General features: G+C 59.4%; 112 protein-coding genes and 2 tRNA genes (2 of these 114 only partly in view). 51 read left to right on the forward strand and 63 right to left on the reverse strand.

The window, feature by feature from the left end; genetic code table 11:
* Positions 1–875: the 5' portion of a glycosyltransferase family 1 protein gene (locus E6W33_RS03805; RefSeq protein ID WP_136414506.1), read on the reverse strand. It extends 406 nt beyond the left edge of the window; the window shows 875 of its 1,281 coding nt (coding positions 1–875); it begins with the start codon at positions 873–875; its stop codon lies off the left edge, out of view.
* A 516-nt stretch (positions 876–1,391) separates the two neighbouring features.
* On the opposite strand from E6W33_RS03805, the gene E6W33_RS03810 reads away from it, so the two are divergent.
* The 4 genes from E6W33_RS03810 to E6W33_RS03825 all read left to right on the forward strand — a co-directional run bounded on the left by E6W33_RS03810 (position 1,392) and on the right by E6W33_RS03825 (position 4,042).
* On the forward strand, positions 1,392–1,805 hold the full coding sequence (locus E6W33_RS03810) for a glycine zipper 2TM domain-containing protein (protein WP_247869504.1): 414 nt from the start codon (positions 1,392–1,394) through the stop codon (positions 1,803–1,805).
* A gap of 97 nt (positions 1,806–1,902) precedes the next feature.
* Positions 1,903–2,742, forward strand: a complete 840-nt coding sequence (locus E6W33_RS03815; protein WP_136414510.1) for a mechanosensitive ion channel family protein — start codon at positions 1,903–1,905, stop codon at positions 2,740–2,742.
* 126 nt (positions 2,743–2,868) lie between these two features.
* Positions 2,869–3,699: a hypothetical protein gene (locus E6W33_RS03820; protein ID WP_136414512.1), complete on the forward strand. Its 831-nt coding sequence runs from the start codon at positions 2,869–2,871 to the stop codon at positions 3,697–3,699.
* A gap of 43 nt (positions 3,700–3,742) precedes the next feature.
* The gene (locus E6W33_RS03825) at positions 3,743–4,042 is read left to right on the forward strand and encodes a PRC-barrel domain-containing protein (protein WP_136414514.1); all 300 of its coding nucleotides are present in this window, start codon (positions 3,743–3,745) and stop codon (positions 4,040–4,042) included.
* 19 nt (positions 4,043–4,061) lie between these two features.
* Here E6W33_RS03825 and E6W33_RS03830 read toward each other — a convergent pair whose 3' ends face one another.
* The 5 genes from E6W33_RS03830 to E6W33_RS03850 all read right to left on the reverse strand — a co-directional run bounded on the left by E6W33_RS03830 (position 4,062) and on the right by E6W33_RS03850 (position 9,692).
* Positions 4,062–4,559 (reverse strand): hypothetical protein, encoded by a 498-nt coding sequence (locus E6W33_RS03830; protein ID WP_136414516.1) that lies wholly within the window; start codon positions 4,557–4,559, stop codon positions 4,062–4,064.
* A 26-nt stretch (positions 4,560–4,585) separates the two neighbouring features.
* On the reverse strand, positions 4,586–5,536 hold the full coding sequence (locus E6W33_RS03835) for a glycosyltransferase family 4 protein (protein WP_136414518.1): 951 nt from the start codon (positions 5,534–5,536) through the stop codon (positions 4,586–4,588).
* Between the two features lie 8 nt (positions 5,537–5,544).
* The gene (locus E6W33_RS03840; protein WP_136414524.1) at positions 5,545–6,546 is read right to left on the reverse strand and encodes a radical SAM protein; all 1,002 of its coding nucleotides are present in this window, start codon (positions 6,544–6,546) and stop codon (positions 5,545–5,547) included.
* Positions 6,543–7,685 carry a glycosyltransferase family A protein gene (locus E6W33_RS03845; protein WP_136414526.1) on the reverse strand — a complete coding sequence of 381 codons (1,143 nt, stop codon included), beginning with the start codon at positions 7,683–7,685 and terminating at the stop codon, positions 6,543–6,545. The genes E6W33_RS03840 and E6W33_RS03845 overlap by 4 nt, the downstream gene beginning before the upstream one ends.
* Positions 7,686–7,937: 252 nt before the next feature.
* The gene (locus tag E6W33_RS03850; protein WP_247869505.1) at positions 7,938–9,692 is read right to left on the reverse strand and encodes an ABC transporter ATP-binding protein/permease; all 1,755 of its coding nucleotides are present in this window, start codon (positions 9,690–9,692) and stop codon (positions 7,938–7,940) included.
* Positions 9,693–10,170: 478 nt separating this feature from the next.
* Between E6W33_RS03850 and E6W33_RS03855 the strand changes: the two genes are divergently transcribed.
* The 10 genes from E6W33_RS03855 (at position 10,171) to E6W33_RS03900 (ending at position 20,663) form a co-directional block, all read left to right on the forward strand.
* Positions 10,171–11,337 carry an Hsp20 family protein gene (locus tag E6W33_RS03855; RefSeq protein ID WP_168798516.1) on the forward strand — a complete coding sequence of 389 codons (1,167 nt, stop codon included), beginning with the start codon at positions 10,171–10,173 and terminating at the stop codon, positions 11,335–11,337.
* Positions 11,338–11,466: 129 nt separating this feature from the next.
* On the forward strand, positions 11,467–12,777 hold the full coding sequence (locus tag E6W33_RS03860) for a cation:proton antiporter (RefSeq protein WP_282183682.1): 1,311 nt from the start codon (positions 11,467–11,469) through the stop codon (positions 12,775–12,777).
* Positions 12,778–12,793: 16 nt separating this feature from the next.
* Positions 12,794–13,141: a PQ-loop repeat-containing protein gene (locus E6W33_RS03865; RefSeq protein ID WP_136414531.1), complete on the forward strand. Its 348-nt coding sequence runs from the start codon at positions 12,794–12,796 to the stop codon at positions 13,139–13,141.
* Between the two features lie 195 nt (positions 13,142–13,336).
* Positions 13,337–15,055, forward strand: a complete 1,719-nt coding sequence (locus tag E6W33_RS03870; protein WP_136414533.1) for a carbamoyltransferase C-terminal domain-containing protein — start codon at positions 13,337–13,339, stop codon at positions 15,053–15,055.
* Positions 15,052–16,200, forward strand: coding sequence for a glycosyltransferase family 9 protein (locus E6W33_RS03875; protein ID WP_136414536.1), 1,149 nt, complete (start codon positions 15,052–15,054; stop codon positions 16,198–16,200). The genes E6W33_RS03870 and E6W33_RS03875 overlap by 4 nt, the downstream gene beginning before the upstream one ends.
* Positions 16,197–17,228 (forward strand): UDP-glucuronic acid decarboxylase family protein, encoded by a 1,032-nt coding sequence (locus tag E6W33_RS03880; protein ID WP_136414538.1) that lies wholly within the window; start codon positions 16,197–16,199, stop codon positions 17,226–17,228. The genes E6W33_RS03875 and E6W33_RS03880 overlap by 4 nt, the downstream gene beginning before the upstream one ends.
* A 55-nt stretch (positions 17,229–17,283) precedes the next feature.
* Entirely contained in the window at positions 17,284–17,478 is a 195-nt protein-coding gene (locus tag E6W33_RS03885; protein WP_136414540.1) for a hypothetical protein, read from the forward strand.
* Positions 17,479–17,640: 162 nt separating this feature from the next.
* Positions 17,641–19,215 carry an FAD-dependent oxidoreductase gene (locus E6W33_RS03890; protein ID WP_136414542.1) on the forward strand — a complete coding sequence of 525 codons (1,575 nt, stop codon included), beginning with the start codon at positions 17,641–17,643 and terminating at the stop codon, positions 19,213–19,215.
* Between the two features lie 341 nt (positions 19,216–19,556).
* Positions 19,557–20,216: an alpha/beta hydrolase gene (locus E6W33_RS03895; RefSeq protein WP_211097228.1), complete on the forward strand. Its 660-nt coding sequence runs from the start codon at positions 19,557–19,559 to the stop codon at positions 20,214–20,216.
* A gap of 135 nt (positions 20,217–20,351) precedes the next feature.
* Positions 20,352–20,663, forward strand: a complete 312-nt coding sequence (locus E6W33_RS03900; protein WP_136414544.1) for a BON domain-containing protein — start codon at positions 20,352–20,354, stop codon at positions 20,661–20,663.
* A gap of 15 nt (positions 20,664–20,678) precedes the next feature.
* On the opposite strand, the gene E6W33_RS03905 is transcribed toward E6W33_RS03900, so the two are convergent.
* The 4 genes from E6W33_RS03905 to E6W33_RS03920 form a co-directional block, all read right to left on the reverse strand.
* Complete coding sequence (locus tag E6W33_RS03905) at positions 20,679–21,599, reverse strand: glycosyltransferase family A protein (protein ID WP_136414546.1); 921 nt, start codon at positions 21,597–21,599, stop codon at positions 20,679–20,681.
* Positions 21,600–21,648: 49 nt separating this feature from the next.
* The gene (locus E6W33_RS03910; RefSeq protein WP_136414548.1) at positions 21,649–22,572 is read right to left on the reverse strand and encodes a radical SAM protein; all 924 of its coding nucleotides are present in this window, start codon (positions 22,570–22,572) and stop codon (positions 21,649–21,651) included.
* Between the two features lie 188 nt (positions 22,573–22,760).
* Positions 22,761–23,033: a hypothetical protein gene (locus tag E6W33_RS03915; protein WP_136414550.1), complete on the reverse strand. Its 273-nt coding sequence runs from the start codon at positions 23,031–23,033 to the stop codon at positions 22,761–22,763.
* A 97-nt stretch (positions 23,034–23,130) separates the two neighbouring features.
* Positions 23,131–23,499 carry a hypothetical protein gene (locus tag E6W33_RS03920; RefSeq protein ID WP_136414552.1) on the reverse strand — a complete coding sequence of 123 codons (369 nt, stop codon included), beginning with the start codon at positions 23,497–23,499 and terminating at the stop codon, positions 23,131–23,133.
* Between the two features lie 379 nt (positions 23,500–23,878).
* On the opposite strand from E6W33_RS03920, the gene E6W33_RS03925 reads away from it, so the two are divergent.
* Entirely contained in the window at positions 23,879–24,271 is a 393-nt protein-coding gene (locus tag E6W33_RS03925) for a hypothetical protein (protein ID WP_136414554.1), read from the forward strand.
* A gap of 176 nt (positions 24,272–24,447) precedes the next feature.
* On the opposite strand, the gene E6W33_RS27430 is transcribed toward E6W33_RS03925, so the two are convergent.
* On the reverse strand, positions 24,448–24,756 hold the full coding sequence (locus tag E6W33_RS27430; protein ID WP_247869506.1) for a tyrosine-type recombinase/integrase: 309 nt from the start codon (positions 24,754–24,756) through the stop codon (positions 24,448–24,450).
* 783 nt (positions 24,757–25,539) lie between these two features.
* Here E6W33_RS27430 and E6W33_RS03940 point away from each other — a divergent pair.
* The 5 genes from E6W33_RS03940 to E6W33_RS03960 all read left to right on the forward strand — a co-directional run bounded on the left by E6W33_RS03940 (position 25,540) and on the right by E6W33_RS03960 (position 29,245).
* Complete coding sequence (locus E6W33_RS03940; protein ID WP_168798517.1) at positions 25,540–25,911, forward strand: tautomerase family protein; 372 nt, start codon at positions 25,540–25,542, stop codon at positions 25,909–25,911.
* A gap of 54 nt (positions 25,912–25,965) precedes the next feature.
* A complete protein-coding gene (locus E6W33_RS03945) occupies positions 25,966–26,508 on the forward strand; it encodes a DUF2867 domain-containing protein (protein WP_136414564.1) in 543 nt (180 codons plus the stop codon).
* A 58-nt stretch (positions 26,509–26,566) separates the two neighbouring features.
* Positions 26,567–27,675, forward strand: a protein-coding gene (locus E6W33_RS03950) for an IS3 family transposase (protein WP_136414566.1) whose coding sequence is annotated in 2 segments (ribosomal slippage) — positions 26,567–26,813 and positions 26,813–27,675 — 1,110 coding nt in all. Because the reading frame shifts where the segments join, the coding sequence is not laid out codon by codon here.
* Between the two features lie 551 nt (positions 27,676–28,226).
* Entirely contained in the window at positions 28,227–28,430 is a 204-nt protein-coding gene (locus E6W33_RS03955) for a CsbD family protein (RefSeq protein ID WP_136414569.1), read from the forward strand.
* Positions 28,431–28,612: 182 nt separating this feature from the next.
* A complete protein-coding gene (locus tag E6W33_RS03960) occupies positions 28,613–29,245 on the forward strand; it encodes a hemolysin III family protein (protein ID WP_348983146.1) in 633 nt (210 codons plus the stop codon).
* Positions 29,246–29,302: 57 nt separating this feature from the next.
* Here E6W33_RS03960 and E6W33_RS03965 read toward each other — a convergent pair whose 3' ends face one another.
* Positions 29,303–29,518, reverse strand: coding sequence for a hypothetical protein (locus tag E6W33_RS03965; RefSeq protein ID WP_136414573.1), 216 nt, complete (start codon positions 29,516–29,518; stop codon positions 29,303–29,305).
* 14 nt (positions 29,519–29,532) lie between these two features.
* Positions 29,533–29,928: a hypothetical protein gene (locus tag E6W33_RS03970; RefSeq protein WP_136414575.1), complete on the reverse strand. Its 396-nt coding sequence runs from the start codon at positions 29,926–29,928 to the stop codon at positions 29,533–29,535.
* A gap of 333 nt (positions 29,929–30,261) precedes the next feature.
* Between E6W33_RS03970 and E6W33_RS03975 the strand changes: the two genes are divergently transcribed.
* On the forward strand, positions 30,262–30,981 hold the full coding sequence (locus E6W33_RS03975; RefSeq protein ID WP_247869507.1) for an alpha/beta hydrolase: 720 nt from the start codon (positions 30,262–30,264) through the stop codon (positions 30,979–30,981).
* A gap of 66 nt (positions 30,982–31,047) precedes the next feature.
* On the opposite strand, the gene E6W33_RS03980 is transcribed toward E6W33_RS03975, so the two are convergent.
* Positions 31,048–31,563 (reverse strand): DUF2127 domain-containing protein, encoded by a 516-nt coding sequence (locus E6W33_RS03980; RefSeq protein WP_168798518.1) that lies wholly within the window; start codon positions 31,561–31,563, stop codon positions 31,048–31,050.
* Positions 31,564–32,110: 547 nt separating this feature from the next.
* Here E6W33_RS03980 and E6W33_RS03985 point away from each other — a divergent pair.
* On the forward strand, positions 32,111–33,475 hold the full coding sequence (locus tag E6W33_RS03985; protein ID WP_136414577.1) for a PLP-dependent aminotransferase family protein: 1,365 nt from the start codon (positions 32,111–32,113) through the stop codon (positions 33,473–33,475).
* A gap of 38 nt (positions 33,476–33,513) precedes the next feature.
* On the opposite strand, the gene E6W33_RS03990 is transcribed toward E6W33_RS03985, so the two are convergent.
* From E6W33_RS03990 to E6W33_RS04035, 10 genes are all read right to left on the reverse strand, one after another.
* Positions 33,514–34,713 carry an ABC transporter substrate-binding protein gene (locus tag E6W33_RS03990; protein WP_136414579.1) on the reverse strand — a complete coding sequence of 400 codons (1,200 nt, stop codon included), beginning with the start codon at positions 34,711–34,713 and terminating at the stop codon, positions 33,514–33,516.
* 79 nt (positions 34,714–34,792) lie between these two features.
* Positions 34,793–35,503, reverse strand: coding sequence for an aspartate/glutamate racemase family protein (locus tag E6W33_RS03995; RefSeq protein WP_136414581.1), 711 nt, complete (start codon positions 35,501–35,503; stop codon positions 34,793–34,795).
* 35 nt (positions 35,504–35,538) lie between these two features.
* The gene (locus tag E6W33_RS04000; RefSeq protein WP_168798519.1) at positions 35,539–37,173 is read right to left on the reverse strand and encodes a hydantoinase B/oxoprolinase family protein; all 1,635 of its coding nucleotides are present in this window, start codon (positions 37,171–37,173) and stop codon (positions 35,539–35,541) included.
* Positions 37,170–39,254 carry a hydantoinase/oxoprolinase family protein gene (locus E6W33_RS04005; protein ID WP_136414585.1) on the reverse strand — a complete coding sequence of 695 codons (2,085 nt, stop codon included), beginning with the start codon at positions 39,252–39,254 and terminating at the stop codon, positions 37,170–37,172. The genes E6W33_RS04000 and E6W33_RS04005 overlap by 4 nt, the downstream gene beginning before the upstream one ends.
* Before the next feature lie 9 nt (positions 39,255–39,263).
* Positions 39,264–40,382, reverse strand: coding sequence for a histidinol-phosphate transaminase (gene hisC, locus E6W33_RS04010; RefSeq protein ID WP_136414587.1), 1,119 nt, complete (start codon positions 40,380–40,382; stop codon positions 39,264–39,266).
* A 363-nt stretch (positions 40,383–40,745) separates the two neighbouring features.
* Positions 40,746–40,970, reverse strand: coding sequence for a transposase domain-containing protein (locus E6W33_RS27260; RefSeq protein ID WP_211097229.1), 225 nt, complete (start codon positions 40,968–40,970; stop codon positions 40,746–40,748).
* Positions 40,971–41,037: 67 nt separating this feature from the next.
* Positions 41,038–41,313, reverse strand: coding sequence for a DUF1488 family protein (locus E6W33_RS04020; protein ID WP_136414589.1), 276 nt, complete (start codon positions 41,311–41,313; stop codon positions 41,038–41,040).
* Between the two features lie 357 nt (positions 41,314–41,670).
* Positions 41,671–43,764, reverse strand: coding sequence for an EAL domain-containing protein (locus E6W33_RS04025; RefSeq protein WP_136414592.1), 2,094 nt, complete (start codon positions 43,762–43,764; stop codon positions 41,671–41,673).
* Between the two features lie 353 nt (positions 43,765–44,117).
* Positions 44,118–45,653 carry a sensor domain-containing diguanylate cyclase gene (locus E6W33_RS04030; RefSeq protein WP_136414594.1) on the reverse strand — a complete coding sequence of 512 codons (1,536 nt, stop codon included), beginning with the start codon at positions 45,651–45,653 and terminating at the stop codon, positions 44,118–44,120.
* A 190-nt stretch (positions 45,654–45,843) separates the two neighbouring features.
* Positions 45,844–46,494 (reverse strand): glutathione S-transferase family protein, encoded by a 651-nt coding sequence (locus E6W33_RS04035; protein WP_136414597.1) that lies wholly within the window; start codon positions 46,492–46,494, stop codon positions 45,844–45,846.
* 105 nt (positions 46,495–46,599) lie between these two features.
* Between E6W33_RS04035 and E6W33_RS04040 the strand changes: the two genes are divergently transcribed.
* A complete protein-coding gene (locus E6W33_RS04040) occupies positions 46,600–47,172 on the forward strand; it encodes a TetR/AcrR family transcriptional regulator (RefSeq protein ID WP_136414599.1) in 573 nt (190 codons plus the stop codon).
* Positions 47,173–47,230: 58 nt separating this feature from the next.
* On the opposite strand, the gene E6W33_RS04045 is transcribed toward E6W33_RS04040, so the two are convergent.
* Complete coding sequence (locus tag E6W33_RS04045; protein ID WP_136414601.1) at positions 47,231–48,115, reverse strand: LysR family transcriptional regulator; 885 nt, start codon at positions 48,113–48,115, stop codon at positions 47,231–47,233.
* A gap of 111 nt (positions 48,116–48,226) precedes the next feature.
* Between E6W33_RS04045 and E6W33_RS04050 the strand changes: the two genes are divergently transcribed.
* Complete coding sequence (locus E6W33_RS04050) at positions 48,227–48,604, forward strand: cupin domain-containing protein (protein WP_136414604.1); 378 nt, start codon at positions 48,227–48,229, stop codon at positions 48,602–48,604.
* A 404-nt stretch (positions 48,605–49,008) separates the two neighbouring features.
* On the opposite strand, the gene E6W33_RS04055 is transcribed toward E6W33_RS04050, so the two are convergent.
* From E6W33_RS04055 to E6W33_RS04075, 5 genes are all read right to left on the reverse strand, one after another.
* On the reverse strand, positions 49,009–49,254 hold the full coding sequence (locus E6W33_RS04055; protein WP_136414606.1) for a hypothetical protein: 246 nt from the start codon (positions 49,252–49,254) through the stop codon (positions 49,009–49,011).
* A gap of 256 nt (positions 49,255–49,510) precedes the next feature.
* Positions 49,511–52,423: an EAL domain-containing protein gene (locus E6W33_RS04060; protein ID WP_136414608.1), complete on the reverse strand. Its 2,913-nt coding sequence runs from the start codon at positions 52,421–52,423 to the stop codon at positions 49,511–49,513.
* Positions 52,424–52,680: 257 nt separating this feature from the next.
* Complete coding sequence (locus tag E6W33_RS04065) at positions 52,681–54,426, reverse strand: EAL domain-containing protein (RefSeq protein WP_211097230.1); 1,746 nt, start codon at positions 54,424–54,426, stop codon at positions 52,681–52,683.
* 9 nt (positions 54,427–54,435) lie between these two features.
* Positions 54,436–55,917: an ATPase domain-containing protein gene (locus E6W33_RS04070; RefSeq protein ID WP_136414611.1), complete on the reverse strand. Its 1,482-nt coding sequence runs from the start codon at positions 55,915–55,917 to the stop codon at positions 54,436–54,438.
* Positions 55,914–56,330 carry a hypothetical protein gene (locus E6W33_RS04075; protein WP_136414613.1) on the reverse strand — a complete coding sequence of 139 codons (417 nt, stop codon included), beginning with the start codon at positions 56,328–56,330 and terminating at the stop codon, positions 55,914–55,916. Before E6W33_RS04075 ends, E6W33_RS04070 begins: the two co-directional genes overlap by 4 nt.
* 516 nt (positions 56,331–56,846) lie before the next feature.
* On the opposite strand from E6W33_RS04075, the gene E6W33_RS04080 reads away from it, so the two are divergent.
* On the forward strand, positions 56,847–59,987 hold the full coding sequence (locus E6W33_RS04080; protein ID WP_136414615.1) for a response regulator: 3,141 nt from the start codon (positions 56,847–56,849) through the stop codon (positions 59,985–59,987).
* Positions 59,988–60,325: 338 nt separating this feature from the next.
* Here E6W33_RS04080 and E6W33_RS04085 read toward each other — a convergent pair whose 3' ends face one another.
* Positions 60,326–60,625 (reverse strand): 2Fe-2S iron-sulfur cluster-binding protein, encoded by a 300-nt coding sequence (locus E6W33_RS04085; RefSeq protein WP_247869508.1) that lies wholly within the window; start codon positions 60,623–60,625, stop codon positions 60,326–60,328.
* Positions 60,626–60,843: 218 nt separating this feature from the next.
* On the opposite strand from E6W33_RS04085, the gene E6W33_RS04090 reads away from it, so the two are divergent.
* From E6W33_RS04090 to E6W33_RS04110, 5 genes are all read left to right on the forward strand, one after another.
* Positions 60,844–61,335, forward strand: a complete 492-nt coding sequence (locus tag E6W33_RS04090; protein WP_136414620.1) for a hypothetical protein — start codon at positions 60,844–60,846, stop codon at positions 61,333–61,335.
* A gap of 242 nt (positions 61,336–61,577) precedes the next feature.
* Positions 61,578–62,864, forward strand: a complete 1,287-nt coding sequence (locus E6W33_RS04095; protein WP_247869509.1) for a 2Fe-2S iron-sulfur cluster-binding protein — start codon at positions 61,578–61,580, stop codon at positions 62,862–62,864.
* A gap of 2 nt (positions 62,865–62,866) precedes the next feature.
* A complete protein-coding gene (locus tag E6W33_RS04100) occupies positions 62,867–63,451 on the forward strand; it encodes a hypothetical protein (protein ID WP_136414622.1) in 585 nt (194 codons plus the stop codon).
* Positions 63,448–64,161, forward strand: a complete 714-nt coding sequence (locus E6W33_RS04105) for a cytochrome c3 family protein (RefSeq protein ID WP_136414624.1) — start codon at positions 63,448–63,450, stop codon at positions 64,159–64,161. The genes E6W33_RS04100 and E6W33_RS04105 overlap by 4 nt, the downstream gene beginning before the upstream one ends.
* A 317-nt stretch (positions 64,162–64,478) precedes the next feature.
* Positions 64,479–65,429 (forward strand): cation diffusion facilitator family transporter, encoded by a 951-nt coding sequence (locus E6W33_RS04110; protein WP_136414626.1) that lies wholly within the window; start codon positions 64,479–64,481, stop codon positions 65,427–65,429.
* Positions 65,430–65,594: 165 nt separating this feature from the next.
* On the opposite strand, the gene E6W33_RS04115 is transcribed toward E6W33_RS04110, so the two are convergent.
* The 6 genes from E6W33_RS04115 to E6W33_RS04140 all read right to left on the reverse strand — a co-directional run bounded on the left by E6W33_RS04115 (position 65,595) and on the right by E6W33_RS04140 (position 73,046).
* A complete protein-coding gene (locus E6W33_RS04115; protein ID WP_247869510.1) occupies positions 65,595–66,224 on the reverse strand; it encodes a response regulator transcription factor in 630 nt (209 codons plus the stop codon).
* Positions 66,221–68,254: a PAS domain-containing protein gene (locus tag E6W33_RS04120; RefSeq protein WP_136414629.1), complete on the reverse strand. Its 2,034-nt coding sequence runs from the start codon at positions 68,252–68,254 to the stop codon at positions 66,221–66,223. Before E6W33_RS04120 ends, E6W33_RS04115 begins: the two co-directional genes overlap by 4 nt.
* Positions 68,255–68,667: 413 nt before the next feature.
* Positions 68,668–69,408: an N-formylglutamate amidohydrolase gene (locus E6W33_RS04125; protein WP_136414631.1), complete on the reverse strand. Its 741-nt coding sequence runs from the start codon at positions 69,406–69,408 to the stop codon at positions 68,668–68,670.
* 163 nt (positions 69,409–69,571) lie between these two features.
* A complete protein-coding gene (locus E6W33_RS04130; RefSeq protein WP_247869511.1) occupies positions 69,572–70,852 on the reverse strand; it encodes a glutamate-cysteine ligase family protein in 1,281 nt (426 codons plus the stop codon).
* Positions 70,849–72,318 (reverse strand): RimK family protein, encoded by a 1,470-nt coding sequence (locus E6W33_RS04135; protein WP_136414633.1) that lies wholly within the window; start codon positions 72,316–72,318, stop codon positions 70,849–70,851. Before E6W33_RS04135 ends, E6W33_RS04130 begins: the two co-directional genes overlap by 4 nt.
* Entirely contained in the window at positions 72,315–73,046 is a 732-nt protein-coding gene (locus tag E6W33_RS04140) for a hypothetical protein (RefSeq protein ID WP_136414636.1), read from the reverse strand. Before E6W33_RS04140 ends, E6W33_RS04135 begins: the two co-directional genes overlap by 4 nt.
* A gap of 442 nt (positions 73,047–73,488) precedes the next feature.
* Here E6W33_RS04140 and E6W33_RS04145 point away from each other — a divergent pair, with 442 nt between their 5' ends.
* Positions 73,489–74,310, forward strand: a complete 822-nt coding sequence (locus E6W33_RS04145; protein ID WP_136414638.1) for a hypothetical protein — start codon at positions 73,489–73,491, stop codon at positions 74,308–74,310.
* 14 nt (positions 74,311–74,324) lie between these two features.
* On the forward strand, positions 74,325–75,512 hold the full coding sequence (locus E6W33_RS04150) for an AI-2E family transporter (RefSeq protein WP_136414640.1): 1,188 nt from the start codon (positions 74,325–74,327) through the stop codon (positions 75,510–75,512).
* 60 nt (positions 75,513–75,572) lie between these two features.
* On the opposite strand, the gene E6W33_RS04155 is transcribed toward E6W33_RS04150, so the two are convergent.
* The 5 genes from E6W33_RS04155 to E6W33_RS04175 all read right to left on the reverse strand — a co-directional run bounded on the left by E6W33_RS04155 (position 75,573) and on the right by E6W33_RS04175 (position 77,532).
* On the reverse strand, positions 75,573–75,710 hold the full coding sequence (locus tag E6W33_RS04155; protein ID WP_136414642.1) for an entericidin A/B family lipoprotein: 138 nt from the start codon (positions 75,708–75,710) through the stop codon (positions 75,573–75,575).
* An 81-nt stretch (positions 75,711–75,791) separates the two neighbouring features.
* On the reverse strand, positions 75,792–76,220 hold the full coding sequence (locus E6W33_RS04160) for a hypothetical protein (RefSeq protein ID WP_136414644.1): 429 nt from the start codon (positions 76,218–76,220) through the stop codon (positions 75,792–75,794).
* Positions 76,217–76,585: a phage holin family protein gene (locus tag E6W33_RS04165; RefSeq protein WP_136414647.1), complete on the reverse strand. Its 369-nt coding sequence runs from the start codon at positions 76,583–76,585 to the stop codon at positions 76,217–76,219. Before E6W33_RS04165 ends, E6W33_RS04160 begins: the two co-directional genes overlap by 4 nt.
* Before the next feature lie 115 nt (positions 76,586–76,700).
* Positions 76,701–77,114 (reverse strand): DUF883 family protein, encoded by a 414-nt coding sequence (locus tag E6W33_RS04170; RefSeq protein WP_136414649.1) that lies wholly within the window; start codon positions 77,112–77,114, stop codon positions 76,701–76,703.
* Positions 77,115–77,172: 58 nt separating this feature from the next.
* Positions 77,173–77,532 (reverse strand): hypothetical protein, encoded by a 360-nt coding sequence (locus tag E6W33_RS04175; RefSeq protein WP_136414652.1) that lies wholly within the window; start codon positions 77,530–77,532, stop codon positions 77,173–77,175.
* Positions 77,533–77,587: 55 nt separating this feature from the next.
* Between E6W33_RS04175 and E6W33_RS04180 the strand changes: the two genes are divergently transcribed.
* Complete coding sequence (locus E6W33_RS04180; protein ID WP_136414654.1) at positions 77,588–78,769, forward strand: PilT/PilU family type 4a pilus ATPase; 1,182 nt, start codon at positions 77,588–77,590, stop codon at positions 78,767–78,769.
* 214 nt (positions 78,770–78,983) lie between these two features.
* Here the strand turns inward: E6W33_RS04180 and E6W33_RS04185 are convergent, their stop codons facing one another.
* Positions 78,984–79,349 (reverse strand): glutaredoxin domain-containing protein, encoded by a 366-nt coding sequence (locus tag E6W33_RS04185; protein ID WP_136414657.1) that lies wholly within the window; start codon positions 79,347–79,349, stop codon positions 78,984–78,986.
* Between the two features lie 450 nt (positions 79,350–79,799).
* On the opposite strand from E6W33_RS04185, the gene E6W33_RS04190 reads away from it, so the two are divergent.
* Together E6W33_RS04190 and E6W33_RS04195 are read left to right on the forward strand one after the other, a co-directional pair.
* Positions 79,800–80,483 (forward strand): DUF6639 family protein, encoded by a 684-nt coding sequence (locus E6W33_RS04190; RefSeq protein ID WP_136414659.1) that lies wholly within the window; start codon positions 79,800–79,802, stop codon positions 80,481–80,483.
* A gap of 64 nt (positions 80,484–80,547) precedes the next feature.
* Positions 80,548–81,078 (forward strand): cytochrome c, encoded by a 531-nt coding sequence (locus E6W33_RS04195; protein WP_136414661.1) that lies wholly within the window; start codon positions 80,548–80,550, stop codon positions 81,076–81,078.
* Between the two features lie 61 nt (positions 81,079–81,139).
* Here the strand turns inward: E6W33_RS04195 and E6W33_RS04200 are convergent, their stop codons facing one another.
* The 5 genes from E6W33_RS04200 to E6W33_RS04220 all read right to left on the reverse strand — a co-directional run bounded on the left by E6W33_RS04200 (position 81,140) and on the right by E6W33_RS04220 (position 84,951).
* On the reverse strand, positions 81,140–81,742 hold the full coding sequence (locus E6W33_RS04200; protein ID WP_136414663.1) for a transglutaminase-like cysteine peptidase: 603 nt from the start codon (positions 81,740–81,742) through the stop codon (positions 81,140–81,142).
* Between the two features lie 3 nt (positions 81,743–81,745).
* Positions 81,746–82,564, reverse strand: coding sequence for a phosphoribosyltransferase (locus tag E6W33_RS04205; RefSeq protein WP_136414665.1), 819 nt, complete (start codon positions 82,562–82,564; stop codon positions 81,746–81,748).
* Positions 82,554–83,234, reverse strand: coding sequence for a dienelactone hydrolase family protein (locus tag E6W33_RS04210; RefSeq protein WP_136414668.1), 681 nt, complete (start codon positions 83,232–83,234; stop codon positions 82,554–82,556). Before E6W33_RS04210 ends, E6W33_RS04205 begins: the two co-directional genes overlap by 11 nt.
* 369 nt (positions 83,235–83,603) lie before the next feature.
* Positions 83,604–84,050 carry a DUF2383 domain-containing protein gene (locus tag E6W33_RS04215; protein WP_136414670.1) on the reverse strand — a complete coding sequence of 149 codons (447 nt, stop codon included), beginning with the start codon at positions 84,048–84,050 and terminating at the stop codon, positions 83,604–83,606.
* Positions 84,034–84,951, reverse strand: a complete 918-nt coding sequence (locus E6W33_RS04220; protein WP_136414672.1) for a lipid kinase — start codon at positions 84,949–84,951, stop codon at positions 84,034–84,036. The genes E6W33_RS04215 and E6W33_RS04220 overlap by 17 nt, the downstream gene beginning before the upstream one ends.
* 26 nt (positions 84,952–84,977) lie before the next feature.
* Between E6W33_RS04220 and E6W33_RS26920 the strand changes: the two genes are divergently transcribed.
* The 3 genes from E6W33_RS26920 (at position 84,978) to E6W33_RS04230 (ending at position 87,403) form a co-directional block, all read left to right on the forward strand.
* A complete protein-coding gene (locus tag E6W33_RS26920; protein ID WP_168798521.1) occupies positions 84,978–85,151 on the forward strand; it encodes a hypothetical protein in 174 nt (57 codons plus the stop codon).
* Between the two features lie 186 nt (positions 85,152–85,337).
* Entirely contained in the window at positions 85,338–86,003 is a 666-nt protein-coding gene (locus E6W33_RS04225) for a response regulator (RefSeq protein ID WP_136414674.1), read from the forward strand.
* Positions 86,003–87,403: a sensor histidine kinase gene (locus E6W33_RS04230; RefSeq protein WP_247869512.1), complete on the forward strand. Its 1,401-nt coding sequence runs from the start codon at positions 86,003–86,005 to the stop codon at positions 87,401–87,403. The genes E6W33_RS04225 and E6W33_RS04230 overlap by 1 nt, the downstream gene beginning before the upstream one ends.
* 461 nt (positions 87,404–87,864) lie before the next feature.
* On the opposite strand, the gene E6W33_RS04235 is transcribed toward E6W33_RS04230, so the two are convergent.
* On the reverse strand, positions 87,865–88,065 hold the full coding sequence (locus E6W33_RS04235) for a hypothetical protein (RefSeq protein ID WP_136414676.1): 201 nt from the start codon (positions 88,063–88,065) through the stop codon (positions 87,865–87,867).
* Positions 88,066–88,138: 73 nt separating this feature from the next.
* On the opposite strand from E6W33_RS04235, the gene E6W33_RS04240 reads away from it, so the two are divergent.
* Positions 88,139–88,588, forward strand: a complete 450-nt coding sequence (locus tag E6W33_RS04240) for an AAA family ATPase (protein ID WP_136414679.1) — start codon at positions 88,139–88,141, stop codon at positions 88,586–88,588.
* A gap of 29 nt (positions 88,589–88,617) precedes the next feature.
* On the opposite strand, the gene E6W33_RS04245 is transcribed toward E6W33_RS04240, so the two are convergent.
* Together E6W33_RS04245 and E6W33_RS04250 are read right to left on the reverse strand one after the other, a co-directional pair.
* Positions 88,618–89,049: a group 1 truncated hemoglobin gene (locus E6W33_RS04245; protein ID WP_136414681.1), complete on the reverse strand. Its 432-nt coding sequence runs from the start codon at positions 89,047–89,049 to the stop codon at positions 88,618–88,620.
* A gap of 65 nt (positions 89,050–89,114) precedes the next feature.
* On the reverse strand, positions 89,115–89,582 hold the full coding sequence (locus E6W33_RS04250; RefSeq protein ID WP_136414684.1) for a desulfoferrodoxin family protein: 468 nt from the start codon (positions 89,580–89,582) through the stop codon (positions 89,115–89,117).
* A gap of 229 nt (positions 89,583–89,811) precedes the next feature.
* Between E6W33_RS04250 and E6W33_RS04255 the strand changes: the two genes are divergently transcribed.
* Genes E6W33_RS04255 through E6W33_RS04265 form a run of 3 tightly spaced genes read left to right on the forward strand, consistent with a single transcriptional unit; the run spans position 89,812 to position 91,727 of the window.
* On the forward strand, positions 89,812–90,138 hold the full coding sequence (locus E6W33_RS04255; protein WP_136414686.1) for a cupredoxin domain-containing protein: 327 nt from the start codon (positions 89,812–89,814) through the stop codon (positions 90,136–90,138).
* 6 nt (positions 90,139–90,144) lie between these two features.
* Positions 90,145–90,981, forward strand: a complete 837-nt coding sequence (locus E6W33_RS04260; protein ID WP_136414689.1) for an FTR1 family protein — start codon at positions 90,145–90,147, stop codon at positions 90,979–90,981.
* A complete protein-coding gene (locus tag E6W33_RS04265; RefSeq protein WP_211097231.1) occupies positions 90,978–91,727 on the forward strand; it encodes a hypothetical protein in 750 nt (249 codons plus the stop codon). Before E6W33_RS04260 ends, E6W33_RS04265 begins: the two co-directional genes overlap by 4 nt.
* A gap of 69 nt (positions 91,728–91,796) precedes the next feature.
* Here the strand turns inward: E6W33_RS04265 and E6W33_RS04270 are convergent.
* The 3 genes from E6W33_RS04270 to E6W33_RS04280 form a co-directional block, all read right to left on the reverse strand.
* Positions 91,797–91,872 (reverse strand) — tRNA-His (locus E6W33_RS04270).
* Positions 91,873–91,953: 81 nt separating this feature from the next.
* Complete coding sequence (murI, locus tag E6W33_RS04275; protein WP_136414691.1) at positions 91,954–92,796, reverse strand: glutamate racemase; 843 nt, start codon at positions 92,794–92,796, stop codon at positions 91,954–91,956.
* A 42-nt stretch (positions 92,797–92,838) separates the two neighbouring features.
* Entirely contained in the window at positions 92,839–93,285 is a 447-nt protein-coding gene (locus E6W33_RS04280) for a MarR family winged helix-turn-helix transcriptional regulator (RefSeq protein ID WP_136414693.1), read from the reverse strand.
* 276 nt (positions 93,286–93,561) lie between these two features.
* On the opposite strand from E6W33_RS04280, the gene E6W33_RS04285 reads away from it, so the two are divergent.
* Entirely contained in the window at positions 93,562–94,131 is a 570-nt protein-coding gene (locus tag E6W33_RS04285; RefSeq protein ID WP_136414695.1) for a YIP1 family protein, read from the forward strand.
* 50 nt (positions 94,132–94,181) lie between these two features.
* Entirely contained in the window at positions 94,182–94,535 is a 354-nt protein-coding gene (locus E6W33_RS04290) for a carboxymuconolactone decarboxylase family protein (RefSeq protein WP_136414697.1), read from the forward strand.
* A 107-nt stretch (positions 94,536–94,642) separates the two neighbouring features.
* Here E6W33_RS04290 and E6W33_RS04295 read toward each other — a convergent pair whose 3' ends face one another.
* Both E6W33_RS04295 and E6W33_RS04300 read right to left on the reverse strand, forming a co-directional pair.
* The gene (locus E6W33_RS04295; RefSeq protein ID WP_136414699.1) at positions 94,643–96,181 is read right to left on the reverse strand and encodes a fumarate hydratase; all 1,539 of its coding nucleotides are present in this window, start codon (positions 96,179–96,181) and stop codon (positions 94,643–94,645) included.
* Between the two features lie 15 nt (positions 96,182–96,196).
* Positions 96,197–96,820 carry a YqhA family protein gene (locus E6W33_RS04300; RefSeq protein ID WP_136414701.1) on the reverse strand — a complete coding sequence of 208 codons (624 nt, stop codon included), beginning with the start codon at positions 96,818–96,820 and terminating at the stop codon, positions 96,197–96,199.
* Between the two features lie 270 nt (positions 96,821–97,090).
* On the opposite strand from E6W33_RS04300, the gene acs reads away from it, so the two are divergent.
* The 3 genes from acs to E6W33_RS27795 all read left to right on the forward strand — a co-directional run bounded on the left by acs (position 97,091) and on the right by E6W33_RS27795 (position 99,609).
* Positions 97,091–99,073, forward strand: coding sequence for an acetate--CoA ligase (gene acs, locus E6W33_RS04305; RefSeq protein ID WP_136414703.1), 1,983 nt, complete (start codon positions 97,091–97,093; stop codon positions 99,071–99,073).
* A gap of 157 nt (positions 99,074–99,230) precedes the next feature.
* Positions 99,231–99,321 (forward strand) — tRNA-Ser (locus E6W33_RS04310).
* Between the two features lie 165 nt (positions 99,322–99,486).
* Complete coding sequence (locus E6W33_RS27795) at positions 99,487–99,609, forward strand: hypothetical protein (RefSeq protein WP_282183677.1); 123 nt, start codon at positions 99,487–99,489, stop codon at positions 99,607–99,609.
* 391 nt (positions 99,610–100,000) lie between these two features.
* On the opposite strand, the gene E6W33_RS04315 is transcribed toward E6W33_RS27795, so the two are convergent.
* From E6W33_RS04315 to E6W33_RS04340, 6 genes are all read right to left on the reverse strand, one after another.
* A complete protein-coding gene (locus tag E6W33_RS04315; protein ID WP_136414706.1) occupies positions 100,001–101,008 on the reverse strand; it encodes a TRAP transporter substrate-binding protein in 1,008 nt (335 codons plus the stop codon).
* A 27-nt stretch (positions 101,009–101,035) separates the two neighbouring features.
* On the reverse strand, positions 101,036–102,313 hold the full coding sequence (locus tag E6W33_RS04320; protein ID WP_136414708.1) for a TRAP transporter large permease subunit: 1,278 nt from the start codon (positions 102,311–102,313) through the stop codon (positions 101,036–101,038).
* Entirely contained in the window at positions 102,310–102,888 is a 579-nt protein-coding gene (locus E6W33_RS04325; protein WP_136414710.1) for a TRAP transporter small permease, read from the reverse strand. The genes E6W33_RS04320 and E6W33_RS04325 overlap by 4 nt, the downstream gene beginning before the upstream one ends.
* A gap of 23 nt (positions 102,889–102,911) precedes the next feature.
* Positions 102,912–103,457 carry a gluconokinase gene (locus E6W33_RS04330; RefSeq protein ID WP_348983147.1) on the reverse strand — a complete coding sequence of 182 codons (546 nt, stop codon included), beginning with the start codon at positions 103,455–103,457 and terminating at the stop codon, positions 102,912–102,914.
* 98 nt (positions 103,458–103,555) lie between these two features.
* The gene (locus E6W33_RS04335) at positions 103,556–104,587 is read right to left on the reverse strand and encodes a LacI family DNA-binding transcriptional regulator (protein WP_136414712.1); all 1,032 of its coding nucleotides are present in this window, start codon (positions 104,585–104,587) and stop codon (positions 103,556–103,558) included.
* Between the two features lie 366 nt (positions 104,588–104,953).
* Complete coding sequence (locus E6W33_RS04340; RefSeq protein ID WP_247869513.1) at positions 104,954–106,699, reverse strand: alkaline phosphatase PhoX; 1,746 nt, start codon at positions 106,697–106,699, stop codon at positions 104,954–104,956.
* Between the two features lie 31 nt (positions 106,700–106,730).
* Between E6W33_RS04340 and E6W33_RS27435 the strand changes: the two genes are divergently transcribed.
* Both E6W33_RS27435 and pstS read left to right on the forward strand, forming a co-directional pair.
* Positions 106,731–107,069, forward strand: a complete 339-nt coding sequence (locus tag E6W33_RS27435) for a hypothetical protein (protein WP_247869514.1) — start codon at positions 106,731–106,733, stop codon at positions 107,067–107,069.
* 276 nt (positions 107,070–107,345) lie between these two features.
* Positions 107,346–108,383, forward strand: coding sequence for a phosphate ABC transporter substrate-binding protein PstS (gene pstS, locus E6W33_RS04345; protein ID WP_136414717.1), 1,038 nt, complete (start codon positions 107,346–107,348; stop codon positions 108,381–108,383).
* Between the two features lie 571 nt (positions 108,384–108,954).
* On the opposite strand, the gene E6W33_RS04350 is transcribed toward pstS, so the two are convergent.
* Positions 108,955–110,034: a porin gene (locus tag E6W33_RS04350; RefSeq protein WP_136414719.1), complete on the reverse strand. Its 1,080-nt coding sequence runs from the start codon at positions 110,032–110,034 to the stop codon at positions 108,955–108,957.
* Positions 110,035–110,859: 825 nt separating this feature from the next.
* On the opposite strand from E6W33_RS04350, the gene E6W33_RS04355 reads away from it, so the two are divergent.
* Positions 110,860–111,855, forward strand: coding sequence for a glycosyltransferase family 2 protein (locus E6W33_RS04355; protein WP_247869515.1), 996 nt, complete (start codon positions 110,860–110,862; stop codon positions 111,853–111,855).
* On the forward strand, positions 111,852–112,553 hold the 5' portion of the coding sequence (locus tag E6W33_RS04360) for a lysylphosphatidylglycerol synthase transmembrane domain-containing protein (protein WP_247869516.1). It continues 285 nt past the right edge of the window; only the first 702 of its 987 coding nucleotides appear in the window; the start codon lies at positions 111,852–111,854; its stop codon lies beyond the right edge, outside the window. The genes E6W33_RS04355 and E6W33_RS04360 overlap by 4 nt, the downstream gene beginning before the upstream one ends.

Consider the following 112,553-nt stretch of genomic DNA (forward strand, 5'->3'; position numbering starts at 1 on the left):
CCGGTGAAGGTGACGCATTGCGCCACGCCCAGTTCTTCGGTCAGTTGCATCAGGCGGCCCAGTTCCGGCGTGGCGACCGGGTCCGGCTTTTCGCCATTGCCGCCGACGATCAGCAGGCGCACCGGCACCTGATACTGATGGTGCAGGATCGCGACGGCGCGAATGACGTTGTCCACACCCTTGCGGGGCACCATGCGGCCGAGCTGCAGCACGATGAACTCGTCGCGGTCCAGCCCAAGGTTCTGGCGCGCGTCGAGCGTGGTCGGCCAGAATTCATCCGGGTCGAAGCCGCAGGGAACGACGTCGATCCGTGCACTCGGCGCGCCGTAATGCTGTTCCATGTCGCGCCGGTCTTGCGGGCATTCGGCGATCACGCGGTCCGCGTCATGCATCAGGCGTTCTTCGATCGCGAAGCGGATATCGGGAAAAGCGTCCGCTTCCTTCTGACACAGCCGACGCACGCGCCCGAGCGCGTGGAAAGTCATCACGAAGGGAATGCCCAGCGTCGCCTTGATCTGCTGGGCCACCATGCCAGACATAAAGAAATTGGCATGCACGATGTCATACCGCATTTTTTGCCGGCGCGCAAAGCGGATCACGAATCGCCCGAACTGTTCCATGTAAGGCAGCATGGTTTCCTTGGGAATGAACACCGGTGGACCGGCGGGCACATGGACCACGCGCACGCCGGGATGCCAGTCAAGGACCGGCTCCAGTTCATCGGAGTCGCGTCTCGTAAAGATATCGACCAGGTTGCCGAGGCGCGCAAGCTGCCTGGCGAGCTGGGCGACATACACATTCTGTCCGCCGCTGTCGATGCTGCCGATGCGCGCAAGGGGCGACGCGTGTTCGCTGATGAGAGCAATTTTTCGCATAGTTATCCACGTTGTTGGAATGGTCACATCACTGTTTGGCTGGCAAAGCAAAGCATGTACCTAGAGGATTTCCAGACACGAAAGCCGCAAGGAAAGCAGGGGGTTTGCCGCGATCGCCTGCTGCGGGCACTTTGCGGTTGCGCTCGCTTTATCGGCTGCCTATCCAAGGCAAGGACAAATATCGTGGGTAAGAAATACAGTGCGATGTAAAAACTTCGCCGGGCGATGCAGAAGTGAAAGGAATGCGCCTGAATATGCGCGTCACTGCGGCTTCGATGCAGTGAAGAAAGCTTGCTCGACACTGGCACAAGAACTGCATGGGAACATTTACCGGAGACGGCAGGAGGCATTGCCAGCCAGGCATGCGGCTGTCGTGCAATGTTGCGGACGCCGGCAGGCAGGCTGTTCGTACCAGAGCGATTTTTTTAACAGGAGATGACTATGTGGAAGAACACAACGAAATCCGCAGTAGCAGGGCTTTCTGTGCTTGTGCTCGCGGCATGCGGCAGTTCACCCATGAGCTCCAGCTCATCCGTGCCTGTCACCACGACCAGCAGCACGGTCCCGGTGACGACAACTACCAGCAGCGCATCGGGTTATGGCGTGGTGCAGGCGATTGACGTTGTGCCGCGCGAGCGGGCAGGTGTCGGCGTCGGCACGGTGGCCGGCGCTGTGGTCGGCGGCGTACTGGGCAACCAGGTCGGCAGCGGGCGCGGCAGGACGGCTGCGACGGTGGCCGGTGCAGCCGGTGGCGCACTGGCCGGCAATGCCATGGAGCAGAACGCGCGCAACAGCCAACAGATGTATCGGGTGGCGGTACGCATGGACAATGGCTCGGTGCAAACGTTGACGCAGGAAGTGGCGCCCGGCGTGCAGGTCGGCGAACGCGTGCGCCTTGAAAACGGCGTGATCGTCGAACGCTTCCGTTAGTTCGGACGGGCGCGTCGCGAAGTGCAGGCGCGCTCCGCTTGCGCTTCGTTTTTTTTCGCCCCCCTGCGCAGCATGCAAACGTTCATTCAGAAGGGAAATGGTTCTCGACCTCAACGCGCTGAAGGAGTGGGGCGACGTGATCCGTTCGTCGTTCCGTATCGTCCTGGTGTGGGCGCTGGCCTGGCTGGCGCTCGCCATGATACGCAAGCTGCTGCGTGCGTTGAAGGCGCATATCGTCAGCCGGGCTGGCGAGATGCACGATTCAATGCAAGATTCAGTACACGACTTGCGCCGCGTCGAAACCCTGATGAATGTGTTTCGCTACGCCGCGAACATCGTGCTGGTCGGTATTGCGGTAATGCTGACGCTCGGCACGATCGGCATTTCGATCACGCCCATCCTCGCGACCGCGGGCGTGGCCGGCATTGCCGTCGGTTTCGGCGCGCAAAGCCTGGTCAAGGATTTTTTTACCGGTTTGTTCCTGCTGATTGAAAACCAGATCAGCGAGGGCGACATCATTGAAGCGGCAGGCAAGAGCGGCTACGTGGAGCGGGTGACCTTGCGCCATGTGCGCATCCGGGATTATGACGGCAGCGTGCACTTCATCCCCAACAGCATGATTACCACCGTCACTAATCGCAGCAGGGGCTATGCCTATGCGGTGATCGACATCAATGTGCGCCGCCAGGAAGACCTGGACCACATTTTCACGCTGATGCATGGCATCAGCGATGACATGCGCACCAACCCCGCGATCGGTGTCGACATTCTTGAAGACCTCGACATCGGCGGCGTGGAAAAAGTGGAGGACGCCAGCATCGCGCTGCGTTGCCGGATCAAGGTGCGTCCCGGGAAGCAATGGCGCATACGCAGGGAATTTCTGCGCCGCATGAAAGCCGCGCTCGACACCGCGGAACAGGTGAAGTCCGCTGCATGACGCCGGTGTGGGGCGTCGATGAATGTCAGGCATTCGGGCACGGATGTTGCGATTGATGTCCGGTGATCCGCATCGCATTTCTGCGGACTCCGGCCGAGGATGTTTTGCTTGAGAGGAGGAATGGAGATGGCGACCAACGAAACCCGTACCGTCCAGAGCGATCCGGCATATCAATTCGATCCGGTGGCGGGATATGCGCTGCGCCGCCCGCTGTTCCCCGCGATTCGCTGGGGTGCGGTGCTGGCCGGCGTGGTAGTGGGCGTTTCCGTGCAACTCGCGCTCAGCTTGCTGGGCATTGCCACCGGACTGACTGCCACGGAATTGACCGAGGGTGAAGGCATGGGTGTCGTACCCTTGATCTGGGCCGGCGTCAGCATGCTGATTTCAGCCTTTGTCGGCGGCTACGTGGCGGCCCGCATGTCGGGGCTCAAGCGCAGGGCCGACGGCGTATTGCACGGTGCCGTCTCATGGGCGGTGACGACGATTCTGTTCGCCGTGCTTGCCACATCGATCGGCGGCAGCCTGGTAAGCGGTGTCTTCAACAACATGAGCCAGCTCGCGCGCGCCGGCGCGTCCGGCATCAGCGGCTCGCCGGTGGATGCACTGATGCGCTCGCAAGGCATGCGCATGGACCCTGAGGCGGCCCGGCAATTGCAGGAATACCTGCGCAACGGTCAGCGCGATCAGGCGGTGCAGTTGTTGATGAGCACCATGAACATGGAACAGGGTCGCGCCGAAGCGATGGTGGACCAGGCCCTGATCTTGAGCGGTTCGCCGGCAAGCGCATCGCCGCAAGGTCGGCAGAGAACCGAAAACGCAATGCAGAGCGCAGGCACCGCCGCATGGGCGGTTTTCCTGGCGGTCGCGCTGGCGCTGGTGATTGGCATTGGCGGCGGCGCATTGGGAGCGCGCGGGTCGCGCCGCGTCAGCTGGAGCGGCACCAGCCCGCAAACCTAGAGGCTGTTTGGTTCATACCAGTCTCTAGCACCGGAGTGATGACATGCAAGGTACGGCAGGCGGTCGAAATCGCAGCAATCAGCGCAGGGCGAGGCCGGCGCGTTTTACACGGATACTGGCTGACGAGTCCAGTACTGCCGGCATGCTCTACGGCTGTCCGGTGGTCAGCGCGGTTGGCGACAGGATAGGCACTGTCCATCATCTGATGGTGGACGTGCTTACCCATCAACTGCGCTACGTGGTGCTGGCGCACGGGAAGAACAGCGCAACCGTCGCCATTCCCTGGCAGGCGCTGTATTTCGATGCGGCATTGGGGCGGCTGGTGTTCTACACGCTGTGCTGACTACTTGATGCCGGCTCTGCTATTTCGCCGGCAGGAACAGGTTCTTCGCGCGTTGCTCGGCAATGCCTGCCTTTGCCAGCGCGCGCAGGCACATTGCAACGGTTCCGGCGAAGGCTTCGTCGTACCACGGATTGGCACCGCTGACGCCGACAATGATGTCGTCGACCGCGACGCTGCCCCAGAGCACCGTGTCGTTCGCTGCAAGCAGGTGCGGCCGCAGCTCTTGCACCGTGTGCCCATCCATGCCGGTGCGCCAGGCAACGCGCGCCTTGGCGCGGGCAAAGGCGGCATAATCGGCGTCCCATTTGCTGCGATCGCCGACCGCATGCTCATACAGGATCGCTTCTTCGAACGAACACGACGGCGGCCTCAGCAGCGGGTCCATCACGACGATATACAGAAAGCCGCTTTCGCCGACCTCTTTCAGTTTCATGGCTTCCTGGATCATCGGCAGGCTGAGGCCGACGGCCTTTTCGGCTGCGTGGCGATCGATGAAGTAGCTTCCGCTCGATGGCATGGGGATGTTCCTCCTGGCAGGTATCGTCAAAGTTGCGTGACCTCGCGGAACACGCTGTCCCAGTCACGCACGAAGCGCTCGATGCCGAAGCGCTCCATCGCATGGCGGCGCGCGTTCTCGCCGAGTTTTGCTGCATGCGCCGGATCATCCAGCAGTTCGCGCATGCGGGAGATCAGAATGGACAGATCGGTATTCACATAACCCGATACGCCGTCGTCGATGACCGTTGCCATTTCGGTCGTGGCGAGCGCCACGATGGGCATGCCGATCATCATGGCCTCGATCACCGCAAGACCGAGACTGGTATAGCGGATCGGGTTGAAGAAGAAACGGTATTGCGCCGCGAAGGCCGGCAGTTGATCGTGCTGGATTTCGCCGATGCCGCCTGCTTCCTGCGCGCCCATCCCGACCAGGTCGAGCGGCACGCTGTCGCGCGCCAGCGAAAACAGGTCGCCGCCGAGACGTCGGCCGCGTTGCCGGATGTTGTTGATCACCACGAGTCCGCGCGCCAGCTCGCCACGATATGCGGCGTCCCCTGGCACGATCACCCCGTGCTCGACGACGCGCGTCGGCGTGCACCCGTTGTCCCACATCAGCGCATTGAACGGCGTCACATGCACCAGCAGGACCGAAGGGTCATCGACCGGATGGCGCATGTCGGTCGGATGCTCGCGCGGCGGGTCGTGTTCCAGATAGATGCGGGGCAGGCGACGCTGCGCTTCGCTCAGGTACACATGCTGGTCCTTCAGAAACTGGTCGTCGTCCTGGAACAGGATGCAGTCGAACTGCGCGTCCTTGGCCGCGCTGACCGGCAGGTCGATGACATTGTCGCCCCAGGGCATGTGGCCGCAGCGTCCGCCATAGCCGGGCGGGCGATCGGGCTTGGACAGCACATAAAAGTCGTGCGGTGCCTGCGTCAGATAATAAAGATAGCTGCCATGCGTATGCCAGGTGAGAATTTTCAATCGTCGCTGCATGTCATCGATCAGAAAGTGCCTGCATAGAGGGCGCAACTGCGGCACACCTCGGGCGGCGTGGCAGAAGCGAGCTGTTCGCGGAACCGGTTGTAGGCCTGATTGTTCCAGACCTCGGCAACACCGTTTTGCGCCATGTCACCGAAGTGAATGCGATCCGGCGTGCCCACCATGCAGCAGGGCATGGCCTTGCCGTCATAGCTGATGTAGGAGCCGCGCCACGGCCAGTCGCAGCGTTCCCGCCCCGACATCTCGGGCGGATAGGCGCGCGGTGTGAGGTTCGGCAGGCGCAGTGTGATGCCGAGCGCGGCGGACTGCGCGCGTGCCGCATTGAAGTAGTGCTCCACAGCTTCGCTGTCCACGTCGAGCAGTGTTTGCTGATCGATGAAGGATCGCATCGGCTGGTATCGGGCCGGCAGCGTCGATTCGCCGAAGTCGTGGCACAAGTGCTGCACGAATACGGTATCGATGCCCTCGTCATGCGCAAGTTCGATGAGCCGCGGCAGCTCGGGCAGATTGCGCCGCATGACGACCGCCACCAGCCTCAGGTGCGGCAGTTCGCTGCGCAAGCGCGTCTTGGCCTGCACCAGCCGGCGCAGGTTGCGCAACACGCGCGAGAAGCGCGAGCGCACGCGGATCTCCTGATACGTTGCGGCCGTCGCGCCGTCCAGCGAGATGTGCATTGTCCCGAGTCCGCTCTTGACGCATTCCTCGGCGCGCGCCTCGCTCAACACGGTCAGGTTGGTATTGGTCGAGACATGGACACCGCGCTGTGCGGCGTACCTGGCCATATCGAAAAAACGCGGGTGCAGCAGCGGCTCGCCCAATCCCTGCAGTTGCAGCTCCGTCATCTCCGGAAACTGATCGACCAGCCTGCAAAACAGATCGAAGTCCATGAAGGCGCGTGGCTGGCCCGGTTCGCCTTCGCCGCGAAACTGGATCGGACACATGCGGCAGCGCAGATTGCACTGGCCCACCGGCTCGATCTGCACGAAGCCGGGAAGCGCAGTCATAGAAAACCCACACGGAACTTGAATGCTCCGACCGCACGCCAGAACACTGCGAGAGGCGGAATCAGTATCGAGGTCACGATCATTTCAGCGATGTGCTTCGGCGATTTGGAGGTATTCCACAAGCGCCTCACGCAGAAACGGCCGGTCATGAACAGCCAGGCCAATCCCGCCACCAGCGCGACGCCGGCGGATTGTACCAGCAAGGCCACGACGAACACCATGAGCGCGGCGACCGTCAGGTAAAAGTCCCAGCGCGGCTTCGGTCGGATCTTGCGCCGGTAAAGCGTGGGATGCTTCTTGTACAGCAGCGCGTCGAATTGCACCTTCTTCACCTGCGACAGGCTCACGCCCCAGCCGGCAGGGCGGATCGGATGCATCATCACCGCCGTCGGCTCGCGCCGGATGTTGGCGCGATAGTCGAGCAGACGGAAATGCAGATCCGAGTCTTCGCGCCAGGCAAAGCGGAAGCGCTCGTCGAAGCCGCCCAGGTCTTCCAGCACGTGCTTGCGGCAGAAGCAATTGGCGGTGACGAATTCGGCCGTCTCCAGGTTTTTCGCGTCCAGCTCGTAGTCGGTCGGCGTGCCGTTCAGGGGCATCACGATGCGTCCGCACACCACTTGCACGTCCTCGTTGAAGGCGCGCACGCCGTTCTTCAGCCAGTCGCTTCTGGCAATCGTGTCGTCGTCGGTGAATGCGATGATGGGCGCGCGCGCCGCGCGCCAGCCGTGATTGCGCGCAGCCGCCGGGCCGAAGGGGCCCATCGACGGAATATAGGTGATCTGCGGCCCCGAGCCCGCTGTATGGGCGGCCCAGCCGCTCGCTACTTCGCGCGTATCGTCGCTCGGCCCGTCGTCGACGATGATGATTTCGAAGCGTTCCGGATCGAAGCGCTGCAGCACCAGGCTGGCGATGCAGCGGCTCAGCAGTTGCGGCCGTCCGCGCGTCGGGACGACGATGGACACGGCCAGTTCAACCGGGGTCTTGCGCGTGTCCGAGCTGTCCACGCTGCTCAAGGGAGGCGCGGAGCGCGGCACGCCGAAATGGTGCTGCCGTGCCGATCGGTCGGCATCCGCTTGCTTGCCTTCGCTGTCGGCGCTGATGCCTCTCCGGTCTCGGTTAAATGCAAGTATTTTCGTCATGGAACTGTCCTGGAAAATCTTGGGTTGGGAGCGGCCTTCGCGTCAGCGCACGCAGTTTGTGGACTGACGTAAAAACCGCCTGAGTCAGACGAATCACCTGGCGGGTGTTATTGCTTGTTTGGCGACAAGAGGACGATGCAATTCCCGCGCCATCGCCTCGGCTTGAGAACGGTCAAACGGATTTCATTCCGGCAGCGTCCGCTGCATCTGATGCGCGCGCTGCGCGGCTGTCGATCCGAATCACATTAGGTCTCACACCATTTCCTTTTCGGCGCGCTGGTCGTCCGCCTCAGCACGTTGCTGCAACTTCCATAGCCGCGCATAGGCGCCGTCCTGCTGCACCAGGTCCGTGTGCGTACCGCGTTCCACGATGCGGCCCTTGTGCATGACGAGAATTTCGGTAGCGTCCACCACGGTCGACAGGCGATGCGCGATCACGAGCGTGGTGCGATTTTTCGCCAGCTTGTCCAGTTCCCGCTGGATCGCTTGTTCCGATTGCGTATCGAGCGCGGAGGTGGCTTCGTCGAAGATCAGCAGCGGCGGATTTTTCAGGATCGCGCGCGCCAGTGCGATGCGCTGCTTTTCGCCGCCGGACAGCTTGACGCCGCGCTCGCCGACCGGCGTGTCGTAGCGCTGCGGCAGCGAGTCGATCAGCTCATGGATATGCGCTGCCTTGGCGGCGGCGATGATGTCGTCCATGGTTGCGCCGATGCGGCCGTACGCAATGTTATAGGCGATGGTGTCGTTGAAGAGCAGGGTTTCCTGCGGCACCACGCCGATGGCTTCGCGCAGGCTGCGGGTATTGATGCTGCGGATATCCTGGCCGTCCACGCGGATGTAGCCGCCGCCCACGTCATACAGGCGCAGCAGCAGGCGCGCCAGCGTCGACTTGCCGGACCCGCTTCCGCCCACCACCGCAACCGTGCCGCCCGGCGGAATGCGGAAGCTCACACCATGCAGGATGGGGCGCGATGGTTCATAGCTGAAGCCGACGTTATCGAAAATGACCTCACCCCGGCTCACGCGCAAGTCGGGCAGACCGGGCGGCTCGTCGATCTCCGGCCTTTCACGCAACAGCTGGAGCAGTTTTTCCGCATTGATCTGCGCGTCCTTCGCTTCACGATAGACGAAGCCGAGCGTGTTGAGCGGCAGGCAGATCTGGATCACATAGGCGTTGATCAGGATCAGGTCGCCGACCGTCATGTGGTGCGTCATCACATCGCGGCCCGCCAGCAGCATTACCGAGGCGACGCCCATGGCGATGATGGCGCTCTGGCCGACATGCAGGATGAACAGCGCCTTCTGGTTGGCCACCACGGCGTCGGTCCAGTGGTTCATGATGTGCTGGAAGCGCGTCGCTTCCACCTTCTCGTTGGTGAAGAACTTCACCGCGTCGTAGTTGATCAGGCTGTCGGCCAGCAGGCTTTTGGCATTCGAGTCGAGCCGGTTGACGCGCCGCTGGAAAATGGCACGCCGCGCGGTAAACACCAGCGTGAAGCTGGTGTACACCATGAAGCTCACTGCCAGGACGGCGGTATACCAGAGGCTGTAGCGGGCGGTCATGATGACGATCACCATGCCGATTTCGAGCAGGGTCGGGACGATGGTGAACAGCGCGACGCCGAGCAGGAAAGCGATGCCGGTGGTGCCGCGATCGATGTCGGGCAACAGGCCGCCGAGGCGGCGCTGCGAATGAAAGCGCGCGCCCAGTTCATGCAGGTGCGAAAAGGTGTTGAGTGCATAGGTGGCCACCGTGTATTGCGTCACGCGCGAAAAGGCGAGGTCACGCAATTCATTGAACAGCGTGCTGCAAAAGCGCAGTATCGCGTAGCCCGCGAGCAGGCCGGCCGGCAGCATCAGCACCTGCTCGGGGCGCGACAGTTCGTCGACGATGCGCTTGAGCGCGAGCGGCACCGATACGACAGCCAGCTTGGCAAGGATGAGGAAGAGCACCGACAGGGCAATGCGCCAGCGGAATTTCGATACCAGCCCCCATAGTTCGCCCACGATCCTGCTTTGGCCTGTTGGCTGTTGAGTCGCGTCACGCATATTCATTGAAGACCTTTTTTGTCATGTTCATTCACACATTTGACCTGCTGTAATCTTTACAAGCCGGCCTTGCAAAATGTGCCGGATTGCATGTCGGACAGCCGGTTCTCGTCGGCGAACGCATTTGAACATCGACGCGCGGCTGTCTATCCTGATCGGAAGGGCGCGTTTGCGGCCATGCTGCATCGTGCATTGGTATGGAAGTTGCACCCGCTGGCCCGTCCCACTTCGCCGCTTGCGCGTCCCGAACGCAGCAAGTGCTCTTAGCACTATTTATTCCACGACGCCATGCACCATGGTCTTCATTGCTTTTCCCGCTGCAAGGACCTCGCGGGAAAACATCGCTTGTGTCTGTGTCCGGGCGTTCGCGCAGGCAGCGCCGGCGAGACGGCATGGCGAGGCGGTGCATCGTGGAAAGCAAAGAAGGAGATTCAACATGGCAAGAATTGAACAGACGATCGAGGTCAACGTGCCGGCGCGCACCGCGTACAACCAATTGCTGCGCTTCGAGCAGTATCCGCGCTTCATGGATGATGTGAAGGAAGTGCGCCAGGTCGACGACACCCATCTGCACTGGCACACCCGGTCCGGCAACCTGGACATGGAATGGGATGCAGAGATTACGCAGCAAGTTCCGGATCGCTGCATCGCGTGGCGCAACACCAACGGGCCGCGCTATGAAGGAAAAGTCGAACTGCAGGAAATGCAGGCGGAGCGCACGCGCATGACGCTGACCATGGAATGCGATCCGAAGCAGCAGGTACTGGCGCAGCACGGCAATGCGGAAACCATGATTGCGCAGCGTGCCGAGCATGACCTGGGGCGCTTCAAGAAATTCATCGAGCAGGTCGCGCATCCGTCGTCTGAACCGCGCACCAAGCCGCGCGAGGCACGCGAGGCACGCGAGGCACGTGATGCACGTGAACAGGGGCCAGTTCCCAACGAAACCGAACAGAGGCGCACAGGCGGCGAAGCCATCGGCAAGACCGTCGGCCAGACGGCGAGCGAGCGGCAGGAAGCGGCGCGCAGCGGACAAGCGCATGCCGGCGGAGAGGAGCAGCAGTCGTCGCAAGCGCAGCGCAAGCAGACTGCAGCAGGCGGTGCGGCACAGGCCGGAAACGGACAGGCATGGCTGCCCGACCTGCTCCAGGTATGGAGCGGACCGTTTACCGTGATGCGTCGCATGTCGGAAGACATGGACCGCTTCTTCGAGCGTTTCATGGGCGCGCCCGCATTGGCCGGCCGCGCGATGCAGCAGGCGCCCGGAAGCTGGACGCCGCCGGTGGAGACAGCGCAACGCGAAAACCGCTTCATCGTTTGCGCCGAGCTGGCGGGCGTCAAGCGCGACGACGTGCAGGTCGAGATCAACAACGACCGGCTGACCATCGAAGGCGAGCGTCATCCGGAAGCGCCGCATGCGCCGCAGGAGCTGCGCCGCTCGGAACGCGCCTACGGCCATTTCTATCGTGTGATTGCCCTGCCGCCGGGCGCCAATGCCGAGGCGGCGTCGGCCTCGATGCAGGACGGCGTGCTTGAAATCACGGTGCCGATCGAAAGCCATCGGCGGCACGGGCGCAGGCTGGATATCCAGACGCCGCATTAGCGCGCGATCATTCCGATCGGAAATTGCAAGGAACAAGTTGCCAGCCTCGCAGTCCATCCTGCAGGATGGCAAACCGGCGTCGGCGGAAATATCGGAAGCATTGCCGCTCGCCCCACCGGAGATTTCCAAATCGAAACGGTCACGATCTGGTATCTGATCATCGGCTCGGTGCTGTTGCTGATGGGCCTGATGGGCACAATTTGGCATCGCATTCCGCTCAGTCCGGCGATGCTGTACCTGCCGATCGGCTTTCTGCTGGGACCGTCCGGCGTGTCGCTGGTCGCGCTCGATCCGTATCGGAATGCCGCGCTGCTGACCCTGCTGACGGAAATTGCCTTGCTCATTTCCCTGTTTACCGTCGGGCTCAAGCTGCGTGTTCCGCTGCGCGACCGCATCTGGCGGCTGCCGATGCGCCTCGGCGTGATCGGCATGCTCGTGACCTCGGTGCTGATTGCCTGCGTGGCCTACTTCCTGCTGGGCTTGTCGCTCGGTGTGGCGGCGCTGCTCGGCGCCATCCTGTCGCCGACCGATCCGGTGCTGGCCTCGGACGTGCAGATCAAGGATGTCGGCGACCGCGACCGCCTGCGCTTCAGCCTGAGCGGCGAGGGTGGACTGAACGACGGCACGGCCTATCCGGTGGTGATGTTCGCGCTGTTCCTGCTTGGCGTGCCCGAGGGCCGCGCCTACGGCGAGCCGACCGCGATCCTGCTGGCGCTGTGGGGCATCGTCGGCGGCTTCCTGTGCGGCTGGCTGATGGCGCGCGGCACAGTCGGCCTGGCGCTGTTTCTGCGGCGTCGCTATCACCAGGCGCTCGGCATGGAGGAATTCCTCACCATCGGTCTGATCGCGGTGTCCTACGGCGTGGCGCACCTGATCCATGGCGTCGGCTTCATCGCGGTGTTCGCCGCGGGCGTGGCCATGCGGCGCATCGAACACCAGGCCAGCGGCCCGACGCAGCCCTCGCAGGTGATCGGCGCGGTGCCGGCCGGCGACGAGCCGGCGGTGGCGACTGATCCGGACAAGGCTCCGGCCTATATGGCCGAAACGGTGCTCGGCTTTAACCAGCAACTGGAACACATCGCCGAATTCGTGATGGTCTTGCTGATGGGGATCATGCTTTCCGCTGCGGGGCTGTCGATGCAGGGCGTGTTGCTGGCAGTCGTGGTGTTCCTGGTGGTGCGGCCGCTCGCGGTGCTGGCCTCGCTGCTGGGCGCGCGCGTGGACAGGGCGCAGCGCTGGCTGATGGCGTGGTTCGGCATACGCGGCATCGGCTCGCTGTACTACCTGGTGTTTGCGCTGCAGTACGAATGGCCGATGGCCGAAAAGCAGCGCGTGGTGTCCCTGGTGCTGACCGCGGTCACGGTATCCGTCCTGCTGCACGGGATCTCGGCGACACCGTTGATGGACAACTATCACAGGCGCGGCAAGCCGCGCGCCTGATTGTGAAAGGACATGCATGGCAACCGATCTGGTCGGCTGGCTCAGCGCCGCCATCCTCGTGGCGACAATCTCGCGTCAGGTCTATACCCAGTGGCGCACGAAAAGCATCGAAGGCGTCTCCAGGTGGCTATTCGTCGGGCAACTGACCGCCTCCATCGGTTTTACCCTCTACAGCTTCCTGGTCGATAACTGGGTGTTCGTTTTCGCCAATTTTTTCATCTTCCTGACCGCCGTCGCGGGCGAATGCATCTACCTGCGCAACAAACATCTGACCGAGCGCAGGCAGCGGCACGAAGAAAAGGGACATGATGGTCAAAGTGAGCCGCATCGGTCCCATCCTGCCAAGGGCGGGGCCGCAAGGTAAAAGCCCAGGGAAGCTTCCCGGATTTACAAGGCCATGCAGTTTTTACGCATGGGCAGCCTTGCTGAAGCAGTTCTGACACGGGTAGGTGCCGGGCAGGTATGTCACTTGCTTGAAAAGCATTGCATGGAAGGATGTCTTTCTGGATTTGACGTGTCCGTGAACAATTCCTGAGCGCGGAATCACCTCGGAGGGAACGTGTATACGCTTGGAATCAACGCTGCCTATCACGATTGTTCTGCCTGCCTGGTGCGCGACGGCGTGGTGCTTGCCGCCGCCGAGGAAGAACGTTTCACCCGCATCAAGCACGGCAAGCGCCCGGTGCCGTTCTCGACCTGGCAGCTGCCTTTTCACGCGATCGACTACTGCCTGAAAGAGGCCGGCATTGCCTTGGCCGACGTGCAGCATGTCGCCTATTCCTACGACCCGTCGCTGCTGCTCGGCGAACACCGGAACCAGGCGACGATCAGCCTGCCGCTGGAGCCGTCCGCCCATCCTCTGGGCGAATGGCTGTCGCCGTGGGACCCCTTGTTCCTGTCGAGTATCGTGAACGCGCCGCGCCAGCTCGCCAGCGGCGCGCCGCATCATCTCAGGAAGCGTTTTCAGGGCGTGCGGCACGACGGCCCGTATACCTGGCATTTCGTCGAGCACCATCTCGCACACGAGGCCAGCGCCTTCGTCGCCGCGCCCTTCGACGAGTGCGCGGTGCTGACCATGGACGGACGCGGCGAAGCGGCGACCACCAGTTACGGCCTGTACCAGGACCGGCGCTATCGACGCCTGAAGCAAATCAATCTGCCGCACTCGCTCGGCCTGCTGTACGAAGCGGTGACCGACTACCTCGGCTTCCTGCATTCTTCCGATGAATACAAGGTGATGGCGCTGGCTTCGTACGGCAAGCCGATGTACGCGCAGCAGCTGCGCGAGGTCGTGCAATACCTCGGCGAAGGCGCGTATGAGGTCAGGCCCGCCGATTGGGAAAAACTGCTCGGCCCGCGGCGCGAACGCGGCACCGAGTTCACGCAAAGACACATGAACATCGCCTCCTCGCTGCAGATCGTGCTGGAGGAAACGGTGCTGAAGATGGTCGACTGGCTGCATCAGCGGACCGGCGCGGAAAACCTATGCATGGCCGGCGGCGTCGCCCTCAATTGCGTGATGAATGCGAAGGTACGCGACCAGGGACCGTTCAAGCGCGTCTGGGTGCAGCCGGCCTCGGGCGACGCGGGCACGGCGCTCGGTGCGGCGCTCTGGATCGACAGCCAGCAGCGCGGCGCCGGCAAGCGATCCTGGCACATGGAACATGCTTTCCTCGGCCCGAGTTACGACGATCAGGAGATCGAGCAATTCCTGCAGCAGGCCAAGCTGCGCTACCGGCGCGCGCAGGACCTGTCTGCGGAAGTGGCCGGCCTGCTGATGCAGAACAAGGTGATCGGCTGGTTCCAGGGACGCATGGAGTTCGGCCCGCGTGCGCTCGGCGCGCGTTCCGTCCTGGCGTCGCCGCTGGACGCGGCTATGCAGCAGCGCCTCAACCAGATCAAGGATCGCGAAGACTTCCGTCCGGTCGCGCCCGTGGTGCTGGAAGAGGAGGCTGCCAACTGGTTCGTGAACGGTGACGTGTCGCCTTTCATGGTGTTCGTGTACGACGTCCGCCCCGACAAGGCGGACAGGATTCCCGCCGTGCGGCATGTCGACGGCACGGCACGCATCCAGACCATCAACCGTGCGCAGAATCCGGCGTACTACGACCTGCTGCGCGCCTTCGGCGAGCGCAGCGGCGTGCCGGTCCTGATCAACACCTCGTTCAACACGCGCGGCGAGCCGGTGGTCTGCTCCCCGCGCGATGCGGTCGAGTCCTTCTGCACCACGCCGCTCGACGCACTGGCGATCGGCTCCTTCATAGTGGAAAAGCCATGATGCGAGAACACGGCATGCCCGGCTCCAGTCCCGTTCGCCTGTTCGGCGCCACGCCGCCGCGCAAGATCGCGGTATTTCGCGCGCTGCAACTGGGCGACATGTTGTGCGCGGTTCCGGCGCTGCGCGCGCTGCGTGCGGCCGCGCCGCTGGCGGACATCACGCTGATCGGCTTGCCCTGGGCGACCTCCTTCGTCAAGCGCTTCAGCAAGTACGTCAATCACCTGCTGGTCTTCCCCGGCTTCCCCGGCCTGCCGGAGACGAGCCTGCACCTGCCGGCGGTGCCGAACTTCCTGGCGGAGGCGCACCGCCAGCGCTTCGACCTCGCGCTGCAACTGCACGGCAGCGGCACGATCAGCAATCCGCTTACGGTATTGTTTGGTGCCGAGTGCAGTGCCGGCTTTTATTTGCCCGGCGAGTATTGCCCCGATCCGATTCACTATCTTCCGTGGGATGAGCGCGAGCACGAAGTCTTGCGCGGCGTGCGCCTGATGGAATACCTCGGCGCCAGCCCGCATGGGACGCATCTTGAATTTCCGCTGACCGATGCCGACTACCGCGCGATGCAGCGCAGCCATCTCAGCGTGCCGGAGCCCGGCACCTATGTCTGCGTCCATCCGGGTGCGCGTCTGCCGTCGCGCCGCTGGCAGGCGCAGCGCTTTGCCGAGGTGGCAGACCGCCTCGCGGCACAGGGCATGAAGATCGTGCTGACCGGTTCTCCCGAGGAAGCGGAGCTGGTGCGAACGGTGCAGCGTGCCATGCGCATGCCGGCGCTCGACCTCTCTGGCAAGACCGAGCTGGGCGCGCTGGCCGCATTGATCGCGCAGGCGCGGCTGGTGGTTGCCAACGACACCGGCATCTCCCATGTCGCGGCAGCGGTCGGCACGCCCAGCGTGATCGTCTCCTGCGGTTCAGATCCTGGCCGCTGGGCGCCGCTCGACACCGCGCGCCATCAGGTGATCAGCGTCGATGTGGCCTGCCGCCCTTGCGGTCATCGCATCTGTCCGACCGCGCATGAATGCGCGGAAGAGGTGAGTGCGGAGACGGTCGCCATGACGGCGGCGCGCCTGCTGGACAGCGACATGCCGCACCATGACTTCCACGCGAACAACATCACGAGCCACAATCTCACCGGAGCGCGCCTATGAGAGAAGCCGACAGCAAACGCATCCTGGTCACCGGCGGTGCGGGCTTTCTCGGTTCGCACCTGTGCGAGTACTTGCTGGCGCAAGGCCATGACGTATTGTGTGTCGACAATTTCTACACCGGCAGCAAACGCAATATCGCGCATCTGCTGGCGCACCCGCGCTTCGAGCTGCTGCGGCATGACGTGACTTTTCCGCTGTATGTGGAAGTGGATGAAATCTACAACCTCGCCTGTCCGGCGTCGCCGGTGCATTACCAGAACGATCCGGTGCAAACCACCAAGACCAGCGTGCACGGCGCGATCAACATGCTGGGGCTGGCCAAGCGGGTGCGGGCGAAAATCCTGCAGGCGTCCACCAGCGAAGTGTATGGCGACCCGCAGATGCATCCGCAGACCGAGGCTTATTGGGGGCATGTCAATCCGATCGGCTTGCGTTCTTGCTATGACGAAGGCAAGCGCTGCGCGGAAACCTTGTTCATGGACTACCGCCGGCAGCACCGGCTGCAGGTCAAGATCGCACGCATCTTCAATACCTATGGCCCGCACATGCATCCCAACGACGGCCGTGTCGTGTCCAACTTCATCATGCAGGCGCTGGCCGACGAGCCGCTCACCATCTACGGCGACGGTTCGCAGACGCGCTCCTTCTGTTACGTGGACGACATGATTGCCGCGTTCGACAAGCTGATGCAGACACCCGACGGCTTTTGTGGACCCGTCAATCTCGGCAACCCGGTCGAACACACCATGCTGGAGCTGGCCGAACGCATCGTCGCACTGTGCGGCTCGCGCTCGCCGATTGTCTTCAAGCCCTTGCCGAGCGACGACCCGGTGCGGCGCCGTCCCGATATCGGACTCGCACGCAGCATGCTTGCCTGGGAGCCGAAAGTTGCATTGACCGAAGGCTTGAGCAGGACGATTGCCTGGTTCCGGCAGTTGCGCCCGGGCCTGATCGACGACGAATTATTGATGCCTGCAGACGTCGCGGCGCAGGAACGTACTTTGCATGCGCCCGATATGTCGAAATGAAGGTGGCCTTACGGTGTGAGGTGCGATCATGAATCGATACAGCGGAAAGCGCGGAATGTTTCCAGTGGCTGGCAGGTTGGCGGTAGTCATGACGAGTCTGGTGCTGCTGCTCTCCGCCTGCGGGGAGGGGCCGGGCGATCCCAGGCCGCCGTATTCGCCGCCGCGTCCGATGACGTCACTGGGACACGTGTCGACGGCGCAACTTGAAATTCCCGCAAGACCGGCGCCTGCGCCGCCGGGCGAGATGTAGGTGCAAGGAACCCGCGCTGATTTGCAGCCTTGACCGCGCATTGCGCGCGGCTTGGCTCTCCATGCCTGTATCCCGAAGGGGAGGGGATGCTTTACGTCATCACATGCCTGGCCCGCCACGATTGCCGCCTTCCTTTTCCATTCCTGAGCTTGAGAGAACACGATGAATACAGAGGATGATGATTTCGGCGCGCGCGTGCCGCCGCGCGCGTCGATCTGGCAGGCAAGCGCGGATGCCACCATGTTTCCCGCGTTGAACAGCGATCTGGAAGTCAATGTGCTCATCGTCGGCGGTGGCATTACCGGCGTTTCGACCGCGGCCTTGCTGGCGCAGTCCGGCGTCAGTGTTGCTGTGCTGGAAGCCGCGCGCATCGGCTATGGCACCACCGGGCATTCGACCGGCAACCTGTATGCGATGGTGGATTGCGGCCTGCACAAGCTCGCGTCCAAATGGGGCGAGGACAAGATGCTGCAGGTGGTCGAGTCGCGCCGCGCCGCCGTCAACCTGGTGGAGAAGAACGTGCGCGATTACGCGCTGCAATGCGATTTCTCGCGTCAGCCCTGGGTGCTGTACAGCATGGACGCGTCCGGGGACAGCGACGGTGAAATCGACCGCGAATACCAGGCCGCGCTGAAAGCCGGCCTCGACGCCAGGGTGACCAACGACTTGCCCTTGCCATACTCCATCGACAAGGCCTTGGTCGTGTCGCATCAGGCGCAGTTTCATCCGCTCAAGTATGTGCGCCAGCTCGCCGCCGCTATCGGCTCGGCGCAGTGCCGGATTTTTGAAAAGACGCGGGTGCTCGATATTGACGGCGACGCCGGCATCGTGAAGACCGCGCAGCACACGATCAAGGCGCAGCATATCGTGCTGGCCACGCATACGCCGAAAGGCTTCAACACGATCCAGACCGAACTCGGCCCTTACCGCGAATACGCGGTGGCAGCGCCCTTGACCGGCCACCCCTTGGCCGGCGGCATATTCTGGAACGTCGGCGCTGAAAAATATTCGACCAGGCTGGTCGGGATGAACGGCAAGCCCTATGTGCTGATGATCGGCGAAGTGCACAAGACCGGGCAGAAGAGCGACCCGGAAACCGCCTATCGCAAGCTGGAAGCGGTGTTGCAGGCGCGCTTCGACATCGATGGTGCGGAATTTCGCTGGTCGGCGCAGCAATACCGGCCGGCCGACGGGCTGCCCTATATCGGCCAGGCGATCGGCTCCGACCGGCTGCTGATCGCCTCCGGCTTCAGTGCCGACGGGCTCACCTACGGCACGATGGCCGCGATGATGCTTGCCGATGCCATCGCGAGCAAGACCAATCCCTGGCGCGAGCTGTACACGCCGCGGCGCTTCACGCCGCTCAAGTCGGCCGGCGCATTCCTGAAGGAAAACCTGAACGTCGCGGGCTATTACGTGAAGGACTACATGACGAGTGCGGCAGTCACGCGCTTCACCGACGTCCCGCGCGGCGAAGGCCGGATCGTCGACATCGCCGGCGACAAGCTGGCGGTCTACCGCGACGACGCCTACCAGCTGCATGTGCTGTCGCCGGTCTGCACCCACCTCAAGTGCGTCGTGCACTGGAATCAGGCGGAACACAGCTGGGATTGCCCCTGCCACGGCAGCCGCTTTGCCGTCGACGGCACGGTGCTGGAAGGGCCGGCACTGACGCCCCTGCAGCGGCGCATCATGCCGCCGGGGATGGAGACGGATCTCGAGTCTTCGTCCGGTTGATTGACTGTCCATCCGGTGGCATGGACCTTGCGTCCTCGCAGCAAGGAATTTTTGCCACTCGCATCATGGATGATGGATGTTTCAATCGCACCGGCGTCCTGTCGCAATGCCGCCCGTCGCGAGCAGATCGAAGTCGATATGATGGCTCAACGTCGCCGCCGCGGACCCTGTGCCCGGTGCGCATGTTCCTTTCCCAACTCATCGCACGCCTGCCTTCTCCGCCAACAGCCGGAGGATCCGCCATGTCGCATGCCGTGAGCGGGTGGCCTGTCCGGATGGGTCTCGATACATGCGCGAAGCGATGTCGGGACGGCCCGTCCTGAGCTTCACGGAGACGGAACATGGTGTTATCGGTACACAGCGAGCGGGTCAGGATACAAACCGACCAGATCGACCTGGAAGCGGCACTCTGGCTTCCGGCAGACCATATCGGCGTTATCCTGTTTGCCAACTGCGGCGTCAGCAATCGCCTCAAGCCGCCCAACGATTACGTCGCCAGCGTCTTGCACGAGGCGCAACTCGGCACCCTGTGGCTGGACCTGCTGAACCCGCAGGAAGCCCGCAACCGGCATACGCGGTCCGACATCGGGCTGTTGACGGAGCGGCTCAATGCCGGCTGCGACTGGCTGGCAAATTCGGAGGTGTCTGGCAGTCTGCCGATCGGCTTGCTCGGCACCGGCAATGCGGCCGCTGCGGTGTTGCAAGTGGCGGCGGAACGGCAGCGCGGAATCTGCGCCGTCGTGTCGCGCGGCGGCCGGCCTGACCTTGCGAGTCATGGCGCCATCGGCAAGGTATCGGTACCGACACTGTTGATCGTCGGCGGGCTGGAGGATGGCGCGGTCGACGTGAACCGTGCCGCGTTCAACGCCCTGCGATGCAAGAAGCGCATCGAGGTCATTCCCGGCGCGACGCATTCCTTCGACGAGCCAGGCAGTCTTGAAGTGGTCGCACGCCTTGCTCGCGGCTGGTTCCTGCAGCATACGCATTGCGCGCGCATCTGACGGCATCCCGGGCGGCGTGTAAATCGTTCTGCTTGCAGCAGGATTTACACATGGCGCGCCACGCGAGGTGAATTATCGATTGGAAACTTTTTCCGAATTGCATGTCGAAGGGCTGGTTTACCTGGGAAGAACGTCATGCAAAACATCAGGTTGGTACTGCTGCTGCTTTGTGCGCTGTTCGGCGCCGCATGCAGCGCACCGGTTCCGACCGGCACCGATGCAGCGCTGAACGCGGAAGTCAGCGACAAGCTTGTCGTGGCCAGAGTCAAGGCTGCGCTTGCCGCCGATCCGGAGATCGGCGACCGCATCACGGTGGAATCGAACAAGGGTTTCATCAACCTGCGCGGCGAAGTGAAGTCGATCGAATTGAGACGAAGGGCAAACGCCATCGCACGGCAAGTGGACGGCGTGATGTCGGTCGAGAATTATCTGGTCATCGGCGGATAATCAATCACGGTGTTATTACCGCTTGCTTGCCGCCGGCTGTATGGTCTCCGGAAAAGAAGTGCGTATTTTCGGCTTGTGCATGCCGGCAAGCTGGCGATGCTGGCGTCGCCAGTACAGCATGCCCTCCCAGCGCCCGAGCAAGGCCGCGTATCCATGGATGAACTCTCTCGCGCCCGCGCCCTTGAGCAAGGGGAGCAGGATGGGCGCAACCAGGCCGCGCGCGATGACATGCAACGGCAAGGCATGCTTGGCGTAAATTGCTCCGGTGCCGCGTTCCCGTCGCCGGATTTCCTGTCGCGCCCTGGCGCTAGCATCGGGCGGCTTTAAGGGATGATGCACGACCGCCGCGTGGTGATAGGTCAAGGAAGCGCCGGCATGCAGGGCGCGCATCACGAGGTCGGTTTCCTCGCCCGCGCCGAACCACTGGCCCACGCCGAGGCGTGAATCGAAATTGCCGATGTGGTTGAACAATTTGCGATTGAAAAAAAGCATGAAGGAAACGGCCATGCGGTCGCGAAACACGCGCGAGCGATGATGCGTCAGCCGCAGCGGAAGGCGGTCCGGTTCGCTGCGCTCGGCCCAACGCGCCATCGCGCCGGTCAGCGGATCGCTGCGGGTGAACAAATGGCAAAGTCGCTGCAGCAGGTCCGGTTCATACCAGCAGTCGTCGTCGGGAAAACCGACCCATTCGCCGAGCGCGGCGCGAATGCCGACATTGCGCGCCATCGACAGATTGGGAAAATGATGGCGGATATGCCGGACGACAATCCCGGCCTTCCTTCCTCCTTCCAGATAGGGCGTGACCCGGTCGTCCGCATTCTGGTCGACCACGATGACTTCGAAATCCTTGAAAGTCTGCGCGGCAAGCGACTGGAACAAGCGCTCCAGCTCGGTGGTTCTGCCATAGGTACAAAGAATCAGCGACAAGGCCGTCATGATATTCCCGTACAGATAATGATCGAACGCTGCAGCAAGGCAGGCCGGCTCAGGCGCGGCTGCCTGCCTGCGCGCGTTGTGTTTCGTCCTGCTCGGTCGTGCGCAGGCTGCGCTTGTGTCGTTTCCAGTCGGCGTAGATCTTCACCCAGGCTTCCGACTTCGGCTCTTCCAGCAGAGGAGGGCGCAGTGCCGCGGGAATCATGTGCCCGTCCTTGAAATGCCCGCACAGGCGGCACAGCTCCCGGCTCAGCGCAATCATGTCGTCGCTGTCCGCCGGCAGCGTCGCATAGCCGAGCTGCTTTCCGATCAGCCGGTCAATGCCTCCCGCCACCGCGCACTGGTAGTAGCCGCTGGGTGTCAGGCCCATGCCGCACTCCGTCATGATCGAACAGCCGTTTGCATAATCGGCTGCCCGAAATGCAGGATCGTCGGCCGGCGCCATGTTGAAGGGACCGAAGGCCGGCTGCACATTGCCGTCCTTGGCCGAGTTCTCGATGACGACGTCGGCGGGAATCTTTTCCAGCATCGTCTTGACCGCTTTTCCGTAGCCGTTGCTCACGACCTGGATGCTGCAGTCGGGTGCGAACTGGCGGTATTTGCGCAAGGCCTGGATGATGTCGAGAAAGCGGGGGTGCAGGGTCGGCTCGCCGCCCAGCACGCGGATGACGCGCCAGCGCTTGTTTTGCGCAATCGAATCGCGCACAAAATCCTCGATCATGCCGAGCGGCATGTGTTCCTTCTCGGGTGCCTGCGTGATCGAGCGATTGCAATTCATGCAGCGCAGATTGCACACATAGGTAATGTCGATTTCTATCGCATCGCGGCTGCGCACATATTGCGGCCCGAGCAGGCGTGTTGCCTGCTGCGTAATGCGGAATCGCCGGTAACGCGCCTTGATGCCGTACCAGGGAACCGCGACGAGCGAAGAGAGCTTGCTGAAAATGGAAACTGCCGTGCCGGTGTAAGTTGCCATATTCCTTGTTATTGAAATGCACTGGAGGAGCGCACTGATTTTCGGTGGGGTGCGCTCATTCTCTACAGACAGTCGGTCAATGGTTTTGAGAATTGACAACCGGATGGCATTTCATGAGGAAATCGGCAACTCTGGTGCGGGTTCGCGCCGGAAAGAAATAAGCGACGCGAACCAACCTCGCGGAAAGATCAGTGCGGCCTTTGCAGATGCTCGCGAAGGAGCGCATTCTGCTCCCGCAGCATGGCGATGATCTGCTCGTTCTGTTCGCGCAAACCCGGCAAGACGGACATCACCAGTTTCGGCGGCGAGTTCTCGGGAAGGCTTGCCATCATATGTTCCATATGCCGGAGCATCCGGCGGCTGAGAGCAGAACCGAGGCTGCGGCGTGGGGCTGTCGAAAGAGACCGAAAGGCAATCACCGCTCCGAACACCGCGGCGCCAAGCACGATGAGTCTGTTCATATGTCCTCCTTTTGGCGAACCTGGCGGGGCTCTTCAAGCATCCACGAATGGTTGAAAAACATGCGCCATTGGGGCCGACGGAAAGCGAAGTGCGCCGCTAGTGTTGCCTGCGAAGTAATGCGGCAGCGACAAGCGCGACACCGACCACGATGCTCAGGACAGGCATGAGGCCATCGGGGATGGGTTCCTGGCCAAGATTGATTTTAAGCAGCTCCCAGACACCGGCCACAACGAACAGAATCCCCATCACCAGCCCAAAGCCTTCAACGGGCAGATTGAAGTACATTCTTCCTATCTGTGTCCCGAGCATGATGATGCCTATGCCAAGCAGTCCCACGCCCCAGCCCACATCCACAAGGAAAGCTATTCCTATCCAGATAAAGAAGATGCCCCATCCGGCTGCATCCAGCTTCTTGATCAAAGCACGCCTGTCTTCCCCGGTCTGGTCGAGCTTGCTGTTCGTCATGTTCCACCTCAGCGCTTTGCTGGAAACACTGGACCAGCATAGTACAAATCCGGCATGCCGCTTTGCCGTTTTCGATCGCCTTTTGTGTTTCGCCAAGCCGGTTGTTGACGGCTGGTCGACCGCAGGAATGCGCATATCCTCTTCCTGCAGGAAAGGTTTCAGGTGTAACTATGCGTGTCGACGGAGCGCTTTGCGGTGGAAGCGGGCGCTCAGTCTTTGCGGCCTGCATCCTGCGCCCAACCTGTCCGTCGCCGCCATTGCCAGTCCTTGAATTGATTTTTGATAGACAAGGATTCGAGCCTTGCGTAAGCTCAGGAGGCGCAGGAAACCTTGTCCTGCGGATTTTATGGTTCCGATTGGGACCTGCAATGAGAGTGTCATGAGACCTGAAGATCAAATAGATTTCTCGACCTTGGCGCCATCGAAGCGGCGCATGGCACGTGCAGCGGTATTCATCGCACTGCCCTTGCTGATCATCGGGCTTTTGCTGGGCCTGATCGTGTATTACGCGCCCGCCGGCGCGATTGCCGTAGCACTCGGTAATGCGTTCCTTGCGGGAGGACCAAGCGCATTTACCGCACCCGACGGGGGCTTGCTTGCACTAAAGGCAGGTGCCGTATGGGGAGCATCTCTCGCATTCCTGGTCGGCCCTTTCATCTTCATGGCTTGGCTGAGTTACCAGGTGAAGAAGGAATACAACAGATTGCGGGACGAGCAAAGAATGAAAGAGTATCGCCGCAATATTGCGGGCAAGTCTCTCAAGAATAAGTAAACACAGGTCGCTGAACTGCTACTGCATCAATTGCCGTCTTTGACGCTAGTTGAATCGCTACAAGTTTCGTCCCACTGTGAAGTCTCTGAATGGCACTGCCATGTGCAGTTTTCACTCACCGCTTTGAGGAATGCTGACACGAGACAAAGAAGTGTGCGCAGGTTTACGTTTGATGATCAAGTGTCGAGATCCTGGCGCATGGTTGCCAGTGCATGGGAGATCGGATCCTGCTCGAAAATGGCACGGGCGACCCCAATCTGTTCCCGCAGTGCTTGAGCGAGGGACAGTGGCAGGATCGTGATGCGGTTCTTGCCGCCTTTACCTTCGCGTACCAGCACTTCCCGGCGCTGCAGGTCGATGTCCTTGATACGCAACTGCACACACTCGAAAAGACGCATGCCCGTACCATAGAATATTCGCGCCACCAATTGATAGACACCGCGCATCTGCTCCAGGACGAACTTGATCTCGGTCTGCGTCAGCACAACTGGTCGTTTGGGGCGGGCTAAACCCCTCGATCCAGGGTAACGCGATGTCAAGAACTTCCTTGTACAGAAACAACAAAGCACATAAGGCCTGACTGTATGTCGCCCCGGCTATCTGTCGGTCATTATTCCGGTACGAGAGGAAAGAGCGGATCTCGCTTGGTCCCATATCTGCGGGATGGCGCAGGTCATGGAAGCGAATGTACCATTTTGCCCAATAAACATAAGTGCGCTCGGTGCTGACGGTGTAATGCTTGTCCCTGATACATCGGCGCAATTGATCGAGCAAACGCGGTTGTCTTTCTGCTATTGTCTCAGGCATGCCTTGTTTCACGTTTGTTTAATACTGTATGAATGTGCGGTTGTCGTGCCAAGGTCAGGCGCCATGCGACTAGCGGGCGATCAAACGAACTTGCATAACGGCTCGCTGCCTTGTCCTTGTATAACGGCGCGAGCTGTCCTGTTAAATATTCAGTTAGAGATACAGATGAAAAGCTTCGAGAAAGTTATTCTCATTGGATCGCTCGCGTTGGCGTGTTATTCCGCATACGTTCTCGTGGCAGGCATTTCCCGCGGCATTTTGTGCTACCAGTCCAGATGTACGAGGTACGGAGTTCCAGGCGAAAATTTCATGGGTTATGTAACGATGTACGCCTTGTTCGCAGTGTTTGGTTTGGTATCTGCATGGCGTTCGAAGAAAAACATTGGCTCTAACTCGGCGTTGCACACTGACGCTTCGCGCCAGTGAACTAGGACGTTAAACATAAGAAGAAAGGCTATTTGGTGGCAATTGTAAGAATTGATTTTTCGACGACTCGATCGTCGGCATTTGGTAAGACGGTCGCCGGGGTCGTTGACCGTGTAATGTCTGAGATTCTTTCTGTTCCAGCACGGGAGAATTTCATTGTGTGCCAAGCACATGAAGAAGGTATGTTGCTACATGATCCCGAAAATGTGTCGCTGGACCGGCTTGGTAAGATCGTGTTCATTCAGATCACATTGAACCAAGGGCGTACTGACGAACTGAAGGAAAAGTTCTTTGCCGAGCTGACTAGTCGAATATCGGCCGAAACAGGTGAGTTGCCACAGAACGTCTTCATAAATTTAGTTGAAGTTACCAAGACGAATTGGTCGTTTGGGAAGCCGTATGTTTAACTCTTTGCTGGACACCGAAGCCTATGACGCAGGTCAGCTGCGGCGTTATACCGCATGAACAATCTCCCGCGCGAGACCGGCGTCCCTGCCAATAGCCGAATAGCAGCGCTGCTTCCTGGCTCATATTTTCATGATGCCTGGTGCATCGAGTCCAGCGCAGTTCACTTGTCTGCGCTTGAGCACTTCATCATGGCGGCTAGGTCTACTCCGCGGTGGGTCGATGCCTGTATGGTTCTACGTAATCGGACCGTGGCGCTCGTCGGACTCAAGAACTTGGGGCGTATGTCCGCCCTACAGCACAGCAAGGCGGCAAGCGACTATCGTCCGGGTGACCGGGTGGGAATTTTCACCATCTTTGAAAGCACTTTCGATGAAGTGCTACTTGGCGATCACGACAAACACCTCAAGGTGGTGCTGAGTATCCACAGGTATGTTCTACCGGCGGGTAACCGAGTGATGGTGACCGTCACAACAGTCGTCCACGTTCACAATGCTCTTGGGCGCTTGTATATGTTGCCTGTCAAGCCAATGCACCGCCTGATTGCTCCTTCAGTCCTTAGAGCCATTGGGAAAGCGCCCAATGCGGTATTGACCTGACCTGAGATTTTCGGACCACGACAAATTTGAGAAGATAGCTCCTAAACGAAAGGGAGCAATGAAGAAGAGCCGATACAGTGACGAGCAAATCGTCCGGATTTTGCGGGAAGCCGACAAGGCACCGATTGCCGAGGTGGCCAAGCGCCACGGCGTAAGCGAGCAAAGCATCTACGGCTGGCGCAAGCGTTTTGGCGAGATGGGTGCCGATGAGGTCAAGCAGCTCAAGGCGCTGGAACTGGAAAACGCGCGGCTGAAGAAGCTGCTAGCCGAGCGGGATCTCGAAATCGAAGTCATGAAGGAGATCTCGCGAAAAAAATGGTGAGCGCACCGGCTCGTCGAATCGCAGCGCTGTACGCGATTGAGCGTGGGCTGTCCCACCGACGGGCCTGTGCGCTGATGCAGGTGGCGCGTTCCAGTTTGTTCTATGTTCCGACCATGCCGCAAAAGAATGCGCCGGTAATGGCGGCCATGCAGCGGTTATCGCAGCAGTATCCGCGTTACGGGTCGCGTCGGATACGGGTGTTCCTGGGGCGGGAAGGTATTGAGGTAGGCAAGGAAAAATGCGGTCGTCTGTGGGCGGAGCAAGGGCTACAGGTTCCACGCAAGCGCCCGAGACGCAGAGTGGCAGGCAGTCGACCACGTCCCCTTGCGCCGGCCAAGGCAAATTCGGTATGGAGCTACGATTTTGTTTTTGATGCTTGCGCCAACGGTCAGCAAATCAAGTGTCTGACGGTGGTCGATGAATACACCCGCGAGGCGCTTGCCATTGACGTGGCTGGATCGATTCGTTCGGGACGAGTAATCGAGGTGCTGTCGCGGCTTATCAGCGTACGCGGAGCACCGCGCTACCTGCGCAGCGACAACGGCCCGGAGTTCGTCAGCCTGGCGCTGCTGAAGTGGATCGTCGAGCAAGGGATAGAATGTGCATTGATCGATCCCGGCAAGCCGTGGCAAAACGGGACGACAGAAAGCTTTAACGGAAAATTCAGGGACGAATGCCTGGCCATGGAATGGTTCCAGAATCGACTTGAAGCCCGGGTTGTCATCGAGGACTGGCGGCAGCACTACAACCGCGTCAGGCCCCATTCCAGCTTGAACTACGAAACCCCAGAAGCGTTCAGCAAGAAAGCAGCAACCACTTTATCAACCGGAGCTATCCCAAGTTAGCGCGGGCCGAAAAAACCGGGCAGGTCAGTATGACACAACAATCGACACGAACAGCCTGGCGGCTGCCGGTCATTTACAGCGCTGGACGGAGGCATTTCCGCTTTGAGTCGGCAGTGCGGCTTCACAGGCGGCAATTTGAAGGCACCTATGGTCCTCCAAGCGATCAAATGATTGGCTCCAATGACCCGCGACACTTGACCAAACAACGGTCACTCATGGCCGGAAAGAAACCCTTGTTACCGGACGTTCGCGAGTGAGCGCGTTATTGCGATGGCTGGCCGCATTGCCTCCCGAAATCTTCAGCAGATGCGTGCAGATCATCGGCTGATGCACTGTTACCTGAGCGGCGCTTTGCGGATGGTGCACGGCTTTTGGAATCGGGTTGGGGCCAGTATTGGCGCAACGATATTGAGCCCTCCTGATAGGGCAGATTCGCTAACCGTTAGCTTGTCGCACACGCTCGAATCGAAATTTTATTTCGGCTGGAACCCCGACGGCACGATTGCAATCGAACTTAAGCGACTAGTTGTTTCGACAAGAAAGGAAACGATATGAATCGCGATCAAATCAAAGGCAGCTTCAAGGAAGCGGCCGGCAAGGTTCAGAGGAAATTCGGCAAAATGGTTGGAAGCGATAGCCAGGAAGCCAAGGGGATGGAGACTCAAGCCGAAGGCAAGGTCCAGAAAACGGTTGGCAATGTCACCGACTCGCTTGGCAAGGCAGTAGAGAACGTGAAGGATGCCTTCAAGAAATAGTAGTAACCGAGATGACAGTGCAAATATGGGACGCGGCGGGTTTACCCGCCGCTTTCCTTTGATGGTCGCAGCGTGGAACGCCTTGCCGGAAACAGAGGCACAGGCTGTTTCCGAACCTGAACGTCAAACCTCGCTGCCGCCAAATGAATGAAGCATGTAGGCAACGATCTTCAAAAAGGGCCATGCGCATTCAGTCGCCTGCTGAGGAAAGGGCAAACAGCATCAGCCATGGGATCGGACTTGTTGCGGCAGTTGCCGGCACGCCGTTCCTGATCATGCAATCGCTTAAGCGCGGCGATGCGGGCGTTGTCGCTGCGATGGCCTTGTTCGCGGCAAGCATGATCATTCTTTACCTGGCGTCGACGCTCTATCACGCACTGCCGGGCGGAAAGACGAAGCGGGTGTTTCGAGTGATTGAACATTCCGCAATTTATCTCCTGATTGCCGGAACATACACGCCTTTTACGCTTGGCATTCTCCGAGGGGCATGGGGATGGCCCCTGTTCGGCACAGTATGGACGATTGCCGCAGTCGGGATCGCGCTCAAGGCATTCGGGTTGGCCGCCCATCCAGTGGTGTCGACAAGCCTCTATCTGCTAATGGGATGGCTTGTCGTGGCGGCTGCCGTTCCGATGGTCGCAAATACTCCGCGAGCCGGACTTCTGCTCCTGCTCGCCGGAGGTTTGTCATATACGGTGGGTGTGGGCTTTTTTGCGGCCGATTCACGATTGAAATACGGCCATTTCATTTGGCATCTCTTTGTCCTTGCCGGGACTGCATGCCATTACTTCGCTGTGCTCTGGTATGCCGTTTGACGGGCGATCTGTATCAGCCTGTTGGTCGCCATGCACGGCGGACGCTTCTCGCTGTCCTCACGATGGCGTTTTCCCGGGTATTGGGGAGCATTGCAGCGAGCGACTTCCTCGCGCACGGATGGATGGCTGCATGGTTGCGATCGCGTCGTCAAACATGGGTGCGACCGCCGTGTGGATATCGGGTCGCCTGTATTCTTCCTCGATCCGGCGCTCGATGTCGGCAAGCGGCGACTGAGGCATTGCCGCCAGCGCACTCTCAACATCCCTGTTCATGATGAGGATCTCTGTCACTTCTTGAGCTGCTTGACGCGCCTGGATGTCGACTTGGCGGGGAGAGCGTCCGGCATCGCGGGAAACAGCGCGGACAATCCGGCAATCGGTTGCATCTTGAAGGGGCTGAAGTCCCACGACAAAACTCCGAAAGCCTTCTGGTTCGCCTCAACGATGCGTTCAATCGCTTTCTGTTGACTTTGCATGGCGTTTTGGGCGAGCGCCTCGCTGCAAGACTGAGCGGCGTTCGTCCATGCCTTGATTGTCTGTTCCTGAATGATCTTTGCCGAGCTGACGCTCAGGGATTTCATATTCTGGCGAATGGCTTCGCTGTAGACATTGATTATTTTTGTCGACATGGCGAAGAACGGATTTTGGGCTAAAACATTGGTGGTAGGGGAAGCGGTGGTCACAAGGATTTCCAGTGCGGTAGTGAAGAAATTGATTTACTGATTTACGTCGTACTCCTTATACGAGCAGAGAATCTGCGATAGGTTCATAACTTATTATCAATTGATGGTTTCGCTTCAAGACCTTGGTCTGACGGCATGTGAATTGGTGCACGCAGAGCGATGACGACCTTGCTCCACGCAGCTTGTCATGCCGACGAAATGAATTACCGTGTCGGGCCGTAATGTTGTTGGCTGAAGCCTTTTTGCTTGCATCGACACTCACCTCAAATTTATTGTGCGCCGCAATAAAAATGGGCGCATACTTTTGATAACGCTCGTCCGAGCGAGCTCAACATGGAGAGACTTATCAACACCAACAGACTTCAACCGCCCCCCGCAGTACTTCTCGCGCTTGAACCGCTGCGCGCAATATCCGATTACGTTGCCGGCGTGGTTGGCCCCATCGACCCTTTGCCACTCGGTGATGGCCATCCGGTAATCGTGTTTCCCGGCCTTGCCGCCAGTGGCGCAGCGACTGCCGACCTGCGTGGCCGTCTACAGCAGTTGGGCTACGAAATTTATGATTGGGAGCAGGGCATCAACAGCTGGCCGAATACCGACTTTGACCAGTGGCTGTCGCTCCTGGGCGAGCACTTGAATCGGATACATGCGCGCCATCGCTGTTCCGTGTCACTGATCGGCTGGAGCCTCGGCGGGATTTACGCCCGCGAGCTCGCCAAGAAATATCCAGCGCTGGTGCGGCAGGTTGTTACGCTTGCGACGCCATTCCCGGACAAACCCGAGTCGACGCATGCAGGGTGGTTTTTAACCGTGTTAAACGGAGGCGCTTCCCCGGTGGCTGATGCATTGCTGGAGCGCTTGAGAGTCGCCCCGCCGGTACCCTCTGCGTCGATTTACTCGGACTCTGATGGCGTTGTGGCTTGGCAGGGTTGTCTGGGAACGGAATCGCCGCTACACCGCAACATCGAGGTCAGCGGAGTCAGCCACATGGGCATGGTCCACCACCCCGACGTGCTGCGCGCCGTGGCTGAGCTTCTTGTGCAGCCGTGCTGAAAACTTGCGCTTGCGATCCCCGAGGGAACTGGCCGCTTGCCGGCCGCAATCGAACCCTCAAGCTTGTTATCCAATTTGATCGTTTGCAGAACGATGCCGCCGCCAAAGTCGGAAGGTCAGAAATCCGACAAGGAACATATTGCCTGCCAGGACAAGGCCGTTGATCATTGACGGCCGGTGCAACAGGTGGAGGAATTCGAACGGGATGTAAATCCCGCCCGAAAGAGTTCCGAGCCATTCGCCCCAGGCGTAATCATTCCAGAGCCCGTAGCTTTCCAGCAGCCTCACCGCGATGTAAGCCGACGCCAGAAGAAAGAGTGAGTGCAGATCGGCGCCAGGCAGGAGGTTCGCGTAATGCAGGAGCACCGACGGATAATGGGCTGCTGGATTCAAGTGAAAGCGCCCGATGAGTTCCATCGCGAGGTGCCGCACATCATGATGCACAAGGTCCAGAACACCAATGACGGCCGCGAAAGCCGCCAGGCCCTTGATGGCCTCAAAGGCAGCGATTGCGCGCAGAGTGCGCCGCATGGCGACTCGATGTGATGGCGCAGCGAAGCGAGTGGACTTGGGATCAATCATGTCGGGAGGAATCCATCCATGCGGAGAACCTTCGGGACTGGCCTGGTGCTCAGCTTACCTTACTGCGACGACAAAGAAGGCTGACATCCAGCAAGAGCCGGCCAGAAGCGGACCGACATTTTGATAGGCGCTTTTCGTCATCGCACAGATGCAAGGCGAGGCGCAAGTCAGCGCGGCAACAGTGAAGCGCGTGCGGCCGCCACAATCTCTCGGCGCAAGGAATCGATCATCCCTGACGCCGCACGAGCATGCTGCCAGTGAAGCGGTACGTCCAGCGAAGTGGCCAGCACCGATTCGACGAAAGACCCCTTTCAGAGGTATCAAGGAACGTTCAAAAGTACTGCGCGCTCGCCCGGGCGCGCACTGCAGGACTGACACGTCCGACGTGAGCAGCCTCTCTGCCCACAGTATGGACGCTCGCGCCTCGGCTGATTTGTAGGTGTGCAAAGCCGTCACGGGCTTTATAATACTAGTACACTCTCGCTGGAGCGTACCGCGAGTCTCGACAAGCTACGAACAAGAATTCCGAAGGGTAGAAATCCGTTCCATGAAAAAGAAATGGCAGCCATCAGTCCGGGCCAGCGGCGGACCGAAATATATCGCCTTGGTCGACGCACTGGAAGCCGGCATCGAAAAGGGTGAGTTGCGTACCGGCGACCGGCTTCCGTCCCATCGTGAACTGGGGGATATGTTCGGGGTAACGATTGCCACGGTCACCAAGGCGATGACCGAGGCGGCCCGGCGCGGTATTATCGAGGCGCGCGTCGGAAGCGGCACCTTCATACGGGAACGCAACGTCGAAGTCCCTGTGCCCGATGTCATCGACTTATCGATCAATACCCTTCCGCCCGACATCGTGGCGGATCTGCTCGCCGAAACGGTAGCGCAGGTACCATCCGAGCGACTGTCGCGCGATCTCTTCAACTACTCGTCCTACGCAATCTCGAGTCACCACCGGCAACTGGCAGCTGCATGGATCTCGCAATTCTGCACCAGAGTCCGGCCAGAAAACCTGCTGACTACAAATGGCGTACACCAGGGATTGCTGGCGGCATTCGGCGTTCTCCTCAAGGCTGGGGAGCCCGCGATTTGCGAGCCGCTTACATACACCGGCATCAAGCGCATTGCCGAGTACCGTGGAGTGAAGTTGATCGGCGCCAAGTGCGACGAGGAAGGGCTCACGCCCGACAGCGTCGAGGCCCAGTTGCGGCAGTCCAAGGCAAAAGTCGTCATCATCACGACGACCACGCAAAACCCGACGACAGCAACGCTCAGCGAAAAGCGCCGGCAGGCATTGGCGGAAGTGTGCCGAAAAAACGATGCCTGGATTATCGAGGACGGCGTCAACATCCCGCTCGCAAATGATCGGACGCCTTCGATTGCGGATCTCGCTCCGGATCGGACGATTCATCTGACCGGTTTTTCCAAATGCGTCGCGTCAGGATTCCGCCTTGGATATGCCGTTCTTCCTGAGCAGATTTTCAATGCATTTCATGATGCACTCGTCAGCACGCAATGGACCGGGCCCGGTTTTTATTCGGAACTGGCAGCGACCATGCTGGCGAATGGCATGATGGAGCAATGTATCGCGCGCCATCGGGAAGAAGCGGCTGCGCGGTTCGGGTTGGCACAACGGGTGCTTGGAGGGGTTCGCCACAGCGCGCTACTCAGTTATCACGCCTGGGTATCTGTGCCGGCAGGATGGTCGGCCGAAGAATTTGCGGCGCAGGCATCACAAATGGGCGTGCGCATTTCGCCGGCATCGCACTTTGCGATTTCTCTTGCCGACTTGCCCGCGGCATACCGCATTAGCCTGGGGGCATGCGCGAATCGCTCCATGCTGGAGGACGCGCTGAACCGACTCGCAGCAATCGGTAGCGCGCCTTCGCTCGCGTATGGTACTGTGATCTAGCCCGGACCAGTGCTGCTCCGGTCCGGGCTGTCACAAGCTCATTTCAGCGGACAGGTATTTTCGCTCAGCGGTTGGTATGCCTGCTCGCCAGGAATCACTTGCTTGATCTTGATGATATCCCAGTCTCCCTTCGATTCTGACGGCTTCTTCGCTTCGGCCAGGTACATGTCGTGCACCATGCGACCGTTCGCGCGGATCTTGCCGCCTTTGGCGAAGAAATCGTTGATTTCGGTCGACTTCAACTTCTTCATTACCGTATCGGCGTTGTCGGTACCGGTGGCCTGAATCGCCTTGAGGTAGTTCATTGTCGCAGAGTAGGCGCCGGCCTGAATCATGGTCGGCATGAACTTGTTCTCGGCATAGAAACGCTTGGACCAGGCGCGGGTTTCATCGTTGTAATCCCAGTAGAAGCCCGTGGTGAACAACAGGCCCTGCGCAATCGGCAGCCCCAGTCCCTTGATATCGGCATCGAACACCAGCAGGGTTGCCAGTTTCTGTCCGGCTTTGGTCAGGCCGAATTCGGCCGCCTGGCGCACCGAGTTCTGCATGTCCTTGCCGGAGTTGGCCAGGCCGACGACCTTCGCTTTCGATGCCTGGGCTTGCACGAGATAGGAGGAGAAGTCCGAATCGCTCAGCGGGTGACGGCTTTTTCCCACCACCTTTCCGCCCAGTTCCTGAACCACCCTTGCGGTATCCGCTTCAAGAGAATGTCCGAAAGCATAGTCTGCCGTGATGAAGTACCAGCTGTCGCCGCCGTCTTTGGTAATGGCACGGCCGGTGCCGGTCGCCAACGCGTAGGTGTCATACACATAGTGGATGCCGTACGGAGAGCATTCCTTGTTGGTGAGCGCGGTTGTCGCCGATCCGGTGAAGATCATGATGCGTTTCTTCTCTGCTCCCAGCCTCTGCATGGCGATTGCGGCGGCGGAGTCGGTCGATTCGAGGATCATGTCGACCTTGTCGCGATCGATCCATTCGCGTGCCTTGGACATGGCGATGTCGACCTTGTTCTGGTAGTCGGCGGAGAAGACGTTGATCGGCTTCCCGTTGACCTTGCCGCCAAAATCCTTGACCGCCATTTCCACGGCCTTCACGGCGCCCGGCCCGCCATTGGTGGAGTACACGCCGGTCTTGTCGACGATGACGCCGATATTCACCACGTCATCGGAGACTTGCGCCAATGCGTATGCCGGCAGGGCCGATGCGGCTACGATGCTTGCAGCTAGAAAGTGTTTCATTGTCTTACCTCCATGGTTATCTTTGTCGGTGACGCGCACATCGGAGATGTGCAGTTTTACTCCTGTACAGCAAGAGACTTCAGTGGTGTGTTTGCGTGCGGGTATCCCGGAATCGCTGAATCGCATCGATGACCGCACTGTTGCTCGTCACGACGGGAACGCCGAATGCTTCGGCAAGCGCTCTTCGCGCCTCGTACGCCCGGAAGTTCGTGCATGACACGAAAATGCCGTCGAAGCTCTTTCCGGCCAGCCGCTCGCGAGCGAAGGCGACGATCTCTTCCGGCGTCGGATCGGCAAGCGCCACGTTGTCCTCGATGCCCATGCCATACGCGCAAACGATTTCGCGACCGTCCGCCACCGCCGAGGCCACCGATTGGGTAAGATCCTCGTTGTACGGCGTGATCACTGCCAGGCGACGTGCGCCTTGCCTTTCAAGCGCCTCCGCCACAGCGGAAATGACGCCCAGGCCCGGGCAGCCTGCGCGTTCACCGAGTTCCCGGCATACCTTGGCGTCATAGTCGAGACCGAAAAGCGAGCCGGCAGAGGTGCAGCCGAAGACAAGCAAATCCGGATTCAGCGTGCCGAGATCGCCGGCTGCTTGCGGCGCGAACTGTTCGATCATGCGACGTTCCGCGTCGCGCGTGCATTCAACCAGATACATGCGGTCCGCATGCACGGTGAAGTCGCGTTTCGGAAGTGCTGCGTGCAGGTCGTTCTCCATCACAGTGTTTGACGAAGGGACGAGCAGGGCTACGCGCAGTGGGACATGTGAGTCCTTTTTTCCATTCATTCTTCAGTCTCCTTTTGTAAAAGCCGACTCTCGTGTCATTGCTTCCGGTTTTCGGGCGGCGTACCCCATCCGCCGCCGCCGGCTGTGGTCATTTCCAGCAAATCTCCCTTCGCAAGGATATGCGGCCCGCTCTTGGCCGAGAGTTCACGCGTGCCGTTGCGAGATATGAGCCTGAATGAGGCGAGGCCGCCAGGTTCTCCGCCAGAGACGCCGCACGCCGCCGACTTCGTGCGTTCGCCGAGCACGGATGCCTCCACGCCGTCGATCAGAGTGGTGAAGGTCTTGCGCACGCCTGCGCCGCCGCGATGCAAGCCGTTGCCGGCGCTTTCGCGAACGATCTCGTAGTTCAGATAGCGGACGGGCAGCGCCGCTTCGATGCCCTCGATCGGCAGGTTCATGGTATTGCCCATGTGTACCCGCAATCCGCTCGGGCCGCTGCCCTGCGCGGTCGCGCCCATGCCGCCGCCTATCGTCTCGTAATGCACGAAGGCGCGTTTGCGCATCGGATCAAAGCCGCCGAAGGTGTACACGCACGCCGAGCCATAGCTGCCGGCTGATACCCTTTCCGGATAGGCCTTCGCCAGCGCACCCATGAGGATGTCGACGATCCGGTTCGCGGTCTCGGTATTGGCCGCCACCACTGGCGCGGGGTAGGTCGCATGCACGACCGTGCCTTCCGGCGCGATGATTTCGATTCCCGCATAGACGCCGGAATTCGGCGCGATATCGCCGCCGACGAAACTCAGCACGGTGTAATACACGGCGGCGGATGTGATCGGGATCGGCGCGTTGATCGGCCCGCGCACGCAGGGCGACGATCCGGTGAAGTCGAAAGACATCGTTGAACCCACCTTGCGTATGCGTACCTTGACCAGCGGCGCCGCGTCGTCGTCGATGCCGTCGCCATCGAGCGTCTCTTCATTGGAGACATCTGCATCGGGTAGCGCGAGCAGGCGGCCATCGACCAGCCTGCGGCTGTAGGTCTGAGTGTCCGCCATCACTCCGGTAACAACGCCTGCGCCATAGCGGCCGCACAACTCCAGCATGCGCTCGGTCGCGCGCGCATGGCCTGCCAGGGCGGCATGGAAGTCTCCCTTTCGGTCGGCGGGCACGCGCACGTTAGCGAGGATCAGACGAAGCACATCTTCGCGCAGGACGCCGCCTTCGATGATCTTGATCGGAGGAATGCGCAAGCCCTCCTTGATGATTTCGTCACAGACGCTGGAACTGCCGGCTGCAATGCCGCCAATGTCGGGCCAGTGGATGCGGCTCAATACAAATGCAATCAATGTCTCATCGGCAAAAACAGGCGTTAGCAAGGACATATCCGGCAGGTGCGTGCCCCCCTCGTAAGGGTCGTTGAGCAGTACCGCATCCTTCTCTCGCCAAGTCTCGCGCGGGAATGCCTTGAGCGCGGACACGGCGGTAAACCGGGCGGCACCCAGATGTACCGGAATGTCGACGCCTTGCGCGATGACGTTGCAATCGCGGTCCAGGACGGCACAGGACAGGTCCGCGGAAAGACTGAGCAGCGGCGAGAACGAAGTGCGCATGATCACGCTCTTCATCTCCGCACAGATGGCGTAAAGCGTGCTCTTGACGACCTCGAAGGTCACCGGATCGTTATCCAGCACGTTTATCGACGCGATGCGATGTTCTGTTGCGTTCATTTGCCACTCTCCATGATCTGGAACGCGACGCTGCCGTCGGCGCTGATTTTTGCTTGCTGGTTGGCACGCACCCATACGGTCGAGCCGGAGTGCTCGATCAGCAGCGGCCCTGCAAGATCGGCGCCGATGCAGTCGGCGGTGCGGTAGACCGGCAAGGCTTCTTCGCCGCCGTCGGCGCGCAGGAAGCGCTGCGTGCGGTAGGCCCTTGCCGTCGCTGCGGCACCGCGTTCTGCAGAAAAGATGCGTGCCGTCGAGCCGCCCATGGGAAGCGATGTCACCAGACGAAGATTGACCAGCTGCACTGTGGACTCGGCGAGATCGAAGCCGAATTCCGACATGTACATCTCGCGGAATCGCCGCTCGATCTCCTCGGCGGACGGCATCGACGTGCCGTAGCTGCCAAGCGGCACGCGCAATTCGAATAGTTGACCGGCAAACCGCAGGTCGGCGAAACGCTCGAAGCTCGCCGGACTGGCACTGCGCGGCTCCTTCGCGAGCAAGGAATCCGCCTTGTCTTTCAGGCGCGCGAAGGCCTGCTCGAGCAACTCGGCGCGCAGTTCCCGGGTTGCACAAAGCAAGGTCTGGGACAGGTCGTGGCGAACTTCGCCGAGCACGGCACCGAGTGCCGAAAACATCCCGGGAAGCGGCGGAATCACCACTTCCTTCGCACCGGCCTCGGCTCCGACCCAGGCGGCGTGCAGAGGGCCGGCGCCACCGGAAGCCAGGATCGAAAACTCGCGCGGATCGAGGCCGCGCCGCACGGTGGCCAGGCGGACCATCTCGGTCATGCTTGCCACTGCCAGTTCCAGGATGGAGTGCGCCGCACGCGCGACGGACCAGCCCATCGGCCTGGCGATATGCGTCTCGATCGCCGCGACCGCAAGCTCGCGCGAAAAGGCGACGCCGCTGCCTTCAAAGGTTTCCTGACTGAGTGTGCCGATGACGGCGTGGGCGTCCGTTACAGTTGGCAGTTTCCCGCCACGCGAGTAGCAAGCCGGCCCCGGATTGGCGCCGGCGCTCTCCGGACCGACTTTCAGGACGCCGCCGCCGTCGATCCAGGCGATGCTGCCGCCACCGGCCCCGATTTCGATGATGTCGAGCACCGCGCTGCGAATCGGATAGCCGCCAACGTTCCTGCCGTTGACCAGCTGATCGGCGAGGAACTCGTCGGTGACCTTTGGCTTGAAGTCCTGGATGACACCGGCCTTTGCGGTGGTGCCGCCCATATCGAAGGCAATCGCATTTTTGCGGCCGGTGGCGCGGGCATACGCGGCGGTGGCGATCATGCCCGCGGCCGGGCCGGACTCGATAAGATGCGCCGGGTAGCGTGCGGCATTTTCCGGCGAGGTCAGGCCGCCGTTGGATTTGACGATCATCAGATCCTGCACGCCCATGGCCCGCGCCTTCTCGGCAATGCCGCGAATGTACCGGCCGACAGCCGCGCCGATATAGGCATTCACAACTGTCGTGCTGGTTCGCTCGTACTCGCGGAATTCGGGACAGACGTCGCTGGAAACGGTCACGAATGCCTCCGGCAGGGCTTTCTCGATCGCCTGCCGCATCTGCTGCTCGTGGGCTGGATTTGCATAGGAGTGCAGGAATGCGACGGCGACGGAATCGACCCCCGCCGCGCGAAGCTTGTCGATGACGGCAGCTTCGTCGGTCAGCGGAGTGACGACGGCGCCCTCGGCATCCATGCGCTCGTTGACGCCGATGCGCCGCTCGACCGGGACCAGCGCCTCCGAGACATGAACCGACAGGTCATAAAGCGTAGGGCGGTTCTGGCGGCGCAGCTCGATGACGTCGGTGAACCCAGCCGTCGCCAGCAGACCGACCTTGGCTCCCTTGCGCTCGATCAGCGTGTTGGTCCCCACAGTCGTTCCGTGGCATACGAGTGCGCCGCGCACGTCGAGATGATCGGCGACCCTCTGCAATGCGGCAATCACCGCATCGCCCGGATTGGATGGCGTCGAGGGTAGCTTGAACGCCATAAGAACGCTGCTGCCGTCGGCATCGAGCACCACGGCATCGGTAAACGTGCCGCCCACATCGATGCCGATTAGCATTCTATTCACTGTCATTGAGTCCTCTTATGCAATCCTGATGTCAGCCAGGGCTGAAACAAAACGGTCCATGTGTTTCTTGAGGTTGACGTCCACGCGCAGGTACCGGCTGCCGAGGCCTGGAATGTCGGAGCCGTCCTTGACGATGACACCGCGTTTGAGCAGTTCGTTGAAAACCTTGGTCGAATCCAGTTCCGGCGCGAGGATTTCGGTCAGGAAGAAGTTCGCGCGCGAACCTGGCACCATCCGGAAACCGCGCACGGAAGCCAGGCGGTCGGCCACGTAGGCGCGCATTTCGACTACCGTCTTCACCGCGCGATTCACGTGCTCGTCGTCATTGATGCCGGCGATACCGCCAGCGATCTGGAGTTGACCCATGTTCCAGGTCGGCTTGATATGGCGAAGCGGGAGGATCAGATTGTTGTTTGCGGCAATGGCGAAGCCGATACGCAGACCGGCCAGGCCGAATGCCTTCGACAAGGTGCGCAGAACGATCAGATTCGGATATTTCGGCAGAAGTTTCATGCCGAACTCGTTCTCGGTGTAATGGACATAAGCCTCATCCAGCACAACCAGGGTATCGGCGCTTGCCGCATCGCAGACCCGGACGACCTCTTCCTCCGTGATCATGCGGCCGCTCGGATTGTGCGGATTGGTGAGGAAGGCGATCTTCGGATTCACCTTTTTCATCGTCTCGATGTACTGGTCGATCAGCGGATCGAAGTCTTTGCCCATCTTCGAAAACACCGGGCGCCGCCCTTCGCAGTTGGAATAGATGCGATACAGGGGGAAGCAGGGATCGTGCATCAAGACCGGCTCGTCGGGCTTCGCAAAAGCACGGATGACCATGGAAATGACCTCGGTTTCGCCCGAGCCGCACACGACGTTGTCGGGATGAAAACCATATTTCTGACCGATCGCCTCGCGCAGGCGCTTCGCGGTCCAGTCCGGATAAATATCGATGCGCCCCGCTGCCTCGGTCACGGCGGCCAGCGCCTTGGGCGACGGGCCATGCGGATTTTCCGCCGAACCGAGCTTGGCGATCTGATCGAGCGGGATACCATAGGTTTGCGCGACATATTCAGTAGGCAGACCGGGAATGTACACTTCACCTTCCGTCAATGCCGCGTAACTTGCCTTCACCATTCTTCACTCCTTTTGCTGGTTATCATTCAATGACTAGCTTCTCAATTCACGTACTAGTACGTTAACGTGATTTAAAGATAGCATAGCATTACAATTTGTTCCAGCAAATTGTGAATTGCGCGTGATCCCGGGGATGCCAGCTAGCGGCGCCAGCACACAGATCGGCCCGGCTGGATTGATTCTGCGCACTTCTTCTCTCGTGGGATGTTCCAGAATGCAGTAGTACAACTACCTATTTCAAAATATAGTGTAGCAGTATATTCGCCGCGCTGTTTACGACGGCTTGCTCTCGGCAGCACCAATCGCAAACGGTCGATGAACGACGTGGCTTGTCAGTCGGGGGATTCGTGATGGAAGTGCTGATTATCGGGAAGCGGGCAGACGCATTTTCCAGCGCAGCAGCGCCGCGTAATCATCAGCGGTGGTCGCCAGAGGCAGTACCCGGAACAGTTTGACGAGATATGGGCAAGGCTCGATCTCGTTGGGCAGCGGGCATGCACGCGCACGGGGCTGCGCAGGGGGAGCGGTATTGATTTGCACCGCCGGCGCGAACGCCGGCGTTGAAACCGGCATCCCCTCGGCCGACATGGTCTGCTTATCGTATGCTTATCGTAGCGCCGACGCCCGGGTGCGAGGTGTTGGCAGACTGCGGGAATCAGGCAGTACGTGGTGCGCAGAAGGTGTTTGAACGCATCACCAGCGGATGGCCTGGCACGCCGGCGGCAACCAGGCGTCGAGCGACGCCGCTGATGGTCGCTTCATAGGCATGAAACAGATGCATCATATCCACGTCGGCATCGGCGATGTTCTTCATGGCGGACAGGGTATGAATTGCGTCGTTGGTGACAACGCACTTATGGGTAACTGACTCCACTGTCACGGTGAAGGCGACGCCGTCGTTGGTCAGGCGCGGTTGCGGTATGTGGCTCATGATGAGCTCCTTTATCTTGGAGGGGCCGGAGGCCCCGGTGTGCTGATCGACGGCATTCAGCGACCGGGTGCTTGAATGCATTGCCGGGAACGCCATGTGTCGATAAAAAAACAGGTGGAATCGGATTCCGAGTAGCTGTGCTCTTAGAAAGAACACTCGTAGAGGAGGGAAATGGTCCGCAGGAGGCCTTGCTAGAAAACGAGTGACGTCATGAATATTGTTTTGTCGTCACACGGATAAGACAACAGCTTACGGGATTAGTTTGATGAATTGGAAATATATTTTTCCACACGTTCAGCTGCATGCATCGAAATGGCACGCCTGCTGCGAGGCAATCGGCAAGTTTGGAGTACACCGCTATTGCCGCAGCGCACTGGCGTCAACCGTTCCCCGCCCTAGAAGCCGCGTAAAATCGTCGGCCGGTACCGCTGCGCTGAAAAGATAACCCTGCCCCTCGGTGCAGTGATTGGCATGAAGAAATGAAAGCTGCGCCGCTGTTTCGACGCCTTCCGCAACAACGCGTTGTCCAAGGCTCATTCCCATACCGATCACGACATTCACGATGTTCGCCGAGATGCTTTGCACGAAGGACCGGTCAATTTTCAACACGTCGATGGGAAACTGGCTGAGGTAACTCAAACTGGAATAGCCGGTACCGAAATCGTCCAGGGCAAGCTGCACGCCGATCTGTTTCAGTTCATGAAGGATGGCACTGCTTGATTCCACGTTTCGCATCAGCACACTTTCAGTCAGGTCAAGCTGAAGAAATCGCGCTTCCAAGCCTGTCTCATCCAACACATTACGCAGATTCTCCACAAATCGACGATCCCGAAATTCCGGTGCGGAGACGTTGACGGCGATGGTAAAGGATTGCATTCCCTGATCGCACCATGCCTTGGCCTGCAGGCATGCCTGGCGAAGGACTATTTTTCCCAGGGCAACGATAAGGCCCGATTCTTCTGCGACCGGGATAAACGACTCGGGAAGCATCATGCCCTTTTCGGGGTGAATCCATCGAACGAGCGCTTCTGCGCCCGTGACCGTCCCTGATACCAGATCGACCTTTGGCTGGTAATACACCAAAAGCTCATCTGCAGCAATTGCGCGACGCAGGTCTGCCTCAATGGCGTGGCGCTCCACTGCCAAGGCATTCATCGCGCCATTGAAGAATTGATAATTGCCTTTACCCTTTTTCTTCGCGTGATACATGGCCGCATCGGCATTCTTGACCAAAGCATCGGGGTCGTCCCCGTCGGCAGGAAACACGCTGATCCCGATACTCGTCGTGATGTGCAGCTCATGACCAGCGAGGTGGTGGGGCGCTGCGAGCGCATGGAGGATTTTTTCAGCGGTAATGGTGGCATGCTCTGCCAGCGCATCTTCCAGGACAAGGACGACGAACTCGTCACCACCCATACGGCTTACCGTGTCGGAATGCCGCACTTGAGATACGAGCCGGCATGCGACGGATTCGAGCAGCTTGTCGCCCACTGCGTGCCCGAGCGAGTCATTGATGTACTTGAAGTTGTCGAGGTCAAGAAACAGAACGGCAAGCTGGGTGGCATGCCGCTTTGCATAGGCAATGGCCTGCGACAGGCGATCACTGAAGAGCAGACGGTTCGGCAGGCCGGTAAGGTAATCATGCTGTGCCAGGTGCGCCATTTTCTGCGCCATGGTCTTGGCTTCGGACACGTCGTGGAATGAAACAACCGCGCCGGTAATGTCACCGTTTCGATCAAAGATCGGTGCTGCGGAGTCTTCAATCGGCGATTCATAGCCGTCCCGGCGAACCAGTACCGAATTGGCGTAGAGGGCAAGGGCCTTTCCATGAACGATGACCATTTCGACCGGGTTTCTTTGGGGCTGTCGCGTCTCGCCGTCGATCAGATGCAAGACTTCGGCAACCGGACGGCTTTGCGCCTCGTCGCGTGACCAGCCTGTCATGAGCTCGGCAGCTGCATTCATGTAAGTGACGTTGCCCGCGACGTCGGTGCTGAGAACGCCATCGCCTATCGACTCTAGCGTGACGCGCGACCGTTCCCGTTCCACGAAGAGCGCTTCTTCCACCTTCTTTCGCTGAATGATATTGCGCAGCGCCTGCGGTACCAGGGAATTCTTGAAGTGGCCCTTGCTGAGAAAACCTTGCGCGCCGCGCTGCACTGCTTCGATAGCGAGGTGTTCATTTTGCTCGTCGCAGAGCATCATGATAGGAATGAACGGAACCAGCTTGAAGAGCGCATCGAAGGTTTCGAGGCCGTGACTGTCCGGCAGAAAGAGATCGGTGAGAATAATATTGACGCCGCGCCGTTCCAATCGGCTCGCTGCGTCCGATAAACGACGAACCCAGCCCGTCATAAAAGGACCGTCTCTTGCCGTGGCAAGTGTTTCTTCCAGCAACTTTGCGTCCGCAACGTCGTCGGTGACGATAAGGACCATGTTGCCAGTCATCATGTCCTCTCAAAAATGGAACGTTCACGACGCGTGATGGAGGAGAACGCAAGGCACGGTAACCATTATGACCCTATGGATTCATTCAGGTTCGAGTACCGGTTGAATATGCAAGAAAATCTTGTGGAAGATGGTGCAATAAGTTAGCTTTTAGGCCCCGCTTGAATGAGTGACTACATGAGGCGGTGGCCATAGGCAGGTTCCCGGACAGCGGTCACGCCAGCGTGAAATGGCACAAACGACCCGAAACCGTCTGTCCACGTCATCGGAAGCAGTCGTTCGCCGGCAAGCGGGCCAAGAGCGCACTTGATTCCAACCCCCTCACACATTGCCATCTTTTTACTCCCCGCGGCCGCTCACAGGGCGAATTGATCGCGCCCCTGCTGCTTGGCGCGGTACATCGCAGTATCGGCATGCTCCAGCAGGCTTTCCGTATCGCCTCCATCGTCAGGATACAAACTGGCCCCGATGCTGACGGAGATTGTTGTCGACTGCGCGCCCAATTGATAGGGTTTGCGCAGGGAAGCGAGAATTTTCCCGGCCACCGCCTTGACTTCCATTTTGTGCGTCGGCCCTTCGAGCAGTACCACGAATTCATCGCCACCGAGCCGGGCGATGGTGTCCACTTCGCGCACGCAGCCCGCCAGTCGGTGGGCCACGTCGACCAGCAAGGCATCGCCACTCGCATGGCCCATGCGGTCATTGACCTCCTTGAAACGATCCAGATCCAGAAACAGCAATGCAAAGCGTTCATGCTTGCGCTGTGCCCGCGCGATTGCCAATCGGGCTCTATCCTTCAGCAAATTTCTGTTGGGCAGGCCGGTCAAGGCATCATGGGCGGCGGCATGCGTGAGTTCCGCGGTTTTTTGCTGAGCTTCCGTCACGTCACGGAACACCGACACGGCACCGACAGCGTTGCTGTGCCGGTCATACAGTGGCGTTGCCAATTCATCGACAACATGTTTTCCCCCGCCCTTGCTACACAGCACGCTTTGCTTTCGAATCTGCTGCGCCGAACGAAGACTCTCTTCCAGTGCGGTCGCAACGCGCTGATTCTGCGGGTCGACGTTCTCGAAAATTTCAGCGGCTGGCCGATGCAGCGCCTGCTGGTAATTCCAGCCGCATAGTTGCTCGGCGGCCGGATTCAGAAACTCGATCCGGCTGTCCGCATCGACCAAAGCGACGCCTTCGCCGATGGAACTCAAGGTGGTTTGCAGTCTGTCCTTTTCCTGGAACAGGTCTTCCTCGGCGCGGTGGCGTTGCACAATTTCGTCTTTCAGTCGCTCTTTGTCAAAGCGAAGTGTGAGGACATTGCGGATGACCAAATGAAAATTCCACGCTGAAATCAATATGCTGGCGAGAAAGATCAACGTCATCATGCCCATTACCGTATGCAAGGTCGTCGGAAGGGTGAAAAACCGCACGGCCAGTGGAAGCAGTTCCGGCAGCAGGAATGCGAGGCAGGCATCCATCCGCGGCGCGAGCACGCTGATGCCGCCTGCGGCCATGCCGGCCAGCACAAACGCCACGAATACCTGATGCGCGATTGAATCCATCGGAAACAGCAGCACCGCCGCCGATCCCCAAATCACGCCGGCCGATCCGGCACCGATCAGGTAGAAATTGTTCCATAGATGGGCATGCTCAGGCCCTGGTTGATCGCGGGCATATCGCCAGATCAGGAGACCCCTGAACGCGGTGATCAGCACAAGCCCGCCATACCAGACGGACAGGATGCGGAAGGGAATATAAGTACTCTGGACAAAGGCAAGAATGGCGCCATTGATCAGCGTCACGCCATAGGCAAGCGGCGCGCTCTTGTAGAGGAGCTTGATTTGTCCGTCAAGCAGCAGATGATCGGGCGAACTGGAGTCGCCGCTTGCATGTTTCATTTCTCTCGCCGAAAAGGTGACAAGAGTATTAATGCAATTTGACCGAGAGCATTGGCTTTTGTTCTACATGGAAGAGCCGACCCGGACGAGGAGCAGTGATGCGCGGCACCGCCGGAACTTGCGTGAAGGAAGACAGCTCGCCGCAATGCCTGCTCCCCCACCTCGCGCGGCATGCGGCGCATCCCCAGCCTTATGCTGACGCCGCGACCGGCGAATACAGCGCGACCTGGTCTGTCAGGGCTTTCCGGAACGCCGGGCGGGCCATGCAGCGCGTCTTGTAGGCGCTGAGCGCGGCGAAGCGCTCTACCAGGTCGGTGGCATCGAGCAGGCGCAACACCGTGGTCATCAGGATGTCGGCAACGGAAAAGCTGCCGGCCAGATAGTCCCGACCCGCGAGCCAGGCGTCGACATCATGCAACCGCTTCAATGCCATATCTTCCAGGGCCGGCCGGCGTTCGACGGTCCAGGACGCGTTGGCCGGAGCGCCGAGCAGTTCGGCGAGATTGGCGAGATACGGCTCGACGGAATTGAGCGCCGCGAACATCCACGTAAAGACTTGCATGCGGCCGGCGTGATCGGCAGGGAGCAGGGCAGGTGACTTTTCGCCGAGGTGCGCGAGAATTGCGCCGGATTCGAACAGCGTCAGGCCGTCGTCGATTAGCACCGGCACCTGGCCAAAGGGTTGCTGTTGGCGATAGGCCGGCGTCAGCCGGTCTTCGAGGTCGATCAGGTGGATACGGTATGGCAGTCCTGCTTCCTCCAGTGCCCAGCGCACGCGCAGGTCGCGCACATGACCGACAGCAAAAGGTGGAACGGAGCGAAAGGTGATCAGTGTATGCATGCTGGCTCTCCTTGGTGGTAACAAGCTCCGAGCATACCGACGCGCATATTATGTTCAAGAACATAATTTGAATCGGCTGGATAATGTGCCCGAGGAGGAAGCAGCATGCCCTACAGCAGCGAACACAAGGTCCGCACCCGCGCGCGCATCGTGGAGTCGGCTCGCAAGTTGTTTAATCGCCACGGATTCGAGCAGGTCTCGATCGATCGCATCATGACCGAAGCCGGCTTGACGCGCGGCGGCTTCTACCATCACTTCGACAGCAAGGACGAGCTGTACGCGGCTGCTGTCGCCAGCTTCTCCAACTGCAACCCGTTCAAGCCCGATCCCGTCGGCCATGAGCCGCAGCAACTGGCGCGCATGCTCATCGACGTCTACCTGAGCGACGAAGTGCTGGACAACATCGACTTCCATTGCCCGCTCTACGCGCTGCCGGGCGACGTGGCGCGCGCGGGGCTGTCGCCGCAAAAGGCGTATACGCAACTGATCCGCAACCTCACGCAAGTGTATGCGCGCGCACTGACAGGCAAGCCGGATGGCGAGCAGCGCGCGCAAGCCATTGTGTCGCTGTGCGTCGGTGGCATGGTGCTGGCCCGTACGACCGATGATCCGGCGCTGCGCCGTTCCTTGCGTACCGCCGCGCGCCAGCAGGCACTGGCGTTGCTCGATAGCGGCTGACATCCGCCAGGTTTGGCGGTCGCCGATATTACTCTTTGGGAGACGGGATGCGCCGCCGCTATCCCGCCGACGACAGCGTTTCGATGAGCAAGCGCATGCGCGCCGGCACGAGCCGGTTGCCCGGCCAGACCAGGCTGATCGGCTGGGGCGGCGGAGCATATGCGGCAAGCACTTCGACCAGGCTGCCGTCGGCAATGGCATCTTCTGCCATGAAGCGCGGTACCTGCGTGAGTCCGGCGTCGTAGCGTGCGGCTTCGACCATGCCTTCCCCGTCGTTGACCACGGCGCGTGCAGCAGGGTGGAATTCGCGCAGCCGGCCATCCACCTGCAGTTGCACCGGCCGCTCGCGACCGGAAGTCGGATTGCGGAAGGCCACGAAGCTGTGCTGTTCAAGCTGGTCCGGGCGCGTCGGCTTGCGGCGCTGTCGCAGGTAAGCGGGACTGGCGCAGAGCACGAGGCGCTGCCAGTCGATACGCCTTGCGGCGAGCCGCGAATCATCGAGCTCTCCGACGCGAACCGCAGCGTCCATGCCGTCCTTGATGAGGTCGCAGAATGAATCGGAGAGGCGCACGTCAAGCTGCAGGCCGGGGTGCTGCGACAGGAGCCGCGCGAGCCGCGGCATGACGACGCGCTTGCCGTAGGTGATCGGCATGTTGATGCGCAGCTGGCCGCGCGGCTCGCCGCTCGCGCCCGAGGCAAGCGATTCGATTTCATCGATGTCGGCCAGCACCTTCTCGCAACGTGCAAACAGTGCTTCGCCGTCCGAGGTCAGTGTGACCTGGCGCGTCGTGCGGTGGAAAAGCTTGATGCCGAGCCGCTCCTCCAGGCGGAGGATGCGCTTGGCGACAGTGGAGGCGGTGATGCCGAGCTCGCGTCCCGCACGGGCGAAACTGGCGTGGCGTGCCGTGACGGCGAATGCCATGAATTCGCTGAATCCGCTCATCCGGCCTCCCTCGATTGAAGAATAAATTTCCTTAATGTTGTGAAATTACAGCATATTCACTATTGAGTGCAAGGCCGGCATACTGCGTCTCACTTTATCAAGGAGATCATCATGCAGATACTCACAAACCATACGCCCGCACGCACCGAGATCCCGGGAATCGAGCACATCACGCTTGCAGGCAGCCCTACGGGCTTGCGCACGCTCTCTGTGTGGAAGCAATCGATGTCAGCCGGCCATGCGACGCCGCCACACCGGCATGCATGCGAGGAAGTCGTGATCTGCACAGCCGGTATCGGCGAGCTGCACGCGGAGGGGCGCGTGGAACGGTTCACGGCCGGCCAGACCATCCTCATTCCGGCGGGCGTCGACCATCAGCTGATCAGCATCGGGCCGGAGCCACTGGTAACCATTGCCGCCTTCGCGATGACGCCGGTCTTGACCACGTCGCCGCATGGTGATGTGCTCGACTTGCCCTGGGAAAGTTGATGCGAGCCGGGAGGTGACTGCATTTGTGGAGGAGGCGACGCCTGTCTGCGGCCGCAATGAGTCCGTTGTCAGGCGTGTCGCCATGTTGCGTTTTTCCGGTTGAAGCAAGCCGGCGCAAAAATGAAGATGGCCCGCGATGCGGGCCATCTTGAATCGAACCTGTCGCCCGGTGCCGGCACCCCAGAACCATGGGTCCATGGGGGTCGGAAGTGGCATGACTTCGGGTTCATCGCAAAGCGACAATCGCTCCCATCATGACGCATCTCCAACCATTGCGCGAGATCGTCCAAAGGATGTATTGGCACGGTTTAACGCGACAGGTGAACTTCATACTACGCTCTTGGCCGCGCCTGTCAAGGCCGGTCGGAAGGATGCCGCGAAATAACTTGCTTGACTCGAAGCGGTCAGCCGTCGTTCGGTGAAGGCGAGATGCGCTTGAGGCGCTGGCCATAGATGCCCCACATAGTCTCGACACCATCCATGTTCCCGACCAGGGCCCAGCCCGTACCGATCTTGCGCGCCTCGACCGGGATTTCCAACTCGTTTGCGACCTGCTGCGCCCATTGCTTTGCCGCACCTTGCCCCTTGAACAACTCATTGCCTTCAAATATCACCGTGCCCTCGAACACGGGCTTGATAAATACACTCATATGACGCTCCTTCGGTAAGCTCGCTTGGCGTGACGAGCACATGCACCGCGCTACAAGGTGAAGGCGAAACTGTGCAGACGCTTAAACCGGGCGGGATGGAATCAAGCAGTCATCCATTCGTCAACAGATGAAAGCACAGGCGATATTATGCCCGCTTGTCGGCGTCTTTCGAGGAATCGGCTGACAGTGATGGCCGGCTGACAAAGGATATTGTGACTTCTCGGCTGGCCGCTTGGAGCTTCATGGCAAACCGGAGTCACGAAACCAGGCCATACGGCACCTCAATCGGCGATGGCAGGCATTTCCGTTCACGCAAGATTTCTGTGAACAGATCCGCTGTCACCGGGTGACTAACATAAAACCCTTGCATCGAATCGCAACCACGACCTTGCAAAAAAGCCAGTTGCTCCTGGTTCTCCACTCCCTCGGCGATCACATGCAAGCGCAAGTTATGTGCGAGCGAGATGATCGACTGGACGATTTCGGCATCATCCGGGTCGAGAGTGACATCGCGGATAAATGACTGATCGATTTTAAGCACATTGAGCGGTAGTCGCTTCAGGTAGGACAGACTGGAATAGCCGGTGCCGAAGTCGTCTACCGACAATTTCACGCCCAGCTTTCTGAAGTCATGCATGATGCCGATCGCATGATCGATATCGGTCATCACCAGGCTCTCGGTCAGTTCGATTTCCAAATGCTCCGCAGACAATCCGGTCTGTTCCAGGACTGCCGCCACCGACTGCACCAGATCTTTCTGCATGAACTGACGCGGCGACAAATTCACCGCCACCACCAAATTGCCGTAGCCCGCCTGTTGCCACGCCTTGTTCTGGCTGCAGGCAGTGTGCACCACCCACGCGCCAATCTGGATAATCAATCCGGTTTCCTCAGCCAGTCCGATAAAATGACTGGGCGGCAGCAGGCCAAGCCGTGGATGCTGCCAGCGCAGCAGCGCTTCCATGCCGGTGATATGGCCGCTGTGCAAATTGACCTGCGGCTGGTAATGCAGCACAAACTGACCCCGGTCGAGCGCGTTGCGCAAGTCGCGTTCCATATGAAAACGATCCAGCGTCCGCTCATTCATCGTCTGCGTGTAAAACTGGAAGCTATTGCTGCCAAGGTCCTTGGCACGATACATGGCGATATCCGCATGCTTGATCAGCGTATCCGGATCACGGCCGTCGGTTGGGCATACTGCAACGCCAATACTGCAGTTCAGAGAAAACTCATGCTCTTCGAATGTCAGCGGTTGCGCAATGGTAGTGATGATGCGATGAATGACGCCCACCACCAGTCCTTCGTCGATGCGTCCCGCCAGGACCAATGCAAATTCATCGCCGCCCAGGCGCGCCACCGTATCGACCTCGCTCGCCGTCGATTGCAGTCGCCTCGCAATCGTCTTCAAAATTTTGTCGCCGGCCATGTGGCCCAGCGTATCGTTGACCACATTGAATCGATCCAGATCGACGAACAACACCCACACAGAATGCCCGAAATGCTCTGAATCGGCGATGGCCAGACTGAGCCGGTCGCGCAGCAGATTGCGGTTTGCCAATCCCGTCAGCACATCGTGGGTGGCCTGGAACTCCAGTTCCGCTTCGTGGCGCTTGGCCTCCGTAATATCGTATTGCGCCACTACGAAGTGACTGACCTCGCCGGCATCGTTCCTGACCGGTGAAAGGTGCATTTCATTCCAGTACATGGTGCCGTCCTTGCGGTAGGTGCGCAGCACCGTATGGCCTTCACGCTTCTCGCGCAGCGCAGCGCGGATTGCCTCGGTATTTTGCTGGTCGCGATAGTTGCCCTTCAATAAATTCAGGCTGCGGCCCAGCACTTCTGCGGAGGAATACCCGGTAATGCGCTCAAACGCCGGGTTGACGTATTCAATCACGTAATCGGGCGTGCTGTTGATGATGATGATGGCGTTGGCACTGGCATCGATCACGCGCTCGCGCAGGCGCAGGAATTTCTCTGTGTTGATGCGTTGAGCAATATCCTTGGAAAGACACGAGTTGGCCAACTGCAAGGCCGCCGTACGTTCGGTGGTGACACGTTCGATCGTCGCTTGCCGCGAAACCAGCGCGTAGACATACGCTGCCGTCAAGATGCTGAGCAGTATGCCGCTCAGCAACACATACAACGAACCCTTGTGATTTTGCATAAACAGGACCGGTGTCGCTGAAACCACCATATGCCACTGCGTGCCCGCCACGGCGATTCGCCCCGATACGTTGTCCAGGTTGTCATACCATAACCAGGCCGGCCATATCGATGGCATCCGATGCGGAACCGCACCGTCGTCGTAGCGGAAAACCACGTTTGCAGGATCCGGCGTATCGCCCGCATAGACGCTAATACCGCTATCTGGCGACGGCAGGAAGCCGCGCGAGATGAGAATTTTCTCGATCATATCGCCAGCCCGAAATACGGCGGCAGTATCGCCGATCACCGCTTCGCGGCGCGCTGCCGCGCTCTTCGGCACAGAACCGGATCGATACACCGGCATGATAATAATCACGCCTTGCTGCGTATTCTTTTCCTGCATCAGTCGCAGCAAGCCGGTTGCCGCGGGCAAGCCGGTTTCGGTGGCGCGCTTGATCGCCGCGTTCTGGAACGAATACGACAGCGAGTCGAAACCGAATGCCTTTTCGTTTCCTTGCATCGGTTCAATATAGTCGACCACGCGATAGACCGGCCGGGTGCCGGCGGGCACCATCTTGCCGTCCCTTATTTCGGTAACGCTAAAACCGGGAAAACGCTTGCGCATTTCCGACTCGTAGGCCGGTCGTTCGGCGTCCGATATCAGGCGATGAAAATTGAATGCCTGTATATATGGATAGCGCTCCAGCATCGGTTGGACAAAGACGCGGAATTGCTCGCGACTAACCAGGCCGGCCGTGACAAATAGCTGGTTGACACTTCGCAATCCGGAAATGGCATCTTCGACGCCTTCGTTGACGGCTTGCAGCCGTAATTCCGCACTTCGCTTGAACTCAAATTTTTGTTGGTTGTATTCAATGCGGCGGATTGCCGAAAACAGGAGTGCGGTAATCGTCAGCCCGAGCACCAACGCAATCAGAGAAGAGATCGAGACTGAAAAGCGCAGGAGCTTCAGTATCTTCCATTTTTTTATATTGTCGATGACACTCGAACTCAAAGCAGCCATCCCTGATCCAGTCGGCGCTGCGACTGTGGCAAGCACCCGTCGTCCCTACCAAATGCAACACCGTTTTTCTGCAAAGTGTTGCACCACCCCAATCCTCAACCCACTTGGCCACTCAAACGAGCAAGGTCATCAATATGCGCGTATGTATTCGTTCTCAATCGCATATTTCATGAATATGGACAGTATTTGTCAACAATAGTTGTGCTGGACGCTCCATGATTTTGAGTCATCATGTGTTCGTATATGAGACCCTCTATTTAGATCAGTGGCGCATACCGCTGATCTTGGGACTGGACTTTCAGCATGCGCGTGAAGTCATCGGCATTGATTGGCTTGCCGAGATGGAATCCCTGTCCGCTCGCACATTGATGCGCTCGAAGAAATTCAAGTTGCTCTGCTGTTTCGATTCCCTCGGCAATCACCTGATGCTGCATCCGGTTCCCAATGGTGATCACGGCATCCACCAAAATTTCATCTATCCCGGAGCGGGCGTCGCTAACAAATGATTGATCGATTTTCAGGGTGTCGATCGGAAATCGTTTTAAATAGCTCAAGCTGGAATAGCCGGTGCCAAAATCATCAATGGCGATGCGGACCCCCAACGACCTCAGAGTATTGAGCTTTTGGATTGTCGCTTCGCAATCCCGCATCAAGACGCTTTCAGTGAGCTCCAGCTCAAGGCGATGTGGTGCCAGGCCGGTTTCATGAAGCACTGATAGAAGGTATTCAAGAAAATCATTGGATTCGAACTCTGGTGCTGAAAGGTTCACCGCAATGACGTCGATTGTCAGGCCCTCTTTTTCCCATCTGCGAGCTTGCTCACAGGCATTCCGCAGTACCCAGCGACCGATGGGCAGCATCGCGCCACACTCTTGCGCGAATGACAAGAAGCCGGCCGGGTAAAGCAGGCCGTCGACTGGATGGCGCCATCTTATTAACGCTTCGGCGCCTGTAATAATGCCAGTCTTCAGGTCGTATTGAGCTTGGTAATAGAGGACAAACTCGTTCCGGGCAATCGCTTCGCGCAGACTCGCTTCCATCTGCTGGCGCGTTACCGCACGTTCGTTCATCGCTCTTTCGAAGAACGCATAATTATCGCGCCCGCCTTCCTTGACGGCATACATGGCTGCATCGGCATGTCGGAGTAATGTCACGTCGTCAGCGCCATCGTCAGGGTAGATGCTGATCCCAATACTTGCCCCAATGTGAAGGACATGCTGCGCAATAGCGTAGGGTTCAGTAATGATGTGATGGATTTTTTTAACGCTTGTGACCAGCTCATCCAGGCGACCAACATCTGTTAGCACGACAACGAATTCATCTCCGCCCTGACGGCTAACTGTATCGGAGTCACGCACACTTGTGCGCAGGCGTTGAGCGACGGCCTGAAGCAGCTGGTCACCGATATCATGGCCCAGCGAATCGTTGATGACCTTGAAGCGGTCCAAATCCATGAACAGCAGGGCCAGTTTGGTGCCATGGCGTTTCGCAAACTTGATCGCTTGCGTGAGGTTTTCTTCAAGCTGAATTCGATTGGGTAAATTCGTCAGATAATCGTGATGCGCGAGATGCGCCATTTGCGTCTTTGCTTGTTGCAGCTGATCCGTCAGGATCTGTGCATTGACATTTGCAATGACGAGACGCTTGTTGACATCTCGCAAGCGGGTAATGTGTTCCTCCAACGCGTTCTGCAAGCCTTCTTTATCTGCATTGATTTTTTCACGCACGGTTGAAGCACTTTCGCGGGAGCTCGCTTCAGCCTCCCTGACTTTCGCGGCGAATTCGCGCATGTCCGCTGTGCGCTCTCGCATATTGACTGCAGATTCGCGCGCTTCCGCAGATACTTCCCTGGATGCGAGATCACTTTCCTGAGACAGGTCTGGCGATGAGGGGTTTGACGGCGCTTGAGTAACGTAATTTGCCGGATCCATTTTTTGCGGTTCCGGAATTAACGGAGTCTGATCGGCGCCAGAGTGGCGGCGCTTACTACCGTCCTTGCGCATTTTTGTACCTCAGTCCGTTGTCCGATCTCCCCGCAACAGACTTGTCGGCTTTCCGGACAGAATGCCTTCGTATTGGGATAGCGGGCCGCCAATAACAACCGCATCCTCTTCGACATCGAACAGTCGAATGGCTTTGCTGTGTTTGCTGCCACGCACCTTGATCACCGCGATCACGCGTTTGAACTCGCCTTCCAGTTCGATATAGCGCTGCAGGATGATGGCGTCCGCGAGGAAAGCATTGCCATAAGGGCTGAAGCGTAGATCGCTATACCGGTCTTCGAGTTCCGTTGTCATCAACACCGTGACACCCATGCCAGTCAGGACGGCAACCAGCCGATAAAGCGACTCCCGGAAGTCTTCCTGAAAAGCGGGCGCCAGTGCAAGTTCGAAACCGGACAAGGAGTCGATCACCACGCGCTTCGCATTGAGCCGGCGAATGGTGGAGACGAGCTCATGCAGGGTCTCATCGATCGACAAATCAAGCGCATGCGTATCGATCAGACCAACCTGCCCGGTCTTTACCAGGTCATCCAGCTTTTGGCTCAATAACTGATTGGGGCTCTTTTCAAACGCGGCGATCACGCCGGCCTCACCGACACGCACGCCCTCGGCAAGGAATTCTGTTGCCAATACGGTCTTTCCGGAACCGGATGGGCCGACCAGTAACGTCGAGTAACCCTGCGGGATTCCACCGCCCAACATGCTGTCGAGCTCCGCCACACCGATTGACAATCGCTTGCTTGCCGCGGGTATCCGCGCCATCTGGCGCTTGATCTCATCTGGTTCAACCATGGCACGCGGGAAGACGTGTATACCTTCACTGTCGATGCGAAACGTATGGGATCCCTGGCTGTTCGCCTGACCGCGCATTTTTACTACCTGGATTTTGCGAACAACCGAATTTCTTTTCTTGTTCTGCGATAACCAGATAATGCCGTCCGCGATGGTATAGACGGGGCTTGCCTGCGCTTCGTCATCCATGTATTCGCCAATGAGGAAGCTGGTTGCCTGCCAGTTCGTCATTTGCATCGAAAGGCGTTGAACGAAATGCTGAAGGTCGGTCGGGCCTTTAGACTGATAATCAGCCGCTTGCACGATCGATCTGAAAGAATCGACAAATACGAAGCTGGGCGAATACGCTTTCACCTCGGCCAGAATGCGCGCCAGCACACGATCGTAATCGCCATCCAGAATGTCGTCCGCCAGGTTCACGAAGCGGATCGACTCGCTGTATTTTTTAAAATCAAAGAAAGAAAACTGCTGCTGGTACCGCAACATTTTCAATGACGGCTCTCCCAGCACGGTGAAGAACAGTGAGCGGGATTCTGCGCTTGTCAGCGCAAACATTATCTGATGCGCCAATGTCGTTTTTCCGGATCCGGGCGTGCCTGCAATCAGGTTGAAGGAAAACTCCGGAATGCCGCCGCCAAACAGCGAATCCAAACCCGGAATGCCGGTTTCAAGACGTTTGATGCTTACACTGTTACTCATGGTTGAAACTCCTCGTCCAACGAACCCAAAGCATCCTTCCCCCAGGCTGAACGCAAAATATCGATTGTAAGAAGCTCGCCGATCAGAGACGCCATCAGGTCACTGATATTCAGCAGTAACACCGTGCTTGCCTGTCTCGCTTCAGCGGACTCTTGTTGTGCCAGCTTGGTTTTTAGATCGTCAAGCGGCAATGCACCTGATAAAGGCTGCTCCACACTCAGCCATGCAAATTTGCGACCGGCAAGGAAAACACTACGCTCAAAAACGGAACGAAAACCTTCTTCGCTGATAAGCGAAGTCAGCTCGATCCTGAGGGGTTCAAAAAGATGTTCGACGACGCCTGTGCCATCGGTGTCGGGCAGGGCGGCAATGATGTCAGCAATCTGTTTACGCCGCGCGTCGGTTTTATCCATTGGGGAGACTTAACACTAGGGTGTGGCACGAACCGCTAAAGCCAACAAGAATCCCGTTAGTCAGGGACTAGCTATTATGATGGATATGTCACCAAACCGTTGACCTAATACCATTTCCATTGATTTCGGCCTGATCGTCCTATCGCGGCGAGCATTCCGATAGCCGGATGCAGTGGCGATTATATTCCGTGCGACAAGGTTCGAGTTGATCCGGCGCAGATGCCTCTGCGCACTTCGACCTCAAACAAGCCAGATACGGCGCGGTTTCGTAGTACAGTGCACATTCACAACAAATCGAGCCAGCACCTTGGCGTTCCGGGTTGCATCTACCCCTGACAGGGTGTTGAAACACTACTGCGCGGGCCGATTTTGGGCGCTGCGGTGTTCTGCGTACTGCTCTGTACGCGTGCGCTCCTCGCACCCAAACTCGACCCGCTCGCAACGTGTTTCAACACCCTGCCAAGTTTCTCACATCAGAAATCGAGGTCGAGTTTGCTTCGAAGGAGAACACGCCGCATGCGTTCGATTTATCCGGACGGCTTCAACGAAGCGGCGCGCACACATAATCATCTCATCGCGGCCGGGTCATTTCTTCTGACGATGGCCCTGCTGATTGTCTGCTCCGCGCTCGGCATCCTGTCAAATGCCGCAGTCCTTCAGAGCGCCGCTCTCGTCATGTTGTCCTATCTCGCTTTCTACCTTGCCTTTCGTTCCGGGCTCAATCGTGGTTTCATCGATCCGAGTCTGACCGATCTGCAGATGCTGAACGCAAGCTTCGTTGTCCTGTACACCCTGTACGCGGCCGAAGAGGGACGAGCGGCCTTGCTTGCGGTCCTGCCGATGATTCTTCTGTTCGGCGTGCCACGACTCTCCATGCGGGCCTTGCTGACGCATGCAGTGGGAATGTTGACGGCCTACTGCGTGCTGATCGGCCTGATCTGGCGCTTCAAGCCACAGTCGCTGAATCTTCGCCTGGAGTTATTGCAGTGGCTCGCGCTTGCATTCACGCTCGCCTGGGTGGCGATGATGGGCGGCCATATCGGCAAATTGGGCAATAGGCAGAAGAGGCTTCATCGCAAGCTACGTCTGCTCAGCGACTGCAATATCGCCATGGTTCGCGCTACGAATGAGAACGGCCTGTTTGACGACTTGTGCCGCCTTGCAGTGGAATCCGGCGGTTACAGAATGGCCTGGGTTGGAGTGGAAGGGCAGGGTGGCGGGAATACTGTCACTCCCGTTGCGCAATTCGGTTCTGCCGCGGAATGCACGGAAAGCATTATGGTTTCGTCGGACGGTGGGCAGGATATTACCCGTCGAATGGCTGAAACGGCGATCAGGACCGGATCGCCCCAGGTCAGCCACAACCGCCCAACCCATTCGATCATGGCGTCATGGCGTACGGCCGCCGTCCAGCAAGCCTGTCAGACGAGCGCCGCATTGGCTTTCTCTATTGAAGATCAGGTTCGGGGAGTCCTGATGCTCCATTCAGCAGAACCGGATTCATTCGACGTGGAGGAAATGCGATTGCTGAAAGAATTGGTCAGCAACCTGAGCTGCGGCCTGAAATCGCTGCGCGGTCGCAGCGAACGAGAGGGTACTTGCCTCCAACTGGAACAACACGTAGAGGAGCGGACAAAGAAAATCGCCGCACTCAATGGCTTGCTCGTGGCAAAGGCACTGGACGCTGAGGCTGCCAATGGCGCCAAGAGTGCCTTCCTGGCCACCATGAGCCACGAGATTCGCACCCCGCTCAACGCCGTGGTCGGATTGTCCGGGCTACTGGTCGACTCCCCCCTGGATCGACGCCAGCGCGAGTATGCGGATAAGCTCCAGCTATCTGCGCAAGCACTGCGTGCGCTCGTCGACGACATCCTGGATTTCTCCAAGATCGAGGCCGGTGCGCTTCGATTGGAGCACGCGCCGTTTTCTCTGAACGCGGTCCTGCGCACCACAGTAGCAGTGCTCTCCGCCGGCATCCGCGACAAACCCATCGAGGCGTTGTTCGACCTGGCGCAAGACATGCCGGATTCCTTGGTCGGCGACGCCCTTCGACTTCAGCAAATATTGTTGAATCTGATCAACAATGCGGTCAAATTCACCGAGATGGGTGAAATAGTCGTCTCGGTACGCTGTCTCGCCCGCCAAGCCGGCTCGCTGACACTGAAATTCGCCGTCCGCGATACGGGGATTGGCATTCCGCCTGAACAATTGGTCCCGATTTTTGACGTGTTTACACAAGCGGACAGCTCAACGACCCGCGAGTACGGCGGCACCGGGCTGGGATTGGCGATCAGCACTCGTCTCGCCAAACTGATGGGCGGAGAAATCGGTGTCGAAAGCGCACCTGGCCGGGGCAGCGAGTTTCACTTCGCCGTGAAGCTGGACCTTGCCGACGGCGACGCCGTGGGGGCACCGGAAAATATCCCGTCCGGTTTGAACATCCTGATCATCGATGACCATCCTCTGGCCCGAGATATCCTGCAACGTGCCTGTGCCGCGTTCGGCTGGCATACGACTGCGCTCGACTCCGGCCCGGCCGGATTGGACGAACTGCGGCGCAGTGCTGCCGAAGGACGCGATTTCGATCTGATGCTGCTCGACTGGCGCATGCCGGGCATGGATGGCATCGAGATGCTCAGGCAGGCTTGTGGCTCCCCTGACATCGGCCTGCCGCAGGTGATCCTGATGCCGTCCATCTGGGAGCTGGCGCAAGCCGCTGCCGCCAGTGATGATCTCTATCTCGACGGAATCCTTGCCAAACCCATGATCCCGGAAGCGCTGCTGCAAGCGGTGAGGAGAACGCACGCAGGTGACTTCGCGGGCATCCTCCCGCCGGCTGAGAAAACAGACCGACGCCTTGCCGGCATGCGTCTGCTCGTCGCCGAAGACAATGCGATCAACCAGGAGATCGCCGAGCAACTCCTGATTCGTGCCGGGGCCGAGGTGGTGATTGTTGCGAATGGACTCGCCGCAGTCGAGCTGCTGCGCTCGCCCGGTGAGCCATTTGACGCGGTTCTGATGGACATTCAGATGCCGGTCATGGACGGCTACACGGCCACACGGATCATCCGCAACGAGATGGGCCGGCTTGATCTTCCCATTATCGCCGTCACCGCCCGCGTTCTGGCTGAGGACCGCGAAGAAACGCGGGCCGTTGGTATGGCAGGACATTTGATAAAACCGATCGATATCGACGATCTGCTCGATATTATCGCCGGTGAAAGCGGCCCGCCAGGTCGACCAGACGCACCGCGTCACCGCTTCATTGAAGGCACGATTCCGGTGAGCGACCTGCCTGTCCTGGATGTCGCTGGCGTCTTGAGAACTTTCGGCGGAGACAGGAATAAATGCGGCGAACTGTTGCGCGCGTTCTTCACAGCCCATCACAAGGACGTCGATGAAGCGCGCCGCCGTTTTAGTGCCACTGATTTAAATGAGGCGGGAAAACTCCTGCATGGCTTGTGCGGCCTCGCCAGTATTCTCCATGCGCCAAAGCTTGCCAGCTTGGCGAGAGCAGCCGATGCAGCACTTCGCAATGGGCATACGGAAGCAGTCCTGCCCTTGCTTGATGAGCTTCAGCTTGCGATGCATGCTCTAGGCGAGTTCGTCGAACAGTTCGACACAGGAGAATCGGTGGTCACCCGTAAGACTGGATGACCGATTTTCACTGAAACGGCCAGTGAAGCGGCGCTGTTTCACCGTCTGAAGTCGGCCGGTCGACGACAAACAAGAATGGATATCGAAGGGCAGTTGTACGGCCTAACCAGCGGAATTACCAAGTCCTTCCGCTGGTCAGGCCGGAGAGGGGACTGGGCGTGCCAAGAAAGAATCTCTACCTCGGTCGCTGGAAATGTGGCCTGAGACAGATCGGTCGCATTCGCTCGTGCTCGGAGGCCATTCCAGCTTTGGCCTGCAGGTACGCCAAACCAGCGATTAGCTTATGCTGGTTTCCCAATTACGCGCACAACCGCGTATCGATTGCGCTGAAATAGCCGTCATGCCCGATCAAGCGATATCGCCGCCGGGACGTGAATCACCACGTCCGACGCGGCAATCGCCACGCAGGGGAGAATATAGCCATCCCTTTTCTCCTCCGCGCTCAGGCCGGGCCATTCCGTGCTGTATCGAACCTCGCCGCTGCTCAGACGGCAGATGCAGGTGCGGCAGGTGCCGTTTCTGCACGAGGCGGGCAGTGCGATGCCGGCCAGGCGTGCAGCCGCGAGCAGTGGTGCGTCATCAGCGGCATCGAAGCGCCACTCGTGCGGCGTGATCGTGACGGAATATCGGCTGCGCATGACTTCATTCATCGGGAACGGAAAAGCGACATCCTATCCGGAAACGATGCAGGTTGCGTGACACTTGCAACACCAGGCTGTTTTCAAACGCTTCGCCTTTCTCTCCCGGGCCACCGGATCGCCCGTTGCGCAATATTTTCCTGCGTTAAGAAATCCTTAAGCAGGGCGCCGAATAATCTGCGCAACCACAAACCGTACAAGCGCAAAGGAAAATGAGCATGAGCACTATTCGACGCACGATCCTGATTCTGGCACTGTGTGCTTCGCCGTGGACAGGCGCAACCGCTCATGCGCGAGACCATCGCCACCAAGGGCCAGGCGAGCGTCAGGAGGTTCCCGGGATACGGCCGGCAGTCAAATGGGAAACTGACGACATCGTGCGGCAGCGAATGGAAATAATTCGACAGGCCGTAGCAACAGTCCAGGTCGACATTCAACAGGACCGCCTCGATTCGCATGGATATCAGCAGCTCGCTGAACTCATCAATACGAACGTCGGGCAGATCATCAAGGACTGCAAACTGACACAGGCAGCCGATGCCGCCTTGAATACGGTTGTCCTGACCGACCTGACGCACAGTAGCGAGCTGATGCGCACATCGCTCAGGCGACCAGCCCAACGTGCCGGAGCACTGGGCGTGCTGCAGTCCCTGCGTCTTTATGGGGAATATTTCGAACATCCCGGCTGGAAGATGGCACAGGCGCAGTAGTTGCGACTTCCGGGGCGAGGCTGAGAACGACAGCCTGCAAGGCTTGATGGAAGGCCGCTCCGCACGCTCCCGGAGAACGTTGACCTCGATCATGGAAATGTGTCGGCCGGCCTCCTAAGATGGCAGACGTGTTGTCCGAGTTGCAATAAGAAACCAGGCTTTCGCGCGGTGCGTGAATGCCGGGCAACACCACTGGTGGAGGCGAACAAGGTCATACCTTGGGGCCAATGTCCGGCCCTTGATTGCGCTTCACCGACACCATGACCATACAAGAACTGTCTTCCTATATCGCGCTGGCCATTGTCCTGCAAGTGGCCGCATACGGCGCTTTTTTCCTTCTTCATAAGCGGCGGGATTATCTGCAGCTCGGCCCGCCGCAGGCGATTGACGCGAACAGCGCACCCTCACAAGACCGCCCATCCGCATCGGGTGGGGCGTGGAGCGGATACCGGGAATTTCGCGTACAGCGGAAGGAATTTGAAGACCGCAGCCGATCGGTATGCTCCTTCTACCTTGTACCGGTCGATGGGCAAGCTCTTCCCCCATTCAAACCTGGGCAACTCCTGACGTTTCACCTCGCTACGCACGCAGGAGCTGAAGCCAGGCCCATCGTGCGGTGCTATTCGCTATCCCACGCTCCGGATCCCGAATGCTACAGGGTGAGCATCAAGCGAATCGGGCCGCCACCCGATAAACCGGGTGCGCCGGCCGGCGTGTCGTCGAACTTCTTTCATGATCAGGTCGAGGTGGGGAGTGTGCTGGCCGTCAAGGCGCCTGCAGGCCACTTCCACCTGCTCGACGGCGACCAGTCGCCGCTCGTCCTCATTGGCGGCGGCATCGGCATTACACCGATGCTCAGCATGCTGGAAACGAGCCTGGCCCTCGCGCCCGAGCGTGAAGTGTGGCTGTTTTACGGTGTCCGCAACGGTGCGGAACATGTCATGAAATCGCGACTTTGCGACCTGGCACAGCGGCATCCGAATTTCCATCTGCACGTCTGTTACAGCCGACCGGAGCCCGATGATGTCCCCGGTACCGATTTTCAACATGCCGGCCGTGTCGATATCGGACTGCTGCGTCAGACCCTCACGCTGCGCCCCTATCAATTCTATGTCTGCGGGCCGCGTCAAATGATGGAGTCGCTGGTGCCGGCGCTCGCCGATTGGGGTATCGATCCGGAGCGTATCCATTATGAAGCCTTCGGGCCATCGACCGTTCCGAAGCTGGCGAAAGCAGCGCAGCCATCCCGCACTCCCACGACGGCGGCAGCCGATTCTCCCAAAGTGTGTTTCGCCAACTCGGCAAAAGAACGGCAATGGGATCCGCACGCCGAATCTCTTCTCGCGTTCGCCGAAGACCTCGGCCTCTCCGTTCCGTCAGGTTGTCGCGCCGGCAGTTGCGGCAGCTGTCAGACGACGATCGTGTCGGGAGAAATCGAGACGACGAAAGAGCCCGACTTTGACATCAGTCCGGGCTGCTGCCTGCTCTGTATTTCCAGACCGAAGTCCGATCTTGTCCTGAGTGCCTGATCATGCCCCATTCCATCTCGGTTTTTCGCAAGGAGATACTTCCGTTCATAGCGATGTTCGCCATGCTCATTCTGGCGGCCATTGCGGGAGATGCACTATTGCACCGGTTCCAGCTGGTCTGGATCGGCCGCTATCTCGGCATCCCCGGCACGCTACTGATCCTCGCTTCGTTCGGGTATTCGATGCGCAAACGCAAGATGATCAAGTCAGGCAATCCGAAGAAGCTGCTGAGCCTGCATGAATTCATGACATGGCTCGGTTCCGTGATGATTCTGGTGCATGCCGGGGTCCACTTCAATGCCATCCTGCCGTGGCTGGCCATCGTCGGCATGCTGGTCAACGTCATCAGCGGCCTGACTGGAAAGTACCTGCTTGACCGCTCGCGCCGCCACATGGCGGCCATGAAGGAAAGCCTGCTTCAGCGTGGCATGCACGAAGACGACGTGGAGCGGGAACTGTTCTGGAATGCGGCAGCCGTCGACGCAATGAAGAAATGGCGAGTGCTTCATATTCCGATCACGCTCGCATTCGCCGCATTTGCCCTCGGCCATATCGTCAGCATCTTCCTGTTCTGGAACTGGAAATGAAAAGCCGCGCATTCCTTTACATCATCCTGGCGAACCTTGCGGTCATTACCGTGCTCGTCTTCGTCTATCCTCACCTGATGGTGGCTCCGGGCAAACTGATGAAGGGGCATCAAGGCATGGAGCAGGACTGCTTCTCCTGCCACAGCAAGTTCTTCGGTCCGCAGGCGGGGAAATGCAAGGACTGCCACAAGGTTTCCGACATCGGAATCGTCACGACTAAGGGGAAACCGATTCAAGGGCCGGCGCGCAAAGTGGCCTTTCATCAAGAGCTGGTCGAGGAACGGTGCATCGAATGCCACGCCGATCATCGGGGCGTCATGAAGTATCGGCAAGGCAAACAATTTTCCCATGCTCTTCTCAAGCCGGAAACGAAGAATCAGTGCGAGTCATGCCATGACAAGCCGCGTGATTCGCTGCACGAAAAACTGACGGCGGGCTGTGCGCAGTGCCACAGCCAGGACAAGTGGAAGCCGGCGACATTCGAGCATGACAAATACTTTGTGCTCGATCGCGACCATAACACGACATGCGCAACCTGCCATCCGAAGAGCGATTTCACGCAGTACACCTGTTACGGATGCCACGAGCATACGCCGGCCAAGATCAGGAGTGAGCACCTGCATGAGGGGATCCGCAATTTCGAGAACTGCGTGAAATGCCATCGCAGCGCCGACGAGCACGAGGGCGGAGAAGGCAAAGACAACGATTAGTGTCAGAGCCTATCCGAGCCAGAACCTGCCCCGCGCCGATATCCGTTGGGGCATATGGCGGTGTTGCGTTCAGATTCCCTTAAGCTTTCGCTACTTAAGATGCGCGTGCGCCACTTTTATGAAAGGTCTAAATCATGCATCCTTGCCTTCGGGCCTTTATTCGCCAATATGTCGCTGTCATTGTCGGCGCCTTGGTGCCGGTCGTCTTGACTACCTTCCTCTCTGCCTCAATGAACTTTGGAACCTTCTCCGGCGATCGTCATACCGCGACTGTCGCGATCGCCCGGCACCTGACCTGATATCTCTGGACGCACAACATGATTTCTGACCAGTTTGATGACGATGTTGAAGTCTCGCCGGAAAGCCAGGCAAAGCGTGCTGCAGTCGCGTCCCGCAGCACCTGGGTCAGTATCTGGGTGAATCTGTTACTGACCTTGACCCAGATAACCGCCGGCGTACTGGCCAAGTCACAAGGCCTGGTCGCCGACGGCATCCATTCCTTATCCGATCTGGTAGCGGATTTCGTCGTCCTGTTTGCCAGCCATCACAGTAAACGAGAAGCCGACGATGACCATCATTACGGCCATCAGCGCTTCGAAACGGCTGCATCCATGGTGCTGGGCATGTTATTGCTTGCAGTCGGACTGGGCATGCTATGGGCGGCATTCCGCAAACTTGAGGCCCCGGAAACGGTTCAGGCAGTACACATTGCCGCGCTTTGGACCGCCGCGGTGTCATTGATTGCGAAAGAAATGTTGTTTCGCTACATGCTGTCCGCGGGGAAGCGGGTCAAATCAAGCATGCTGGTCGCCAATGCATGGCATGCACGATCCGACGCGGCATCGTCCCTGGTGGTTGGCGTCGGCATTGTCGGTAACCTTTCGGGCTATCCCATTCTCGATCCCATTGCCGCATTGATTGTTGGATTCATGGTCGCAAGGATGGGATGGGGATTCACCTGGGATGCATTGCACGACCTGATGGACCGGGCCGTCGACACAAGCGACACCGAGGCCATCCGCGAAACGCTGATGGGCACGCCTGGTGTGCGCGGCATCCATGATCTCCGCACCCGCAAGATGGGAGACATGATTGTCGTCGACGTCCACATCGAGATCGATGCGACGTTGACTGTCGAAAAAGGGCATGCCATTGCCGTTGAAGCGCGCAGTCGCGTGCTGCAGAGGCATCGTGTGCTCAATGTGATGACCCATGTTGATCCATGGGGTGATCATGCTGCAGTGCTTGAAAGTTCGGCAGGGGATTAGCAGACCACCATGTGCCGTTCCTGCACGCGGCGGGCAGTTCGATACCGGCCATGCATGCAGCCGAGTGCAGGGATACGCGATCGGTGGCATCGAAGCGCCAGTCGTGCGGTGCGGTCGTGCCAGAATTTCGGCATCCTGTCCGGAAACGAGCGATGGGGAGAAGCCTTACAACAGCAAGTCGTTTTCAAACGCGTAGCGTGCAATCTCGACATTGCTGCTCAGGCCCATCTTTTCCAGTATCCGCGCGCGGTAAGTGGTGACGGTATGCGGGCTCAGGTTGAGCATCTCCGCGATCCGTATCAGACTGGATCCCAAGGCGATATGCTTGAGGACTTCCAGCTCACGATCCGACAGGCGTTCGTGCGCCGGCTGCTCCTCGCCGACCAGGAGGTCCGCGAATTTTTCCACCAGCGTGGGCGTAATGTATTTGCCGCCGGCAGCGGCCTTGTGCACGGCAGCGACGATGATGGGGGCGGGGGAGTTCTTGGTCAGGTAGCCGGAGGCGCCCGCCCGTAGCGCACGCACGGCATAGATGTCTTCCGCGTACATGCTCAGGACCAGCACCGCGAGCTTCGGCTTTCTTGCCTTGAGAAGCTTCAGCAATTCCAGCCCGCTGCGGTCCGGCAGCGCGATGTCGATGATGGCCACGTCGATTTCTTCCTTCTCCGCCTGCAGCAAGGCGTCGCGCACTGTTTCCGCTTCGCAGGCGACAGTGATGTCGTCCGCCGTGCCGAGCATCAGGCGGACGCCGCTGCGCACGATCAGATGATCGTCCACCAGCATTACCCTGATCATGCTTCTTCCTTTCTCATGCTGTTCAAGGGCAGGCGCAAGCTGGCGATGGTTCCCTTGTCGGGAATGCTGACGATGTCGAATTCACCGCCGAAATAGCGCGCGCGCTCATGCATGCCGACGATGCCCCAGCTTTGCCTCGCGGGCTGCACGGAGAAATCGCTGCCCTTTCCGTTGTCTTCGATTTCGATCACGATGGTGTCCTCGAGCAGAGTGGCGCGGACGGTCGCCCACCAGGCGTGCGCATGCCGCTGCACATTGGTCAGCGCTTCCTGCACGATGCGAAAGATCGCAATGCTGCGTTCGGCATCGATCTCGAGGTTGTTGAGGTTCTCGTCGATGATGCACTCGCACACCATCTGCGTGCGCCGCTCGATCTCGTGTGAGTACCAGCGCAGCGCTTCCCATACACCCAGTTGATCGATCACGCTCGGGCGCAGTTCGGACACCACTTCGCGCACCGTCTGCGAGGCACGGTCGACCAGGCCGGAGGCTTCGGTCAGCAGCCGGTCCGGATCGGAAGCACGGCTGATGCTGACCGACAGATACGCCTTGATGCCCGCCAGAACGCTGCCCAGCGCATCGTGCACCTCGCGCGCGATGCGCTTGCGTTCGTCCTCGCGGATACGCTCCTGATGCGCGGCCAGTTCGCGCAGGTCTTCACGCGAATCGCGCAGCGCCAGCTCGGTCTGTTTCTGTTCCGTGATATCCAGCATCGAGCCCGCCGATTTCAACACCCGGCCATACTGGCAGCGCGTGGCTTCCCCCACGCTGATGGTGTAACGGATAGTGCCGTCGGGGCGAACGATCCGGCTCTCCATCCGGAAATTCCGGCCTTCCTCGCGCGCCTGCGCCATCGCATGCCGGGCCGCGTCCCGGTCTTCCGGGTGAATCCTGCCGAGAAAATCGTCCAGCGTCGGCGTGACGGATTGCGGCTCCAGTCCGAAGATGCGGAACAACTCGTCCGAACATTTCATTTCGCCGGTTTGCGCATTGATTTCCCAGCTGCCGAGATGGCCGAGCTTTTGCGCGACGGTCAATACCTGCTGTGCCTGCCACAGGTCCTCTTCGGCCCGCTCCCGCGCGGCGATGTCTTCGGTCAGGCGCGCGTTGATCGCTGACAGCTCGGCGGTGCGCGCCACCACCAGACTCTGGATGTGGCTGGCACGGGAAGCCTGGACGTGCATCCAGAGTCCGATCATGGCGCTGAACAAGACGCCGGCAAGCATGGTCAGCTCGGAGCCGAGCGTGCCGGGAGAAAACGGCGTGGCCTGGGACGAGATCGTGAGATGCCACGGCGCACCGGCGGCATCGAAGCTTCGCGAGACAAGCATTTGCTTGCGCTGCAGGAGAGGCGGAAACAGGTCATCCATGACCTTGTCCTTGTTCATGTCCTTGCGGTAGGAGATCAAGTCACCGTCGTTGGCGAAGACATGCGCATGGACGTTAATCCCGAGCTCCGGAGTCTGCGGCAGGGAGGCCGACAGAAGAGCGCTGGAAACGAGCTCGTCGACATCCACCACGGCCGTGGTATGGCCGAGCACCATGCGGTTGTTCCTGGTGGGCTTGTTGCTCAGTACGGGCAGTGTTACGTTAAAAACCCGGTGGCGGTTTGTTTCGCCGACGCGCTGAAATCCGCGAGATGAGAACGTCGAGGGCGCGGCCTTGACGCGCGGCACTGCCTGGTACGCCGGCCAGTTGTGTCCGTCGGCTAGCGGCGCGGTGCTGAGGTTCTCGATATGCGGATAGCGTTTGAAGATCGGTTGCAGGAAGCTCTCGAATTGCTTTTCGTTCATCGGCCCGAAGATTTCAAGCGTGTGGTTGATGAGCTCCAACTCATGCATGACGTCTTCAAGCTCGTTGCGGATGGCGGCGACATGCGCGTCGGCACGCTGCTCCAGCTTGAAATGCTCGAACCTTTCCTCGTAAGCGCGAATGCGGATGGATAGTGAGGTGGTCGCGGCAAGGCACACCGCGAACGTGAGGATCGGCGCGACGGACTTGTATGCTCGAAGGCGATGAAAATGGTACATATGCACCGGGAACCAGGTTATCCAGTCCGATCCTCGCACCCGCAACGCCTCGGCCGGGTGATCCGGAAAGTTGGGGGATAGAGAATCGTGGGACGGGTGTGCACAGCGAATTTCGGCGCGCTGCCCTGCAAGTTGCCGCGGAGGATTTCGCTGTCTTCCACCCGCCTCCGCGGTGCTTCATCCTGCAATTGATCGGGATGGACTGCGGTCAAGGTCCGTGCGGCGGATGTCGGCCCGTCGGAAAGCTTCACGCCTCCGATGATGCCTTGCAACCAATCTACTATCGACCTATGCAGGACAATCGTCAATCCCATGGAGGCGGGAAGAATTTGGATTACTTTTATTTGCTTGACTCAGGTCAATTTGCAGCATGCGCGAGGCCGCATTCGCAACAGCATGCAGGCGTCGCGGCTTTATCTGGCGGTCGCGGTCTCCAGTCTGTTGCGCGCTGCCGAGCTTCGCAGCGTGTCGATGATAATGCGGCGCAGTTGCCGCCAGTGTTCGCCGGGCTGGCGTACATGCTTCTGATTGATTTCCAGCTCGATGCCGAGATAGCTCGCTTCCTCGAAGCGCCGCCGCAGGTAAACCGTGAAACCGTCGGCCGTACCGGTGTAGGGGTAGTTCAGCCGCGTCTTGAGTGCATGGGCCGCGCTTCGCAGCGCGTTTTTCCAGCGCTGGCACAGCTCCGCTTCGGCTCGCCGCGCCGGGTCGTACAGCAGCCCGAGGTCGGCGTTGCGTACCTCGCCGTTGAGTTCCGGCGTGAAGCTGTGACAGGAGATGTGAATCACGCGTGCGCCGCCGGCGACCGCTTGCGCGATCTGCGTCTCGGCCTTGGTGCGGTAGGGGCGGTAATAGCGCTGGAAGATTTCTTCGCGGATGTCGGCCGGGGCAGGGCGCGTCGCTTCGGAAAACAGCTTGGGGTGGCTGGGCGAGCGGTTGAGATCGATCAGCAGGCGGCTGATGGTTGACACCAGCAGAGGCGCCGACAAGGCCTGCGACAATTCGCGCGCCACGCGCAGCGCGCCGACGTCATAACCGCGATGCGTGCGCAGCAATTCCTCGCGACCGCGAAAGAAATCTCGATAGCGCGACGGAATGCGATTGCCGCCATGCTCGCACGTGACGAAGAAGAAGTCCGGCGTGGTGGATGTCATCGCGGGTTCGAGTTGATCGGTCCGGTCTGGTACAGTCTCTGGCAAGCAAGACGATATGTCGTCCACGGGAGATACGGAAGGCGCGGAAAAAATCGGGCACAGGCTCTTTCCGTGTCTTCCGTGGGCCGGGTAATGGAATGATGCAAGCACCCTGCGTATTGCATCAGCCCCCCTCGACAAACATTCTCCCCTCCTGCAGGCAATCGCACAGGCGAGCGTACACGGCCTGCAAGTGTTTCCGCGAAAAATCGCCACCCACTGCGCGCAGTATCCGACGTGCCAGCGGGCCGTGCTCGATCATGACCTGCAAGGGCTCTTGCCACCGGCCCGACTGCCCGGTATCGTCCTCCATCATGCGGCCGACCAGGAAGCGCCACAGATCGTTCGCGCTGGCGTTGCGCTCGGGGAAGTCGAGCAGCCGCAGGTAGGCATCATTGCGGATGATCGTGGCATCGGCATCGCGGATGCAGTCATGCAGAATCGCCGCCAGCGCCGCGGTCGGCATTTCCTGCTGCGCCACCAGTACGTCGTCGCCGGCCTGATACAGGCGTCGTACCGCATCGGTGCTTGCCGCCGCGACCGCGAGATCGGCCTGCGGGCACTCTTGCGTATCGACAACACGGATTTCGATCGCGTTGCGTTCGAAGCGCGCAATTGCGCCGCGCGAGTTCAGCCATTCTTCCTGCAAGACGTGTTCCGGATCGAGCGCCGCGATATCGCGGTACATCGGCGCCAGAATGCGCTGCTCGTATCCCGCGCGGTGGGTGACGGTTTCCGGCACCACCATCCCCGTGATCGAGGGAATGGTTCGCGCATTGTCGGCATACACATGCATGCGGTAATCGCACCAGCCGGTACGGCGCCCTTCGGCAATCGGCGAGCTGGCCGCCAGCGCTGGCAGAATGGGCAGTACCAGGCGAATGGCGGCGTGCAGGCGCGCGAACTCGTCGTCGCCGGCGAAAGGCAAGTTGATATGCATGCTCTGCAGATTTGCCCAACCATGACTCTTGCTGTCGAAAATGCGGTCGTAGGCGCGGTAGATCGCGTCATTGTCATGCGGCCAGATATGCGTCTCGGTGAGCGGGTCCATCCATGGGTGCATCGCGCCGGGCATCAATTGCGCGTCCATGGCCGCCAGGCGCGCGTTGATGGCGCGCACCTCGGCTTGAAAGGCATCGGGCAGCGACGATAGCGACGCGGCAGGGCGCCGGTTCTTGATTTCGATGACATGCATCACCAGCTCATTGGACCAGCCGAGCGCGCCACGCCGCACTTCATTCACGACCCTGCCTTCGCCCTCCGACCCTTCGCGTAACAAGCGGTCGGCAATCGGCCGCACATCCAGGCCGTCACGCTGCACGATCATGTATTCCAGTTCAATGCCGACTCCGGTGAAGGCATGCAGCAGGGGCGGATCCGCTTCCTGTATCGTTTCCTGCATCATGGCGCAACACTCCCTTTGCGTTCCTCGATGCGTTTTCGGAAAACGCCCATGACTTCGCGGTACAGCGCATCGGACAGCACCGCATCCTCATTGCCGGCATCGACATTCGGGTTGTCGTTGATTTCGATAACGTAGTTCTGGACGCCGACCTGCTTCAGGTCCACGCCGTAGAAGCCATCGCCCATCAGGTTGGCAGCCTGCACCGCGATCTTCACCACATCGTCCGGCACTTCGCCGACCGACAACGCCTCGGTCTTGCCTTCGCTCATGCGCTGGTGTTCATGCTTGATGATCTGCCAGTGACCGGGCGCCATGTAATATTTGCAGACGAAGAGCGGGCGCTGGTCGAGCACGCCGATGCGCCAGTCGAAGTCAGTCGGCAGGTATTCCTGCGCCAGCACCAGTTCCGACTCTTTCAGCAATTCATTCACCTTCACCAGCAATTCCTGCTCCGACTCGATTTTCAAAACGCCGGATGAAAACGCGCCATCGGGTTGCTTCAGGATGCAGGGCAACCCGAGCGTGGACACGATCTGGTCGACATTGCCCTTGTGTACCACCAGCGTTTTCGGCGTGGGGATGTGATGCCGGGTCAGCAATTCGTTCAGGTAAATCTTGTTGGTGCAACGCAGGATCGATTCGGGATCGTCGATGACCACCATGCCGGCGTCGGCCGCCTGGCGCGACAGCTGGTAAGTGTAGTGGTCGACGTTGGTGGTGTCGCGGATGAAGAGCGCGTCGAAGTCGGTTACGCGGCGCGCGTCCTTCGGCGTGATCAGCTCCGCGTGCATGCCGAGCAATTCGGCCGCTTCCAGGAATTTGCGCAGCGCTTCCGGGTTCGACGGCAGCTCCTTGCGCTGCGGATCGTACAGGATCGCCAGCGAGGCCTGCTTGCTGGGCGACGCATTGCTGCGGATCTTTTGTTCCTTGAGGTAATCGATCGCCGCCTGCATCGCGCATGGCTGATGGTGCAATGGAATATCGCGCACGCTGCCCGGGTAAATGCTGCACAGGTGCCAGTGCTCGTTGGCGCGTTCGAAGCGTGCATGCAAGACGGGCGTGCGCAGCAGCTTGAACAACTGTTCGCTCAGATGCTGATGGTGCTGGTCGGCATCGCGTCCGAAATAGATGTTCAGGTCAGCGAAGTCATCCGACACGCGCGAAAACGAGCAGTCAATCAGGTCATCGAGCTTTTCCGTGATGTCCTGTACCAGGCTGTCCGATTGCAGATCCTTCATCGCCTGCGCATCCGGCAGCGGCTGATGACCGCGCGCTTCGGCAAGGAGAGATACGTAATAGCCCTGGCTTTGGTAGCGATAGGTGTTGCAGAGGTTGAAGACTTTGGTGGTGGTGCTGGTATCCCCGTAGGCGGGGTCCATCAAGTAGGTTTGTGCAGGTATCACTGTGACACCGGGTATGTCGAAAGGCCAATCTTGCTGTTGACTTACGACGAAGAGGATGTTCATGGTACTTCCTGTCGCGGCGGACACCGCGGATGGATGATTAACAGATTCGCGTCATGCGTCACAATGCCGAGCAGCACCGCACCGATAACCCGGTCGACACTCAGCCAGTACTCGTGCGTGCTGGCGTAAGGATTGAGTTGATAGGGATCGACCACCAGCACCTTGCGGTGGATCTTGTCGTAACCAGCCATCACGACAAAGTGCCCGGAAGGCAGGCCGCGTACGTCGTCGGGCACATCATCCGGCCCGAATTCGCGCGGCGTGCGGTACAGAAAAGTCGAGCTGAGCCCGGTGATGATGGGCAGGCCGCGGCGCAGGATGCTTCGGATCAAGGTATGCGAGAGATCGAGCAGGCGCAGGCGGCCGCCGAGGCTGAGGAATTCCAGATAGCCGGTGGTGGCATGCTGCAGGCGATAGTCCATCTTGATTTCGCGCTGCCGGCGCAGGCGGTCGGCGATGTCCACGCCATGTGCGAACCAGGTCGGATCGAATACCCCGAGGTTATAAGTGTAAATCGTTGCCTTGTATCCCCTGCGCAAGGCATCGCAAGCGAGAAATACGGCGAAGGTGCCGCCATGCTCCAGCTTGCCGGTGCGTCCGATCACATGGTCGAGCGATTCCTGATCGCCCCAGTAGCGGTAGATCGCTTGCAGGCAAGTCGGCCCGCATGTGGTCTCGTCCGGTTGCGGAAGAATCTTGACGGGCAGCTGCAATATGGCTTGGGTCACGGCGGAGCGTATTCGTGAAATCGCTTGGTTGTATATGCCTGTTTTGCGGCACGGAGCCTGACAGGCTGTTGAAAAACTACTGCGCGGGCCGATCCTGGGGCCTGCAAACTGTACGCGTACGCTCCTCGACCCCAATCTCGCCCCGCTCGCTACGTTTTTCAACAGCCTGTTAAAGCATTTTCGGTGCCAGATTGTCGAGTGTGCCGGACAAACATGCATTTCAGCAGGAAACCGTTTTTATGACTCGCATCGCCTTGTAAAAGTTTCCACTGCGTGCATCTCTTTCCCTGCGTCGCATTCCCTGTGTGCAGCTTGTACAAGTGCTCGAAACGGACGGGCATGGATGATGCATGGGAAGCAAAGGACACTTGGGTTCAATGCCCACGCTTGCCCGTCGCAAACAGGGACAGGCGCGTGGTGCCCGCTTCAGGAGCTTATCGACATGAAAACGACATTTGGTTTACTGGTAGCGCTTGCCCTGAGTTCGCCGATGGCGCTCGCGCAGGGCACGCCGCCCGCGCAAATCCCTCCGGGAACACCGGCCCAATCCGACCTCGGCATGCCTTCGCAGCCGGGAATCACTTCGCCGTCCACGTCGGGCACGTCCGGACCGGCCACCGAAAGCGAGTCGGGCGGTTCCGTCGCCAATCCCGTGGGCAGCTCGAACGCCACTTCCGGCGCGTCCGGCACAGCGCCGGTCAATCATGCCGGCAGCAGCACGGACATTTCCTCCGGCGGACCCAATCCGATGCAGTCGGAAGCGGGCATGGAGCTGGCTCCGGCGCCGCCCGTCACAGCGCGGCTGCAACCGGTCGTGCAGAACGACGTGACCTACCTGTGCGGCGGCGTCGGCGAGGAAGAAGTGAGCTACATGAAAAACGAAGCGAAGGGCTATGACCTGATGCTGACCTTCGCGGCCAAGAGCGGCGCCTACCTGGCGGACGTCAAGGTCGATATCAAGGATGCGAAGGGCGAATCGGTGTTGCAGGCATCCTGCGATTCGCCGATCCTCCTGGTCGATCTGCCCAGGAGCGGCACCTACCGCGTGCATGCGGACGCCGCCGGCTATGCCTTGAACAAGACAGTGAAAGTGGCGGCGGCACGCAAGAAAGGACAGCACCTCGCTTCCGCGGTCCTGGTCTGGCCGCAGCGCGTAGCGGAAGCGGAGGGAACGGCAACCACGTCCAGCGGAAGCGGCGCCAGCGATAACGCGGGCAAAAGCGGCGGCGCGACCGGCACTTCCGATAGCGGCAGTGCGCGCTGACCGTGACGACCAGCATGGACCCGCAGCCCGGCGTGTTGCGCGCAACGGGCCGCAGAATCGAAGCGCATGAGGGCGGGACGTCCTCGCCAACCACAGCAAGCACAGCAACGGCCGACGCCGCGCGCCCGGACATGCCGGCGCTCGCGGTGCAGGCGCAGCAGGAGTTCAGCGATTCGCAGTTCTTTCGGCGCACGGTGCTGGTCGGCAGCCTGACCATCTTCACCGGGCTGGTGCTGGCACTGATCTGGTTCGCCAGCGACGTGTTCCTCGTGCTGTTTGCCGGCATCCTGACGGCGGTGCTGCTGCGCGCGCCGACCAACTGGCTGACGCAGCACACGCCCATCAGCGAACGCCTTGCGCTGTCCTTGTCGATCGCCGCGCTTGCCTGCGTGATTGTTCTGCTGGGCTATCTGTTCGCGGTGCCGATCGCCGAGCAGATCGGGCAACTGGTCGAGACCCTGCCGCGCGCGCTGGTGCGCATGCGCCAGTGGGTGCGGCATTACGACTGGGCCAAGCCGCTGCAACCGCTGGTGACGGAACTGGCGCACACCAAGCTCGACGTGCAATTGCTGGGGAGGGCCAGCGGGCTGATCAGCTCCACCGTTTCCGCCATCGTGGGCGGCGTGGTAGCGCTGTTCATCGGCATCTACATGGCGGCGCAGCCGCGCCTCTATCAGCGCGGCTTCATGCACCTGCTGCCGCGCAAGGCCCGGCCGCGCGCGTATGAAGTCCTGGATGAAATCGGGGTGGTGCTGCGCTGGTGGCTGGTCGGCAGGATGGTGACCATGCTGATGGTCGGCGTCGCCGGCGGCATCGGCTTGTGGTGGCTGGACGTGCCGCTCGCATTTACCCTCGGGGTACTGAGCGGCCTGCTGGAATTCATTCCGTATATCGGACCGATCATGGCATCCATTCCGCCCTTGCTGGTGGCCTTCAATGTCGACCCCGACCTCGCGTTCTACGTGCTGCTTCTGTATGTCGCCATCCAGGCCGCGGAAAACTATCTGCTCACGCCGCTGGTGGAACAGCGCGCCGTGTCGCTGCCGCCTGCGCTGGTGATCTTCGCGACCTTGCTGCTGGCCGCGCTCTCCGGCCCGCTTGGCGTGGTCCTCGCATCACCTCTCACGGCAACCTGCATCGTCGCGGTGAAACTGCTCTACGTGGAAGACGTGGTGGAGCAACCCGCGCCGACTGCGCACTGAGAAAAAAACAGGCCGGTATCGGCCGGCCTGTTCAGTCTTGCTGCCTGGTTTGCCGCTCTGCTACTTCGCCCTTTCCGCAGCGCCTTGCACTTTCTCGCCGCCGCGCTCCACATCCTTGCCGAAGCCAGACATCGTGTTGCAAGCAGTCAACCCAATCGTGAACAGCAGGATACCGACTACGGAAATAATTCTTTTCATGGTTTTTCCTTTCAAGTGATTGAACAGAACGACGTTCCTCCTAACAAGTGCAACGAACATGCCAGCCCGCAGCATGCCAAGTCAATGTGGCGGATGACTGCCGCGCGCCTGCGTGAAGGCGCCTACCAGCGTCAGCAGCTTTCCGATCATGTCGAGGTGCGATTCACTGGGCGTCGACAGGGTGCCGACCGTCGCGGCGCCTTGCGAAACGGTGCGCATGATGCGTCGCGGCCCGATCGCCACCACGGCGGCGACGCCCAGCGCGACCAGAAACGGATGCTCGGTCACCGTGCGCATCAGAGTGCTGCGCGGAAAGCGCGAGGGCTCGGGCTTCTGCGCATGTTGATACACGGTCAGGCCGGATCCCGTATGCGCGATGCGTTCCACACGCGCCGCATCCGCGGTATTGAGATCGGTGCCTTCGATTAACATGCGTCGATACGTTTCCCGACGCATCTGCATGCGGTCCAGGATCGATTGCTTTTCCGCTTCAAGAGAACTCAGGCTCATAGGCTTTCCTTGATGACGTCGAGATCGTGCTGCAATTCGTTGCGGAAGGTGTTGCCCAGCGGCGGCGAGCGGAAATGCTTCAGACACAGATTGAAGGCGATTCCGGCAATGCCGCCATACAAGAGGACCACGAACCACGCGGCCAGCGTCCGGTACTCGCTGCTCCAGAAACTGATAATGATTGCCAGGCCCAGGAAGATCGTCGCCAGCAAGGTGAAGAGAAGCGCGACCGTGAACCCGGCAATGCGAAATGCGATCTGCTGTTCGCGGATCTTGATCTCCACGCGCAGCAGATCCAGGTAATCGCCGATCCGATCCAGGGTGATGATGTAAAGCTGCTTGGATTTGTGAAGGGCTGCAAACATGGCGATCTTTCCTATGCGAGTTCAGGAAGCCGGCTCACTGCGGCGGCGAGGCGGCCAACAACAGCGCGATGCGACGCCTTGAGGCGTGCATCGCGCTGCATCCCGGAGCCCGGGCTTAGCTGCGCTTGAGCAGCAGGCCCAGCAACAGTCCTGCGCCGGCCGCCACGGCCATCGACTGCATCGGCTTGTCCTTGACATATTCCGTCGTGGTTTCGACGCCGCGATTGAGCTGCTGCGTCGCCTGGCTGGCGATCCCCTTGGCCGCATAGCGCACGGAGCTGAACTTCGCCATCAATTGCGCGTGCGCTTGCGTCAGCTCTTCATCCGACAGGCTCGCCGCGCGATTGACCAGCGAGTCGAGGTCGTTCTTCAGGTTCGTCAATTCGCTGCGCAGCGAAGCGGTCGTGCGCTGGGTCGTGCCCCGCGTTTCGCTGTAGGTGCCTCTGGTCGTGCCTGTGGTACCTGTCGTGCCGACCGTCGCCTTGTCGCTGCCATTGCCGGACGTAGGGGTCGTGATGTTTGGTTCCATGAATCGCTCCTTGATGAGGTTAAACAGGACTGAATAACGATGAAGAAAACATGCATCGTCATCGCTGTGCCAACACCGCAATGAATCTCACTACGGCGAACATACTGAGTGCGGAAACGTGTTTCGCACTTCCAGCTTCGCCAGTTGCCGCCGCGACCTTGATTGCGAGCATAAAAACAGGTCGGCGCGGGAAGCCCCCGGCCTCCTTTTTCCGGCTGGTGGAGAAGTGCACAGCAATCCGTGTGCCATGAAACTGCGCAGCCGTTTGGGCCGAAAGCGATGGGGGAATTGCCGCAACGCGTGTAAGGGAGAAAAAAATGCCGCAATTTTTGTACACGTTGCATGTAATTATTGCAACGAGATGACATGACTGAAACAGCACAGGGCCATGCAAAATTCTTGCGAAATAGTGCTGCATGGAAACATAATCCTTGAAGTGCAATTCCTTCCCCTCCAGTCACAGAAAGGACGTCATGTCTTCCAACTTCGGCCCCGATGAAGCGCGCGCCTACATGCATCAACTTCTGAAGGTGATGTTTCAGCAGGGCGGCTCGGATCTGTTCATCTCCGCGGACTTCCCGCCCAGCATGAAGCACCAGGGCGCGATGAAGGCGCTCAGCCAGCAGAAGCTGACCGGCGACATCACGAAAAAGCTGGCGCTGGCACTGATGAACGACAAGCAGCGGCAGGAATTCGAAACCGAGCTGGAATGCAATTTCGCGATTTCGCTGCCCAACGTGTGCCGCTTCCGCGTCAACGTCTTTGTGCAGCAACAGCAGACCGGCATGGTGATCCGCACCATCGCCGCCGAAATCCCCAGCTTCGAAAAACTGCAGTTGCCCGACACGCTCAAGGACGTGATCATGACCAAGCGCGGACTCGTGCTGGTCGTCGGCGGCACCGGCTCCGGCAAATCGACCACGCTGGCGGCGATGATCGATCACCGCAACGCCAACTCCTCCGGTCACATCATCACCGTCGAAGATCCGGTCGAATATGTGCACAAGAACAAGTCCTGCCTGATCACGCATCGCGAGGTCGGCGTCGATACGCTCTCATGGCATCACGCGCTCAAGAACACGCTGCGCCAGGCGCCCGACGTGATCCTGATCGGCGAGATCCGCGATACGGAAACCATGGAGCATGCAATCGCCTTCGCCGAAACCGGCCACCTCTGCCTCGGTACGCTGCACGCGAACAACGCCAACCAGACCATCGACCGCATCATCAACTTCTTCCCGGAAGAGAGGCGCAACCAGTTGCTGGGCGACCTCTCGTCCAACCTGCGCGCCATCGTTTCGCAACGCCTGGTGCGCACCGAAGACGGCAAGGGCCGACGCGCCGCAATCGAAATCCTGCTCAACACGCCGACCATCGCCGAACAGATTCTCAAAGGCCAGTTCCACGCGATCAAGGAAACCATGGCCAAATCCAGGGAACTCGGCATGCGCACCTTCGACCAGGCCTTGTTCGACCTGTACAACGCGGGGCATATCAGTTACGACGAAGCCATCCGCAATGCGGATTCGGCGAATGAGCTGCGCCTGCAGATCAAGCTGCGCGGCGAGCGCGGACGGCAGGGCGGCGCCGAAACGGGCGGCCTGAATCTGGCGATCGACGAGGAGAAGGTCGAGGAGGTAGAGGAGAAGAAGTAGCCGGCGTGTGCGGCGTGCGGGGAGTGCACGAATGGGCGCCTGGAACGGGTTGCGCCCAGATAGAAGTGCGTCCAGAAGTAGGAGGTGCTGAGGTGGTCGAAGAATTCGCCGCAGGCACTGGCACGAGCTGCTGCGGCTGCCGGCCTGCGAGCGCAGGCCGTCGTGGGAGAAAAAAGACGGCACGCTCAGTGCCGCCTTGTGCATGGAAGGACGGTTACTGAAGCATTTTCGACAACTCGCCGCTCGCGATGAGCCGCTGCAAATCACTGGCTCCGCCGATCAGCACACCCCGAACGAATACCATCGGGAAGGTCTGCCATCCGGTCCACATCTTCAACGCGGCACGACGACGCCATTCGGACAGGTAGCTGCCGTATTCGAGATAGGTGTACGGCACCTTGGCCGCATCCAGCATGGCACGCGCCTTGCGCGGAAACGGATTCTGCGCCATGCCGACCACGACAACCGGATTGGACGCAATCGCCGCCTTGACTTCAGCAACGATGTCCGCATTGTCGCTGGCGACCTTGGCGCGGATGGCCGAATGGATGTGTGCTTCATCGAGAATGCTTCTGCTCATCGTGGCTCCATGTTGTCGAAATTGAACATGATATCCCGCTTTTTGACTGGCGCCGCGGTCTCTCGCGGCAGGGGCATGCACCGGGGCATGATTGCCGGCGTGATCCTCGAGTTGCTCGTGACGCACTTTTCGTCGCTACTCGTGCCGCAACTCTGTTGCGTCGCTGACATACGCGACGCCGATTCAAGTCTTCTCGCGGGTTTATATGAAACGTGTGCGGCAAGCAGTTTCGGGCGCTGCATCCGCACGCACACAGTAAAGCTGAATGATTGCCGCCACGTCCGCTTGAGGCCGGTCAAGCCGGAATACTCCATGTCTTCTAGCATGGGGAGGACGTGCTGACCGCATCGCTTGGTCTGCACACTCTCGTGATCGCGTGGCGCGATATGGTCGCACATGCTCCCCGATCGCTGCAGCGTTCAAACCAGCGTCTCATCCGGATCGTTTGGTATGCCGTCTTCACAGCGTCGTGCTGTCACTTGCGCCCTTGCCGGATTTCTCGCCGCGGGATTGGTCGTTACGGCATCGGCCCTTGCGAAGACGGTGAAATGCAGGGACGCGCCGGTACGCGTTGAATCATCCAGCAGCAGGGATGCCGCCAGCGCTTGCCAGGGTGCCCGCAATGCCATCAAATTCCTGTCGTCGCAAGGACTCGACATCCCGCCGAGTATTTCAATCAAGGTGGTGCAGGCGATGCCCGAGGGTGTGCCGAGATCGGCGCTCGGCGCATATTCAAGAGATGAGCGGAAGGTCTATGTCCTCGGCTATGCCGCCCTCCGAAGAATGCGCAACACCTTCAAGATTCCCTTCGACGCGTCGCTCTACCGGGCGGTCACATCCCACGAAGTGGCCCACGCCATCGCTTTCCATAACTTCAAGGAGCAGCCCACGCTTCTGGGGCAGGAGTACATCGCGTTCGTGACATTCTTCTCCACGATCTCGCCGGCGCAGCGCGAACAGATCCTCTGGCGCTACGACTACGACGCCCACTGGCAGCTGTACGCGATCATCCTGTACATCACCGACTCGCTGGAATTCGGGGCACATGCCTACTGGCATTTTCTGATGCCGGAAAATGGCCAGCGCTTTTTCCAGAAGATTCTTGCCGGCGAAGCCTTGAGTCTGGAGGAATGATGTGTGTGTGGATCGCGGAGCGTCAGGGCGGATATCCTGGCCGCAGGAATCGGCAGCCTGAGAGATGCTGATCAAGCTCAACTCGCTCAGGCTGGGGACGGCCTATCTTGATAAGTGGTTCCTCATCATAGGTAACCGGCTTTCACCCAACTTCCAGGAGTTGCAAATGAAAAAAGCGATAAAGGCGTGCCTGATTGTTGTTGGATTGGCGATCAGCAGCGGAGCTGTCTTTGCACAACAACAGAAAACAGACCTTGGCAAGCAGGAGTACAACGCAAACTGCGCAAGCTGTCATGGTTTGGGCGGCAAGGGTGATGGTCCGATGGCGGGGCAACTGCGCACGGCGCCGTCGGACCTGACGCAACTCGCCAAGAAGAATCGCGGTGTCTTGCCGGTCTCCCGACTGTATGAAGTGATTGAAGGCAGCAATGTTCCGAGCCACGGTACGCGGGAGATGCCTGTTTGGGGCAGGGAATTCCGGGTAGAGGATGCGGAGTATTACAAGGAAGCGCGCGGCAGCTATGATGCTGCAGCGCTGGTTCGCGCCCGCGTCCTGATGCTGGTCGAATACCTCGATCGCATTCAAGCGCGCTGACGCGCGGGTGTCCGCAGGACGGCATCACGAGTGAAGAAGACCGGTTGATGCCACACGCGCATCAACGGGGAAACCATTGCCACAGGCTTTGGTCGAAGCGATCCCATTGTCCGTCGGGACGCTCACGGCTCTCGTAGTTGTACGGCGCCTTGTCCCAGCAATGTATTGCGCTGTCCAGGTTGTCCAGCGCAAGGGTGCCGGCCGTGGTTTCCACCAGCAGCAAGGCATGGGGGCACATGAATGCCTTGTGATAGACGACCGCCATGGACATCGACGCGCGCGGCAGCCCCCATGCCACCAGCCGTCTCCTTTTTTCCAGAGCAAAGTCCTCGCAATCCCCATGACCCGACACGGGATAGCTCCATTCCTCTTCATTTCCCTGCCATTCGGGATCGTCTGCGAAGCGGATTTCGGCATTCACTTCGCGGTTCGTCTTTGTCAGCGCCTGCAGGATGCGGACGTTCAACTCAATGACGCTCTCGCCCGCCATGTCGCATTGCCCGGGATGTGATTGACAGAACGCGTCGTAAGCAGCAGGGCGCGGCGCGACGCGCTCCACGGGCAGATCCAGCCGCGCGCAGGCGCCGAGCACCTCGACAGCCATGTTCGGTACGGCCCCGCTGCTGATCATGGCGACGAGCAGGACCGCAAGAAGCAGTAGCATGCCTTACCGATGCCGGTGTTCCACATCCGGCAGCGACGAATCGGGCGGCCTGCGGTCGCGCACCGAGTCGGGCGGAATCGCATCGATCTCCGAGCCTGCACCCAGTTCCTCCACCGGTCCATGGGGCGAAATGCTTTCCTCGTCTTCTTCATTCACCCGATATTGGGTGGCATAACTCAGCAGCTCGACGACTTCCTCATCGCTCGTTTGATCGAAGTTCTCGTAGTACAGGCTGATCGCACGGAAATAAGGTGGCGTTTGCAGGCAGATGCCTTCATCCACGCCCGGTATGTTGCGCATGCTGTCGAGCGTCTCCTGCGGCGCCACCGGCACAGCGAACACGAGTTTCGCCAAGCCCGCCGTCGTCAATGCCGCCAGCGCCGTCTTCAGGGTGCCGCCCGTGGCGACGCCGTCATCCACCACGATCACGGTGCGCCCCTCGACCCGCACCGGCTGGCGCGCACCGCAATACAGCGCGCGGCGGCGTTCAATCTCTTTCATCTGGCGTTCGCGCTCCGCTTCGATATAGCCCGGGGGCGGGTTCACCATGCGCACCACGTCCTCGTTCATCACGCATTGCGGATGCTCGCCATCCACCACTGCGCCAAGACCGAGTTCGGCATGCCAGGGCGCGCCGATCTTGCGCACCAGCAGAACGTCCAGCGGCGCATCGAGCGCACGCGCCACTTCATAAGCCACCGGAACGCCACCGCGCGGAAGACCCAGCACGACCGGCCGCAAATCCTTCAGATGCATCAAGGCTTGCGCCAGCCTCCTTCCTGCATCGTGCCGGTCCTTGAACAGGAAGGGGTCAGATTCCATAATCATCCTCCGTGGAGTTCGGCGCCGGGACAAGATGTTGGACAAACCAGTCCGCCGCAAGCTTCGTCACCTGATCTAGGGTGCCCGGCTCTTCGAACAGATGCGTTGCACCCGGCACGATGACCAGCTCCTTCTCCGCATGCATCTGCGCCATCGCCTCGCGATTGAGCTCAATCACTGTCGTATCGAGGCCACCGACAATCAACAGGGTTGGCGCTTGCACCTTCGCAAGCGCGCTGCCGGCCAGGTCAGGACGTCCGCCGCGTGAGACGACGGCGGCGATGGCGACTTCCGGATGTGCGGCGGCAACCAGCGCGGCTCCGGCGCCAGTGCTCGCCCCGAAATAGCCGATCGGCAAAGCCCCGATTTCCGCTTGTTGCTTTGCCCAGCGCGTCGCCTCCAGCAAGCGGGATGCGAGAAGCGGAATATCGAATACCTTGGCGCGGTTGTCTTCTTCGTCAGGGCGCAGGAGATCGAGCAGCAGCGTCGCCATTCCAGCGCGCCGCAATCCCTCGGCGACCTGATTGTTGCGTGGACTGAAACGGCCGCTGCCGCTGCCATGCGCAAAGATGATCAGGCCTTGCGACGTATCATCGACGCCGAGCAAGCCTTCCAGATCGTTCGGTGCAATGCGAACCGCTTGCACCTTGCCAACATTCGACGCTCTCATGACCACCTCCCCATATGTCATCGAAGTGTGTCTGCGAATATGCAGGCTGTATGTACAAGCTATACCCTCGACCACCCCCATGCAAGCCCATTCAGCCTTGCGCGGACGTATCCGGACGACGAAACTATCCAGGATCAAATCGAACGAATCATCTGCACAAAAATTACGAAAGGAGATTGCATGCACGCAAATCGGATCGCGGAACGACTCTCCAGCGCGGCAAGGTCCATCGACAACGCATCGCTTGCCGGTCAGCCGAGAGCAGCCGGCTAGAGAAAGGAAAGCGATGACAAATCATCTTCACGCAGGATAGCTCACCTCATCTCATGAAGAATAGCCGACAGCCCGTGTGCATGGCTCCGCTCGCGCTCAGCCTTCTTTGGTGCGCGCGGATGTCAGTTCGCGCTTGGCCGACTCTGCATGTTCGCAGATCCGGCGGAGCATCGACTGCGTTCCCGCGGGCAGTGTGTGCCGCAGCGCTTCCTGCGTCGCCGCAACGAGCTTTTCCTCTGCATCCGGTCGCTCCTCGATGAACGTGGCTTGCGCATCGCCGGACAGGATGGCCTTGATGCCGGTCAGCATCTGACCCAGCAGCTCGCGGTCTGGATCGGGCTGTTTTGGCAGGTCATCGAGCATGCGAATATGCGCAGCGAGTTCGATGGCGAGTTGCCGGCGCTCTTCTGCAAGACGCGCGAACACCAGCGCCAGCGAAGCCGCCTCGATTTTCTCCGCGGCACCTGCATACGAGCCGGCCGTCTCGAAGCATAAGGTTTCCACCGTACCGACCGCCACCTGGCGGTCATCTCTGAGCAGCATGAGGTATCTCCTGTTGATCGTCGAAGTAGCAAGAGGGTACGAATACGTTCACCGCGCCTGGCACGATGCTGAATGAGGCCGGGGTGTGTGTCACCGCTTCGCCGTCCGCAGTCACAAGCATCGTCCTGCGTGTTCTTATTTCAATGTGCGTTCCCTGCGCGATATCGACCGGATGGTGATCCTTGAAGCGGCCGGCATGCAAGGCGGGCACAAGCCGGATCAATTCCCACAGCTTCAGCGGTTCGATGCTGTACAGCGAAAAGCGCCGATTATCGATGCTCGCCGTGGGCGCCACGGTCATGCCGCCGCCGTAATGGCGCCCGTTGCCGATGGCGATCTGTATGGAGCGCACTCGCAGGCAGCGCTGGTCGCACACAATATCGGCGTGAAAGGGGCGAAAGGACCGAAACGCCTTGAACAAGCTGTACGCATAGCTGAATATGCCGAGACGACGCTTGAGCTCTGGAGAGAGAAGTTGCTTCACCTCTACGCCCAGGCCGATATGCGCGACATTGAAGAAGTAGTGTCCGTTCACGCATCCGAGGTCGATCCGGTGGAGGATCCCGTCCTGGATGATGTCGCATGCCTGTGCCGGGTCGGTCGGAATGTTCAGCGTCCTCGCCAGATCGTTTGCCGTGCCTAACGGCAGCACGCCAAGCGGCAAATGCGTTTCCATCAATGCCGGCGCCGCTGCATTCAGCGAGCCGTCGCCGCCTCCGACAACGACACAGTCGACGCTGTTCGCATGCGAGCGAATCAGCATCGGAATTTCATCAGGCATGTCCGGCATGAACGGGCGGATGTGCATGCCGCCGGCCCGCAAGCGTTCCACGAAAGCGTCGATATCGGCCGTGCCGTTCCGGCTCTTGCGATTGACAATGAGTAAGACTCGTTTTGGCACTTCACCTCCGTCACGTTCCGCGCTTCATGTCTGCATTGGTGAAGATCGCAGATCTCGGCGGACGCAACGCGGCCGAGATCTGCGATACCCCAAAGTCTTTCGAGAGCGGCGTGCGTGTATTGCGCATGCGCGCAACCGTTTCGGCAATCGAACAAGCCGGCGCCGCAGTGACTGCGGCACGCGGACATGTTCCTCCGTAAATGTTTCAGCAAGCACCATGGCCGTCCTCCGTGCAAGAAATGACAAGGCGGGACTGGACACTATTCCTTGCGAAAAACCATCCAGCATGCGATGCAGCTTTCATGCCCGTTTGACCCACGTTCTCGATTTGACAGCCGGCATCAGGCATTGGATGATGCTGAGACACTTGCACAAAGGAAGGTCACATGCGGCTCTTGCTGGCTGAGGATGAAAAAGAGTTGGCGAACTGGCTATGCCGTGCACTGAAGCAGAACGGCTATATCGTGGATTGGGTGGACGACGGCCGGCTGGTCGAGTCGAGCGTGCGCCAGGTCCGGTATGACGCATTGATTCTCGATCTCGGGCTGCCCGGCATCGACGGCCATGCCGTGCTCGCGCGCCTGCGCGAAAGCGACGCGCGCCTGCCGGTCCTGATCCTGACCGCGCGCGATTCGTTGATGGAGCGCGTCAGCACGCTGAAGATGGGTGCCGATGATTTCATGGCCAAGCCCTTCTCGGTGGACGAACTGGAAGCGCGCCTCACGGCGCTGATCCGCCGCGCGCGCGGTAGCGAACATCCTCGCATGACCTGCGGCCCGCTTTCCTACGACGCGCTCAAGCGCCAGTTCACGCTGTACGATGCGCCGCTGGCGCTGTCCAAGCGCGAACATGCACTGCTGTATGCGCTGCTCCAGTGCAGCGGAGAGCCATTGTCGAAGAAGGATATCTACGACAAGGTGTTCGAAGACGACGTCGATGCCGCACCGGAAGCCGTCGAGGTGCTGATCTACCGCGTGCGCAAGAAGCTGGAGGGCAGCCCCTTGCACATCGTCACCCTGCGCGGCCTCGGCTACCTGCTGGAATTGCGCTGATGTGGAAGAACCTGCTGTTCCGCTGGAGCCTCCGACGCACCGTGCTCACCCTGCTGGTGCCGGCACTGTCCGCGATCGGCGCGATCGAATTGTGGGCAGCCTATCGCAGCGCGGTGGACGCCGCCAATTCCGCATACGACCGCTCGCTGCTGGGCGCGATCAAGGCGATCGACAGCAATATCTCCACCGCATCGGGTGGCGTGGCGGTCGAGCTGCCTTACACCATGCTCGAATTCTTTTCATTGACGGCTTCCGGCGAGGTCTTCTTCCGTGTCGCCACGGAAGACGGTTTGATCGAAGTCGGCAACCCCGAAATCCCGATCCCGAAAGCCGCGCTGAAGACGCGTGTGCCGCAGTTCTACGATGCCGAATACTATGGCGACAAGGTAAGGGTGGGCGCTTATGCGCGCGAACTCGATCGGCCGCTGTCCAACGCGAAAAAGCGCCAGCGCATCGTGATCCAGGTCGCCGAAACCCTGAACTCGCGCGCCGCATTCATCCAGCAGCTCGTATTGCAGGCGGCGCGCCGTGACTTCCTGCTGCTGTTCGCCGCCGGCGGCCTGCTGGCGATCGTATTGAATCTCACATTGCGACCTCTCGGGCGTCTGCGCGACGAAGTCGCGGCACGTTCGCCGATGGACGTGACGCCGATCGACACGGCCTCCGTGCCGGCCGACGTGCAGCCGCTGGTGGAGGCAATCAATCAGCACATGCTGCGCAATCAGCAGATGATGGAGGCGCGCCGACGCTTCGTGGACGATGCTTCGCACCAGTTGCGCACGCCGCTGGCCACCTTGCGCACGCAGCTCGACTACGCCTTGCGCGAGAACGATCCGGACAACGTGAAGCATGCGCTGGAAGCGCTGTCGCGGCAGGTGGATGACGCCACCTATCGCACCAACCAGATGCTGGCGCTGGCACGTGCCGATACGGCCGAGCTTACGCTGTCGAAGCTCGATCTGTGCGAGGTCGCGCAGCAAGTCGCCCGCGAAGTGGTGCTGCCGGCCCGCGAAAAGAAGATCGACCTCGAATATGACGGCCCCGACGCGCCGGTGTGGGTGTTCGGTCATGCCGGTCTGTTGCGCGAAGCCGCGCTGAATCTGTTGCATAACGCGATTCGATTCGCACCCGAGTACGGGCATGTTTCGCTGCGCCTGAGCGAGGCCGACGGCTATGCGCGCATCGCCGTGACCGATAACGGCCCCGGCATCCCGACCGAGCAATTGCCGCGCATGGGCGAACGCTTCTTCCGTGCGAGCAACACGCAGTCCGCCGGTTCCGGCCTCGGGCTGGCGATTGCACGCGCCGTTGCTGAACGCTGCGGCGGTACAGTTTCCATCGGAAATGTGACAAGCGGAAGCGGTTGCGTGGCAAACCTGGCGCTACCGCTTGCTGCGTAGTTTCCTCCTCGCATCACATCATTGACATCCGTCAACGGATCCGCTCCCGATGCTGATCCAGCGCAACAAGTCTCCAGTTGCCCGGTGTTGTAATCATCCTGAACAAGCGGGGAGGGGAGAGATGGTCAACGCATTAATCTCGTTGTTGGGCGTCGTTACCGCCGGACTGATTACCGGCGTTTTCATTTCAGTGCTGCTGCAACTGGAAGACATCGATCACGTGGAGTGAATTACCCATGGGAATGAAATTTCTTCGGATGTATCCGCGCAAACCTGTCGAGCAGGGACGCGTCTACGCCGCCGTCGCACGTGGGATTCTTGATGTGCTCGCTTTGGATGCGCGCCGGCAGGCACGGTTTCTAGGTTACGCCGCGACAAGCCATGCATCGCCATCTGCGCTGGTGTCTTCCAGGACGAGGGATTCAGCCGCGCCCAGTCACTGATCCTTTTCAGCCACCGACTTACCAGCCAAGCCCGATTCCGGCGCCGCCACCACTGTGTCCACCCCAACTGCCGATGCCGACCCCGATATGCACGCCCGCTCCCGGATAAGTGGGCTCATCCTGAACGCCGCCTTGTGCGGTCCCGTTTGCGCCGCCTGAAGTTGAGGCGCATCCTGCCAGCAATAACAGGGTCAGCAGGGAAAGATATGCGTATTTCATCAATGCTCTCGCGTGGAAAGTCAGACTTATTAGACGCTGTTGTTTCCGGCAGGTTCGTGCGCACAGGTTTGAAGTGGACGCAGTAATCTTCATCGGCATCCCGGGATCCGGCAAGACGACGTTTTACCGCCGGCGTTTTTTCGACACGCATCTCCGAATCAGCCTCGATATGCTGAAGACTCGGCATCGCGAGCGTCTGCTTGTCGAGGCCTGCGTCGCCGCCAGGCAAGGCTTTGTGGTGGACAACACCAATGTGTTGCGCATGGAACGGGCAGAGTACATTCGTCGCGCCCGTCCTGCCGGATTCCGCATTCACGGCTACTTCTTCGCGCCCGACGTGCATCGCGCCATTGCGTGGAACGAGCAGCGCAGCGGCAAGGCCCGGATCCCGCTGAAAGGATTGCTCGGCGCCTTGAAACGCATGGAGCGGCCATGCCTGGAAGAAGGCTTCGACTACCTGTATCAAGTCGAGTTGGATCCCCAGGGAGAGTTCGTCGTGGCCGCCATGCTTGCTCCTGCCTGACATGAAGCCAGGACAGGACGGTACGAGTGTCAGCGGCCGACCACGTCGCCCTTCAGGCTGCCCAGCAGGTGCAGAACCTCATTTTTCTCGACCGAAGGTACGCTGAATTTATCGAGCACCTTGACGGTGTCTTCCGCCAGCGCGTCGAAATCCGCCGCGCTCAGCTTCATTCCCGTGTGCGCGGCACGCATGTCCTTGCCGCGATAGGTGCAGGGGCCGCCGCTGGCCTGGCACAGGAAATCGAGCAACTGGCTGCCGAAGACTTCCGGCTTGGTATGCACAAAGCGCGCGTTGATTCGCGAGTCTGCCGCGACCACCGTCCACAGCTCATTCACCACGGCATTCAAGGCATTCAAGCCGCCCAGGCGATCGAAAAGAGATTTGCCGCTGTCCGCGGCGGCACTGGTGGCGAAAGAAATGGCAAGCGCGCCGATGGCGATGCAGCGAGAGAGTCGATTCATGAAAAATCCGTTGTGAAAGGGAAGAAAAACAGATGACTGTGATATCCGTAATGGACTGGCCGAACTCAAACCATGAGGCGGTTGCCCCACTTGCCATGCAAATTGCAGGAAGACACAGCCAGCAGCGCATCGCCCGACTTGAGCCGCTGCACGAAGGCCACGGTCGGCAATGAGGCCTCGGCTTGCGCCTGGTTCATGGTGTGTTCCGCGACCAGTTCGCCGTTTAGATAAAGCGCAATGCCGAAGATCTGATGGTCCCGAGTGGCTTCATGCCGGGCTTGCACCGTGACCTTGTAAAATTCGCCGGGCGGCGTCTTGCCAAAGGCAACGCCGGTGCTTTCCAGCTTTTCCAGCGCAAGCAAAGGCGTATGTGCTGCCTCCGCTCCCGCTTGCAGCTTCGTCGGGTCCTTCGCGAATTTCACATCCTGGATGTTTTCCGCCAGTGCGGAGCGCGACAGCGTTGAACCGACTGCCGCCACTGCGGCCCCGGCTAGTGCGCTTTTCACAAACGAACGTCGAACATGGTCTTGCATGGCTTGTTCCTGTTGGGTGAGTGAGAGGACCGACGCATGTTAGTGGGGCACATGTTGCTTGTATGTAACCAAAGTTACAGAGCTGCCGAAGCCCGGTTTCACACGGAGATGAACACATCGGAATTGGCGCTGAGTTGCGCCACGGCAAATTTCTCGATAAATTTGCTTGACACCTAAACGATAATCGTTATCATCTGCGTTATTGATAACAATTCTCGTTTAACACCAAATGAATATTCGCCACGCTCTCTTCGCCACGCTCATCGCACTGCCGGTTTTCGCTTTTGCCGCTGACAACGAAATCAGCCTTGTCATCAAGGACCACCGTTTTACGCCGTCTGAAGTGAAGGTCCCCGCAGGGAAGAAGGTCAAGCTTGTGGTCGATAATCAGGACGCCACGCCCGAAGAATTCGAAAGCCACGACCTGAACCGCGAGAAGGTTATCGCCGGCCGCTCGAAAGCCAGCATTTTCATCGGCCCGCTCAAGCCAGGCCGTTACACCTTCGTCGGCGAGTTCAATGAAGCGACCGCCAAGGGCGTCGTGATCGCGGAGTAAACCATCGTGTTCGGATCAGCCATCATTGTTTTTCGCGAGACGCTCGAAGCGGCGCTGCTCATCGGCATCATCGCCGCCTCGACCCGGGGACTCGATTATCGCAACCGCTGGCTCGGCATTGGCATCGCTGCCGGCATGATTGGTTCGCTGATCGTTGCGTGGCTGACCGAATCGATTGCCGACATGTTCGAAGGCAACGGCCAGGAAATTTTCAAGGCGGTCGTGCTTGGCATCGCCGTCGTCATGATCGGCTGGCACAACATCTGGATGGCATCGCATGGCAAGGAAATGGCGGCGAGGGCCAAGAACGTCGGCAATGCCATCCGCAGCGGCCAGCAGGAACTCTCGGCCATTGCCATCGCGATTGCACTGACCGTGCTTCGCGAAGGATCGGAAGCCGCACTCTTCCTGCAAGGCATGCTGGCCAGCACCACGGACGGTGCCGGCTCCGTGGTAATGGGCGGCCTGCTCGGCATGATCGCGGGCGCCTCGATCGGCATGATCACGTATTTCGGTTTGCTGCGCATCCCGCTCAGCCGCTTCTTCTCCGTTACCGGCACGCTGCTGTTGCTCCTGGCCGCGGGCCTGGCCAGCCAGATGGCGAAGTTCCTGATCCAGGCTGATCTGCTACCGTCGCTCGCATCGCCGCTGTGGGATACTTCCTGGATCCTGCCCGTCACGTCCAACCTCGGTTCGGCCCTCGCCATCCTGCTCGGCTATGAAGACAAACCCACCGGCATGCAAGCCATTTTCTATTTCGCCACACTTGCCTGTATTTACATCGGTGCTTCCTGGACGCACCGCAACGCCACACCTTCCTCACAAAAACTGAAATCCGCATGAAAAACACGATGAAAAAGATCGGCGCTGCGAGCGCCGTGATAGCGCTCGTCCTGAGCGCGCAGAATGCCCTCGCAGGCCCGGCAGATTACGTCTATACGCCGACGGTCGAATACGGCGAACGTGAAATCGACTTCAAGGCCGGCACCGCGAAAGTCACCGACGAAGCGCGTGAAAGCGCGGCCTCGATCGGCTTCGGCTATGGCGCAACGGAACACTGGTTCACCGAGCTGTACGTCAAGTACAAGCGCGAGAACGGCAGCGGCACCTTCTTCGATGCCTATGAATGGGAAAACAAGTTCCAGCTCAGCGAACCGGGCCAGCTCCCGGTCGATATCGGCTTCATTACGGAAATCGAACGCCCGCAAGACCACAGTGAAGGCTGGGAAGTGAAGTTCGGTCCGCTGTTCCAGAAAGAGTTCGGCAAGACCCAGCTCAACCTGAACATCCTGTTCGAACGGAACTATCGCGCCGCCGAAGCCAACCCGATGCGCCTTGGCTACCAATGGCAAGCCAAATATCGCTGGACCCCACAATTCGAGTTCGGCGCCCAGGGCTTCGGCGATGTCGGCAAATGGGACCATTTCGCCCCGCGCGCCGAGCAATCCCACATCTTCGGCCCGGCCATCTTCGGCAAGATCGCGCTCGGTGGACGGCAGGCGATCAAGTACAACGTAGCGTACCTGATTGACGCCAATGACGAAAAGCACAGCAATACTTTCCGCACGCAAGTCGAGTACGAATTCTGAAAACGCTGGAAAGCTGCTCTGAAATGCAAAAAGCCCGGTTCGATGAACCGGGCTTTTTTCTTTATCCTTTGGGGTGGCCGATGGGACTCGAACCCACGACGACAGGAATCACAATCCTGGACTCTACCAACTGAGCTACGGCCACCATTGAGAATCTTTGCTCGATCGCACATCGAGCAAGCCGGTAATTATACAAACTTCAGCGCAAACTGGCAAATGCCGTCATTCAAACACTGGCGGCAATTTGCATGATGGCAGGATTAAGGCCAAGCAATTTCGAAAACGCACCCGACAGCGCGGTTCCGCTGCCGGTGGTGAATCCTGCCACTGACCCCGCGCCTTCGCTGCGCAGAAGACCGCGTTCGGTCAGCAGGCGCACCAACTGGCGCGCGATCGGCTCGCCGGTATCGACGATACTGACCGGAACGGGACTGATGCGGCCGACGATGTCCTCGATCAGGGGGCGGACGAACGGGTAATGCGTGCAGCCGAGCACCAGCGTATCCGCGCCTTCCGCGATCAGCGGTTCGATGTAGCTGCGCAGCAGTTGCGCCGTGGCGGCGGACTGCAGTTCGCCTTTTTCCACCTGATCGGCAAGACCGATGCAGGGTTGCGGCAGGAAGCGGACCTTGCTTGCGGCGCCGATCTGCTCGTGCAGCAGCTTGAATTTTTCGCTCGCTAGCGTGCGCTTGGTGGCCAGCACTCCGACTGTCCCGCTTTTCGTCAATGCGGCGGCCGGTTTCAGGCCTGGTTCGACGCCGACCACGGGTAGCGAAGGGTAGCGCGCGCGCAGCGCCTTGATCGCGGCGGCCGTTGCGGTGTTGCACGCGACCACCAGTGCCTTGACTTCGTACTGCATCAGAAATTCCGCGATCGCCAGCGAGCGTTCCACGATCTCTTCTTCCGGCCTGCCCCCATAAGGCGCAAAGCCGGAATCGGCGAAATACAGCAAGTCTTCGCTGGGCAGGCAGGCACGGATGTGTTTGAGTACCGACAGGCCGCCAATGCCGGAGTCGAAAACGCCTATCGGCGCAGTGTTGCGCTGCGAAGTGTCAGACGGATCAGGCATGAAAAAACAAGGCAATGTGGATGGATGACGCGAAGGTCATGCTCAGCCTACGTAAAAGTCGGAATGGGTCGGGAATTGCTCGAAGGGCGAGGTCAGCACGCGTTGCAATTCGGTTACCTGGTCATGGTGCATCATGACCAGTCTCCTCACCAGTTCCTCACCCTTGGGCAACAGGTAGACCTCGACGCAGCGCTTGTCGTCGCGCCCGGGGCGGCGGCCCACCAGTCCTGCCTTCTCGCAGCGCGAGGTGAGCGCCACCACGCCGTGGTGATGGGCTTGCAGCCGCTCCGCGAGTTCGGCGATGGTCGCCCATTCCCGACCGGGATAGCCCTTGATTTGCAGAAGCAGCAGGTATTGCAGGGGAGTAATTCCTTGGGATTGCGTAAGCTCTTCACTGAATCTGAGGAAGCGCCTCAGCCGATAGCGGAAATCGGCAAGCCCTTCGTAATCCAATTTGCTGGGTGGGGAAGACAGTGGCGATTCAGACATCAGAGCTCGGTGCAAAGTGGGTTTATAAAGGGATGATATACGATGAAAGCCTTATTTCGGGCAACTGTAAGAACGAAGGGCAAGATTGCCGTCGGCATTTCACTGTAGACTTTTCTGTGTTTGTATCATAGAGTGATACAAATCTTGATGCCTTGATGCGGTAGAGCTGTACCCTGTTAGGCTGGTGTTGGACATGCGCGTGAAGTTCCCAGGGAAAGCAGTGGCAAGACGCGCAAGGCGGACCGCGAATTTCCTCGGTTGAAAGGAAGAGTTGAGATGAATTTTCTTAAATTGGTAAAGATGCCGTTCTCCTTCCATGAAGGATGGGACCAGCTCGACACGACGCACGCCTCGGTGGTGCGGATCTTCCTGCAACTGGTCCTGCCGCTGTCTCTGCTTCCGCCGGCGATGCTGCTTTACGCCGGCTCGCATCATGCTTCGGCCTACATGATCAATGTCGCCCCGACCCGCTGGGAAGCGGTGGCGGCGGTGTTCTTTATCGCGGAGCTGATTACGGTTCCCCTGATGGGCATTCTGCTCAAGCAAATCGCATCGACCTATCAGATTGTCACGGACTCCCGGCGCAGCTTTCTGCTCGCAGCCGTGACGGCCATTCCGATGTTCCTGTCCAGCGTCGGACTGGCGATCCCGAACATGTGGGGCATGATCAGCGTGATCGTTCTTGGCCTGCTGCTTGCCGCCAGCGTCTTGTATCACGGCACCTTCTACATACTGAAACTGGAAGATCCGAGCGGGGCCGAGGTGCTGAGCGCCGAAGCCTTTGCTTCCGGCGCGCTGGTCTGGGCGCTCCTGTGCGCCTTCGTCTTGTTGCCATTAATGAATTGACTCACGGCGAGACGAGCAAGACAATACCGTTAATCGAAAGGATTCCCTTCATGGATCACCCCATGTATCCCGACGTGTCGCGCGAAATTTCGCAAAAGCGACGTGAGCTGGCGCCTGAAATCTACGGCGCCTTTCGCACATTCAGCCAGCGCGTATTCGCGGATGGCGCCTTGCCCTCCAAAACCAAGGAATTGATTGCCGTTGCCGTGGCGCATGTGACTCAGTGTCCGTACTGCATTCGCGGCCATACCGAACTCGCGCTGAAGAAGGGCGCAACCGAACAGGAAATCATGGAAGCGATCTGGGTCGCATCCGAAATGCGTGCCGGCGGCGCCTTTGCGCATTCTGCGGTGGCTATCGACGCCATGCATCAGGCGCACGCGAAAAATCCTGAACAGACGTGATGAAGGAGGTTTAAAGGAGGGTGAGGAGACAGTGAGAAAGAGTGAGACGTAAATAAAAAGAGGGGGCACGGCAACGTGACCCCCTCATTATTTTGGGCCTTGCCCGATCAGCCTGCCGTCACGGGGATCGTGCCGAACTTGCCCGTTGCAATACGCTCCTGCCATTCCTTCGGACCGGTGTTGTGCACCGAAATGCCATTGGAATCGACGGCTACCGTCACCGGCATGTCCTTCACTTCAAACTCGTAGATCGCTTCCATGCCGAGGTCGGCAAAACCGAGCACCTTGGCACTCTTGATCGCCTTCGATACCAGGTAGGCTGCGCCGCCGACCGCCATCAGGTAAGCCGACTTGTGGTTCTTGATCGATTCGATCGCAACCGGGCCGCGCTCGGACTTGCCGATCATGGCGATCAGGCCGGTTTTCTCCAGCATCATGTCGGTGAACTTGTCCATGCGGGTAGCCGTCGTCGGGCCCGCCGGACCGACCACTTCGTCGCGCACCGGATCGACCGGGCCGACGTAGTAAATGACGCGATTGGTGAAGTCCACCGGCAGCTTCTCGCCCTTGGCCAGCATGTCCTGGATGCGCTTGTGTGCGGCGTCGCGACCGGTGAGCATCTTGCCATTCAGGAGCAGGGTCTGGCCCGGCTTCCAGGACGCGACTTCTTCCTTCGTCAGCGTGTCCAGGTCGATGCGCTTGGACTTCTCGGTATCGGCGGTCCAGTGCACGTTCGGCCACAGGTCGAGCGAGGGCGGATCGATGTAGGCGGGGCCGGAACCGTCGAGTACGAAGTGCGCGTGGCGGGTCGCAGCACAGTTCGGAATCATTGCCACCGGCTTGGAAGCCGCATGCGTCGGATGCATGTTGATCTTCACGTCCAGCACGGTGGTCAGACCACCCAGGCCTTGCGCGCCGATGCCCAATGCGTTGATCTTGTCGCACAGCTCGATGCGCAGTTCTTCCAGCTTGTTCTGCGGGCCACGCTGTTTCAGCTCGTACATGTCGATGTCATCCATCAAGGACTGCTTGGCCATCAGCATGGCTTTTTCCGCCGTGCCGCCAATGCCGATACCCAGCATGCCGGGCGGGCACCATCCCGCGCCCATGGTCGGCACGGTCTTCAGCACCCAGTCCACCAGCGAATCGGAGGGGTTGAGCATCACGAACTTGGTCTTGTTCTCGGAACCGCCGCCCTTGGCTGCGACTTGCACTTCCACGGTATTGCCCGGCACGAGTTCCATGTGGATAACGGCTGGCGTGTTGTCCCTGGTGTTCTTGCGCTCGAATTGCGGGTCGGTCACGACCGACGCGCGCAGCACGTTATCCGGATTGAGATAGCCGCGGCGCACACCTTCGTTCACTGCATCGGTAATCGAGCCCTTGAAGCCCTCGAAGCGCACATCCATGCCGATCTTCAGGAACACATTGACGATACCGGTGTCTTGACAGATAGGACGCTTGCCTTCGGCGCACATGCGGGAGTTGGTCAGGATCTGTGCGATCGCGTCCTTCGCCGCAGGGCTCTTTTCCGCTTCATACGCGCGTGCCAGATGCTGGATGAAGTCCACCGGATGGTAGTAGCTGATGTACTGCAGCGCGGCGGCGACGGATTCGATCAGATCTTCTTGCTTGATGATGGTCATGATGTCTGCTCAGGGTCAGTGGGAATTCTTGGCGCTTTCGGGAGGTGGCGCCATTAGTCGATCGCACATGGCGATTGCCATGGCGGACAACAGGAAAGTGATATGGATGCCGGTCTGCGCGATCAGCGTCTTCGCGTCATAAGCGCCGGCGTTGATGAATGTCTTCAACAGATGGATGGACGAGATGCCGATGATTGCGGTCGCCAGCTTCACCTTCAGCACGGACGCATTCACATGCGACAGCCATTCGGGTTGATCGGGATGGCTCTCCAGATTCATGCGCGAAACAAAAGTCTCGTATCCGCCGACGATCACCATGATCAGCAGGTTGGAAATCATCACCACATCGATCAATCCGAGTACGACCAGCATGATCGTGGTCTCGGTCAATTTGGTCGGCCTGGAAGCGCCGTCGATCGTCACCGCATTGAGGACATGCTCGAGTGCAGCTTGATTCCCCATCGCGGCCCCGATGAGATCTATCAGTTCGACCCAGAAATGATAGACATACACGCCTTGGGCCAGGATCAGGCCGAGATACAACGGAAGCTGCAGCCACCGGCTCATGAAAATCAGGTTGGGCAGCGGGCGGATCGGGCGGTTGGCCCTGGTCGAGATATCGTTGTCGCTGGAGCGCATGTCGCGAGGAAATTGGACAAAAATCAAACCCTCCCATTTTACACGCGCCAGCGCTTTCGCTCTCGGGTTTCGTGCGATGCAACAAAGACAAGCCCGCTGCGAAATCTCAAAAGTGAATATGCAAGACAGTCTATAAACGCATGAACGCTTCGGAGCTGAAAATCAGACCTTTGTATGCCTCCATAAGCTTGTCTCAAACATATGTGTAAGGCTTGAGTAAGTGTAAAAGCTTACCTTCGCAACAATTCAACGTTAGTGCGGGAGACCATCATGTCCGATATCGAAACCCTAAAACAAGAAAGTCGCATCTTCAATCCACCGGAAGCGTTTGTTAAGAACGCCACCATTTCCGGCATGGAGCAATACAAGGCGATGTGCGCGGCAGCCGAACGCGATTACGAAGGATTCTGGGCGCAACTGGCGCGCGAGAACGTGCAGTGGCACAAGCCGTTCACCAAGACCCTGAACGAATCGGAAGCGCCGTTCTACAAGTGGTTCGAAGACGGCCAGCTCAATGTCTCCTACAACTGCCTCGACCGCAATCTGCAAAACGGCAACGCCGGCAAGACCGCCGTCATTTTCGAAGCGGACGACGGCAAGGTCACGAAGGTCACCTATCAGGAACTGCATGACAAGGTCTGCCAGTTCGCCAACGGCCTGAAATCGCTCGGCATCAAGAAAGGCGACCGCGTTGTCGTCTACATGCCGATGTCGGTCGAAGGCATCGCCGCCATGCAAGCCTGTGCCCGTATCGGCGCGACCCACTCCGTGGTGTTCGGCGGTTTCTCCGCCAAGTCGCTGCAGGAGCGCATCATCGATGCCGGCGCGGTCGCGGTCATTACCGCAGACGAACAAGTGCGTGGCGGCAAGCACCTGCCCCTGAAGGCGATCGTGGATGAAGCGATCGACATGGGCGGCTGCGACACGCTGAAGAACGTGATCGTGTACAAGCGCACCGGCGCCAACATCAATTTCGTCGCCGGCCGCGACCTCTGGCTGCAAGACGTGCTCGCCAACCAGGCTGCCACTTGCGAGCCGGAATGGGTCGACGCCGAGCATCCGCTGTTCATTCTCTACACCTCGGGTTCGACCGGCAAGCCGAAGGGCGTGCAGCATTCTTCCGGCGGCTACCTGCTGTGGGCGATGCTCACCATGAAGTGGACCTTCGACATCAAGCCGACTGACGTGTTCTGGTGTACGGCCGACATCGGCTGGGTCACCGGCCACACCTACATCGCCTACGGCCCGCTGGCGGTAGGCGCCACGCAGATCGTGTTCGAAGGCGTGCCGACTTATCCGAACGCCGGCCGCTTCTGGGACATGATCCAGAAGCACAAGACCACCATTTTCTACACCGCGCCGACCGCGATCCGTTCGCTGATCAAGGCCGCCGAAGCGGATCCGGCCGTGCATCCGACCAAGTACGACCTGTCCAGCCTGCGCCTGCTCGGCTCCGTGGGCGAACCGATCAATCCGGAAGCCTGGATGTGGTACTACAAGAACGTCGGCCGCGAGAACTGCCCGATCGCCGATACCTTCTGGCAGACCGAAACCGGCGGTCACATGATCACTCCGCTGCCGGGCGTCACGCCAATGGTCCCGGGTTCCTGCACGCTGCCGCTGCCTGGCATCATGACTGCGGTGGTTGATGAAACCGGTCACGACCTGCCGTGGGGGCAGGGCGGCATTCTGGTCGTGAAGCGCCCATGGCCGGCCATGATCCGCACCATCTGGGGCGACCCGGAGCGCTTCAAGAAGAGCTATTTCCCCGAAGAGCTGGGCGGAAAGACCTACCTCGCCGGCGACGGCGCAGTGCGCAACGAAAAGACCGGTTACTTCACCATCACCGGCCGCATCGACGACGTGCTGAACGTCTCAGGTCATCGCATGGGCACGATGGAAATCGAATCCGCGCTGGTGGCCAACCCGATCGTCGCCGAAGCCGCCGTGGTCGGCAAGCCGGACGAGACCACCGGCGAATCCATCTGCGCCTTCGTGGTGCTGAAGCGCGCCCGTCCGACCGGCGACGAAGCCAAGCAGATTGCCAAGGAATTGCGCGACTGGGTTGCCAAGGAAATCGGCCCGATCGCCAAGCCGAAGGAAATCCGTTTCGGCGACAACCTGCCGAAGACGCGTTCCGGCAAGATCATGCGCCGCCTGCTGCGCGTGCTTGCCAAGGGCGAGCAGATCACGCAAGACGTATCCACGCTGGAAAACCCGGCAATCCTGGAACAACTGAAACAGGCGCAATAAGCGCAAACGCCAAAAGAGCGAGGAGACTAAAAGACCGGTGCGGCCACAAGCTGCACCGGTTTCTTTTTGGAACTTTTCCCTGGGCAAACTGAAAAGCTGCAATAACTCGAAAGACTTTGCTATAATCTTGGGCTTCGCGCTAGCGAACCAGAATCCAGGAGAGATGGATGAGCGGTTTAAGTCGCACGCCTGGAAAGCGTGTATAGGTTAATAGCCTATCGGGGGTTCGAATCCCCCTCTCTCCGCCAAAATGTCGTTCAAAGAAGTTCAGGCAGGATCAAAAACCCGCATTAAACCAAGTGTTTATGCGGGTTTTTTGTTTCTGGAGCGTTTTTAACGTGCATTGACATCCAGTAATTTTGGGGGCACGCTTGGGGGCATATTTGGTGCCCCCAAAACAGGATGCCCCCAAAATGCCTAAACTCGTTACCCCGCTGACCGATGTTCAGGTTAAAAACGCCAAGCCCAAGGACAAGCCCTATAAGCTTTTTGACTGCGGCGGCCCGTCGAATGGGGTAAGGTTGGCATTGAAATGACCGCTTTTTTGCCAACCTGTTGCCGTTCATCTCGCCTATACCCTTGGCTGTTTTTTCAAACTGACAGTATGTCAATCGGGGTCGACTTGACGTGCAGTTGCGCTGCGTTCGAGACAATATGCGCCGGTTCGAGCAACCAGATGCCTTGTAAACTCAAATCCATTTCTCGGTAATTCGTGCGCATCGGTCAGTCGTTCCGTGGCGCGACGTTGGTACAGCTTAAAAATATCAAAGACGACATGCAAGTCGCTGCACCGACTGCCGCATTGATGGCCGGTGCTGTCGCAGGCCGACGCAAAACGAACGAGGCAAAGCAGGTTTTATCCGTATCGCCTTGCCCCCGCCATGCCGGCGCCCATATTGAATTGCGTGGACCCGGCGCGCCTGTCGTCTATTTGCGCTGCTTTTCCACCTCGGACTGCAGATCCTTGATCAGCTTGGCATGCCCGTCGTTGGCAAACTTATACATTGCCTGGCGGGTGGTTTCCTGCATGCGTTCGATTTCCTTGTCGCTGACAACGGTGACCTGCATTCCCTTGGATTTCAGGAAGTCGATCGCCTTTGCCGATGCCTCGCGCGTGTCCTTGCGCTCGAAGTCGCGCGCGGCAAAGGCAGAGTCCTGGACCGCCTTGCGCTCGTCGGCGTTCAGGCCGTCCCACCACTTCTTGCTGGCAAGGACGATCCACGGACTGTAGACGTGCTTGGTCAGCGACAGGTATTTTTGCACTTCATAGAACTTGCTCGACTGGATGGTCGTGACCGGGTTTTCCTGGCCGTCAACAGTACCGGTCTCCATCGCGGTGAATAATTCGGAGAACGCAAGCGGGACGGCGTTTGCGCCGAAGCCCTTGAACATGTCGATGTAGACCGGGTTCTGCATCACGCGCAGCTTGATGCCCTTCAGGTCTTCCATCTTCGTGATCGGGTGCTTGGAGTTTGTCAGGTTGCGGAAACCATTCTCCCAGTAGACGAGGCCGACCAGGCCTTTTTCCTGCAGCTTCGCCATCAACGCCTGGCCGAAGGGGCCATCCAGGATGGCATCGGCTTCCTTCTCGTTGCGGAACACGAAAGGCAAATCATAGACGCCGAAGTCGCTGACGATGCCGACCAGCGTCGCGGTCGATCCTACCATCATTTCCTGCGCACCACCGATCAGCGCGTTCTGCATCTGAATATCGCTGCCGAGGCTGGCATTGCCGAAGCCCTTCATGCGTATCTTGTTGCCGGTACGTTTGGCGAGATCGTCGGCGAAGAATTTCGCAGCGCGGCCCTGGTTGCTGTCCTCGGCGAGGCCGTAGCCGAAACGGATGATGCGCGGCTGGAAATCCGCTGCCAGCGCCGCGGTGGCGGCACTTGCGACAGCGATAGCGAGAACGAGTTTCTTGAAAATGTGATTCATGACTCCTCCAGGTGTTGTAGGCAAGGGTTAGCGGAACCAGTGCAGGGGCACGGTGATGATTCCGGGGAAAACGATGAACAGCGCAATGAGCAGGATGTAGGTGAGCAGGAAAGGCCAGATGCCCTTCGTCGCGCTCTCCAGCGATATCTTCGCGACGCCGCAGACCACGTTCAGCACAGTGCAGACCGGCGGGTGGATCAGGCCCAGCGTGCCGACCAGCACAAACATCACGCCGAAATAAGTCGGATCGATGCCCGCCTTGACCGCCAGCGGCATCAGTACCGGCCCCATCACGAGGATGGTGGGCGTGAGATCCATCACCGTGCCGACCGCCAGGAGCAGCAGCATGATCGCGGCCATCAGCACACGCGGATCCTTCATCAGCGGTCCGAGGAAATCGGTGACCATGGCCGGCAAGTCGGCGAGCGTGACCATATAGGAGGAAACCAGCGCGCCGGCGCACAGGAACATCACGGTGCTGGTGGTGCGCGCAGCGTCGACCAGCAGGCGGCGAAGGTCACGAAACTTCACTTCGCGGTAGATGAAAAGCGCGACGAACAGCGAATACACCGCTGCTACGACCGCCGCTTCAGTGGGCGTGAAGATGCCGCCGCGCAGTCCGCCGAGGATGATCACCGGCAGCATCAGCGCCCAGACACCATCGACCAGCGCCCTGCGGCGCTCATCCCATCCGGCCTTCGGCTGAGGCGTGACATCCATCTTGCGCGCCAGCATGAACCACACCGCGATCAGCGCCACGCCCATCAGCACGCCGGGCACGATACCGGCCAGGAACAGGTTGCTGATGGAGGTGTTCGTCGTTACGCCGAAGATGATGAAAGGCATGGATGGCGGGATGATGGGCGCGATGATGCCGCCGGAAGCGATCAGTCCGGCGGAGCGCGGCACCGCATAGCCATGGTCGCGCATCATCGGGATCAACAGTGTGGCAAGCGCTGCGGTATCGGCGATGGCAGAGCCGGAAAGGCTGGCCAGCAGTACCGAGGCGGCAATGGTCACATAACCGAGGCCACCCCTGATATGCCCGACGAAGCCGACGGCGAGGTTGATGATGCGCTTCGAAATACCGCCCGCATTCATCAGTTCGCCGGCGAGGATGAAGAACGGCACCGCCATCAGCGGGAAGTTGTCGGCGCCGGAGAGCAGGTTCTGCGCAACCAGCTGCGCATCGAAAAAGTCGATGTGGATCATCAGCACTACGCCCGTCAGGAGCAGGGCGAAAGCGATCGGCATGCCGAGCGCCATCAGCAGCGTGAGCGAGCCGAGGAATACGGTGAGCGTCATTTCGTTACCTTTTGTTCGTAGACGGTTTCTGCAGTGGCGCCGTGGGTGCCGGGGTGTACGTCATGCGCCTGCAGCATCGCCGAGGGCGCATTGCCGGGCACAATCGCGTCCGGATGGCCGATGACGATCCGCCAGAGGTTTGCCAGCACGATGAGCATCATCGATGCGGCGCAGAGCAGGCCCGACGACGCCATGAATGCAGTGGGGTAGCCGAGCACCGTCGAGAACGTGTGCAGGCCGATCAGTGTCTGCGTCCAGCTGCCGTAGAGGAAAAGCCAGAGGCCGTAGAGCATCAGCAGGTGGCTGATGACGGCGCAGGCCTTGCGCGCCGGCTTCGGCAGCCGCGCCTGTACCAGCTCCACGCCGAGATGGGCGTTCCTGCGCAGCGCGAGAATGGCACCGAGGAAGATGAGCCAGACGAACATCAGGCGGGAAATCTCTTCCGCCGCCGCGATGCCGGTGTTGAACACATAGCGCAGGACGACGTTGCCGAACACGCAGGCAGCCATCACTGCCAGCGCCACGGCCATCAGTCCTTCGACCAGCGATTCGAGTCTTGATACGAGTTGTTTCATTGCTGTCTCCTGGATGTCCGCCGTCATGCTTTGCCGTGATGATCGAGGACGCGCTGCACGATGTCGTCCGGCACGAGCCTGATGTCAAGTTCCATGCCGGCTTCGCCGCCGGCCAGCGGTTCGAGGTCGCGCAGTTGGCTGTCGAGCAGCGACACCGGCATGAAATGGTTGGGCCGGGCTCGCATCCGCTCTTCGATCAGACCGCGGTCGCCCGTCAGGTGGATAAAGATGAGCCCGGGATCGCTTTGGCGAAGCAGGTCACGGTAGCTACGCTTGAGCGCAGAACATGACAGCACCAGGCCGCGCGATTCTTCGTGCGCGGCGGCGATCTCCGTGCCGAGGGTCCGCAGCCAGTCGCGGCGGTCGTCGTCATTGAGCGGTATGCCTGCTGCCATCTTCTCGACGTTGTGCCGGGAGTGATAGCGGTCGCCTTCGACATGGGGATAACCCAGCCGCTCCGCCAGCCGCGCGCCAATCTCGCTCTTGCCGCAGCCGCTGACGCCCATCACGACATAGCGCCTCGCATTGCCGCTTTTTTCCCACGTCGTTTCCTTGAGTCTTTCTTTCACATTCAGCTTTCTTGTTAGCGCTAACATTTATGCAAAGTTTAACGCCTGTTCCAGACATGTAAAGAAAAATCGATTGTGCTTTGCAGCAGAAATGGGCGTCAGGTGCTTTCGCGCGCCATCAGCGTGTAACCGAGGTCGATTCTGCGGTGTTCCGGCCTCTCTCCCTCGATCAGCCGCTTGAGCAGGCTTGCTGATTCGTAGCCGATCCGGTAACGCGGAGTGGCAATGGTTGTGACGGACGGGTTCATCCATGCCGATGCCGGCAGGTCATTGAATCCGCAGATTGCCAGTTTGCGGGGAATCGCGATGCCGCGCCGCTGGCACTGGTAGATCGCGCCGTAGGCAAGGTCATCGTTGCAGCAGAACACGGCGTCGCAATCGGGGGCAACCGCAAGCAGGCGCCCAACCAGTTCGGCGCCGAGCGCGATCGTCGACGGATCGGGCACCAGGATTTCCCGGCGTGCGTCGTACAGTCCTGCCTCGCGTAGCGCGTGGCGATAGCCCTCGGCGCGCTTGATGGTACGTTCGTCGAGTTGCGACGCGATGAAGCCGATGCGTCGGTAGCCCTTTTCCAGCAGGTGACGCGTAATGGTGGCGCCCGCGTCGAATTGCGAAAGCCCGACTGAATACCGATCCGGATCGTCGGAGAGGTCCATCATCGACACGGTCGGAACGCGGGAGGCGGCCAGCATCTGGCGCACCTTGTCGCTCTGCGTCAGTCCGGTCAGGATCACACCATCCGGATTGGACTGCAGGTGGATGTTGACGAGCTTTTCCTCCTCCGCGTCGGAATAGCGCGTATTGCCGATCAGCACCTGGTAGCCCTCCGCGTCCACCGCATCCTGGATGCCGGCAAGCACGTCGGTGAAGACTGCGTTCGAAAGCGAAGGGATCAACACTGCGATCACATGCGACCGTGCCGAAGCAAGTGAGCGAGCGGCACGGTTCGGCACGTAGCCAAGGGTTGCGATCGCCTTTTCGATTTGGGTGCGCAGCTCAGGCGTGACGAGTTCTGGCCGCGTGATGGCCCGCGAGGCAGTCATGGTGGAAACACCAACTGCGCGCGCGACATCCGCCAGTGTGACGCGTTGGTGTGAGCGGCCGCGTTGAGGGCTGTTGGACTTGGGCATGTATCGAAGATAATGCAATTGATAGCGCTATCTATGATAGCTGTGAATCATGCCTCCCGCGCAACAATTTTCCACGATCAGGGTTCGTGCCTTCAATGCAGAAAATGTCGACTCCAGCAGTGGGGGGGCATCACGCACGTATGTCGGTACTTCCGTTTTCGGGGCATGCTTGAGAGAGCTTGTGCCGGAAATTCGGACGTTTTGCTTCGGATACTTTGGGGTGCGCTTAAGTCCTCAAGTTTCGAGGGTTGCCTGCTTTCCATTGAGGAGAGATATCAAGTGCTCGGAAATTCATCCTGCATGAGATCAGAGAACCCATGCGGAGAAATTCCGTATGGGTTCTGTCGCTCGCGATGACCTTTTGGTTTATCCCAAGGTCGGCAACCCGGTCAGGTAACCGACGGCAGCACCTTGCAGATTGCGATAGTTCTGCTTTTCGAGCGGGTCTAGCGTTGCATAGACCTTCGAATGCAGACCTCCGGTGACGTTGCCGCTTGCATCCCTGGTCAGTTCCCAATCACCGGGGTGCTGGAAGTTGCTCATGATGTAGGCGAAGCCGTTGATGTCGTCCACTGCGTGCAGGCCTGTCGATTCGGCGCCGGCCGGGCACGACATCACGCGCGAAAGAAGCTTCGTGTCCACGTTGTAGGCCCACAGGAAGTTGTTGACATGCAGTCCGCTGTCTTCGCCGATGAAGAGTGTGCGCAGCTTCTCTGAAAACTTGATGTTGTCCGGATTGGCGATCTTGTCCGGATTGGCAAGATTGCCGATCGCATCAGGCCCTGCGAGATCTTCGCCAAGCAGGATCGCAGCCATGTCCACCGGCACCCATTGGCTGTCGATCGCCGCGCCGGTATCGTCGGTCTGCCCGCCCTTCAAGTTCAGCGCATAGATGGCGCCGGCGTTCGGGCCTTGCACCGAGATGCCGCCCGAGCCGTTTTTCATTGCCGCCTGTATGTAGCTCATCGCCAGATAGGCGATCTTGTCTCGTGCATTGACGGTGGTGCCTTCCATCTTGGTGAAACCCAGGCTGCCGCCCTTGAATGCGGCATAGCGATGGGTTTCGAGGAAGGCGGCGGCTTTTTCCTTGCCCGGCATGAATTTGACCCAGTTGCTCTTGCCGCTGAACGCAATCCTCGTGTAGCTCGCATCCGAAGGATCCGCGGTCTTGACGTCAACGATGTCGGCAGCGCTCAGGGTATCGGCCAATGTCTTGATTTCGGCGCTGGTCGCCTTGCCCAATCTGATCCAGCCGAGATCGGCCGAGCCGCCGTTTTCGGCAGTCTTTTGATTCCACTTCGCGACATACAAGGTGCCGCTGCTCAGATCACGGGCAGCGTCTGCGATGAACATGAACAGGCCGCCGTTGGTGGCGTCGTCGCCCATCAGCACGGTGCGTTCATCAGGCATGACCTGCACCAGCTCGTGCGAGATTCGCCCCAGGCAATAGTGTTTCCTGATGCTGCCGGTGCCGTCGGGATTGACGGTCACCTCCGGCAGATGCCCGTAGTGATACGGGTTTGCCCTGGTCGGGTCGCCGTACAGATTTTGGCTGAATGCCTGGAATTGCGCGTTCGTCGCGATCGCAGTCGCATCCGGTTCATACTCTTCGCTGGAGAGATGGGTATTCCACGGGGAGCGGCTTGCGCCACAGGTGATCCACAGGCCATGGACCGCGCTGGTGTCAACGTTTGAGTACTTCACCAGACTGAGTCTGCCGGTCGCCTTGTTCTGATCCAGTGTCAGCACGGCGATCGGCGATGGCAGTCGGCCGTACATCGAGTTGCCGGCTGCGTCGCGGCTGGTGTATTCGAACTGCACGACGGCAAACACCGTGTTGCCGCTGACGCCTGCGACTGTGGGATTGGAAAGGGTCAGCAGGGACGATCCGTCAGGGCAGTCCGAATAGAACTGCGGATTGCCAGCGGCCGATTTGTCCGCGATCGGCTGATTGTTGATGTCATAGTAGCCGCCACTCAGTGTTGTTCCGCCCGCCCCGTTCGGCACTTGCCCGCCAGTGATGAAAAACGCCTCATACGCCAGCGCATAATTTTGCTTCGTGCCGTCGCTGTAGCTTGCCGTCAAGCTTGAGGCAACGGTGGTTGTTGCCATTGCGGCGGCATTTGCCAATGTTGGCGCTGGCATGGCGTTGAACGTCGCCGCGCTGAACGTCACAGAAGCAAGATTTGTCGATGCGATGGCTGCCGAGCTACCGCCACAGGCAGCCAGGAGAAAGGAAGTCCCACTGCCAGCCGCAAGCGGCAAGAGCGGAGCACCGGACAATGCTTTGAGAATGCGGCGACGTGAAAGATCGAGAGACTCGCTCATCGTTTTTTTCCTTTGTTTGTTTGTCGGTGAAGGCATGCGAGCTGCCCGCTCGTTATGCGGCAAGCAGCATTCAGCGTGCATTTCAAGCATCAGAAACGAGCGCACCAGATTGTCCGGATGCGGCTCGCGTAAAAATGATAGTCAGCCACTGTGACGGGAGAGTGACATCATCGCCTGGTCAGCGCGTGGCGCCTGCATGGTGGCAGTGGAGGGCGAGGTGCGTGACCAAGGCGTTCCTGATAACGCGGAGCTTGACCTCGCGCCGTCGAACTTTCTATCACGCCGCGCAACGAATTCGCGTTGCTGCGGATTGCGGAATATCGATGCCGCATTCAATCGGATCTTGTTTCTACCGCGTCACCAGCTTGTCATATTCACTCGCTAGAGTGGAGATCTTTCCACTCGTATATTTTTTTAAGGAGTTCTGCGAATGAATGTGCTTTTCAAATCCACCCTTGCCGCTTTCGGAGTGGCGCTGACATTGTCGAATGCTGTCGCCGCCGACATTACCGGCGCGGGTGCCACCTTTCCTTATCCGATCTATGCAAAATGGGCTGCTACCTATAAAAGCGCAAGCGGCACTGGACTGAACTACCAGTCGATCGGCTCGGGTGGCGGCATCAAGCAGATCAAGGCAAAGACGGTGGATTTCGGTGCATCAGACATGCCCTTGCACGCCGAGGATCTTGAGAAAGACGGCTTGATGCAGTTCCCCGCGATCATGGGCGGGGTTGTCCCGGTAGTGAACCTGGAAGGTGTCAAACCGGGACAGCTAAAATTGACGGGGCGTGTCATTGCAGATATTTACCTGGGCAAGATCACCAAGTGGGTTCACCCCGATATCGTCGCGCTTAATCCTGGCGTAAAGCTGCCGACCGATGACATCGCGGTGGTCCATCGCGCCGATGGTTCTGGCACATCCTTTCTGTGGACTGACTTCCTGAGCAAATCAAGCATTGACTTCAAGAGCACTGTCGGCTCGGGCACCGCAGTGAAATGGCCGGTTGGCGTAGGCGGGAAAGGCAACGAAGGCGTGGCGGCGAACGTTCAACGGATCAAGGCATCGATCGGCTATGTTGAATACGCGTACGCAAAGAAAAACAATATGCAGCATACGCAATTGCAGAATCTGGATGGCCAGTTTGTGCAACCGGACGACGCGACATTCAAGGCCGCCGCTGCCGGCGCTGAGTGGACGAAGACGCCGGGCTTCGCGGTTGTGTTGACGAATCAGCCTGGCAAGGCCAGCTGGCCGATTACTGGCGCATCCTTCATTCTGATGCACAAGGCGCAAGCGGATGCGACGAAGGCGAAAGAAGCGCTCAAGTTCTTCGATTGGGCATACAAGAATGGTGGCGCAATGGCTGCGGAGCTCGACTATGTTGCGATGCCGACGGCCGTGGTCAAGCTGGTGGAAGATGCGTGGAAATCGCAGCTCAAAGACCAGGCTGGCAAAGCGATCTGGTAATCCAGTACCTCCTTGATGCAAGCGTCTTCCTGCGGTCCCGGTCGCAGGAAGACGTTTTCCATTTCCCATGCGACGAGAAACCGTCCGGTTCTTGAACGTCCGATGAAGATGATCTTCTGCGTCCTGCGCAAGGTCACGTCGCGGTAACAATGCGCATGTATGATCTCTTCCAACTGCTGTACATGCAAACGATATGCATGACGGCAGGCAGGTACGCCACCAGGTCCGCACAGAAGCGGGGTGGTGTACCGACCACCCCACCGCCGCCAGCCCGCGTTCTTGAATGAATGCATCTCTCACATGCAATGACGACATGTTCTGATGTTCCGCGTCGGGAGCATCGGGTCACATGAGGATGGATCTTTGATCTGGACGAAGCAGGTGTCTGGCGTTCAAACTTCGATTCCGTATCAGCCGGTGCCTCGGATACTGGCATCCGTCTCAACGTTCCGATAGCGCCATTGCGAATGGCATTCTTATAAAAAGGTGTGCGGCGACTTGCATGAAAAAAGGCGCGCCGTTTTGAACAGCGCGCCTTTTGTCCTCGCAGCGGGCGCATGCCCGCGGCAACTTAGAAGCGGTGGCGGACACCGACCATGAAGGTTGAGGGATCAGCGCCTGCGGACGCTGCACCGTTCAATGTGGCGCCCGCGTCATTCGTGGTGCGTGCATACATGGCGTACAGGTTCGTGCGCTTGGACAGGTTGTGGAGGTAGCCCAGTGCGATCTGATTGGCGTCGCGGCTGGTACCGCCGGTGCCGGCGATATCGTCGCGACGCAGGATGTACGACGCCAGGATCGTGCCTGCGCCAACCGGTGCGCTAACGCCGATCATTGCGTCATCACGATCAAGATTGGTTACGCCTGCGGCGCTTTCGCCCTTGGAACGGGAATACGCGGCATGCAGTTTCGCGACGCCGAAATCATAGGTGCCGCCCAGCATGGTGGTTTTCGCGTCGCCAGCCGGGGTTGCCGGAAACGCGGTCGCGGTACCGCCGCCAAGCAGGTTTTGCTTGTGATAAGCGACGACGATGTTGAGCGGGCCGTTGGCGTAGCCGCCCGACACACCGATTTGACGGCCGGCCGAATTGTCACCTGCGATCTCGCCGAAGCTGTACGCAAGCTGGCCGGAGAAGCCGCCGATATTCGCAGTCGTATAGTTCAGCGTATTGTCAGTGCGTTCGCCATGCACATTGAATACGTTGGCAGCATTGCCCGCACCCCCGAGGCCAAAGGGATCGATGCTTTCGAGGGCGACGCGAATGGGGGCGTACTGGCGGCCGAGCTTGATGGCGCCAAAACCGCCGGACAGGCCGACGAACGCCTGGCGACCAAACAGCCGAGTCAGTGCCGGCGTGCTCGCGCTGGCGGCAATGCCTTGGCCCAGCGAGCCATCGTCAATATTGAATCCGGTTTCCAAGGTGAAGAGGGCGGACAGGCCGCCGCCGAGGTCTTCGCTGCCTTTGAAGCCGATGCGGCTGCCGGACTGCAGGCCACTGTCGAGGCCCCAGGTCTTGCTGTTCGTCGATGCACCGTTGTCGCGATAGCGAATGCCTGCATCGGCGACGCCATAAATCGTCACGTTTGTCTGCGCCGAAGCGGCGCCTGCGAATACACCAAATACAGCAATGGCGAGAAGCGATTTTTTCATTGTTGAGTTTCCCAGGTAGATACGGTTTCTTTGACGCCTACAAGTTAATGGCAACTAAATAGACAGGCAGGATTCTGCGCAGAGGAAATTACCGCGTGATGACAAATCGTGTGGCGTTGCTTCAACCGGACTGTGGCGATATGCACAAAAAACCCGCTTGCCTTTCGGCATCGGGTCGACTTGATCTTCCGGGGGATTGAGATAACGATATGGACGCGAACGAAAAATGACGTGGTGATGACGTATGCTTCGGATCTCTTGCGCGATAGCTTTTTGGCGTTCAGCGTTCGCGGTATATAAGCACCAGTGGCGCCGGCACGACGGCAACGATCGGCTCCCACCGCCAAGCTGCGAGAGGCAGTATTTCAAGCGGGGCGGCGTAGTGTGTAGTGCCCAGGATTCCTGTGGAAGGCGATTCCCCTTTCTTGCTTCCATTGACATTCGGAAATTTTGAAGGCACGCTTAGCGGCATATTTTCACGGTCCCAAATCAGGACGTTACAAAGATGCAAAGACTCGTTATACCGCAAGCGTACGTGCACATAAGATGCCTGGAGGCAATGCGCAGTCCATGTAAGCTCGAGATCCGATACAGATCGCTCGTCGGGTGGCCGCGCAACGATTGCGGCGCTTGAAAACGCTCCCGCAAATATGTTCACGCTCAACATGGTTCTCGATGAGCACGCGGACAGGCTGCGTGTTCGGCCGCCCGCAGCCGCCCTGGAAAAGGGGCCTGGATGGAAAGCGGAGTTTGATGTTTGCGTTATGTAATCGGATACATGACGCATGTAAAAAGACAATCCTGAGGCGGTCAATGAAGACAAGTATGGAATTCAGCACCAGGACGCAGTTGCTTTCGGTAGTCGTTCCTTGCTTTAACGAGGAGGAGGTAATCGGAGAAACGACGAAGCGGCTGAGGCTGTTCTGCGCTGAATTGCAGGACCTCGATGTCGAACTGATTTTTGTCGATGACGGCAGTCGTGATCGCACACGCCAACTATTGAAGGGCTTCGCGTTGGAAGATCCGCGCATCAAGATAATTGGTTTTGCGCGAAATTTTGGCCATCAGATCGCCGTAACTGCAGGTATCGACGCCGCCAAGGGAGATGCGGTCGTCCTCATTGATGCTGATCTGCAAGATCCGCCCGAGGTTATTCACGAGATGGTAGCCAAATGGCGAGAGGGCTTTGATGTGGTCTACGGCACCCGCACGGAACGACTGGGGGAATCGGCCTTCAAGCGGGCGACCGCCCGCGGCTTCTATCGGGTGCTCAATCGCCTGTCCGACATTCCCATCCCACTGGACACCGGAGACTTCCGCCTGATGAGTCGCGATGTCGTTGATACGCTCCGGGCGATGCCGGAAAGGGATCGTTTCATACGGGGGATGGTGAGCTGGGTTGGATTCAAGCAGATTGCTTTGCCCTACAAGAGAGGAGAGCGCTTTGCCGGAGAGAGCAAATACCCATTAAGAAAAATGCTGCGCTTCGCCACGGACGGCATCCTGTCATTTTCGACAAAGCCGCTCCAGATATCGGTTGCGATGGGGATGTTTTCCGCCTCTCTTGCGCTTCTTGGCATCTTCTATGTGCTGTTTCTGCGCTTATTCACCAGCATTTGGGTGGAGGGCTGGACCGCCATCATGATCGCTGTCCTGTTCATGGGCGGTGTGCAGCTGATCAGTGTCGGCATTCTTGGTGAATATGTCGGCCGCATCTACAACGAAATTAAGAATCGTCCGCTTTACGTTGTGCAGGAGTATCTGGGTTTTGAAAAGAGCGGGCCAGCCATGTCCCGCAGTCCTGTCATGGTCAACCGATGACTGTGAAGAAAACGATACGCCTGGCACTCGGGATGTTGCTTGCGGGATTGTTCGTTTGGCTGGTCTTCCGCCAGATCAGTCTGGAAGAAGTCAAGAAGGCCTTCAAAAACGCAAATCTGTTTCTGGTAATGGCGGCACTAGGGGCATTTTTTGTTGGCTACTCATGCCGAATTGCGCGCTGGAGACTGATGCTGGAACAGGATAATCCACGCTTGCGCTGGAGCGATTGTGCCGGCCCGTTAATGGCGAGTGTCGCAGCGAACAACATATTGCCTTTCAGAGCGGGCGATCTGTTGCGCGCCTTTGGTTTTAACCAGCGACTGAATATCAGTGCCGCCACTTCGGTCACGACCTTGTTCGTTGAACGTCTTCTCGATTTGCTCATGGTTGCCACACTATTGGGGGCGGTGGTTACCTGTTTTGGCATGGACTCCTCGCGATTCATCGGTGTCGGTGGAGTCGCACTGCTGGCAGGCGCGGCAGTTATCTTGTTCGTCCTGCTGTTTCCAACATTTTTTGTGTCGCCGGCTATGGCGATGGCGAAAGTGATGGTCCGGATCGCGCCCAATGCCGGGCACAAAATCTTCGACCAGGTCAACAAAGCTTTTGCGGCGCTGCAGTACATGGCCGGGGGGGCGACCATGGCAAAGCTGGTTTTATGGTCGTTGCTGGCATGGATTGCCGAAGGCGGCGTGTTC

Source organism: Herbaspirillum sp. ST 5-3, from assembly GCF_004804275.1.
Taxonomy (GTDB): Bacteria; Pseudomonadota; Gammaproteobacteria; order Burkholderiales; family Burkholderiaceae_D; genus Noviherbaspirillum.

Bases quoted from the DNA above. Each gene is read 5' to 3' on its own strand.
- E6W33_RS03810 (WP_247869504.1), top strand. From the start codon at position 1,392: ATGAGCTCCAGCTCATCCGTGCCTGTCACCACGACCAGCAGCACGGTC.
- E6W33_RS03815 (WP_136414510.1), top strand. From the start codon at position 1,903: ATGGTTCTCGACCTCAACGCGCTGAAGGAGTGGGGCGACGTGATCCGT.
- E6W33_RS03820 (WP_136414512.1), top strand. From the start codon at position 2,869: ATGGCGACCAACGAAACCCGTACCGTCCAGAGCGATCCGGCATATCAA.
- E6W33_RS03825 (WP_136414514.1), top strand. From the start codon at position 3,743: ATGCAAGGTACGGCAGGCGGTCGAAATCGCAGCAATCAGCGCAGGGCG.
- E6W33_RS03830 (WP_136414516.1), bottom strand. From the start codon at position 4,559: ATGCCATCGAGCGGAAGCTACTTCATCGATCGCCACGCAGCCGAAAAG.
- E6W33_RS03835 (WP_136414518.1), bottom strand. From the start codon at position 5,536: ATGCAGCGACGATTGAAAATTCTCACCTGGCATACGCATGGCAGCTAT.
- E6W33_RS03840 (WP_136414524.1), bottom strand. From the start codon at position 6,546: ATGACTGCGCTTCCCGGCTTCGTGCAGATCGAGCCGGTGGGCCAGTGC.
- E6W33_RS03845 (WP_136414526.1), bottom strand. From the start codon at position 7,685: ATGACGAAAATACTTGCATTTAACCGAGACCGGAGAGGCATCAGCGCC.
- E6W33_RS03855 (WP_168798516.1), top strand. From the start codon at position 10,171: ATGGCAAGAATTGAACAGACGATCGAGGTCAACGTGCCGGCGCGCACC.
- E6W33_RS03865 (WP_136414531.1), top strand. From the start codon at position 12,794: ATGGCAACCGATCTGGTCGGCTGGCTCAGCGCCGCCATCCTCGTGGCG.
- E6W33_RS03875 (WP_136414536.1), top strand. From the start codon at position 15,052: ATGATGCGAGAACACGGCATGCCCGGCTCCAGTCCCGTTCGCCTGTTC.
- E6W33_RS03880 (WP_136414538.1), top strand. From the start codon at position 16,197: ATGAGAGAAGCCGACAGCAAACGCATCCTGGTCACCGGCGGTGCGGGC.
- E6W33_RS03885 (WP_136414540.1), top strand. From the start codon at position 17,284: ATGTTTCCAGTGGCTGGCAGGTTGGCGGTAGTCATGACGAGTCTGGTG.
- E6W33_RS03890 (WP_136414542.1), top strand. From the start codon at position 17,641: ATGAATACAGAGGATGATGATTTCGGCGCGCGCGTGCCGCCGCGCGCG.
- E6W33_RS03895 (WP_211097228.1), top strand. From the start codon at position 19,557: ATGGTGTTATCGGTACACAGCGAGCGGGTCAGGATACAAACCGACCAG.
- E6W33_RS03900 (WP_136414544.1), top strand. From the start codon at position 20,352: ATGCAAAACATCAGGTTGGTACTGCTGCTGCTTTGTGCGCTGTTCGGC.
- E6W33_RS03905 (WP_136414546.1), bottom strand. From the start codon at position 21,599: ATGACGGCCTTGTCGCTGATTCTTTGTACCTATGGCAGAACCACCGAG.
- E6W33_RS03910 (WP_136414548.1), bottom strand. From the start codon at position 22,572: ATGGCAACTTACACCGGCACGGCAGTTTCCATTTTCAGCAAGCTCTCT.
- E6W33_RS03915 (WP_136414550.1), bottom strand. From the start codon at position 23,033: ATGAACAGACTCATCGTGCTTGGCGCCGCGGTGTTCGGAGCGGTGATT.
- E6W33_RS03920 (WP_136414552.1), bottom strand. From the start codon at position 23,499: ATGACGAACAGCAAGCTCGACCAGACCGGGGAAGACAGGCGTGCTTTG.
- E6W33_RS03925 (WP_136414554.1), top strand. From the start codon at position 23,879: ATGAGACCTGAAGATCAAATAGATTTCTCGACCTTGGCGCCATCGAAG.
- E6W33_RS03945 (WP_136414564.1), top strand. From the start codon at position 25,966: ATGAACAATCTCCCGCGCGAGACCGGCGTCCCTGCCAATAGCCGAATA.
- E6W33_RS03955 (WP_136414569.1), top strand. From the start codon at position 28,227: ATGAATCGCGATCAAATCAAAGGCAGCTTCAAGGAAGCGGCCGGCAAG.
- E6W33_RS03960 (WP_348983146.1), top strand. From the start codon at position 28,613: ATGCGCATTCAGTCGCCTGCTGAGGAAAGGGCAAACAGCATCAGCCAT.
- E6W33_RS03965 (WP_136414573.1), bottom strand. From the start codon at position 29,518: ATGAACAGGGATGTTGAGAGTGCGCTGGCGGCAATGCCTCAGTCGCCG.
- E6W33_RS03975 (WP_247869507.1), top strand. From the start codon at position 30,262: ATGGAGAGACTTATCAACACCAACAGACTTCAACCGCCCCCCGCAGTA.
- E6W33_RS03980 (WP_168798518.1), bottom strand. From the start codon at position 31,563: ATGATTGATCCCAAGTCCACTCGCTTCGCTGCGCCATCACATCGAGTC.
- E6W33_RS03985 (WP_136414577.1), top strand. From the start codon at position 32,111: ATGAAAAAGAAATGGCAGCCATCAGTCCGGGCCAGCGGCGGACCGAAA.
- E6W33_RS03990 (WP_136414579.1), bottom strand. From the start codon at position 34,713: ATGAAACACTTTCTAGCTGCAAGCATCGTAGCCGCATCGGCCCTGCCG.
- E6W33_RS03995 (WP_136414581.1), bottom strand. From the start codon at position 35,503: ATGAATGGAAAAAAGGACTCACATGTCCCACTGCGCGTAGCCCTGCTC.
- E6W33_RS04000 (WP_168798519.1), bottom strand. From the start codon at position 37,173: ATGAACGCAACAGAACATCGCATCGCGTCGATAAACGTGCTGGATAAC.
- E6W33_RS04005 (WP_136414585.1), bottom strand. From the start codon at position 39,254: ATGACAGTGAATAGAATGCTAATCGGCATCGATGTGGGCGGCACGTTT.
- hisC (WP_136414587.1), bottom strand. From the start codon at position 40,382: ATGGTGAAGGCAAGTTACGCGGCATTGACGGAAGGTGAAGTGTACATT.
- E6W33_RS27260 (WP_211097229.1), bottom strand. From the start codon at position 40,970: ATGTCGGCCGAGGGGATGCCGGTTTCAACGCCGGCGTTCGCGCCGGCG.
- E6W33_RS04020 (WP_136414589.1), bottom strand. From the start codon at position 41,313: ATGAGCCACATACCGCAACCGCGCCTGACCAACGACGGCGTCGCCTTC.
- E6W33_RS04025 (WP_136414592.1), bottom strand. From the start codon at position 43,764: ATGATGACTGGCAACATGGTCCTTATCGTCACCGACGACGTTGCGGAC.
- E6W33_RS04030 (WP_136414594.1), bottom strand. From the start codon at position 45,653: ATGAAACATGCAAGCGGCGACTCCAGTTCGCCCGATCATCTGCTGCTT.
- E6W33_RS04035 (WP_136414597.1), bottom strand. From the start codon at position 46,494: ATGCATACACTGATCACCTTTCGCTCCGTTCCACCTTTTGCTGTCGGT.
- E6W33_RS04040 (WP_136414599.1), top strand. From the start codon at position 46,600: ATGCCCTACAGCAGCGAACACAAGGTCCGCACCCGCGCGCGCATCGTG.
- E6W33_RS04045 (WP_136414601.1), bottom strand. From the start codon at position 48,115: ATGAGCGGATTCAGCGAATTCATGGCATTCGCCGTCACGGCACGCCAC.
- E6W33_RS04050 (WP_136414604.1), top strand. From the start codon at position 48,227: ATGCAGATACTCACAAACCATACGCCCGCACGCACCGAGATCCCGGGA.
- E6W33_RS04055 (WP_136414606.1), bottom strand. From the start codon at position 49,254: ATGAGTGTATTTATCAAGCCCGTGTTCGAGGGCACGGTGATATTTGAA.
- E6W33_RS04060 (WP_136414608.1), bottom strand. From the start codon at position 52,423: ATGGCTGCTTTGAGTTCGAGTGTCATCGACAATATAAAAAAATGGAAG.
- E6W33_RS04065 (WP_211097230.1), bottom strand. From the start codon at position 54,426: ATGCGCAAGGACGGTAGTAAGCGCCGCCACTCTGGCGCCGATCAGACT.
- E6W33_RS04070 (WP_136414611.1), bottom strand. From the start codon at position 55,917: ATGAGTAACAGTGTAAGCATCAAACGTCTTGAAACCGGCATTCCGGGT.
- E6W33_RS04075 (WP_136414613.1), bottom strand. From the start codon at position 56,330: ATGGATAAAACCGACGCGCGGCGTAAACAGATTGCTGACATCATTGCC.
- E6W33_RS04080 (WP_136414615.1), top strand. From the start codon at position 56,847: ATGCGTTCGATTTATCCGGACGGCTTCAACGAAGCGGCGCGCACACAT.
- E6W33_RS04085 (WP_247869508.1), bottom strand. From the start codon at position 60,625: ATGCGCAGCCGATATTCCGTCACGATCACGCCGCACGAGTGGCGCTTC.
- E6W33_RS04090 (WP_136414620.1), top strand. From the start codon at position 60,844: ATGAGCACTATTCGACGCACGATCCTGATTCTGGCACTGTGTGCTTCG.
- E6W33_RS04100 (WP_136414622.1), top strand. From the start codon at position 62,867: ATGCCCCATTCCATCTCGGTTTTTCGCAAGGAGATACTTCCGTTCATA.
- E6W33_RS04105 (WP_136414624.1), top strand. From the start codon at position 63,448: ATGAAAAGCCGCGCATTCCTTTACATCATCCTGGCGAACCTTGCGGTC.
- E6W33_RS04110 (WP_136414626.1), top strand. From the start codon at position 64,479: ATGATTTCTGACCAGTTTGATGACGATGTTGAAGTCTCGCCGGAAAGC.
- E6W33_RS04115 (WP_247869510.1), bottom strand. From the start codon at position 66,224: ATGATCAGGGTAATGCTGGTGGACGATCATCTGATCGTGCGCAGCGGC.
- E6W33_RS04120 (WP_136414629.1), bottom strand. From the start codon at position 68,254: ATGTACCATTTTCATCGCCTTCGAGCATACAAGTCCGTCGCGCCGATC.
- E6W33_RS04125 (WP_136414631.1), bottom strand. From the start codon at position 69,408: ATGACATCCACCACGCCGGACTTCTTCTTCGTCACGTGCGAGCATGGC.
- E6W33_RS04130 (WP_247869511.1), bottom strand. From the start codon at position 70,852: ATGATGCAGGAAACGATACAGGAAGCGGATCCGCCCCTGCTGCATGCC.
- E6W33_RS04135 (WP_136414633.1), bottom strand. From the start codon at position 72,318: ATGAACATCCTCTTCGTCGTAAGTCAACAGCAAGATTGGCCTTTCGAC.
- E6W33_RS04145 (WP_136414638.1), top strand. From the start codon at position 73,489: ATGAAAACGACATTTGGTTTACTGGTAGCGCTTGCCCTGAGTTCGCCG.
- E6W33_RS04150 (WP_136414640.1), top strand. From the start codon at position 74,325: ATGGACCCGCAGCCCGGCGTGTTGCGCGCAACGGGCCGCAGAATCGAA.
- E6W33_RS04155 (WP_136414642.1), bottom strand. From the start codon at position 75,710: ATGAAAAGAATTATTTCCGTAGTCGGTATCCTGCTGTTCACGATTGGG.
- E6W33_RS04160 (WP_136414644.1), bottom strand. From the start codon at position 76,220: ATGAGCCTGAGTTCTCTTGAAGCGGAAAAGCAATCGATCCTGGACCGC.
- E6W33_RS04165 (WP_136414647.1), bottom strand. From the start codon at position 76,585: ATGTTTGCAGCCCTTCACAAATCCAAGCAGCTTTACATCATCACCCTG.
- E6W33_RS04170 (WP_136414649.1), bottom strand. From the start codon at position 77,114: ATGGAACCAAACATCACGACCCCTACGTCCGGCAATGGCAGCGACAAG.
- E6W33_RS04175 (WP_136414652.1), bottom strand. From the start codon at position 77,532: ATGCAGCACTATTTCGCAAGAATTTTGCATGGCCCTGTGCTGTTTCAG.
- E6W33_RS04180 (WP_136414654.1), top strand. From the start codon at position 77,588: ATGTCTTCCAACTTCGGCCCCGATGAAGCGCGCGCCTACATGCATCAA.
- E6W33_RS04185 (WP_136414657.1), bottom strand. From the start codon at position 79,349: ATGAGCAGAAGCATTCTCGATGAAGCACACATCCATTCGGCCATCCGC.
- E6W33_RS04190 (WP_136414659.1), top strand. From the start codon at position 79,800: ATGCCGTCTTCACAGCGTCGTGCTGTCACTTGCGCCCTTGCCGGATTT.
- E6W33_RS04195 (WP_136414661.1), top strand. From the start codon at position 80,548: ATGCTGATCAAGCTCAACTCGCTCAGGCTGGGGACGGCCTATCTTGAT.
- E6W33_RS04200 (WP_136414663.1), bottom strand. From the start codon at position 81,742: ATGCTACTGCTTCTTGCGGTCCTGCTCGTCGCCATGATCAGCAGCGGG.
- E6W33_RS04205 (WP_136414665.1), bottom strand. From the start codon at position 82,564: ATGGAATCTGACCCCTTCCTGTTCAAGGACCGGCACGATGCAGGAAGG.
- E6W33_RS04210 (WP_136414668.1), bottom strand. From the start codon at position 83,234: ATGAGAGCGTCGAATGTTGGCAAGGTGCAAGCGGTTCGCATTGCACCG.
- E6W33_RS04215 (WP_136414670.1), bottom strand. From the start codon at position 84,050: ATGCTGCTCAGAGATGACCGCCAGGTGGCGGTCGGTACGGTGGAAACC.
- E6W33_RS26920 (WP_168798521.1), top strand. From the start codon at position 84,978: ATGTCTGCATTGGTGAAGATCGCAGATCTCGGCGGACGCAACGCGGCC.
- E6W33_RS04225 (WP_136414674.1), top strand. From the start codon at position 85,338: ATGCGGCTCTTGCTGGCTGAGGATGAAAAAGAGTTGGCGAACTGGCTA.
- E6W33_RS04230 (WP_247869512.1), top strand. From the start codon at position 86,003: ATGTGGAAGAACCTGCTGTTCCGCTGGAGCCTCCGACGCACCGTGCTC.
- E6W33_RS04235 (WP_136414676.1), bottom strand. From the start codon at position 88,065: ATGAAATACGCATATCTTTCCCTGCTGACCCTGTTATTGCTGGCAGGA.
- E6W33_RS04245 (WP_136414681.1), bottom strand. From the start codon at position 89,049: ATGAATCGACTCTCTCGCTGCATCGCCATCGGCGCGCTTGCCATTTCT.
- E6W33_RS04250 (WP_136414684.1), bottom strand. From the start codon at position 89,582: ATGCAAGACCATGTTCGACGTTCGTTTGTGAAAAGCGCACTAGCCGGG.
- E6W33_RS04255 (WP_136414686.1), top strand. From the start codon at position 89,812: ATGAATATTCGCCACGCTCTCTTCGCCACGCTCATCGCACTGCCGGTT.
- E6W33_RS04265 (WP_211097231.1), top strand. From the start codon at position 90,978: ATGAAAAACACGATGAAAAAGATCGGCGCTGCGAGCGCCGTGATAGCG.
- murI (WP_136414691.1), bottom strand. From the start codon at position 92,796: ATGCCTGATCCGTCTGACACTTCGCAGCGCAACACTGCGCCGATAGGC.
- E6W33_RS04280 (WP_136414693.1), bottom strand. From the start codon at position 93,285: ATGTCTGAATCGCCACTGTCTTCCCCACCCAGCAAATTGGATTACGAA.
- E6W33_RS04285 (WP_136414695.1), top strand. From the start codon at position 93,562: ATGAATTTTCTTAAATTGGTAAAGATGCCGTTCTCCTTCCATGAAGGA.
- E6W33_RS04290 (WP_136414697.1), top strand. From the start codon at position 94,182: ATGGATCACCCCATGTATCCCGACGTGTCGCGCGAAATTTCGCAAAAG.
- E6W33_RS04295 (WP_136414699.1), bottom strand. From the start codon at position 96,181: ATGACCATCATCAAGCAAGAAGATCTGATCGAATCCGTCGCCGCCGCG.
- E6W33_RS04300 (WP_136414701.1), bottom strand. From the start codon at position 96,820: ATGCGCTCCAGCGACAACGATATCTCGACCAGGGCCAACCGCCCGATC.
- acs (WP_136414703.1), top strand. From the start codon at position 97,091: ATGTCCGATATCGAAACCCTAAAACAAGAAAGTCGCATCTTCAATCCA.
- E6W33_RS27795 (WP_282183677.1), top strand. From the start codon at position 99,487: ATGCCTAAACTCGTTACCCCGCTGACCGATGTTCAGGTTAAAAACGCC.
- E6W33_RS04315 (WP_136414706.1), bottom strand. From the start codon at position 101,008: ATGAATCACATTTTCAAGAAACTCGTTCTCGCTATCGCTGTCGCAAGT.
- E6W33_RS04320 (WP_136414708.1), bottom strand. From the start codon at position 102,313: ATGACGCTCACCGTATTCCTCGGCTCGCTCACGCTGCTGATGGCGCTC.
- E6W33_RS04325 (WP_136414710.1), bottom strand. From the start codon at position 102,888: ATGAAACAACTCGTATCAAGACTCGAATCGCTGGTCGAAGGACTGATG.
- E6W33_RS04335 (WP_136414712.1), bottom strand. From the start codon at position 104,587: ATGCCCAAGTCCAACAGCCCTCAACGCGGCCGCTCACACCAACGCGTC.
- E6W33_RS04340 (WP_247869513.1), bottom strand. From the start codon at position 106,699: ATGGCAACAACCACCGTTGCCTCAAGCTTGACGGCAAGCTACAGCGAC.
- E6W33_RS27435 (WP_247869514.1), top strand. From the start codon at position 106,731: ATGGCGTTGAACGTCGCCGCGCTGAACGTCACAGAAGCAAGATTTGTC.
- pstS (WP_136414717.1), top strand. From the start codon at position 107,346: ATGAATGTGCTTTTCAAATCCACCCTTGCCGCTTTCGGAGTGGCGCTG.
- E6W33_RS04350 (WP_136414719.1), bottom strand. From the start codon at position 110,034: ATGAAAAAATCGCTTCTCGCCATTGCTGTATTTGGTGTATTCGCAGGC.
- E6W33_RS04355 (WP_247869515.1), top strand. From the start codon at position 110,860: ATGGAATTCAGCACCAGGACGCAGTTGCTTTCGGTAGTCGTTCCTTGC.